The sequence below is a fragment of the Burkholderia alba genome (assembly GCF_034721475.1).
Taxonomy (GTDB): Bacteria; Pseudomonadota; Gammaproteobacteria; order Burkholderiales; family Burkholderiaceae; genus Burkholderia; species Burkholderia alba.
On the sequence record NZ_JAWJWL010000017.1, the window covers coordinates 1 to 112,062 of the forward strand.

At 67.4% G+C, this 112,062-nt stretch carries 112 protein-coding genes, 1 other RNA gene and 2 pseudogenes (1 of these 115 only partly in view); 49 read left to right on the forward strand and 66 right to left on the reverse strand.

Annotated elements, in window-relative coordinates; all coding sequences use genetic code 11:
* Positions 1-462 precede the first annotated feature (462 nt).
* Entirely contained in the window at positions 463-2,586 is a 2,124-nt protein-coding gene (locus RZR99_RS19515) for a site-specific recombinase (protein ID WP_323121417.1), read from the forward strand.
* 79 nt (positions 2,587-2,665) lie between these two features.
* Positions 2,666-3,961, forward strand: a complete 1,296-nt coding sequence (locus RZR99_RS19520) for a THUMP domain-containing class I SAM-dependent RNA methyltransferase (RefSeq protein ID WP_323121418.1) — start codon at positions 2,666-2,668, stop codon at positions 3,959-3,961.
* A 41-nt stretch (positions 3,962-4,002) separates the two neighbouring features.
* Here RZR99_RS19520 and RZR99_RS19525 read toward each other — a convergent pair whose 3' ends face one another.
* Both RZR99_RS19525 and RZR99_RS19530 read right to left on the reverse strand, forming a co-directional pair.
* The gene (locus tag RZR99_RS19525; protein ID WP_323121419.1) at positions 4,003-4,443 is read right to left on the reverse strand and encodes an SRPBCC domain-containing protein; all 441 of its coding nucleotides are present in this window, start codon (positions 4,441-4,443) and stop codon (positions 4,003-4,005) included.
* 24 nt (positions 4,444-4,467) lie between these two features.
* A complete protein-coding gene (locus RZR99_RS19530; RefSeq protein WP_323121420.1) occupies positions 4,468-4,800 on the reverse strand; it encodes an ArsR/SmtB family transcription factor in 333 nt (110 codons plus the stop codon).
* A 160-nt stretch (positions 4,801-4,960) separates the two neighbouring features.
* Here RZR99_RS19530 and RZR99_RS19535 point away from each other — a divergent pair, with 160 nt between their 5' ends.
* Together RZR99_RS19535 and RZR99_RS19540 are read left to right on the forward strand one after the other, a co-directional pair.
* Positions 4,961-5,353, forward strand: coding sequence for a VOC family protein (locus tag RZR99_RS19535; RefSeq protein ID WP_323121421.1), 393 nt, complete (start codon positions 4,961-4,963; stop codon positions 5,351-5,353).
* Positions 5,354-5,438: 85 nt separating this feature from the next.
* On the forward strand, positions 5,439-6,239 hold the full coding sequence (locus tag RZR99_RS19540) for a helix-turn-helix transcriptional regulator (RefSeq protein ID WP_323121422.1): 801 nt from the start codon (positions 5,439-5,441) through the stop codon (positions 6,237-6,239).
* 168 nt (positions 6,240-6,407) lie between these two features.
* Here the strand turns inward: RZR99_RS19540 and RZR99_RS19545 are convergent, their stop codons facing one another.
* The 3 genes from RZR99_RS19545 to RZR99_RS19555 are packed head-to-tail and all read right to left on the reverse strand — an operon-like array spanning position 6,408 to position 9,358.
* Complete coding sequence (locus tag RZR99_RS19545; protein ID WP_323121423.1) at positions 6,408-7,868, reverse strand: NAD(P)(+) transhydrogenase (Re/Si-specific) subunit beta; 1,461 nt, start codon at positions 7,866-7,868, stop codon at positions 6,408-6,410.
* Positions 7,865-8,197 (reverse strand): NAD(P) transhydrogenase subunit alpha, encoded by a 333-nt coding sequence (locus RZR99_RS19550; RefSeq protein WP_323121424.1) that lies wholly within the window; start codon positions 8,195-8,197, stop codon positions 7,865-7,867. Before RZR99_RS19550 ends, RZR99_RS19545 begins: the two co-directional genes overlap by 4 nt.
* Positions 8,198-8,209: 12 nt before the next feature.
* Positions 8,210-9,358, reverse strand: coding sequence for a Re/Si-specific NAD(P)(+) transhydrogenase subunit alpha (locus tag RZR99_RS19555; protein ID WP_323121425.1), 1,149 nt, complete (start codon positions 9,356-9,358; stop codon positions 8,210-8,212).
* 263 nt (positions 9,359-9,621) lie between these two features.
* Here RZR99_RS19555 and RZR99_RS19560 point away from each other — a divergent pair, with 263 nt between their 5' ends.
* Entirely contained in the window at positions 9,622-10,131 is a 510-nt protein-coding gene (locus tag RZR99_RS19560; protein ID WP_323121426.1) for an NUDIX hydrolase, read from the forward strand.
* Positions 10,128-11,264, forward strand: coding sequence for a tRNA 2-thiouridine(34) synthase MnmA (gene mnmA, locus RZR99_RS19565; protein ID WP_323121427.1), 1,137 nt, complete (start codon positions 10,128-10,130; stop codon positions 11,262-11,264). Before RZR99_RS19560 ends, mnmA begins: the two co-directional genes overlap by 4 nt.
* A gap of 97 nt (positions 11,265-11,361) precedes the next feature.
* Here the strand turns inward: mnmA and RZR99_RS19570 are convergent, their stop codons facing one another.
* Entirely contained in the window at positions 11,362-11,742 is a 381-nt protein-coding gene (locus tag RZR99_RS19570; RefSeq protein WP_323121428.1) for a winged helix-turn-helix transcriptional regulator, read from the reverse strand.
* Between the two features lie 74 nt (positions 11,743-11,816).
* Between RZR99_RS19570 and RZR99_RS19575 the strand changes: the two genes are divergently transcribed.
* Positions 11,817-12,587, forward strand: a complete 771-nt coding sequence (locus tag RZR99_RS19575; protein WP_323121429.1) for an NAD(P)H-dependent oxidoreductase — start codon at positions 11,817-11,819, stop codon at positions 12,585-12,587.
* Between the two features lie 305 nt (positions 12,588-12,892).
* Positions 12,893-14,512 carry an FMN-binding glutamate synthase family protein gene (locus RZR99_RS19580; RefSeq protein ID WP_323121430.1) on the forward strand — a complete coding sequence of 540 codons (1,620 nt, stop codon included), beginning with the start codon at positions 12,893-12,895 and terminating at the stop codon, positions 14,510-14,512.
* 69 nt (positions 14,513-14,581) lie between these two features.
* Here RZR99_RS19580 and RZR99_RS19585 read toward each other — a convergent pair whose 3' ends face one another.
* Positions 14,582-15,193 (reverse strand): glutathione S-transferase family protein, encoded by a 612-nt coding sequence (locus tag RZR99_RS19585; protein ID WP_323121431.1) that lies wholly within the window; start codon positions 15,191-15,193, stop codon positions 14,582-14,584.
* Between the two features lie 164 nt (positions 15,194-15,357).
* Between RZR99_RS19585 and RZR99_RS19590 the strand changes: the two genes are divergently transcribed.
* The 12 genes from RZR99_RS19590 to RZR99_RS19645 all read left to right on the forward strand — a co-directional run bounded on the left by RZR99_RS19590 (position 15,358) and on the right by RZR99_RS19645 (position 27,543).
* Complete coding sequence (locus RZR99_RS19590) at positions 15,358-16,749, forward strand: aminopeptidase P N-terminal domain-containing protein (RefSeq protein ID WP_323121432.1); 1,392 nt, start codon at positions 15,358-15,360, stop codon at positions 16,747-16,749.
* 34 nt (positions 16,750-16,783) lie between these two features.
* Positions 16,784-17,977, forward strand: a complete 1,194-nt coding sequence (locus RZR99_RS19595; RefSeq protein ID WP_323121433.1) for a UbiH/UbiF/VisC/COQ6 family ubiquinone biosynthesis hydroxylase — start codon at positions 16,784-16,786, stop codon at positions 17,975-17,977.
* A 148-nt stretch (positions 17,978-18,125) separates the two neighbouring features.
* Positions 18,126-18,404, forward strand: a complete 279-nt coding sequence (locus RZR99_RS19600; RefSeq protein ID WP_323121434.1) for a helix-turn-helix transcriptional regulator — start codon at positions 18,126-18,128, stop codon at positions 18,402-18,404.
* Complete coding sequence (locus RZR99_RS19605) at positions 18,401-19,654, forward strand: type II toxin-antitoxin system HipA family toxin (RefSeq protein ID WP_323121435.1); 1,254 nt, start codon at positions 18,401-18,403, stop codon at positions 19,652-19,654. The genes RZR99_RS19600 and RZR99_RS19605 overlap by 4 nt, the downstream gene beginning before the upstream one ends.
* Before the next feature lie 197 nt (positions 19,655-19,851).
* The gene (dusB, locus tag RZR99_RS19610) at positions 19,852-20,916 is read left to right on the forward strand and encodes a tRNA dihydrouridine synthase DusB (protein ID WP_323121436.1); all 1,065 of its coding nucleotides are present in this window, start codon (positions 19,852-19,854) and stop codon (positions 20,914-20,916) included.
* A complete protein-coding gene (locus RZR99_RS19615) occupies positions 20,913-21,146 on the forward strand; it encodes a Fis family transcriptional regulator (protein WP_323121437.1) in 234 nt (77 codons plus the stop codon). The genes dusB and RZR99_RS19615 overlap by 4 nt, the downstream gene beginning before the upstream one ends.
* A gap of 43 nt (positions 21,147-21,189) precedes the next feature.
* A complete protein-coding gene (gene purH, locus RZR99_RS19620; protein WP_323121438.1) occupies positions 21,190-22,755 on the forward strand; it encodes a bifunctional phosphoribosylaminoimidazolecarboxamide formyltransferase/IMP cyclohydrolase in 1,566 nt (521 codons plus the stop codon).
* A 140-nt stretch (positions 22,756-22,895) separates the two neighbouring features.
* Positions 22,896-23,438, forward strand: coding sequence for a crossover junction endodeoxyribonuclease RuvC (gene ruvC / locus RZR99_RS19625; protein ID WP_323121439.1), 543 nt, complete (start codon positions 22,896-22,898; stop codon positions 23,436-23,438).
* A gap of 83 nt (positions 23,439-23,521) precedes the next feature.
* Positions 23,522-24,103 carry a Holliday junction branch migration protein RuvA gene (ruvA, locus tag RZR99_RS19630; RefSeq protein ID WP_323121440.1) on the forward strand — a complete coding sequence of 194 codons (582 nt, stop codon included), beginning with the start codon at positions 23,522-23,524 and terminating at the stop codon, positions 24,101-24,103.
* 75 nt (positions 24,104-24,178) lie between these two features.
* Positions 24,179-25,249 (forward strand): Holliday junction branch migration DNA helicase RuvB, encoded by a 1,071-nt coding sequence (gene ruvB / locus RZR99_RS19635; RefSeq protein ID WP_323121441.1) that lies wholly within the window; start codon positions 24,179-24,181, stop codon positions 25,247-25,249.
* Positions 25,250-25,280: 31 nt separating this feature from the next.
* A complete protein-coding gene (locus RZR99_RS19640) occupies positions 25,281-26,243 on the forward strand; it encodes an oxygenase MpaB family protein (RefSeq protein WP_323121442.1) in 963 nt (320 codons plus the stop codon).
* A 106-nt stretch (positions 26,244-26,349) separates the two neighbouring features.
* Positions 26,350-27,543 carry a ParB/Srx family N-terminal domain-containing protein gene (locus RZR99_RS19645; protein WP_323121443.1) on the forward strand — a complete coding sequence of 398 codons (1,194 nt, stop codon included), beginning with the start codon at positions 26,350-26,352 and terminating at the stop codon, positions 27,541-27,543.
* Between the two features lie 45 nt (positions 27,544-27,588).
* On the opposite strand, the gene RZR99_RS19650 is transcribed toward RZR99_RS19645, so the two are convergent.
* The 4 genes and pseudogenes from RZR99_RS19650 to RZR99_RS19665 all read right to left on the reverse strand — a co-directional run bounded on the left by RZR99_RS19650 (position 27,589) and on the right by RZR99_RS19665 (position 30,203).
* Positions 27,589-28,254 carry a histidine phosphatase family protein gene (locus RZR99_RS19650; RefSeq protein WP_323121444.1) on the reverse strand — a complete coding sequence of 222 codons (666 nt, stop codon included), beginning with the start codon at positions 28,252-28,254 and terminating at the stop codon, positions 27,589-27,591.
* A 26-nt stretch (positions 28,255-28,280) separates the two neighbouring features.
* A complete protein-coding gene (gene dtd / locus RZR99_RS19655) occupies positions 28,281-28,739 on the reverse strand; it encodes a D-aminoacyl-tRNA deacylase (RefSeq protein ID WP_323121445.1) in 459 nt (152 codons plus the stop codon).
* A 40-nt stretch (positions 28,740-28,779) separates the two neighbouring features.
* Positions 28,780-30,021: a tyrosine--tRNA ligase gene (gene tyrS, locus RZR99_RS19660; protein WP_323121446.1), complete on the reverse strand. Its 1,242-nt coding sequence runs from the start codon at positions 30,019-30,021 to the stop codon at positions 28,780-28,782.
* A pseudogene (locus tag RZR99_RS19665) lies at positions 29,975-30,203 on the reverse strand (hypothetical protein). The gene tyrS and the pseudogene RZR99_RS19665 overlap by 47 nt, the downstream one beginning before the upstream one ends.
* A 27-nt stretch (positions 30,204-30,230) precedes the next feature.
* Here RZR99_RS19665 and RZR99_RS19670 point away from each other — a divergent pair.
* A complete protein-coding gene (locus tag RZR99_RS19670; RefSeq protein WP_323121571.1) occupies positions 30,231-31,325 on the forward strand; it encodes an anhydro-N-acetylmuramic acid kinase in 1,095 nt (364 codons plus the stop codon).
* 76 nt (positions 31,326-31,401) lie between these two features.
* Here the strand turns inward: RZR99_RS19670 and erpA are convergent, their stop codons facing one another.
* The 3 genes from erpA to rplM form a co-directional block, all read right to left on the reverse strand.
* Positions 31,402-31,770 (reverse strand): iron-sulfur cluster insertion protein ErpA, encoded by a 369-nt coding sequence (erpA, locus tag RZR99_RS19675; protein ID WP_323121447.1) that lies wholly within the window; start codon positions 31,768-31,770, stop codon positions 31,402-31,404.
* 194 nt (positions 31,771-31,964) lie between these two features.
* A complete protein-coding gene (rpsI, locus tag RZR99_RS19680) occupies positions 31,965-32,357 on the reverse strand; it encodes a 30S ribosomal protein S9 (RefSeq protein WP_323121448.1) in 393 nt (130 codons plus the stop codon).
* 11 nt (positions 32,358-32,368) lie between these two features.
* Complete coding sequence (rplM, locus tag RZR99_RS19685; RefSeq protein ID WP_323121449.1) at positions 32,369-32,797, reverse strand: 50S ribosomal protein L13; 429 nt, start codon at positions 32,795-32,797, stop codon at positions 32,369-32,371.
* 646 nt (positions 32,798-33,443) lie between these two features.
* Between rplM and RZR99_RS19690 the strand changes: the two genes are divergently transcribed.
* The gene (locus tag RZR99_RS19690; RefSeq protein ID WP_323121450.1) at positions 33,444-33,866 is read left to right on the forward strand and encodes an OsmC family protein; all 423 of its coding nucleotides are present in this window, start codon (positions 33,444-33,446) and stop codon (positions 33,864-33,866) included.
* A 70-nt stretch (positions 33,867-33,936) separates the two neighbouring features.
* On the opposite strand, the gene rnpB is transcribed toward RZR99_RS19690, so the two are convergent.
* From rnpB to pyrC, 3 genes are all read right to left on the reverse strand, one after another.
* An RNA gene (gene rnpB / locus RZR99_RS19695) (RNase P RNA component class A) lies at positions 33,937-34,350 on the reverse strand.
* A 42-nt stretch (positions 34,351-34,392) separates the two neighbouring features.
* Positions 34,393-35,271: a DUF3025 domain-containing protein gene (locus RZR99_RS19700; protein WP_323121451.1), complete on the reverse strand. Its 879-nt coding sequence runs from the start codon at positions 35,269-35,271 to the stop codon at positions 34,393-34,395.
* Positions 35,268-36,335: a dihydroorotase gene (pyrC, locus tag RZR99_RS19705; RefSeq protein WP_323121452.1), complete on the reverse strand. Its 1,068-nt coding sequence runs from the start codon at positions 36,333-36,335 to the stop codon at positions 35,268-35,270. Before pyrC ends, RZR99_RS19700 begins: the two co-directional genes overlap by 4 nt.
* Before the next feature lie 196 nt (positions 36,336-36,531).
* On the opposite strand from pyrC, the gene RZR99_RS19710 reads away from it, so the two are divergent.
* Positions 36,532-37,440, forward strand: a complete 909-nt coding sequence (locus tag RZR99_RS19710; protein WP_323121453.1) for a class II glutamine amidotransferase — start codon at positions 36,532-36,534, stop codon at positions 37,438-37,440.
* A gap of 135 nt (positions 37,441-37,575) precedes the next feature.
* On the opposite strand, the gene RZR99_RS19715 is transcribed toward RZR99_RS19710, so the two are convergent.
* The 6 genes from RZR99_RS19715 to RZR99_RS19740 form a co-directional block, all read right to left on the reverse strand.
* Positions 37,576-38,301, reverse strand: coding sequence for an amino acid ABC transporter ATP-binding protein (locus RZR99_RS19715; protein WP_323121454.1), 726 nt, complete (start codon positions 38,299-38,301; stop codon positions 37,576-37,578).
* Complete coding sequence (gltK, locus tag RZR99_RS19720; protein WP_323121455.1) at positions 38,298-38,975, reverse strand: glutamate/aspartate ABC transporter permease GltK; 678 nt, start codon at positions 38,973-38,975, stop codon at positions 38,298-38,300. Before gltK ends, RZR99_RS19715 begins: the two co-directional genes overlap by 4 nt.
* On the reverse strand, positions 38,975-39,715 hold the full coding sequence (locus RZR99_RS19725) for an amino acid ABC transporter permease (RefSeq protein ID WP_323121456.1): 741 nt from the start codon (positions 39,713-39,715) through the stop codon (positions 38,975-38,977). Before RZR99_RS19725 ends, gltK begins: the two co-directional genes overlap by 1 nt.
* 83 nt (positions 39,716-39,798) lie before the next feature.
* Entirely contained in the window at positions 39,799-40,692 is an 894-nt protein-coding gene (locus RZR99_RS19730) for a glutamate/aspartate ABC transporter substrate-binding protein (RefSeq protein ID WP_323121457.1), read from the reverse strand.
* Positions 40,693-40,908: 216 nt separating this feature from the next.
* The gene (locus RZR99_RS19735) at positions 40,909-42,213 is read right to left on the reverse strand and encodes a Glu/Leu/Phe/Val family dehydrogenase (protein WP_323121458.1); all 1,305 of its coding nucleotides are present in this window, start codon (positions 42,211-42,213) and stop codon (positions 40,909-40,911) included.
* Positions 42,214-42,392: 179 nt separating this feature from the next.
* A complete protein-coding gene (locus tag RZR99_RS19740; RefSeq protein ID WP_323121459.1) occupies positions 42,393-43,349 on the reverse strand; it encodes a LysR family transcriptional regulator in 957 nt (318 codons plus the stop codon).
* 324 nt (positions 43,350-43,673) lie between these two features.
* Between RZR99_RS19740 and RZR99_RS19745 the strand changes: the two genes are divergently transcribed.
* The gene (locus tag RZR99_RS19745; protein ID WP_323121460.1) at positions 43,674-45,083 is read left to right on the forward strand and encodes an MFS transporter; all 1,410 of its coding nucleotides are present in this window, start codon (positions 43,674-43,676) and stop codon (positions 45,081-45,083) included.
* Positions 45,084-45,187: 104 nt separating this feature from the next.
* Positions 45,188-46,576 (forward strand): adenylosuccinate lyase, encoded by a 1,389-nt coding sequence (gene purB, locus RZR99_RS19750; RefSeq protein WP_323121461.1) that lies wholly within the window; start codon positions 45,188-45,190, stop codon positions 46,574-46,576.
* Positions 46,577-46,777: 201 nt separating this feature from the next.
* Here the strand turns inward: purB and RZR99_RS19755 are convergent, their stop codons facing one another.
* The 4 genes from RZR99_RS19755 to edd form a co-directional block, all read right to left on the reverse strand.
* The gene (locus RZR99_RS19755; protein WP_323121462.1) at positions 46,778-47,281 is read right to left on the reverse strand and encodes a gluconokinase; all 504 of its coding nucleotides are present in this window, start codon (positions 47,279-47,281) and stop codon (positions 46,778-46,780) included.
* A gap of 15 nt (positions 47,282-47,296) precedes the next feature.
* Positions 47,297-48,661 carry a GntT/GntP/DsdX family permease gene (locus tag RZR99_RS19760; protein WP_323121463.1) on the reverse strand — a complete coding sequence of 455 codons (1,365 nt, stop codon included), beginning with the start codon at positions 48,659-48,661 and terminating at the stop codon, positions 47,297-47,299.
* A 229-nt stretch (positions 48,662-48,890) separates the two neighbouring features.
* Entirely contained in the window at positions 48,891-49,517 is a 627-nt protein-coding gene (gene eda / locus RZR99_RS19765) for a bifunctional 4-hydroxy-2-oxoglutarate aldolase/2-dehydro-3-deoxy-phosphogluconate aldolase (protein WP_323121464.1), read from the reverse strand.
* A gap of 17 nt (positions 49,518-49,534) precedes the next feature.
* On the reverse strand, positions 49,535-51,388 hold the full coding sequence (gene edd, locus RZR99_RS19770; protein ID WP_323121465.1) for a phosphogluconate dehydratase: 1,854 nt from the start codon (positions 51,386-51,388) through the stop codon (positions 49,535-49,537).
* 296 nt (positions 51,389-51,684) lie between these two features.
* Here edd and RZR99_RS19775 point away from each other — a divergent pair, with 296 nt between their 5' ends.
* Positions 51,685-52,551 (forward strand): MurR/RpiR family transcriptional regulator, encoded by an 867-nt coding sequence (locus tag RZR99_RS19775; RefSeq protein ID WP_323121466.1) that lies wholly within the window; start codon positions 51,685-51,687, stop codon positions 52,549-52,551.
* Between the two features lie 228 nt (positions 52,552-52,779).
* Here the strand turns inward: RZR99_RS19775 and RZR99_RS19780 are convergent, their stop codons facing one another.
* From RZR99_RS19780 to RZR99_RS19820, 9 genes are all read right to left on the reverse strand, one after another.
* Entirely contained in the window at positions 52,780-53,202 is a 423-nt protein-coding gene (locus RZR99_RS19780) for a CopD family protein (RefSeq protein WP_323121467.1), read from the reverse strand.
* Between the two features lie 14 nt (positions 53,203-53,216).
* A complete protein-coding gene (locus RZR99_RS19785) occupies positions 53,217-54,488 on the reverse strand; it encodes a glutamate-5-semialdehyde dehydrogenase (protein ID WP_323121468.1) in 1,272 nt (423 codons plus the stop codon).
* A gap of 134 nt (positions 54,489-54,622) precedes the next feature.
* Complete coding sequence (holA, locus tag RZR99_RS19790; RefSeq protein WP_323121469.1) at positions 54,623-55,735, reverse strand: DNA polymerase III subunit delta; 1,113 nt, start codon at positions 55,733-55,735, stop codon at positions 54,623-54,625.
* A 38-nt stretch (positions 55,736-55,773) separates the two neighbouring features.
* Positions 55,774-56,325, reverse strand: coding sequence for an LPS-assembly lipoprotein LptE (locus RZR99_RS19795; protein ID WP_323121470.1), 552 nt, complete (start codon positions 56,323-56,325; stop codon positions 55,774-55,776).
* Between the two features lie 41 nt (positions 56,326-56,366).
* Positions 56,367-58,961, reverse strand: coding sequence for a leucine--tRNA ligase (gene leuS / locus RZR99_RS19800; protein ID WP_323121471.1), 2,595 nt, complete (start codon positions 58,959-58,961; stop codon positions 56,367-56,369).
* A gap of 148 nt (positions 58,962-59,109) precedes the next feature.
* On the reverse strand, positions 59,110-59,556 hold the full coding sequence (locus tag RZR99_RS19805; protein ID WP_323121472.1) for an ExbD/TolR family protein: 447 nt from the start codon (positions 59,554-59,556) through the stop codon (positions 59,110-59,112).
* Positions 59,557-59,580: 24 nt separating this feature from the next.
* A complete protein-coding gene (locus RZR99_RS19810; protein WP_323121473.1) occupies positions 59,581-60,249 on the reverse strand; it encodes a MotA/TolQ/ExbB proton channel family protein in 669 nt (222 codons plus the stop codon).
* 17 nt (positions 60,250-60,266) lie between these two features.
* Positions 60,267-61,073, reverse strand: coding sequence for a 4-hydroxy-tetrahydrodipicolinate reductase (gene dapB, locus RZR99_RS19815; protein ID WP_323121474.1), 807 nt, complete (start codon positions 61,071-61,073; stop codon positions 60,267-60,269).
* A 68-nt stretch (positions 61,074-61,141) separates the two neighbouring features.
* Positions 61,142-61,960 carry an outer membrane protein assembly factor BamE gene (locus RZR99_RS19820; protein WP_323121475.1) on the reverse strand — a complete coding sequence of 273 codons (819 nt, stop codon included), beginning with the start codon at positions 61,958-61,960 and terminating at the stop codon, positions 61,142-61,144.
* Between the two features lie 154 nt (positions 61,961-62,114).
* Here RZR99_RS19820 and fur point away from each other — a divergent pair, with 154 nt between their 5' ends.
* Positions 62,115-62,543, forward strand: coding sequence for a ferric iron uptake transcriptional regulator (gene fur / locus RZR99_RS19825; protein WP_323121476.1), 429 nt, complete (start codon positions 62,115-62,117; stop codon positions 62,541-62,543).
* 98 nt (positions 62,544-62,641) lie between these two features.
* Here fur and RZR99_RS19830 read toward each other — a convergent pair whose 3' ends face one another.
* The 3 genes from RZR99_RS19830 to RZR99_RS19840 all read right to left on the reverse strand — a co-directional run bounded on the left by RZR99_RS19830 (position 62,642) and on the right by RZR99_RS19840 (position 65,598).
* Entirely contained in the window at positions 62,642-63,166 is a 525-nt protein-coding gene (locus RZR99_RS19830; protein WP_323121477.1) for an ureidoglycolate lyase, read from the reverse strand.
* Positions 63,167-63,177: 11 nt separating this feature from the next.
* A complete protein-coding gene (gene alc, locus RZR99_RS19835; protein ID WP_323121478.1) occupies positions 63,178-64,188 on the reverse strand; it encodes an allantoicase in 1,011 nt (336 codons plus the stop codon).
* An 84-nt stretch (positions 64,189-64,272) separates the two neighbouring features.
* On the reverse strand, positions 64,273-65,598 hold the full coding sequence (locus tag RZR99_RS19840; protein WP_323121479.1) for a C4-dicarboxylate transporter DctA: 1,326 nt from the start codon (positions 65,596-65,598) through the stop codon (positions 64,273-64,275).
* Between the two features lie 244 nt (positions 65,599-65,842).
* Here RZR99_RS19840 and RZR99_RS19845 point away from each other — a divergent pair, with 244 nt between their 5' ends.
* Complete coding sequence (locus tag RZR99_RS19845) at positions 65,843-66,535, forward strand: FadR/GntR family transcriptional regulator (RefSeq protein WP_323121572.1); 693 nt, start codon at positions 65,843-65,845, stop codon at positions 66,533-66,535.
* Positions 66,536-66,578: 43 nt separating this feature from the next.
* Here the strand turns inward: RZR99_RS19845 and cynR are convergent, their stop codons facing one another.
* On the reverse strand, positions 66,579-67,457 hold the full coding sequence (gene cynR / locus RZR99_RS19850; protein ID WP_323121480.1) for a transcriptional regulator CynR: 879 nt from the start codon (positions 67,455-67,457) through the stop codon (positions 66,579-66,581).
* Positions 67,458-67,574: 117 nt separating this feature from the next.
* Here cynR and RZR99_RS19855 point away from each other — a divergent pair, with 117 nt between their 5' ends.
* The 3 genes from RZR99_RS19855 (at position 67,575) to RZR99_RS19865 (ending at position 70,028) form a co-directional block, all read left to right on the forward strand.
* Complete coding sequence (locus RZR99_RS19855; RefSeq protein WP_323121481.1) at positions 67,575-68,234, forward strand: carbonic anhydrase; 660 nt, start codon at positions 67,575-67,577, stop codon at positions 68,232-68,234.
* Positions 68,235-68,274: 40 nt separating this feature from the next.
* Positions 68,275-68,742, forward strand: a complete 468-nt coding sequence (gene cynS / locus RZR99_RS19860; protein WP_323121482.1) for a cyanase — start codon at positions 68,275-68,277, stop codon at positions 68,740-68,742.
* 89 nt (positions 68,743-68,831) lie between these two features.
* Complete coding sequence (locus tag RZR99_RS19865) at positions 68,832-70,028, forward strand: MFS transporter (protein WP_323121483.1); 1,197 nt, start codon at positions 68,832-68,834, stop codon at positions 70,026-70,028.
* Positions 70,029-70,228: 200 nt separating this feature from the next.
* Here RZR99_RS19865 and gap read toward each other — a convergent pair whose 3' ends face one another.
* Both gap and tkt read right to left on the reverse strand, forming a co-directional pair.
* The gene (gene gap, locus RZR99_RS19870) at positions 70,229-71,239 is read right to left on the reverse strand and encodes a type I glyceraldehyde-3-phosphate dehydrogenase (RefSeq protein WP_323121484.1); all 1,011 of its coding nucleotides are present in this window, start codon (positions 71,237-71,239) and stop codon (positions 70,229-70,231) included.
* Positions 71,240-71,332: 93 nt separating this feature from the next.
* A complete protein-coding gene (tkt, locus tag RZR99_RS19875) occupies positions 71,333-73,354 on the reverse strand; it encodes a transketolase (protein WP_323121485.1) in 2,022 nt (673 codons plus the stop codon).
* Positions 73,355-73,613: 259 nt separating this feature from the next.
* Here tkt and speE point away from each other — a divergent pair, with 259 nt between their 5' ends.
* From speE to RZR99_RS19890, 3 genes are read left to right on the forward strand one after another with little or no spacing between them, the layout of a single operon-like run.
* Positions 73,614-74,471 carry a polyamine aminopropyltransferase gene (speE, locus tag RZR99_RS19880; protein WP_323121486.1) on the forward strand — a complete coding sequence of 286 codons (858 nt, stop codon included), beginning with the start codon at positions 73,614-73,616 and terminating at the stop codon, positions 74,469-74,471.
* Positions 74,472-74,522: 51 nt separating this feature from the next.
* On the forward strand, positions 74,523-74,939 hold the full coding sequence (locus RZR99_RS19885; RefSeq protein ID WP_323121487.1) for a VOC family protein: 417 nt from the start codon (positions 74,523-74,525) through the stop codon (positions 74,937-74,939).
* Entirely contained in the window at positions 74,936-75,697 is a 762-nt protein-coding gene (locus RZR99_RS19890; RefSeq protein ID WP_323121488.1) for a 16S rRNA (uracil(1498)-N(3))-methyltransferase, read from the forward strand. Before RZR99_RS19885 ends, RZR99_RS19890 begins: the two co-directional genes overlap by 4 nt.
* A 104-nt stretch (positions 75,698-75,801) precedes the next feature.
* Here the strand turns inward: RZR99_RS19890 and RZR99_RS19895 are convergent, their stop codons facing one another.
* From RZR99_RS19895 to RZR99_RS19905, 3 genes are all read right to left on the reverse strand, one after another.
* Positions 75,802-76,368: a barstar family protein gene (locus tag RZR99_RS19895; RefSeq protein ID WP_323121489.1), complete on the reverse strand. Its 567-nt coding sequence runs from the start codon at positions 76,366-76,368 to the stop codon at positions 75,802-75,804.
* Between the two features lie 16 nt (positions 76,369-76,384).
* Positions 76,385-76,816 (reverse strand): ribonuclease, encoded by a 432-nt coding sequence (locus RZR99_RS19900; RefSeq protein ID WP_323121490.1) that lies wholly within the window; start codon positions 76,814-76,816, stop codon positions 76,385-76,387.
* Positions 76,817-77,144: 328 nt separating this feature from the next.
* A complete protein-coding gene (locus RZR99_RS19905; protein ID WP_323121491.1) occupies positions 77,145-79,445 on the reverse strand; it encodes an NADP-dependent malic enzyme in 2,301 nt (766 codons plus the stop codon).
* A gap of 140 nt (positions 79,446-79,585) precedes the next feature.
* Between RZR99_RS19905 and thiL the strand changes: the two genes are divergently transcribed.
* From thiL to RZR99_RS19920, 3 genes are read left to right on the forward strand one after another with little or no spacing between them, the layout of a single operon-like run.
* Positions 79,586-80,623 carry a thiamine-phosphate kinase gene (gene thiL, locus RZR99_RS19910; protein WP_323121492.1) on the forward strand — a complete coding sequence of 346 codons (1,038 nt, stop codon included), beginning with the start codon at positions 79,586-79,588 and terminating at the stop codon, positions 80,621-80,623.
* Positions 80,613-81,197 (forward strand): phosphatidylglycerophosphatase A family protein, encoded by a 585-nt coding sequence (locus RZR99_RS19915; RefSeq protein WP_323121493.1) that lies wholly within the window; start codon positions 80,613-80,615, stop codon positions 81,195-81,197. The genes thiL and RZR99_RS19915 overlap by 11 nt, the downstream gene beginning before the upstream one ends.
* Before the next feature lie 46 nt (positions 81,198-81,243).
* Entirely contained in the window at positions 81,244-81,744 is a 501-nt protein-coding gene (locus tag RZR99_RS19920) for a CinA family protein (RefSeq protein WP_323121494.1), read from the forward strand.
* 18 nt (positions 81,745-81,762) lie between these two features.
* On the opposite strand, the gene RZR99_RS19925 is transcribed toward RZR99_RS19920, so the two are convergent.
* From RZR99_RS19925 to RZR99_RS19985, 13 genes are all read right to left on the reverse strand, one after another.
* The gene (locus RZR99_RS19925; protein WP_323121495.1) at positions 81,763-82,824 is read right to left on the reverse strand and encodes an HAD family hydrolase; all 1,062 of its coding nucleotides are present in this window, start codon (positions 82,822-82,824) and stop codon (positions 81,763-81,765) included.
* 217 nt (positions 82,825-83,041) lie between these two features.
* A complete protein-coding gene (pyrF, locus tag RZR99_RS19930) occupies positions 83,042-83,869 on the reverse strand; it encodes an orotidine-5'-phosphate decarboxylase (protein ID WP_323121496.1) in 828 nt (275 codons plus the stop codon).
* A gap of 41 nt (positions 83,870-83,910) precedes the next feature.
* Positions 83,911-84,969: an aldose 1-epimerase gene (locus RZR99_RS19935; RefSeq protein WP_323121497.1), complete on the reverse strand. Its 1,059-nt coding sequence runs from the start codon at positions 84,967-84,969 to the stop codon at positions 83,911-83,913.
* A gap of 52 nt (positions 84,970-85,021) precedes the next feature.
* The gene (locus tag RZR99_RS19940; protein ID WP_323121498.1) at positions 85,022-85,801 is read right to left on the reverse strand and encodes an SDR family NAD(P)-dependent oxidoreductase; all 780 of its coding nucleotides are present in this window, start codon (positions 85,799-85,801) and stop codon (positions 85,022-85,024) included.
* A 30-nt stretch (positions 85,802-85,831) separates the two neighbouring features.
* A complete protein-coding gene (gene araH / locus RZR99_RS19945) occupies positions 85,832-86,848 on the reverse strand; it encodes an L-arabinose ABC transporter permease AraH (RefSeq protein ID WP_323121499.1) in 1,017 nt (338 codons plus the stop codon).
* A gap of 67 nt (positions 86,849-86,915) precedes the next feature.
* Positions 86,916-88,427 carry an L-arabinose ABC transporter ATP-binding protein AraG gene (gene araG / locus RZR99_RS19950; protein WP_323121500.1) on the reverse strand — a complete coding sequence of 504 codons (1,512 nt, stop codon included), beginning with the start codon at positions 88,425-88,427 and terminating at the stop codon, positions 86,916-86,918.
* A gap of 66 nt (positions 88,428-88,493) precedes the next feature.
* Entirely contained in the window at positions 88,494-89,489 is a 996-nt protein-coding gene (locus RZR99_RS19955; RefSeq protein ID WP_323121501.1) for an arabinose ABC transporter substrate-binding protein, read from the reverse strand.
* A 111-nt stretch (positions 89,490-89,600) separates the two neighbouring features.
* Positions 89,601-90,380 (reverse strand): SDR family oxidoreductase, encoded by a 780-nt coding sequence (locus RZR99_RS19960; protein WP_323121502.1) that lies wholly within the window; start codon positions 90,378-90,380, stop codon positions 89,601-89,603.
* Positions 90,377-91,057, reverse strand: coding sequence for a 2-dehydro-3-deoxy-6-phosphogalactonate aldolase (locus RZR99_RS19965; protein WP_323121503.1), 681 nt, complete (start codon positions 91,055-91,057; stop codon positions 90,377-90,379). Before RZR99_RS19965 ends, RZR99_RS19960 begins: the two co-directional genes overlap by 4 nt.
* A gap of 35 nt (positions 91,058-91,092) precedes the next feature.
* A complete protein-coding gene (locus tag RZR99_RS19970; RefSeq protein WP_407655479.1) occupies positions 91,093-92,250 on the reverse strand; it encodes a 2-dehydro-3-deoxygalactonokinase in 1,158 nt (385 codons plus the stop codon).
* On the reverse strand, positions 92,247-93,152 hold the full coding sequence (locus tag RZR99_RS19975; RefSeq protein ID WP_323121504.1) for an IclR family transcriptional regulator: 906 nt from the start codon (positions 93,150-93,152) through the stop codon (positions 92,247-92,249). Before RZR99_RS19975 ends, RZR99_RS19970 begins: the two co-directional genes overlap by 4 nt.
* Before the next feature lie 359 nt (positions 93,153-93,511).
* Positions 93,512-93,910, reverse strand: a complete 399-nt coding sequence (locus RZR99_RS19980) for an EF-hand domain-containing protein (RefSeq protein WP_323121505.1) — start codon at positions 93,908-93,910, stop codon at positions 93,512-93,514.
* Between the two features lie 87 nt (positions 93,911-93,997).
* On the reverse strand, positions 93,998-95,629 hold the full coding sequence (locus tag RZR99_RS19985; RefSeq protein ID WP_323121506.1) for a S10 family peptidase: 1,632 nt from the start codon (positions 95,627-95,629) through the stop codon (positions 93,998-94,000).
* A 132-nt stretch (positions 95,630-95,761) separates the two neighbouring features.
* Here RZR99_RS19985 and RZR99_RS19990 point away from each other — a divergent pair, with 132 nt between their 5' ends.
* Positions 95,762-95,971 carry a hypothetical protein gene (locus RZR99_RS19990; protein WP_323121507.1) on the forward strand — a complete coding sequence of 70 codons (210 nt, stop codon included), beginning with the start codon at positions 95,762-95,764 and terminating at the stop codon, positions 95,969-95,971.
* Between the two features lie 119 nt (positions 95,972-96,090).
* On the opposite strand, the gene mtgA is transcribed toward RZR99_RS19990, so the two are convergent.
* The 5 genes from mtgA to mpl form a co-directional block, all read right to left on the reverse strand.
* Positions 96,091-96,819, reverse strand: coding sequence for a monofunctional biosynthetic peptidoglycan transglycosylase (gene mtgA / locus RZR99_RS19995; RefSeq protein WP_323121508.1), 729 nt, complete (start codon positions 96,817-96,819; stop codon positions 96,091-96,093).
* 50 nt (positions 96,820-96,869) lie between these two features.
* Complete coding sequence (gene aroE / locus RZR99_RS20000; protein WP_323121509.1) at positions 96,870-97,730, reverse strand: shikimate dehydrogenase; 861 nt, start codon at positions 97,728-97,730, stop codon at positions 96,870-96,872.
* Positions 97,727-99,814, reverse strand: a complete 2,088-nt coding sequence (locus RZR99_RS20005; RefSeq protein WP_323121510.1) for a ribonuclease catalytic domain-containing protein — start codon at positions 99,812-99,814, stop codon at positions 97,727-97,729. Before RZR99_RS20005 ends, aroE begins: the two co-directional genes overlap by 4 nt.
* 106 nt (positions 99,815-99,920) lie before the next feature.
* Entirely contained in the window at positions 99,921-100,490 is a 570-nt protein-coding gene (locus tag RZR99_RS20010) for a YqiA/YcfP family alpha/beta fold hydrolase (protein ID WP_323121511.1), read from the reverse strand.
* The gene (mpl, locus tag RZR99_RS20015; protein ID WP_323121512.1) at positions 100,487-101,881 is read right to left on the reverse strand and encodes a UDP-N-acetylmuramate:L-alanyl-gamma-D-glutamyl-meso-diaminopimelate ligase; all 1,395 of its coding nucleotides are present in this window, start codon (positions 101,879-101,881) and stop codon (positions 100,487-100,489) included. Before mpl ends, RZR99_RS20010 begins: the two co-directional genes overlap by 4 nt.
* 194 nt (positions 101,882-102,075) lie before the next feature.
* Between mpl and RZR99_RS20020 the strand changes: the two genes are divergently transcribed.
* The 11 genes and pseudogenes from RZR99_RS20020 (at position 102,076) to RZR99_RS20070 (ending at position 110,665) form a co-directional block, all read left to right on the forward strand.
* Entirely contained in the window at positions 102,076-102,720 is a 645-nt protein-coding gene (locus RZR99_RS20020) for a UDP-N-acetylmuramate--alanine ligase (RefSeq protein ID WP_323121513.1), read from the forward strand.
* Positions 102,721-102,729: 9 nt separating this feature from the next.
* A complete protein-coding gene (locus RZR99_RS20025; protein ID WP_323121514.1) occupies positions 102,730-103,278 on the forward strand; it encodes a TlpA family protein disulfide reductase in 549 nt (182 codons plus the stop codon).
* A gap of 194 nt (positions 103,279-103,472) precedes the next feature.
* Positions 103,473-103,925: a type II 3-dehydroquinate dehydratase gene (aroQ, locus tag RZR99_RS20030; RefSeq protein WP_323121515.1), complete on the forward strand. Its 453-nt coding sequence runs from the start codon at positions 103,473-103,475 to the stop codon at positions 103,923-103,925.
* Between the two features lie 66 nt (positions 103,926-103,991).
* Entirely contained in the window at positions 103,992-104,471 is a 480-nt protein-coding gene (gene accB / locus RZR99_RS20035) for an acetyl-CoA carboxylase biotin carboxyl carrier protein (protein ID WP_323121516.1), read from the forward strand.
* 89 nt (positions 104,472-104,560) lie between these two features.
* Positions 104,561-105,928, forward strand: coding sequence for an acetyl-CoA carboxylase biotin carboxylase subunit (gene accC, locus RZR99_RS20040; RefSeq protein ID WP_323121517.1), 1,368 nt, complete (start codon positions 104,561-104,563; stop codon positions 105,926-105,928).
* Between the two features lie 2 nt (positions 105,929-105,930).
* A complete protein-coding gene (gene prmA / locus RZR99_RS20045) occupies positions 105,931-106,833 on the forward strand; it encodes a 50S ribosomal protein L11 methyltransferase (RefSeq protein ID WP_323121518.1) in 903 nt (300 codons plus the stop codon).
* A 48-nt stretch (positions 106,834-106,881) separates the two neighbouring features.
* Positions 106,882-106,986 (forward strand): annotated as a pseudogene (locus RZR99_RS33350) (MJ0042-type zinc finger domain-containing protein); the annotation flags it as partial.
* Between the two features lie 345 nt (positions 106,987-107,331).
* The gene (locus RZR99_RS20055; protein WP_323121573.1) at positions 107,332-108,543 is read left to right on the forward strand and encodes a DUF3426 domain-containing protein; all 1,212 of its coding nucleotides are present in this window, start codon (positions 107,332-107,334) and stop codon (positions 108,541-108,543) included.
* Between the two features lie 83 nt (positions 108,544-108,626).
* Positions 108,627-109,130, forward strand: coding sequence for a thiol peroxidase (gene tpx / locus RZR99_RS20060; RefSeq protein ID WP_323121519.1), 504 nt, complete (start codon positions 108,627-108,629; stop codon positions 109,128-109,130).
* A gap of 100 nt (positions 109,131-109,230) precedes the next feature.
* A complete protein-coding gene (locus RZR99_RS20065; protein ID WP_323121520.1) occupies positions 109,231-110,169 on the forward strand; it encodes a carbohydrate kinase family protein in 939 nt (312 codons plus the stop codon).
* 22 nt (positions 110,170-110,191) lie between these two features.
* Positions 110,192-110,665, forward strand: a complete 474-nt coding sequence (locus RZR99_RS20070) for an outer membrane lipoprotein (protein ID WP_323121521.1) — start codon at positions 110,192-110,194, stop codon at positions 110,663-110,665.
* Between the two features lie 207 nt (positions 110,666-110,872).
* Here RZR99_RS20070 and RZR99_RS20075 read toward each other — a convergent pair whose 3' ends face one another.
* The 3 genes from RZR99_RS20075 to RZR99_RS20085 form a co-directional block, all read right to left on the reverse strand.
* Positions 110,873-111,508 carry a histone H1-like DNA-binding protein gene (locus tag RZR99_RS20075; protein WP_323121574.1) on the reverse strand — a complete coding sequence of 212 codons (636 nt, stop codon included), beginning with the start codon at positions 111,506-111,508 and terminating at the stop codon, positions 110,873-110,875.
* 28 nt (positions 111,509-111,536) lie between these two features.
* Positions 111,537-111,863: a hypothetical protein gene (locus tag RZR99_RS20080; RefSeq protein ID WP_323121522.1), complete on the reverse strand. Its 327-nt coding sequence runs from the start codon at positions 111,861-111,863 to the stop codon at positions 111,537-111,539.
* A gap of 81 nt (positions 111,864-111,944) precedes the next feature.
* On the reverse strand, positions 111,945-112,062 hold the 3' portion of the coding sequence (locus RZR99_RS20085; RefSeq protein WP_323121523.1) for a ribonucleotide-diphosphate reductase subunit beta. Its footprint extends 1,118 nt past the window's final position; the window shows 118 of its 1,236 coding nt (coding positions 1,119-1,236); the start codon falls outside the window, past its right edge; the stop codon is at positions 111,945-111,947.

The following is a 112,062-nucleotide window of genomic DNA, read 5'->3' on the forward strand; positions in this document are numbered from 1 at the left end:
GCCACCGGCAGGCGCTCGGCGTGCTGGCCGCGCAGATCGCGGCCGGCGTGCGCGCGATGGCGGGGGCCGCGGCGGCGACCGCTCCCGCGAAGGGCGCGGCCGCCGCGCCGCGCGTGCGCTGCCCGGCGAATGCGCCCGACACCGATGCGCGCGGGGCCAGTCTCCCGCAGTGAAGCGCGGGCGCGGGCCACCGGTTCCGCGCCGGTTTTGCACTCTTTGTCAGATTCGATGCGAACCGACTGTCCGGCAAACAGTCGGCTTGCGTTTTTTGCTTTGATTGACGATCCTACGCCCCTTTCGGCGAAAATTCGCCGAAGATGGCGTATTGCCGCGAGCGCTCGATCGCGCGCGGCGACGCGCGCCGGCCGCGCCGGCCGCCCCGAGGCCGATCCGGCGTACCCCGCGCGCCTGCCCGCACCATCCGTAGGAATCCCGCCCCTTGGGGCACTCGACATCCCATTTATGCTTCGTTCCCTGACGACCCTGATCAAGAAGTGGCGCGCGTCGCGCAGTGCCGGCCATCAGCTGGATGCGCTGCTCGCCAACGCGGACGCGGACGCGCCGTACGCGGACCGCAGCGAGTGGCTGATCGAGCTTGCGCACTGGCTTCACCGCAGCGGCGGCGCGATGCAGCCCGCGACGGGTGACGCCGAAAACGCCCAGGACGAGCGCAGCTTCGTCGCGCATGCGCGGCTGCGCTACGTGCTTCACGTGCTCGACCGCAATCCCGCCTGGAAAACCAACGTCGCGCGCATCCTGCGCGGCGCGCTGCGCGAAAGCGACGGCATTTCGCTGCTGTGCGATGCCGGCATGCCGGTGCATTCGGGTTTCTTCGGCGCGCTGTTCGAGCGCATCGACTCGTCGCTGATTCCGCCGGCGCCGAACCGCCGCGAGCTGGCCGCGCTGTTCACGCTGATGTTCCCGGCGCCCGGCGACGCCGCGTGGATCGACGCGCTGCCCGACGACCTGCTGGTCCGGCTGCGCGACCTGTTCGCGTTCGACGTCACCGACAAGGAGCGCCACCAGCCCGGTTCGTTTTCCCGCGACCTGCTGGCCGCGCTGCACAACCTGACCTGCCAGATCAGCTCGACGGGCCTGTCGCAGACGGTGCGCAGCCGGCTGTCGGACGACGACGCGCTCAAGCCGCTCGAATCGCAGCCGTTCTACCGGCTGACCCGCGCGATGCTGGCCGTCGAGACCGCGCATGCGGCGCTCGAGGACGGCGGCGACGCGAACAAGCTGCTGCACGAAGTGAACTACCTGCGCGTGTTGCTCGACGAATGCCGGGAATCGGTCGACGACGTGTTCGCACATCTGTATGTCAACGGCGTGTCGGTCGACATCGTGTTCCAAGTCGAACGGATGCGCATGCGCATCCAGCGCGCCGAGTCGCTGCTGAACGCGTGGATGGCCCGCGACGACCTGCGCGGGCTCGCGCACCTGACCGCCGAGCTGGTCGACGCGAACCAGAACAGCCAGAGCGTGTCGCACCTGGTGCGCAGCAATTTCTCGCTGTTCGCGCGCAAGCTCGTCGAGACCAATGCGGACACCGGCGAGCATTACATCTCGCGCGGCCGCGACGAGTACCTGAAGATGCTGCGGATGGCGGCGGGCGGCGGCCTCGTGACGGTCGCGACCGTCTGCATCAAATTCTGGATCACGGGCGCGCACCTGCATGCGATGTTCGAAGGACTGCTCGCCGGCATCAATTACGCGGCGAGCTTCATGCTGATGCACTTCCTGCATTTCACGCTCGCGACCAAGCAGCCGGCGATGACGGCACCCACCATCGCGCGCGAGCTCGACGGCACCGGCCACGAGGACGGCGTGAAGCAGTTCGTCGCGTCGGTGATCGCGCTGATCCGCACCCAGGCGGCGGCGATTTCCGGCAACGTGCTGGTCGTGCTGCCGGTGTGCTTCGCCGTGCAGCTGTTCGCGGGCACGGTGCTGCACGCGAACGTGATCTCGCCGCAGAAGGCGCACGCGACGCTGCAGTCGTTCTCGCTGTTCGGTCCGACCCCTGTCTACGCGGCGCTCACGGGCGTGCTGCTGTGGGCGTCGAGCCTGCTGGCCGGCTGGGCCGACAACTGGTTCGTGCTGCACCGCGTCGGCGACGCGCTCACCTACAACCGGCGCCTGCGGATGACGCTCGGCGTGACCGGCGCGGCGAAGCTCGCGCACTTCTGCCGCTCGAACGTCGCGGGGGTGGTGGGCAACGTCGGGCTCGGCCTGATGCTCGGTCTCGTGCCCGCGATCGTCAGCGTGTTCGCGTTCTCGTTCGAAGTGCGGCACGTCACGCTGAGCGCCGGCTCGATCGGTGTCGCGCTGGGCGTGCTCGGCAAGGATGCGCTGCATACCGCCGAACTGTGGTGGGCGGTCGCCGGCGTGCTGAGCATGGCGATCCTGAACGTCGCGGTCAGCTTCGCGCTCGCGTTCACGATGGCGGTCCGCTCGCGCGCGCTGCGGCCCACCAAGGTCCGCTCGCTGATCGCCGCGATCGGCCGCGCGGTGCTCGCCAACCCGTTCAGCCTGTTCTGGCCGGTCGGCGCCCGCGCGTCCCGGACGAGCGAATCCGGCACGCACTGACGCGAAAACGGGGCGGCGGCGCGGGAGGCGCCGCCGCCCCGCGTACAATGGCATCCTTTTCCTCGCATCCTCCCGTCTTATGTCCTCGCCTTCCCCGTTCGATTTCTTCGCCCCCTGCCCGCGCGGGCTCGAAGCCGCGCTCGCCGCCGAGCTGGCCGAGATCGGCGCCCGCCATGCGGGCGCCCCGTTCGAAGCAGGCGCCCAGGTACCGGGCGGCGTCCATTTCCGCGGCGGCTGGGCGGCCGCGATGGCGGCCAACCTGCATTCGCGGATCGCGAGCCGGGTGCTGCTCAAGATCGCGCACCGGCCGTACCGCAACGAGCAGGACGTCTACGCGCTCGCGCTCGAGCAGGCATGGGAACGCTGGTTCGCGGCCACCCAGACGCTGCGCGTCGACATCACCGCGATCAAGTCGCCGCTCAAGAGCCTCGAATTCGCGACGCTGCGGGTCAAGGACGCGATCTGCGACCGCCTGCGCGACAAGACCGGTGCGCGCCCGAGCATCGACACCGCGCAGCCCGACGTGCGCGTGTTCGCGTTCCTGACCGCCACCGACTGCACGCTGTACCTCGACACCTCCGGCGAGCCGCTGTTCAAGCGCGGCTGGCGGCTCGACAAGGGCGCCGCGCCGCTGCGCGAGAACCTCGCGGCCGGCATCCTGCGCCTGACCGGCTGGACGCCCGACATGCCGCTGTACGACCCGATGTGCGGCAGCGGCACCTTCCTCGCCGAAGCGGCGCAGATCGCGCTCGACATCGCGCCGGGCGTTGAGCGCCGGTTCGGTTTCGAGAAGCTCAAGCAATACGACATCACCGCCTGGCAGGGGCTCAAGGTCGCCGCGCAGGACGCGAAGCGCGCGGCGCGCGGCAAGCGCGACAGCCTGCAGGTGTTCGGCAGCGACATCTCCGGCGACATGCTGGACAAGGCCCGGGCGAATTTCGACCGCGCCGGCCTGCCGACGGTGTGGCTCAAGCAGGTCGACGCGCGCGGCATGACGCCGCCCGTCGGGACGCCCGGCGTGATCGTCGCGAACCCGCCGTACGGCGAGCGGATCGAAGTGCGCGGCCGCGGCCCGCGCGGCGATACCCGCGAGACCGGCCGCAACCGCGGCAACGACGACGCGTTCCGCCGGACCCATGAGGACACGCCCGACGCCGAGTTCTTCCACGCGCTGGGCGATGCGCTCAAGCAGCGCTTCACCGGCTGGCAGGCATTCCTGCTGACATCCGACCGGACGCTGCCGGGCCAGTTGCGGCTGCGCGAGTCGGCCAAGACGCCGCTCTTCAACGGCGCGCTCGAATGCCGGCTGTTCCGCTTCGACCTGATCGCGGGCAGCGTGCGCCAGCGGCCGGCGGCGCCCGCCGACGGCGCGTAACGGTCAGATGCCGGCCGCCGCGCACGCGGCGGCCGGCATCCTCACCCGGTGTGCCGCGTTGCTTCGCGCGCCCGGTGACGCGCCGTCATCGGTAGCGCGCGGCCCGTCTCGAGCGGGGATTTCAGACTCGGCACCACCACGGGCCAGCCCTTGCGGATTCCGCGCTCCGTCTCCGACCCCGGCACCCGCTCCTCATGGGTGACGGTCAGCCGCGCCGCACCGTCGAGCGACGGCGCCACCCCGAACGTCACGCGCGACGTCTCCCCGCCCTCCTTCGCGCGCCACGTGATCACCCGCCGTCGCGGCGGATCGTTCTCCAGCCCCTCCCCGACCCGCCCGACCTTGGCGGCGGCGTCGTAGTTCCGATGCGCCCAGCCGGACCCGATGCGCCAGTCGGATACGCCGCAATGGCGCACCCCGTACGCCTTCGTCGGTTCCGCACGGGTGAGCGCATCGAATACGCGCTCCGGCGTCGACAGCATGCAGGTGACGGACACATCGCGGGTTCACGCATCGTCGTCGCCATCGATGCGGGCCGCGTCGAGCCCGCGCTTCAGATCCGCCAGTGCCTGCAGGCGCCTGCGTTCGAACTTACCGATCCAGCGCTCGGCCAGCTCGTGGATCGGCACGGGATTCAGGTAATGCAACTTTTCGCAGCCATGCCGCACCGTGGCGACGAGATTCGCCTCCTCCAGCAACGCCAAATACTTGCTGACAGCCTGACGGCTCATGTCGAGCCCATCGCACAGCTCGGCCAAGGTCTGTCCGTTAGTCGCGTGCAGCAGATCGAGCAGTGGACCGCGGGTAGCGTCCGCCAACGCCTTGAAAACGAGGTCCATCTATCGGCCGATCGTTCGCTCCCTCATGCAACCAACCGGTTGCATGTCAAGAGTCGTCATGCTGCTGACAACACGCTGGCAGCAGCCCCCACGCACACTGCAGTTCCGGCGCAAGGCAACGCGGGTTTCCGATTCGAGCGCCATCAACAAGGAGCATGTCATGACCGCAGCAACCCTGGAACGTGCAATCGCCTGGTTCGACATCCCGTCGATCGATTTCGACCGTGCGATCCGTTTTTATGAGGAAGTGCTTCAAACAAAATTGCAGCGCGAAGTGCTCGGCGGCGTGCCGATGGCGATCTTCGGCCACGAGGACGCGACCACGGGCGGCAGCATCGTCTACGATCCGCAGCAGATCAAGCCGAGCGCGAACGGCGTGCTGGTCTACCTGAACGCCGGCGCATCGGTGACGTCCGCGCTCGATCGCGCGAAGCGCGCGGGCGGTCTCGTGCAGGGCACGGTGGTCGAGCTGCCGAACAACTACGGCTATATCGGCTACCTGATCGACACCGAAGGCAACCGGGTCGGCCTGCACTCGCCGAAATGCAATTGATCGATCGCGCGTGCGCCTGCCCGGCGGGCGCCGCGCGGCGCTATCATCGCGGCATTCCTCCCCCCGCCCCCACCGAGACATCGCGATGACGCGCCGCGCCGACCGTTTGTTCCAGATCGCCGAACTGCTGCGCGGCCGCCGCCTGACGACCGCGCAGCAGCTGGCCGACTGGCTGTCGGTGTCGCAGCGCACCGTCTACCGGGACGTGCGGGACCTGCAGCTGTCCGGCGTGCCGATCGAGGGCGAGGCGGGCATCGGCTACCGGCTCAACCGCGCGGCAAGCCTGCCGCCGCTCACCTTCACGGCGGAAGAGCTGGCCGCGCTCGCGGCCGGCGCGCGGATGCTCGAAACCTGGGGCGGCGCCCGCTTCGCGGGCGGCGCGCGTTCCGCGCGCGCGAAGATCGCGTCGGCGATGCCCGCCGACAAGCGGGCCGCGCGCGGGGCGGGCGGGGGTTTGCTCGAAACGTGGGGCGGCGCCCGCTTCGCGGGCGGCGCGCGTTCCGCGCTCGCGAAGATCGCGTCGGCGATGCCCGCCGACAAGCGGGCCGCGCTCGACCGGATCGCGGTGTTCGCGCCGTCGTTTCACATCGACCGGACGTTTTCGGAGAAGGTCGACGCGATCCATCAGGCGGTCGATACCCGGCATGTGGTGAGCTTCGCGTATCGCGATCGGCTCGGCGCGCACACCCTGCGCCGCGTGTGGCCGCTCGGGCTGGTGTACTGGGGCGGACGCTGGACGATCGGCGCCTGGTGCGAACTGCGCGGCGCGTTCCGCAACTTCGACGTGGCCCGCATGGGCGACGTGGCGGTCCACGAACAGTTCCCCGATCAGGAAGGCCGGCGGCTCGCGGACTATTTGCGCGAAGCCAACGCGCCGATGCGGTGAGCACCGCCGGCACGCCGGCTTGAATACGACGAACGGACTGCCGAGGCAGTCCGTTTTTTCATGGCGAAGCGCGGACGTCGTTCGGCACGCGGCCTTGCGCACGCCGTCGCACGGCGGCCGGCCGGACCCGCGCCCGCGGCCCCCCGGCGTCGAGGCGCCGCGCCGGTGTTACTCGACAGCCTTCACCATGTCCTCGATGACCTTCTTCGCGTCGCCGAACACCATCATGGTCTTGTCCATGTAGAACAGATCGTTGTCGAGCCCCGCGTAACCCGCCGCCATCGACCGCTTGTTGACGATCACCGTGCGCGCCTTGTACGCCTCGATGATCGGCATCCCCGCGATCGGCGATTTCGGATCGGTCTTCGCGGCCGGATTCACCACGTCGTTCGCGCCGAGCACGAGCACCACGTCGACCTGGCCCATCTCGCCGTTGATGTCCTCCATCTCGAACACGATGTCGTACGGCACTTCCGCTTCCGCGAGCAGCACGTTCATGTGCCCCGGCATGCGCCCGGCGACCGGGTGAATCGCGTAGCGCACGTCGACGCCCTTCTCGATCAGCTTGTCGGTCAGCTCCTTCAGCGCGTGCTGCGCGCGGGCAACCGCGAGCCCGTAGCCCGGCACGATCACGACGGATTCCGCGTTGCCGAGCATGAACGCCGCATCGTCGGCCGAGCCCGATTTCACCGGACGCTGCTCCTTCGCGCCGTCTGCGCCGCCGGCCGCCGCTTCGCCGCCGAAGCCGCCGAGGATCACGTTGAAGAACGACCGGTTCATCGCATGGCACATGATGTACGACAGGATCGCGCCCGACGAGCCGACCAGCGACCCGGCGATGATCAGCATCGGGTTGTTCAGCGAGAAGCCGATGCCCGCCGCCGCCCAGCCCGAGTACGAGTACGAGTTCAGCATCGACACGACCACCGGCATGTCCGCGCCGCCGATCGGGATGATGATCAGCACGCCGAGCGCGAACGCGATCGCCGTCATGATGACGAACGGCAGCCACGCCTGGGTCAGGCAGAACAGCACGCCGAAGCCGAGCATCGCGAGCGCGAGCATCAGGTTGATCATGTGCTGGCCCGGATACACGACGGGCGCGCCCTGGAACAGCCGGAACTTGTACTTGCCGGACAGCTTGCCGAACGCGATCACCGAGCCGGAAAACGTGATCGCGCCGACGAAGGTGCCGATGAACAGCTCGATCCGGTTGCCGAACGGGATGAAGTTGGCCGCCACCGCGTCCTGCGGCACGAGTCCGAACGCTTCCGGCTCCGACACCACCGCATACGCGATGCAGACCGCCGCGAGACCGATCAGCGAGTGCATCGCCGCGACCAGCTCGGGCATCTTCGTCATCTCGACGCGCGCGGCGACGACCGCGCCGACCGCGCCGCCCACCACCAGCGCGCCGAGCACGAGCCCGATGCCGAGCGGCAGGTTCGCGCCGAGCCAGGCGGCCTGCTTGACGATCAGCGCGACGGTGGTGAGGATCGCGATCGCCATCCCGACCATGCCGAATAGATTGCCTCGTCTAGCGCTCTTCGGATTCGACAGCCCCTTCAGCGCCTGGATGAAGAACACCGACGCGACGAGGTACAGCAGCGTGACGACGTTCATGCTCATTGCGCGCCCTCCTTCGCTGCCTTGGGCTCGGCCCGCTTCGGCTCCTTCTTGCGGAACATCTCGAGCATCCGCCGGGTGACGAGAAAGCCGCCGAACACGTTGACCGCGGCGAGCGCCACCGCGAGCGTGCCGAACACCTTGCCGGTCGTGCCGACCGTCAATGCGGCGGCCAGCATCGCGCCGACGATCACGATCGCCGAGATCGCGTTGGTCACCGCCATCAGCGGCGTATGCAGCGCGGGCGTGACGTTCCAGACCACGTGGTAGCCGACGTACACCGCCAGCACGAAAATGATCACGTTGATGACCGTGTGATTGATGAGTTCCATCGCCGCCTCCCGTTATTTGCGCACGACTTCGCCGTCGCGGCACAGCAGCGTCGCGGCAACGATGTCGTCGTTCAGATCGATGTTGAGCGCGCCCTCTTTCGTGACGATCAGCTTCAGGAAATCGAGCAGATTGCGCGCGTACAGCGCCGACGCATCGGCCGGCACCATCGCGGCGAGGTTGGTGTAGCCCGCGAGCGTCACGCCGTGCTGCAACGTGACTTCGTCGGCGACGGTGAGCGGGCAGTTGCCGCCGCGCCGGCCGTTCTGGCCGTCGACTTCCGGCCCGCGTCCCGCCGCCAGATCGATCAGCACCGAGCCCGGCTTCATCGCCTGCACCGTTTCCGCGGCGATCAGCGTCGGCGCGGGCCGGCCGGGGATCAGCGCAGTGGTGATCACGATGTCGGCCTGTTTCGCGCGCTCATGAACGAGCGCGGCCTGGCGCGTCAGCCACGACGGCGGCATCGGCCGCGCGTAGCCGCCGACGCCTTCCGCCGCGTCGCGCTCCTCCTGGGTTTCATAGGGAACGTCGAGGAATTTCGCCCCGAGCGATTCGATCTGCTCCTTCACCGCCGGGCGCACGTCCGACGCCTCGATCACCGCGCCGAGGCGCTTCGCGGTCGCGATCGCCTGCAGGCCCGCCACCCCGGCGCCGAGGATCAGCACGCGGGCCGCCTTCACGGTGCCCGCCGCCGTCATCAGCATCGGCATGAAGCGCGGATAGAGCGCCGCCGCGACCAGCACCGCCTTGTAGCCGGCGATGTTCGCCTGCGACGACAGCACGTCGAGGCTCTGCGCGCGCGTCGTGCGCGGCGCGGCTTCGAGCGCGAACCCGGCGACGCCCGCCGCCGCGAGACGCGCCGCCTGCTCGGCGTTGAACGGATCGAGCATCCCGACAAGCGTCGCGCCGCGCTTCAGCAGCGCGGTTTCGGCCTCGGTCGGCGCCTGGACCTTCAGCACCAGCTCGGCGGACAGCGCGGCGGCCCGGTCGCCCAGTTCCGCGCCGGCGGCCGCGTAGGCGTCGTCGGGGAAGCTCGCCGGATTGCCCGCGCCCCGTTCGACCGTCACGCGATGGCCGGCCGCCGCGTATTTTTTGACCGTCTCCGGCGTCGCGGCTACGCGCGCCTCGTTCGCCCGCGACTCGGCAGGCACTCCGATATGCATTGTCGATCCCTCCAGTTTTCACTGTTCTCTACTGCGAAGGCGAGCCGGAACGGCTGACAGCGGACATACCGGCTCGAAGGCAACGGCTGATTCACGCGCCACTTTAACCGAAAGCGCCGGCCGCGCCGGAATCCGGCCCTTTTCCGCCGCGCCCGTCGGCTGGACAAACGGGGCAGGCCGTGCATGGTTCGCAGCGACGGGGTCGGAACCGCGATGCGCGGCGGTCCGGCAGGGCGGCCGCGCAACCGGTAAAATGCGCGCCTATGAAACCCGAAATCTGGACCCCTCACGTGACGGTCGCCGCGATCGTCGAACGCGACGGACGCTTTCTCGTGATCGAAGAACACACTTCCGCCGGGCTGCGCATCAACCAGCCGGCGGGCCACCTCGAAGCCGGCGAAACGCTCGTCGACGCCGTGATCCGCGAAACGCTCGAAGAAACCGCCCGTCCGTTCGAGCCGGAAGCGCTCGTCGGCGTGTATCTCGCCCACTACGAACGCCCCGCCAGCGAGGGCGCGACCTACCTGCGCTTCACGTTCTGCGGCCGCGCCGCCGAAGCGGTCGCGGACCATCGGCTCGACGACGGCATCGTCCGCACGCTGTGGATGAGCGCGGACGAACTGCGCGCGTGCACGGACCGGCACCGGTCGCCCGCCGTGATGCGCGGCATCGACGACTACCTGGCCGGCCGGCGCGTGCCGCTCGAATTCGTGCACACGCATTCGGTCGCGCCGCGCACCGGCGCCGAGCGGCGCCAGGCGGTGGCCAAATGAGCGGCCCGCGCGTGGTGGTGGGGATGTCGGGCGGCGTCGATTCGTCGGTGACCGCGTGGCTGCTGAAGGAGCAGGGTTACGACGTCGTCGGCCTGTTCATGAAGAACTGGGAAGACGACGACGACGGCGAGTACTGCTCGACCCGGCAGGACTGGATCGACGTGGTGTCGGTGGCCGACCTGATCGGCATCGACGTCGAGGCGGTCAATTTCGCCGCCGAATACAAGGACCGCGTGTTCGCCGAATTCCTGCGCGAATACTCGGCCGGCCGCACGCCGAACCCGGACGTGCTGTGCAACGCCGAGATCAAGTTCAAGGCGTTCCTCGATCACGCGATGACGCTGGGCGCGGAAACGATCGCCACCGGCCACTATGCGCGCGTGCGCGAGCGCGACGGCCGCTTCGAGCTGCTGAAGGCGCTCGATCACACCAAGGACCAGTCGTACTTCCTGCACCGGCTGAACCAGGCGCAGTTGTCGAAAACGCTGTTCCCGCTCGGCGAAATGCCGAAGACGCAGGTCCGCGAGATCGCCGCGCAGATCGGTCTGCCGAACGCGAAGAAGAAGGATTCGACGGGCATCTGCTTCATCGGGGAACGGCCGTTCCGCGATTTCCTGAACCGCTATCTGCCGACCCGGCCCGGCCCGATGAAGACGCCCGACGGCAAGACGGTCGGCGAACATATCGGGCTCGCGTTCTACACGTTCGGGCAGCGCAAGGGCATCGGCCTCGGCGGCAGCAGGGACGGCAGCGGCGAGCCGTGGTTCGTCGCGGCGAAGGACATTCCGTCGAACACGCTGTACGTCGTGCAGGGCCACGATCATCCCTGGCTGCTGTCGCACCGGCTGGTTGCCGGCAACACCAGTTGGGTCGCCGGCGCGCCGCCCGCCGAAGGCTTCGCGTGCGGCGCGAAAACCCGCTACCGGCAAGCGGACGCCGCGTGCACGGTCGTCCGCGCGGACGATCCCGCCCACTTCGCGCTGCACTTCGACGCCGCCCAGTGGGCGGTCACGCCCGGCCAGTCGGCCGTGCTGTACGACGGCGAAATCTGCCTCGGCGGAGGGATCATCGAATCCGCCGCGCCCGTCGACGCGGCCGCGGCGGACGCCGGTGTGCTTGCCGAAGCGCGCTGAGCCGAACGACCTGCCGGCCCGCGCGCGGCCGGCCTATTGTTCCCTTCCCCTTCCTTTACCGACCGCCGGCCTCCATTACGGCCGGCCTCGCCCCCCGTCAGCGCATCCGGCGCACCGCCTCGTCGTAGCGCTCGCGCGCCGCGTCGAGTTCGGGGAAATGCCGCTCGGCCCACCGGTCGAGCGCCGCCAGCGTCCGCACCAAAGACCCCGCCACCGGCGTCAGCCGGTACTCGACGCATGCCGGTTTGCCCGCGCAGGCATCGCGCGCGATCAGGCCGTTGCGCTCCAGTTCGCGCAGCGTCTGCGTCTGCGTCAGCATCTTCTGGGAAATGCCGCCGATGTGCCGCAGCAGTTCGCCGTTGCGCTTCGCCCCGTCCGCCAGCGCGGGCAGGATCAGCATCGCCCACTTGCCGCTGATCAGCGCGAGCGCATCGCGCGCCGAGCAATCCGCTGCGTAGACATCGCCGGGGAATGCCATGGTTACCTCCGGGTACGTCATTGCGCGGCCTTCGGCCGCCGGCCATCATCGTCGCACACCCCTGGAGATCGTTCATGCACGCACTGGTCGTCGTTGCCCACCCCGAATCCCGATCGTTCAACGCGTACCTCGCCGGCGAAGCGGCCGCGGCCTGGCGCGCGCAAGGTCACACCGCCGCCGTCGTCGATCTCTACGCCGAAGGGTTCGACGCGCGCGAAGCCGCGTGGCACTACGCCGACCGGCTCGATCCATCGCGCTTCGACGCGCAGCGCGAACAGCGCCATCACTGGCAGCGCGGCACGCTCGCACCCGAGATCCGGCGTCATCTCGACCTGCTGCACACCGCCGACGCGCTGCTGCTGCAGTTCCCGCTGTGGTGGTTCGGCGCGCCCGCGCTCCTCAAAGGCTGGATCGACCGCGTGTTCGTCTACGGCGGGCTCTACGACAGCCGCCGCCGCCATGAACACGGCGTGCTGCGGGGCCGCCGCGCGCTGCTGAGCGTGACCACCGGCTCGTCGGCGGCCGCGTGCGCGCCCGACGGCCGCGAGGGCGATACGCGCCTGCTGCTGTGGCCGCTCATGTATGCCCTTCAGTATGTCGGCTTCGACGTGCTCGAACCGCACCTGATCCACGACGTCCGCGGCGACCTGCGCGAAGCGGATGCGCTCCGGCTCGACGCGCAACGCCGGCGGCAGTTGGAAACCTATCGCGAACGGCTGCGCGACTGGCCCGCGTGGCCGAGCGTGCGGTTCAACGCCGCCGCGGATTTCGACGACGGCACGACGCTGAAGCCGGACGCGCCGGTGCATAGCCCGTTCATCCGCCACGCGCGGCGCGACGGCTGACGACCCGCGCCCTCGACGGCGATCCGGCACGATAACGCGGGTTTCACGGGTCCCGTAGTAGACTCTGCTCCATCGTGGGCACCCGTCGCGATCCGCCCCCGGACGCACCCCGCGAGCGGAGTGCCGCCGGTCATACGCGGCCCCGACGGGCGCCGCCGACATGCCGGCAACCCGGGACCGGCGCGGCTTTGCGCCGCGCGGCGCCGTGGCGGCCGGCATGGCGCGCAGCGGCGTCCCGCCGCTGCGGATGCCGCCGCGCCCACTCTAAGCATGGCGGCAATCCAGAAAATGATTATGGAGTCCCCATGTTTTCCCGACGCTATCTCGCGATGTGGTGCGCCGTCATCCTGTTCGTGGCCGTCGCGGCGCTGGCCGCGCAGCATACCCTCTCATGGTTGTGGCTCGTCGTGCCGGCCGCGCTCGTCGCGCTCGGCTGCTACGACCTCAGACAGGACACGCACGCGATCCTGCGCAACTACCCGCTGTGGGGCCATCTGCGCTTCATGTTCGAATTCATCCGCCCGGAAATTCGCCAGTACTTCGTCGAGGACGACACCGACGAGAAGCCGTTCTCGCGCGCGCAGCGCAGCGTCGTCTACCAGCGCGCGAAGAACGTCGGGGACAGCCGTCCGTACGGCACCGAACTGAACGTGAAGGCGGTCGCGCACGAGTGGATCAGCCATTCGCTCGCGCCCACCAGGCTCGCCAGCCACGACTTCCGGATCCGCGTCGGCGGCACCCGGGCGCAACCCTACGACATCTCGATCTTCAACGTCTCGGCGATGAGCTTCGGTTCGCTGTCGGCCAACGCGATCCGCGCGCTGAACCTCGGCGCGAAGAAAGGCGGCTTCGCGCACGATACCGGCGAAGGATCGCTGTCGAAGTATCACCGCGAGAACGGCGGCGACATCATCTGGGAAATCGCGTCCGGCTACTTCGGCTGCCGCAACGACGACGGCACCTTCAACCCGGACAAGTTCGCGAAGCAGGCGGCCGACCCGCAAGTGAAGATGATCGAGGTGAAGCTGTCGCAGGGCGCGAAGCCCGGCCACGGCGGCGTGCTGCCGGCCGCGAAGATCACGCCGGAGATCTCCGAGACGCGCGGCGTGCCGATGGGCAAGGACTGCATCTCGCCCGCCACCCATTCGGAATTCTCGACGCCGCGCGGCCTGCTCGAATTCGTCGAGCGCCTGCGCACGCTGTCGGGCGGCAAGCCGACCGGCTTCAAGCTGTGCATCGGCCACCCGTGGGAGTTCTTCGGCATCGCGAAGGCGATGCTGGAAACCGGCATCGTGCCGGACTTCATCGTCGTCGACGGCGCGGAGGGCGGCACGGGCGCCGCACCGCTCGAATTCGCCGATCATGTCGGCGTGCCGCTGCAGGAAGGGTTGCTGCTGGTACACAACACGCTCGTCGGCATCGGCTTGCGCGATCGGGTGAAGATCGGCGCGAGCGGCAAGATCATCACCGCGTTCGACATCGCGCGCACGCTCGCGATCGGCGCGGACTGGGTCAATTCGGCGCGCGGCTTCATGTTCGCGGTCGGCTGCATCCAGGCGCAGACCTGCCATACCGGCCGCTGCCCGACCGGCGTCGCGACGCAGGACCCGGTGCGGCAACGCGCGCTGGTGGTGCCCGACAAGTCGGACCGCGTATACAACTTCCACCGCAACACGCTGCACGCGCTGCAGGAACTGGTGCAGGCCGCGGGCCTCAAGCATCCGTCCGAACTGCGCGCGCATCACATCGTGCAGCGCATCGCTCCGCACGAAGTGCGCCTGATGTCGCAACTGCTCAAGTACTTGAAGCCCGGCGCGCTGCTGAACGGCGGCCACTGCGGCTTCTCGCTCTACGAGCACTGGTGGCCGATCGCGCGCAGCGACACGTTCACGCCCGGCGAAGCCGTCTACGCGTCGTTCGACTGAGCGTCGCGCCGGCTGCGGCCAACAAAAACGCGCCCCGCGGGGCGCGTTTTTGCTCGAGGCGCGCGGATGTTATTCCGGCAGCGTATCGATGAACGACGGGCGTTGCGCGAGCTTCGCGAAATGCTTGTCGAGATTCGGATGACGCTCTCGCCAGTTCAACTCCGGCATCCGGAAATCGAGGTAGCCGAGCGCGCAGCCGAGCGTGACGTCGGCCAGCGTGTAGTGGGTGCCGACGCACCACATCTTGCCGCCGAGCCCCTGCGACATCGCGACGAGACCGTCGTCGATCTTGCGAAGCTGGCGCGCGATCCACGCCTCGCTGCGCTGCGCCGGCTCGCGCTGCACATGCTCGATGCGAATCGCCACCGCGGCGTCGAGCACGCCGTCGCCGAGCGCCTCCCAGCACCGCACCTCGACGCGCTCGCGCCCGGACGGCGGGATCAGCTTGCCGACCGGCGACAGCGTATCGACGTACTCGCAGATCACGCGCGAATCGAATACCGCTGCACCGTCTTCCATCACGAGGCACGGCACCTTGCCGAGGGGGTTCGAGGCATGGATGCTGGTATCCGGGGCCCAGACGTTTTCGAGCTCCAGCTTGTAGTCGATCTTCTTTTCAGCGAGCACGATTCGCGCCTTGCGGACGAACGGACTGCTGAGCGAACCGATTAATTTCATCATCTGCCTTGGTTGGGAATCCGCCCGAGAGTATACGTTGTCGCCGATCATAACCGGGCAGTGTGGCTGCGATGAAAATCGGCCGTCCGGCCTGTGGATGGTTTGCAACAGCGCCGCGCGCGCCCCGCGCGCTCACGCGGCGCACCGGACAGCGCTACAATCGCACGATGAATAAGCCGACCGAATCCGCCCTCGCCACCGACGTCTACCGCCTGCGCCGCGAGCGCGTGCTCGCCGCGCTGCGCGCGAGCGGCGGCGGCGTCGCCCTCGTCCCCACCGCGCCGATCGCGCTGCGCAACCGGGACGCGGACTACCCGTACCGGCACGACAGTTATTTCTATTACCTGACAGGCTTCACCGAACCCGACGCCCTGCTCGCGCTCGACGCGACGGCCGGCCAGTCGATCCTGTTCTGCCGGGCGAAGAACCCCGAGCGCGAAGTCTGGGAAGGGTTTCATTTCGGCCCCGACGGCGCGCGCGATGCGTTCGGCTTCGACGCCGCGTACGCGATCGATGCGCTCGACACCGAGCTGCCGCGCCTGCTCGCCGATGCGCCCGCGCTGCATTACCGCTTCGGCGCATCCGCCACCCTCGAGCGCCGGCTGGAAGGCTGGCTCGACACGGTGCGCGCGCAGGGCCGCGCGGGTGTCGCCGCGCCGGCCGCCACCTTCGATCTCGCGCCGCTGCTGGACGACATGCGGCTCGTCAAGGATCCGCACGAGCAGGCGATCATGCGCCGCGCCGGCGAGATTTCCGCACTCGCCCATCGCCGCGCGATGGCGGCATGCCGCCCCGGCATCCGCGAATACGAGCTGGAAGCCGAACTGCTGTACGTGTTCCGCCGCCACGGCGCGCAGGCGCCCGCGTACGGCTCGATCGTCGCGGCGGGCGCGAACGCGTGCGTGCTGCATTACCCTGCCGGCAATGCGGCCGCCCGGGACGGCGACCTGATCCTGATCGACGCCGCCTGCGAACTCGACGGCTACGCGTCCGACATCACCCGCACGTTCCCCGCCAACGGCCGCTTTTCCGGTCCGCAGCGCGCGCTGTACGACGTCGTGCTCGCCGCGCAGGAAGCGGCGATCGCGGCGACGCGCCCCGGCGCGCCGTTCGACGGTCCGCACGATGCGGCGGTCCGCGTACTCGCGCAGGGCCTGCTCGACACGGGCGTGATCCCGAAAACGCGCTTCGCGAGCGTCGACGACGTGATCGCCGAGCGCGCATACGCGCGCTTCTACATGCATCGTACGGGCCACTGGCTCGGCATGGACGTGCACGATTGCGGCGACTACCGCGAGCGGCAGGCGCCGCGCAACGCGCAGGGCACGCTGCCGTCGCGGGTGCTGCACGCGGGCATGGCGCTGACGATCGAGCCCGGCCTGTATGTGCGTGCCGACGACGACGTGCCCGAAGCGTACTGGAACCTCGGCATCCGGATCGAGGACGACGCGTTCGTCACGCCGGACGGCTGCGAACTGATCACGCGCGGCGTGCCGGTGGCCGCCGACGAGATCGAAGCGCTGATGCGTGACGCGCGCACCGCTCCCCCGCAGTCCTGATGCGCGCCGCCTGCTTACCGATACCCGATTCACGATGACGACCGCTGCGCCCTCCCCCGCCTTCGATTTCGATATCGCCATCGTCGGCGCCGGCCCCGTCGGGCTCGCGCTCGCCGGCTGGCTCGCGCGACGCAGCGCGACGCACCCGCTGGCCGTCGCGCTGATCGACGCGCGCGATCCCGAAGCGAGCGTCGGCGACCCGCGCGCGATCGCCGTGTCGCAAGGCAGCCGGATGCTGCTCGATACGCTCGGCTGGCCCGACGACGCCACGCCGATCGAACACATCCACGTCTCGCAGCGCGGCCACTTCGGCCGCACGCTGATCGATCGCGACGAGCACGGCCTCGCGGCGCTCGGCTATGTCGTGCGTTACGGATCGATCGTGCAGGCGCTGGCCCGCTCGGTGCGCGATACGCGCACCCACTGGTTCACGTCGGCCGCCGCGCGCGCGCCGGAACAGGACGCGCACGGCGTGACCGTCACGCTCGATACGCCGCAAGGCGAACGGTCGCTGCGCGTGCGGATGCTCGTCAACGCGGAAGGCGGGCTGTTCCACGAGCAGCGGCATGCGCCCGGCGCGGGCAAGCGCAGCCGGGATTACGGACAGACCGCGCTGGTCGGCACGGTGACGGTGTCCGCGCCGCGCCCGCATGTCGCGTGGGAGCGTTTCACACCGGAAGGCCCGCTCGCGCTGCTGCCGCTCGGCGGCCCGCGGCAAGCGGAATACGCGCTGGTCTGGTGCTGCTCGCCGGAGCAGGCGGCGCGCCGCGGCGCGCTGTCCGACGACGCGCTGCTGCACGAGTTGGGCACGGCGTTCAGCGAGCGCATGGGGCGTTTCACGAAGATCGCCGGGCGCGCCGCCTTTCCGCTCGGGCTCAATGCGGTGGATACGCTGGTCCACGGCCGGATCGCGACCGTCGGCAATGCGGCGCAGACGCTGCATCCGGTCGCGGGCCAGGGCCTCAACCTCGGGCTGCGCGACGTGCATACGCTTGCGGAAGCGCTGTCGGAACACGGCGCGGAACCGCTGGCGCTCGCGACCTTCAACACGCGCCGCGCACTCGATCGGCGGCTGACCATCGGCGCGACCGATACGCTCGCCCGCCTGTTCACGATCGATTCGCGCCCGCTCGCGGCGCTGCGGGGCGCGGCGCTCACCGCGCTCGAACTCGTGCCGCCGCTCAAGGCCGCGATCGCGCGGCAGATGATGTTCGGGCAGCGGCGCTGAGGTCGCCGATTTCCTCGAAAATTACCGCTCGGTCATTATTTTTCACATTCAGCTGAATTTCATCGAAAAAGTCCCGTTCGGTAATTTTTTTGATCTTTTACGATCGATACGCTATAAAATTACCGAACGGTAACTTAAGAAGACATCGATGAGTTCCAGCACAAAAAAATTACCGAGCGGTCATTCCGATCAGGCAGACACGCTGATTCACTCGTCCGCCGAGCTGGGCGCGCTGGTGCGCGACCAGCGCAAGCGGCTCGCGCTCAAGCAGATCGACATCGCCGGCCTGAGCGGCACCGGCAACCGGTTCATCGTCGATCTCGAAAACGGCAAGCCGACCGTGCAGCTGCAGAAAGCGCTGGACGTGATCGCGCTGCTCGGCCTCGAGATCGTCGTGCGGCCCAAACGGGCCGGGAGCCTCGGATGATCCGGCCGGACCAGCTGCACGTTTTCCTCGGCGCCGAGCGGATCGGCAGCATCCACGACACGTCGCCCGTCGCGTTCGAATACGCGCCCGCCTGGCTCGCGCGCGCCGATGCGTTCGCGCTCGCCGCGATCCCGCTCGCGCCGGGCCGGCATGACGACACGGCCACCCAGGCGTTCTTCGAGAACCTGCTGCCCGAAGGCGAGCTGCGCAGCTATCTCACGCAGCAGCGCAAGGCATCGACGCTGTTCGCGATGCTGCACGAAATCGCCGGCGACACCGCCGGCGCCTTCGTGATCCTGCCCGCCGGCCAGGTGCCCGACACGCCGCACTACGACGTCACCTCGTGGGAAGCACTGGCGCGGGTGCTCGCCGAAACGACGGCCGTCGCCATCGACATCCACGGCGACGACGCGCGCATCTCGCTCGCCGGCGCCCAGGACAAGACCAGCATCGCGATCTTCGCCGACGGCATACCGCGACTGCCGCGCGGCATCGCGCCGTCCACCCACATCATCAAGCCCGACATCAAGCGCATCCCGAAGATCTGGCACTCCGCCGCGAACGAGACGATCGTGATGCGGACCGCCGCGAACTGCGGCCTGCCGACCGCCGAGGTGTTCTACGAACCGCATACCCAGGCATGCATCGTGCGCCGCTTCGACCGGACACTGCGCCAGGACGGCACGCTCGCGCGCCTGATCCAGTACGACCTGTGCCAGTTGAACGGCACGCTGTCCGAGCGCAAGTACGAAGCCGAGGGCGGTCCCGGCATCGCGGCATGCGCCGCGCTGATTCGCCGCCACAGCACGCAGCCGGCCGTCGACCTGCGGCACTTCGTCGACTGGATCCTCTTCAACCTGTACGTCGGCAACAACGACAGCCATGCGAAGAACCTGTCGATCTATACGGTGCCGGGCCGGGGCGTGATGCTCACGCCGTTCTACGACCTGCTGTGCACCCGGCTTTATCCGGGACTGTCGAAATCGTTCGCGTTCTCGGTGGGCGGCGCGACACTGCCGGGAAAGATCGGCCGCGACCAGATCGTCGCGATGGCGGAGCAGCTCGGCATGCGCCCCCAGTTCGTGCTGCGCGAGGCCGCCGACCTCGCACGGAAAATCCCCGCCGCGCTCGACGCTGCAATCGACTCGATCCGGCCGGTACTGCCGATCGGCGCGCATCCGCTCGCCGAACAACTGCGGCACTTCATCCTGTCGACGACCGCCAAGACCGCCGCCCGCCTCGCCGCATGAGCGGGTTCGCGCGCTACGCCCGCATGCGATCCCGGCGCGGCGTTCGCGCCGCCTCCCGATATGTCATGAAAGCTTCATCGAAGATTTAACGATTCACGACACTTCGCGCAATCCGGCGCATCGGGCGGTTACGGTAAAATGCACGTTTTCCCTCCGCCCGCCCCATGTCCGCGCCCCGCGCGGATGGCGCCATTGCAATGCCCGTTCTCGGTTCTCACGTCCTGCGCAACAACCTGTTCGTCGCCCCGATGGCCGGCGTCACGGACCGGCCGTTCCGTCAGCTGTGCAAACGGCTCGGCGCGGGCTATGCCGTGTCGGAGATGGTCGCGTCGAACGCGCAGCTGTGGAAGAGCGAGAAGACGATGCGCCGCGCGAACCACGCGGGCGAGGTCGAGCCGATCGCCGTGCAGATCGCCGGCGCCGATCCGGCGATGATGGCGGAAGCCGCGCGCTACAACGTCGACAACGGCGCGCAGATCATCGACATCAACATGGGCTGCCCGGCGAAGAAGGTCTGCAACGTCGCAGCCGGCTCCGCGCTGCTGCAGAACGAGCCGCTCGTGCAGCGGATCGTCGAGGCCGTGGTGGCCGCCGTCGGCACCGGGCCGGACGCGGTGCCCGTCACGCTGAAAATCCGCACCGGCTGGGACCGCGAGCACAAGAACGCGATCGCCGTCGCGAAGCTCGCCGAAGCGGCCGGCATCGCGATGCTCACCGTGCACGGCCGAACCCGCGCCGATCTCTATCGCGGCGACGCCGAGTACGACACGATCGCCGCCGTGAAGGCCGCGGTGCGCATCCCGGTCGTCGCGAACGGCGACATCACGACGCCCGCGAAAGCGAAGGCGGTGCTCGACGCCACCGGCGCCGATGCGCTGATGATCGGTCGCGCCGCGCAAGGCCGGCCGTGGCTGTTCCGCGAAATCGATCATTTTCTGCAAAGCGGCGAACTCCTGCCGCCGCCGCTCATCGCCGAGATCCAGCAGGTGATGAACGAGCACCTGGAAGACCACTATGCCTTTTATGGTGAATTTACAGGTGTGCGTACTGCACGCAAACACATCGGCTGGTACACTCGCGGCCTTTCCGGGGCCAACGCGTTCCGGCACCGCATGAACACGCTCGATTCCACCCGTGAGCAGCTTGCCGCCGTCAATGAATTCTTCGACGCGCAAAAAGCGCTGTCCGACCACCTGGTGTACGTGGACGACGAGGACGGCGGCCACGACAAGCCGGACGACAATAACCAGTTAGCAGCATGAGCAAGCACAACATCGAACAATGTGTCCGCGACAGCCTGGACGTGTACTTCCGGGATCTCGACGGCTCCAATCCGCACGACGTCTATGAAATGGTGATGTCCTGCGTCGAGAAACCGATGCTCGAAGTCGTGCTCGAACAGGCGGGCGGCAACCAGTCGCTGGCCGCGGAGTACCTCGGCATCAATCGAAATACGCTGCGCAAGAAACTGCAGCAGCACGGCCTGCTGTAGACAGCAGCCCTGTCCCCGTTTTCTGGCTATTGGTGGCTCCATCATGATCAAGCAAGCGCTTATCTCCGTTTCCGATAAAACCGGCATCGTCGACTTCGCGAAGGCGCTGTCGCAGCAGGGCGTCAAGCTGCTGTCGACGGGCGGCACCGCGAAGCTGCTGGCCGACGCCGGCCTGCCCGTCACCGAAGTGGCCGATTACACCGGCTTCCCGGAAATGCTCGATGGGCGCGTGAAGACGCTGCATCCGAAGGTGCACGGCGGCATCCTGGCCCGCCGCGACCTGCCGGCGCACATGCAGGCGCTCGACGCCCACCAGATCCCGACCATCGACCTGCTCGTCGTGAACCTGTACCCGTTCGTCGCGACCATCGCGAAGGACGACTGCACGCTCGCCGACGCGATCGAGAACATCGACATCGGCGGCCCGACGATGCTGCGCTCCGCCGCGAAGAACCATCGCGACGTCACCGTGATCGTCGATCCAGCCGATTACGCGGTGGTGCTCGACGAGATGAAGGCGAACGGCAACACGGTCGGCTACCCGACCAACTTCCGCCTCGCGACCAAGGTGTTCGCGCACACCGCGCAGTACGACGGCGCGATCACGAACTACCTGACGAGCCTCACCGACGAATTGCAGCACGGCACGCGCAATCCGTATCCGGCCACGCTCAACCTCGCGTTCGACAAGGTCCAGGACCTCCGCTACGGCGAAAACCCACATCAAAACGCGGCGTTCTACCGCGACCTGGCCGCGCCCGAAGGCGCGCTCGCGAACTACCGCCAGCTGCAGGGCAAGGAGCTGTCGTACAACAACATCGCCGATTCCGACGCCGCGTGGGAATGCGTGAAGACGTTCGACGCGCCGGCCTGCGTGATCATCAAGCACGCGAACCCGTGCGGCGTGGCGGTCGGCACCGGCGCGGCCGATGCGTACGCGAAGGCATTTCAGACCGATCCGACCTCCGCGTTCGGCGGCATCATCGCGTTCAACCGCGAAGTCGACGAGGCCGCCGCGCAAGCGGTGGCGAAGCAGTTCGTCGAAGTGCTGATCGCACCGGCGTTCAGCGAAGCGGCCAGGCAAGTGTTCGCCGCGAAGCAGAACGTGCGCCTGCTCGAGATCGCGCTCGGCGACGGCCACAATGCGTTCGACCTGAAGCGCGTGGGCGGCGGACTGCTCGTGCAGTCGCTCGACGCGAAGAACGTCCGGCCCGACGAGCTGCGCGTCGTCACGAGGCGTCAGCCGACGCCGAAGGAAATGGACGACCTGCTGTTCGCATGGCGCGTCGCGAAGTACGTGAAGTCGAACGCGATCGTGTTCTGCGGCAACGGCATGACGCTCGGCGTCGGCGCGGGTCAGATGAGCCGCGTGGATTCGGCGCGCATCGCCAGCATCAAGGCGCAGAGCGCAGGCCTCACGCTGGCAGGCTCGGCGGTCGCGTCGGATGCGTTCTTCCCGTTCCGCGACGGCCTCGACGTGGTGGTCGCGGCGGGCGCGACCTGCGTGATCCATCCCGGCGGCTCGATGCGCGACGACGAAGTGATCGCGGCGGCGGACGAGCACGGCATCGCGATGATCCTCACGGGCGTGCGGCACTTCCGCCACTGATCCGCACCGCGCGGCACACGGCTCCGAACCCGGCGGCTTGCGCTCCGCCGGGTTTTTTATGGGCGCGCCGCCGGCATGCGCCGCCGGCCGCCGGCCGGAATCGATGTAGTATCGCTAACACGTAGCCTCTCCCCTTTCCCATGCGAATTCTCGGCATCGACCCTGGCTTGCGCGTCACGGGCTTCGGCGTGATCGACGTGAGCGGCCATCAGCTCGCGTATGTGGCAAGCGGTGTCATCAAGACCGCCACCGCCGATCTGCCCACCCGGCTCGGCACGATCTTCGACGGCATCTCGACACTGATCCGCGAGCACGCGCCCGATCAGGCGGCCATCGAAAAAGTGTTCGTCAACGTCAACCCGCAATCGACGCTGCTGCTCGGCCAGGCGCGCGGCGCCGCGATCTGCGGGCTCGTCGCGGGCGGCCTGCCGGTGGCCGAGTACACGGCCCTGCAGCTCAAGCAGGCGGTGGTCGGCTACGGGCGCGCGACCAAGGAGCAGATGCAGCAGATGGTCGCTCGGCTGCTGAACCTGTCGGGCCTGCCCGGCACCGATGCGGCCGACGCGCTCGGCATGGCGATCTGCCACGCGCACGGCGGCACCACGCTCAGCACGCTCGGCGGCATCGCGCCCGCGCTCGCCAAACGGGGCCTGCGGGTGCGGCGCGGCCGCCTGGTCGGCTGAGGTCCTCGCGGCCGGCGCGGCGCGCCCGCTTCCCGGCCGCCGTGCGCTACACTCGCGCTTTCTCCTTCGCATCACACCTCGTCATGATCGGTCGCATCGCCGGCACCCTGCTCGAAAAGAATCCGCCCCACCTGCTCGTCGACTGCAACGGCGTCGGCTATGAGATCGACGTGCCGATGAGCACCTTCTACAACCTGCCTCACGCGGGCGACAAGGTGGTGCTGCTCACCCAGCAGATCGTCCGCGAGGACGCGCATCTGCTGTACGGCTTCCTGACCCAGCAGGAACGTTCGACCTTTCGCGAACTGCTGAAGATCACCGGCGTCGGCGCGCGGATGGCGCTCGCGGTGCTGTCCGGGATGAGCGTGCAGGAGCTGTCGCAGGCCGTCACGCTGCAGGACGCGGCGCGCCTCACCCGCGTGCCCGGCATCGGCAAGAAGACCGCCGAGCGCCTGCTGCTCGAACTGAAGGGCAAGCTCGGCGCCGATCTCGGCGCGCTCGCGGGCGCGGCCTCGCCGTCCGACCACGCGACCGACATCCTGAACGCGCTCCTCGCCCTCGGCTATTCGGAGAAGGAAGGGCTCGCCGCGATCAAGAACGTGCCGGCCGGCACCGGCGTGTCGGAAGGCATCAAGCTGTCGCTGAAGGCGCTGTCGAAGGCGTAAGCGGGTGCCCGGCCGGCCCGCGATCACGGCGGCCCGGCCGATGGGTCCGGCGGCGGCGCGCGGTACAATGGCCGCATGATCGAAACCGACAAACTCGCCACCGAGCGGATCATTGCCGCCACGCCCGCTTCGACGCACGAAGAGGCGTTCGAACGCGCGCTGCGCCCGCGCCAGCTCGACGAATACGTCGGCCAGGAAAAGGTGCGCGGTCAGCTCGAGATCTTCATCGAGGCGGCCAAGCGCCGCGCCGAGGCACTCGATCACGTGCTGCTGTTCGGTCCGCCCGGTCTCGGCAAGACCACGCTCGCGCACATCATCGCGCGCGAAATGGGCGTCAACCTGCGCCAGACGTCCGGCCCCGTGCTGGAACGCGCCGGCGATCTCGCCGCGCTGCTCACGAACCTCGAAGCGAACGACGTGCTGTTCATCGACGAAATCCACCGGCTGTCGCCGGTCGTCGAGGAAATCCTGTATCCGGCGCTCGAGGACTACCAGATCGACATCATGATCGGCGAAGGGCCCGCCGCGCGCAGCGTGAAGCTCGACCTGCAGCCGTTCACGCTGGTCGGCGCGACCACGCGCGCGGGGATGCTCACCAATCCGCTGCGGGACCGCTTCGGGATCGTCGCGCGGCTCGAGTTCTACGATGCGGAACAGCTGTCGCGGATCGTGCGCCGCTCCGCGTCGCTGCTCAACGCGCACATCGATCCGAACGGCGCGCTGGAAATCGCGAAGCGCTCGCGCGGCACGCCGCGGATCGCGAACCGCCTGCTGCGCCGCGTGCGCGACTACGCGGAAGTGAAAGCGGACGGCAACATCACCGCCGAGGTCGCCGACGCCGCGCTCGCGATGCTCGACGTCGATCCGGTCGGCTTCGACCTGATGGATCGCAAGCTGCTCGAAGCGATCCTGCACAAGTTCGACGGCGGCCCGGTGGGCGTCGACAACCTCGCCGCCGCGATCGGCGAGGAGCGCGACACGATCGAGGACGTGCTCGAACCGTACCTGATCCAGCAAGGCTTCCTGCAGCGCACGCCGCGCGGACGGATCGCCACGCTGCTCACCTACCGGCATTTCGGCCTGTCCGCGCCCGACGCCGCCAACCCCGCCCGCGACCTGCCCGACCCGCGGGACGGCCCCTTCTAGGCCCTCCCGCATCACGATCCCCAGCCCGCCGATGTCCGAACCGCCGCGCGACCGTCCCGCCCTTCCGCCCATTGGCCGGCTGCTGGCCGAACGCGTGCGGGCGCGCATCGTCGGCAACGTCACGCATCTCACGACGGGCAGCGGGCCGTCGCTCGATTATTCGTCGCCGCCCGGCGATCCGGGCCTGTTCGGTCCGGACGCGGTCTGCTGGAAAGTGCATGCCGATTTCACGTCGATGATGACGGGCGGCATCTCCGCGCTGCTGCTGCAGGCGCTGCATCCGCTCGCGCTGGCGGGGGTCTGGGATCACTCGACGTTTCGTACCGACATCCTCGGCCGTCTGCGGCGCACCGCGACCTTCATCGCCGGCACCACCTTCGGCAGCCGCGCCGACGCGCTCCGGCTGATCGAGCGCGTGAAGACCATCCATGAGAGCGTGACCGGCACGGCGCCCGACGGCCGCCCGTATCGCGCAAGCGATCCGGCGCTGCTGACCTGGGTGCACGTCGCGGAAGTGTCGAGCTTCCTCGCCGCGCACCTGCGCTACTTGAATCCGCGGCTGCCGGGCGCGCAGCAGGACCAGTACTACGCTGAAACGGCGCGCATCGCGCAGTTGCTCGGCGCGACCGACGTGCCCGCATCGCGTGCCGAGGTCGCCGCCTATCTCGCCGCGACGCAACCGGAGCTGGTGGCGAGCGAGCACACCCATGAAGTGCTGCGAGTGCTGCTGACCGCGCCGGTGCCGAAAGCGGCGATGCGGCCGGCCGCATCGCTGATGCTGAACGCCGGCATCGATCTGTTGCCGCCCTGGGCGCAGCACATGCTGGGGCTTGCCGCGTTCGCGCCTGTGCGCCGTGTACTCGTCAGGCCCGGCGTGCGGCTCGTCGCGCCGGTGATGCGCTGGGCGCTCGCCAACGGTTCGTCGAAGCGCGCCCGCCGGCGGGCCGCCGCGCCGTGCGCCGGCACCGACCCGGCCCAGTCCGGACAGGGCTGATCCCGGCCGCTGCGGCCCGATCGCTTTCAATTTGCCGTCACATTGATTCGTTAAACTGACGGATCGACAGCCGCGCCCGCCTCCTTTCTTTCACGGACTCCCCCCGATGCCGAATCCGCTCGCCCGCCTCGCCACCGCCGTCAGCCTCGCCGCATTGCTCGCCCTGGCCGCGTGCGGCGGCGACGGCACCGCGCCCCTTGCCGCCGCCGGCATCGACGCGGGCGGGGGCGTAAACGCGGGCGGCGGCCAAAACACGACGGGCACCGGCAGCGCGGCCGGCGGCGGCAGCGCGGCCGGCGGCGGCAGCGCCTCGGCCGGCGGCAGCAACCCGACGCCCCCCGCGCCTCAGCCCGGCAAATGGAAAAGCGCCCGCGCGGGCGACATGCTGGACATCGCGCTCGGCGATCTGCACCCGACCCAGGGCGCGCTCGGCTACGACCAGATCTATTACAAGCTCGGCCGCTACGAGCTGCAGCCCGACAAGAAATTCGACGACTTCTGCGCGGACGAGGGACTGGGCGGCCTCGCGGCCAACGGCTTCACCGCGCAATCCCAACTGCGCACCCCGGCCAGCTTCACCTGCACGACGACCGACGCAACCGCGCGCGACCGGACGGTGCTGAATCCCGTCGTGATCGGCCCGAACGGCGATGCCCTGTACGTCACCGACGGACATCACGGCCTGTCGACCTATTACGAAACGCCGGACGGCGGCGCGGCGCTGCACGTACACGTCGTCGTCAAGGACAACCTCAGCGACTATTCAGGCGCCGCGTTCTGGCAGCAGATGCAAAGCCGCGGCTATACGCGGCTCAAGGACGGCAACGGCCAGCCGATCACCGCCGCGCAACTGCCCGTCGGGCTCGGTCTCAAGCTCGGCCTGCAGAACGATCCGTACCGCTCGCTCGTCTACTTCACGCGCGACATCGGCTACAGCAAGCCGGCGCAGGCCACCGACTTCCTCGAGTTCTACTGGGCGGATTGGCTGCGCCAGCAACCGGCGACGTTCAAGCTTTCCAGCTACGACCTGACGCGCGCCGGCGCGACCGACCCCGATCCGGCGAAAGCGGATACGGGCTATCTGAATGCGGTGTGGAATGCGTCGACGCGGATGGTCGCGGCCACCGATCCGGTGATCGACGGCAAGACGGGCGCCGATCTCGGCCGCGCGGACGCGATCAACGGCGGCAAGAAGTACGGCAAGGGAGAGTTCGACAAGCTTCGCCAGCCGATCACGGCCGACAAGCCCGGCAAGATCGCGTACGCGCTCGACTACCAGGCACGCCACGGACTGCGCTGACCCGCGCGGTTCGTCCCGCGCCGCCCGCCCGGCGCGGGCCGGCGCTCAGAGCACCTTCCGGTAGCCGTCGTCGTCGTCGCTCGCCGCGCCGAGATGATCGACGTCGGCCCAGCGCACGACACGCGCCGCGCCGTTATCGAAATCGACCACGTTGATGCTGGTGTTGAGCAGCGCATAGCTGCGCGGCGCGTTCAGCGCCACGCCGTTCGCATGGCGGTAGATGCAGTCGAGCACCCCGCCGTGCGCCACGCAGGCGATGCGGCCGCCCGGATGCGCGGCGACGATGGGCTCCACCGCATGCAGCACCCGATGATAGAACGCACGCTGCGATTCGCCGCCGTCCGGCTCGAAACCGGGATCGCGGGTCTGCCATTGCGCATAGGCGTCCGGAAAGCGCGCTTCGATCTCCGTGCTGTCGTGTCCCTGGAACACTCCGTACGCGCGTTCGCGCAACCCTTCGCGCAAGATCAGCGGCAGCCCGAGCACGTCGGCGGTGGGCTGCGCGGTCTGCTGCGCGCGCTGCAGGTCGCTCGAATAGATCGCGTCGATCCGCGCGCCGTCGCGCCGCTCTCGCGCAAACCGCTGAGCGAGCTGCCGCGCCTGCGCGAGTCCGGTATCGGCAAGCGGAATATCGATGTGGCCCTGGATCCGCTTGATGCGGTTCCACGCGGTCTCGCCGTGGCGGATGAAAAGGATCTGCGTCGTAGCCATCGGATGCGCCGTCGTATGAGTAAGGATCAGGGGCGGGTTTGCAGCCAGAACGTGACCGGGCCGTCGTTGACGAGCGACACCTGCATGTCCGCGCCGAATTCGCCGGTTGCGACGATCGGGTGGCGCTCGCGCGCCGCGCGCACGAAATGATCGAACAGGCGCGCGCCCTCGTCGGGCGGCGCGGCCGGCGTGAAGCTCGGCCGCAACCCGCTCTGGGTGTCCGCCGCCAGCGTGAACTGAGACACGAGCAGCAGGCCGCCCGCCTGCCCCGCGCCGTCGAGATTCGACACGGACAGGTTCATCTTGCCCGCGGCGTCGCTGAACACGCGATAGCCGAGCACCTTCACGAGCAACTTGTCCGCGGCGGCTTCGGTGTCGCCGCGTTCGGCGCAGACGAGCGCGAGCAGGCCGGCGCCGATCTCGCCCGTCACGCGCTCGCCGACGCGCACGTCGGCGCGCTTCACCCGCTGGATCAGCGCGATCATGCGGCGCCCGCTGCCGGGTTCGCGCGGCTCACGCGCGCCGTCATGCGCTCAGCGTCACGCGCGCGAAGCGGCGCTTGCCGACCTGGATGACGAACTCGCCCGCGTCGACCTTGAGGCCCTTGTCAGATACCGTCGCGCCGTCGATCTTCACGCCGCCCTGCTCGATGTTGCGCAGCGCTTCGCTGGTCGACGGCACGAGGCCCGCCTGCTTCAGCAACTGGCCGATCGCGAGCGGCGCACCGGCGAGCGACACCGCGGGAATATCGTCCGGGACGCCGCCCTTCGCACGGTGGTTGAAATCGTCCAGAGCGCGCTCGGCATCGGCTGCCGAGTGGAAGCGCGCCACGATCTCCTGCGCGAGCAGTACCTTGAAGTCGCGCGGATTGCGGCCGCCTTCGGCTTCGCGCCGGAACTGCGCGATCTCGTCGAGGCTGCGGAACGACAGCAGTTCGAAGTAACGCCACATCAGCACGTCCGAAATGCTCATCAGCTTGCCGAACATGTCGGTCGGCTTCTCGCTGATACCGACGTAATTGCCCTTCGACTTCGACATCTTTTCGACACCGTCGAGCCCTTCGAGCAGCGGCATGGTCAGAATGCACTGCTGTTCCTGACCGTATTGCTTCTGCAGCTCCCGGCCCACCAGCAGGTTGAACTTCTGGTCGGTGCCGCCGAGCTCGAGATCGGCGTTCAGCGCGACCGAGTCGTAACCCTGCATCAGCGGGTACAGAAACTCGTGGATCGAGATCGGCACGCCGCCCTGGAAGCGCTTCGTGAAATCCTCGCGCTCGAGAATCCGTGCGACCGTATAGCGCGACGCGAGCTTGATCATCCCGTCCGCGCCGAGCGGCATCGACCATTCGCTGTTGTAGCGGATCTCGGTCTTGTCGCGGTCGAGCACGAGCGCGGCCTGCTCGAAGTAGGTCTTCGCGTTCATCTCGATCTGCTCGCGCGTGAGCGGCGGACGCGTGGCGTTGCGGCCCGACGGATCGCCGATCAGCGACGTGAAGTCGCCGATCAGGAAGATCACCGTATGGCCGAGATCCTGCAGCTGGCGCATCTTGTTCAGCACGACGGTGTGGCCGATATGGATATCGGGCGCGGTCGGATCGAGGCCGAGCTTGATGCGCAGCGGCGTGCCCGTGGCCGCGCTTTTCGCGAGCTTCTGCGCGAACTCCTCCTCGATCAGCAGTTCGTCGACGCCGCGCTTCGTGACGGCAAGCGCGTGCCGGACTTCATCGGTAATCGGGAAAGCGGGCTTGGAAGTGGGATCGGTGCTCATCGGTGCCAGAAAAGGAATGTCGCGAAAAGAGCGATTTTCCCATAAGTTGCGCGGCGACCGCTTAACGGCGCGCGCCGTTGCGCGGATAATCGGTCGCGACAGGCGCCGGCGGACCCGCCGGCGCCTCCGCAACGACTCAACGGAGCGACCACGTGGCGCCACAACGCACGCAACCCGGCCATCCTGCGGATGGCGTGTACTTCGGCCTGATGTCGGGAACCAGCATGGACGGCGTCGACGGCGTCGCGGTCCGCTTCGAGACCGGCAAACCGCCGGCCGTGCTGTCGGAGGCGTTCGTCGGCTTCGCCGACACCTTGCGCGACGCGCTGTTCGCACTGCAGCACCCGGGCGACGACGAGATCGACCGCGAAGCGGTCGCCGCCAACGCGCTCGCCGCGCGCTACGCCGTGTGCTGCCACGAACTGCTGCGCGGCGCGCACATCGGCCCCGAGCAGGTGCGCGCCATCGGCGTGCACGGCCAGACGGTCCGGCACAGGCCGGAGCGCGGCTATACCCGGCAGATCAACAACGCGGCGCTCCTCGCCGAACTGACCCACGTCGACGTGATCGCCGATTTCCGCAGCCGCGACGTCGCCGCAGGCGGTCAGGGCGCGCCGCTCGCGCCGGCGTTCCACGCGACCGTGTTCGGTTCGCAGGGAGAAACGCGGGTGATCTGCAACCTCGGCGGGATCAGCAACATCACGATCGTGCCCGCGAACGGCGCGACGAGCGTACGCGGCTTCGATTGCGGACCGGCCAACGCGCTGCTCGACGCGTGGGCGCACCGTCACCTGGGCAAGCCCTTCGACGAAGGCGGCAAGTTCGCCGCTCGCGGCACGGTCGATGCGGGGTTGCTCGCCGCGCTGCTCGACGAGCCCTATTTCCGCTTGCCGCCGCCCAAGAGCACCGGCCGCGACCTGTTCAATCCGGCGTGGCTGGATGCGAGACTGACGGCGTTTGCCGCGTTGGCGCCGGAGCACGTGCAGGCGACGCTCACTGCGCTGACGGCCGAGACGGTCGCATCGGACATCGCGCGTCACGCGCCCGACTGCAAGGCGGTCTACGTATGCGGCGGCGGCGCGCGCAATCCGGTTCTGCTGAAGGCGCTGGGCGCATCGCTCGCCGCGCGCGGCGCGGCGGCAACGGTCGCGACGACCGCCGCGTTGGGCGTACCGCCCCAGCAGGTCGAAGCGCTCGCGTTCGCGTGGCTGGCCTACCGTTTCACCGCGCGCGCGGCGGGCAACCTGCCGAGCGTCACGGGTGCGGCAGGCGAACGCGTGCTGGGCGCGCTCTATCCGCGCTGAATCCCCGGTCGCCGCTGCGTCCGGGCATAAAAAAACGGGGCGTCATGCCCCGTTTTTCATTTGATGCGGTGTCCGGTCAGACCGAGAACGACGAGCCGCAACCGCAGGTGGTCGTGGCGTTCGGGTTCTTGATGACGAACTGCGCGCCGTTGAGGTCGTCCTTGTAGTCGATCTCGGCGCCCACCAGGTACTGGTAGCTCATCGAATCGACCAGCAGCTCGACGCCGTTCTTGTTCAGCACGGTGTCGTCTTCGTTGACTTCTTCGTCGAACGTGAAGCCGTACTGGAAGCCCGAGCAGCCGCCGCCTTGCACGAACACGCGCAGCTTGAGCTCAGGGTTGCCTTCTTCGTCGATCAATTGCTTGACCTTGTCGGCGGCCGCGTCGGTAAAGACGAACGGAGCCGGCATCTCGGTGGTTGCTGCGGATTCGGTGACAGCGTTCATTCGAACTCTCCAGTAAGCCATTAGCCGCTATTGTAGGGCTGATCCGAAGATCGTGCTGAAGTCCATGAAATCAACAGGTTCTTGCGTTTTTTACGCCGCGTGCCCTGACGGTCGGCATAAAAAAGCCGCCAGTCCGAGAACTGGCGGCTTTTTTCGGCAAACTCCGCCGCGAAAGCGGAGCGCACCGGAAGCGATTAACGCTTCGAGAACTGCTTGGCGCGGCGTGCCTTGCGCAGACCGACCTTCTTACGCTCGACTTCACGCGCATCGCGCGTGACGAAGCCTGCGCCCGACAGGGTCGGCTTCAGCGTCGCGTCGTAGTCGATCAGCGCGCGGGTGATGCCGTGGCGCACTGCGCCGGCCTGGCCCGTTTCGCCGCCGCCCGACACGTTCACCTTGATATCGAACGTCACGCCGTGGTTCGTCAGCTCCAGCGGTTGACGCACGATCATCAGCGACGTTTCGCGCGAGAAGTATTCAGCGATGGGCTTGCCGTTGACGACGATGTCGCCCTTGCCTGCCTTGATGAAGACACGTGCGACGGCGCTCTTGCGGCGACCCGTGCCGTAGTTCCAGTTACCGATCATGTGGGCTCCCCTTAGAACTCGAGCGCCTTCGGCTGTTGCGCCGAATGCGGATGCGTGGCTTCTGCGTAGACCTTCAGCTTCTTGATCATCGCGTAGCCGAGCGGGCCCTTCGGCAGCATGCCCTTGACCGCCTTCTCGAGCGCGCGGCCCGGGAAGCGTTCCTGCATCTTGCCGAACGTCGTTTCATAGATACCGCCCGGGTAGCCCGAGTGACGGTAGTACTTCTTGTCCAGAACCTTGTTGCCCGTGACCTTCAACTTGCTCGCGTTGATAACGATGATGAAATCACCGGTGTCGACGTGCGGGGTGAACTCAGGCTTGTGCTTGCCGCGAAGACGGCGTGCCACTTCGCTGGCGACACGGCCGAGAACCTTATCCGTCGCGTCAATCACGTACCATTCGCGCGTCACCTCATGGGCTTTTGCGGAAAACGTCTTCATGATCGATCCAAAAATAAAAGCTTTGCCCTGTATTTATTCCTGCTTGGCTGTGTGCGCTTCGAGGCGCGGTGCAGGCTCTCCCTGGGTTTTCCCGCGGGCATGAATGCGGAAAACCCTGAATTATAAAGGAATTCAGACACACCGGTCAAAAAAATCGGGATCGCGTCGAGGATGGGGGGCGGCGCCCGGCCGGTGGCGGCTGCCCGACCGGCCAAAGCTTGCATCGGACGAAAAAAAGCCCGAATCAGTGTTCGGGCTTAATCCACCAAAGGAGGAGGGTGGAGGAGACATGCGGAGGTTGCCGCAGCGCGACAACCAATGACACGCATTATACGAACCCACTTCGCGCAGCACAAGGAAAACTACATTGCGAAACACAATCCCATAATATAAAAAATCAACAACGAAGAGAAAAATCCAGATTTCTCCTTACATATCAGTCATTTGCAATATCTCAGCCGGTCCATCCCACGCCTCGCCCTAGAACAAAACCCCTAAAGATCATACGGATTCCAGTGCCTCCGGATGCAGGCACCGCGTGATGTCCGCCAGCGGGCCGGCGCGTCCCGCACCGCATCAGCCGAGTGCGGCGCGGCGGGCTACAATGGCGGTTCGCAACTGGAACAGGCAACGCCGGAGCTCGAGCATGGAATGCAAAGTAAGCTGGATGGGACAGGACGGCATGGCCTTCGCCGCCGAAACCGGCAGCGGCCACCTTGTCACGCTGGACGGCGCGCCCGATGGCGGCGGCCACAATCTGGCGCCGCGTCCGATGGAAATGGTCCTGGTCGGCACGGGCGGCTGCACCGCTTATGACGTCGTGCTGATTCTCAAGAGAAGCCGTCAGGAAGTGACCGGCTGCAACGTGTCGCTGAAAGCCGAGCGTGCTACCGAAGACCCGAAGGTGTTCACGAAGATCCACTTCCACTTCACGGTGACCGGACGCAACCTGAACCCCGCGACCGTCGAGCGCGCGATCACGCTGTCGCACGAAAAATATTGCTCGGCATCGATCATGATCGCAAAGACGGCCGAGCTGACGCATTCGTTCGATATCGTCGCGCTCTGACGCGAACGCGTAGCGGGCGGCAAAGAAAAAGGCCGGCGTCGAATTCGACGCCGGCCTTTTGTCATTCGAACGGCAAAGCGAGCCGATAAGCCGGATTCTGTGCACGCCGCGCATTCGAAAACGCGCGGCGCGTGGCAGTCATTCCTCTAGGCGCGCCATTACTGACGCGCTCAAGCTTCCTACCCGCAGACGAGACGGGGGCACCGTCCTGCATCCGAAGATGCGCGCCTGCCTACTTGGAATTGCTCCGGGTGGAGGTTACCGTGCCGGCGTACGTTGCCGCAGCCGCGGTGCGCTCTTACCGCACCGTTTCACCCTTACCTGATCCCGGCTTGCGCCGGGCCATCGGCGGTTTGCTTTCTGTTGCCCTGTTCCGCGTGTTGCCACGGATGGCCGTTAGCCATCACCCTGCCCTGGTGGAGTCCGGACTTTCCTCGCCCTCGCCGGTCGGAACCGGCAAGGCCGCGACTGCCTAGCCTGCTTTGCGGCCGCCATTCTAACACCGCGCCCGCAAGCCGACCCGCCGTCAGCCGGGCCGCGCGCGGCGGCCGCCGCGAAACACCCGGGGATCGGCGTAGAACGCCGGCGCATCGTTCGGCGGCCACCAGCCGGGCACGCCGAGCACCGGCAGCGGCGCGAACGCGCGGCTCGTCAGTGCTCGGCCCGCGAGCGTCGCCGCGACGGATTCGTCGAGCCACGCCTGCCGCCGGGCGTCGGGCCAATCGAAATAGGCGACGGGCACGTCGGCGATCCACGCGTGCGCAGTGCATGCCTTGTAAGGATCGACCAGCTTTTCCAGCAGCGCATGGCCGACGATCCGCGTTTCGCAGCGCCGGCCCCACGCGGCGCGGCCGGCCAGCATCAGCGCGGGCCAGTCGAATCCGCGCAGCGCGGCGGCCAGCGCCGGATCAGAGGTCGCGAACAGCGCGGCGTTCTCGTCGAACAGCGTCAGCGCGTCACGAACGCCGCCGCGCACCGGGCCCACGCCGATGGCGTCGATCGCCGCGGACTGCCGCGCATTGAGCACCGCTTTGATGCGCGGATAGCCGTACCAGACGAGCGCATTGAAGAAGTCGTGCAGATTGTGCCGGGTGGGCACTTCGCCCGTCGCGGCGATGTGCGCCTCGTAGGCCACGCCCGGCGGCAGCGCCGATTGGGCAACGAAGCGCAGCGGCAACCCGCGCCCGGTGGCCAGGCGCTGCGCCCGCGCATCCTGGTTCAGCGCGCCGAGATACGCGTCCTCGCCCTGCCGTGCGGCAGCTTGCCAGCGCCGCCCATGCCCGGAAAACGGCGCCAGCCACGGCGCGGACCAGTCGATCCGCGCAAAACCCGCATCGGCGCCGCCCGCCGCCGCGTTCCCGTCGCCGGAAACCGCGGCCGGCCGCGCCGACCCGGGCTCGATCACGCGAGCCGCCAGCCGATCGGCTCGCCGCCGCGCAGCGGCACGACGGGCGTGTCGCCCGCGTAGATCTCCCGCGGCAGCGCCCATGTCTCGCGCCGCAGCGTGACCGACTCCGCGCTACGCGGCAGACCGTAGAAATCCGCGCCGAAGAAGCTCGCGAAGCCTTCCAGCCTGTCGAGCGCGCCGGCCTGGTCGAACGCCTCCGCATACAGTTCGAGCGCATGCAGCGCCGTGTAGCAGCCCGCGCAGCCGCAGGCGGTTTCCTTCGCATCCTTCGCATGCGGCGCGCTGTCGGTGCCGAGGAAGAAGCGCGGGTTGCCCGACGTGGCGGCCTCCACCAGCGCGACGCGATGCGTCTCGCGCTTCAGCACCGGCAGGCAGTAGTAATGCGGCCGGATCCCGCCGACGAAGATCGCGTTGCGGTTGTACAGCAGATGGTGGGCGGTGATCGTCGCGCCGAGCTGGCCCGGCGCCGCGTCGGCATCGCGCACGTAGTCGGCCGCGTCCTTCGTCGTGATGTGTTCGAACACCACCTTGAGCGCCGGGAAATCGCGCCGCAACGGCGTCATGACCCGGTCGATGAACACCTTTTCGCGATCGAACAGGTCGATCGCCGAATCGGTCACCTCGCCGTGGACCAGCAGCGGCATGCCCACTTCCTGCATCGTCTCGAGCGACTTCGCGCACTTGCCGACCAGATCGGTGACGCCCGCGTCGGAATTGGTCGTCGCGCCCGCCGGATACAGCTTCACGCCATGCACGAAGCCGCTGTCGCGCGCGCGGCGGATTTCGTCGGCCGGCGTATTGTCGGTCAGGTACAGCGTCATCAGCGGCTCGAACGTCATGCCCGCCGGCAGCGCCGCCAGGATCCGCGCGCGGTAGGCCTGCGCCTGCTCGGTGGTCGTAACGGGCGGTTTCAGGTTCGGCATGATGATCGCGCGGCCGAACTGGCGAGCCGTATGCGGCAGCACGGCCGCCAGCATCTCGCCGTCGCGGACGTGCAGATGCCAGTCGTCGGGGCGCGCGAGCGTAAGCGTGGCGGGGGAGGAAGCGGTCGAAGCGGTCATGGCAGGCGTCGTGAGGATGGCGGGCGGCGCAGCGGAATGCCGGCGCGGGCCGCGGACTGACCGCAAACCGCAACACGGGGCCGCTTGCGCGCGGATTCCGCTTTTTGCCGCTCAGGGCTCGGTGATATGCTTGAAGCCGTCATTGTACCGGGTCCGCCCGGTCTGTTCCCCCTGCCAGCCTTGCCGCTCCTGCAATATGTGCCAACTCTTCGGAATGAACTGCGCCGAGCCCACGGACGTCACGTTCTCCTTCACCGGCTTCGCAGCCCGCGGCGGGCTCACCGATCATCACGCCGACGGCTGGGGTATCGCCTTCTTCGAAGACAAGGCCTGCCGGCTCTTCATCGATCACCAGTCGTCCGCCACCTCGCCGATCGCGGAGATGGTGAAGCGCTATCCGATCAAATCGAAGAACACGATCGCGCACATCCGCAAGGCCACCCAGGGCCGCATCCTGCTGGAGAACAGCCATCCGTTCATGCGCGAGCTGTGGGGCCGCCACTGGATCTTCGCGCACAACGGCGATCTTCAGCACTACGCGCCCGAGATGGACGGCAGCGTCTACCAGCCGGTCGGCAATACCGACAGCGAGATCGCCTTCTGCGCGCTGATGCAGGGGTTGCGGGAAGCGTTCCCGGGCGCGCAGCCGCCGCTGCCCGAGCTGTTCGAGCGGCTGGGCGAGCTGACGCGCGGCATCACGGATCACGGCGTATTCAATTTTCTGCTGTCGAACGGCCAGGCGCTGTTCGCGCACTGCTCGACGCGCCTGCACTACCTGGTGCGCCGCTGGCCGTTCTCGACCGCGCACCTGATCGACGAGGATCTGTCGATCGACTTCGCGAAATACACGACGCCGGAAGACCGCGTCGCCGTGATCGCCACGCAGCCGCTCACCGACGACGAAGTGTGGACCGCGTTCGAGCCCGGCGAGCTGATGATGTTCCAGTGCGGCGAAGTCGCGGCCCGGATGCAGATCCCGGTACCCGCGATCGTGCTGGAAAAGCTCAGGAATCCCGAGCTCGACGCGTCGGCATCGGCGCCCCGCCGGGCGCCGGCCGCCGCGCTCGCGGAGGCCGGCGCGGGCGAGGACGCGCTCGACTTCTGAACGCGGCGGCGTCGATCCCGCTGCCGCGACGCCGGCGCGCCCGGTCCGGCATCCGTTCGCCGGACTCCCCCGCCGCACTTTCCATCCGCCCATGAAAAAACCGCCCGGCATGCCGGGCGGTTTGCATGGCGCGACTCAGTGCAGGATCTTCGCGAGGAAATCCTTCGCGCGATCAGACTTCGGATTCGCGAAGAAGTCTTCCTTGCGGTCGTCCTCGACGATAGCGCCCTGGTCCATGAAGATCACGCGGTGCGCGACCTTCTTCGCAAAGCCCATTTCGTGCGTCACGCACATCATCGTCATGCCTTCGTGCGCAAGTTCGACCATCACGTCGAGCACTTCGTTGATCATCTCGGGATCGAGCGCCGACGTCGGTTCGTCGAACAGCATCGCGATCGGGTCCATCGACAGCGCGCGCGCAATCGCGACGCGCTGCTGCTGGCCGCCCGACAGCTGACCCGGAAACTTGTTTGCGTGCGCCTTCAGACCGACGCGGTCGAGCAGCTTCAGGCCCTTGTCGTTCGCCTCGTCCTTGCTGCGGCCGAGCACCTTGATCTGCGCGAGCGTCAGGTTTTCGGTGATCGACAGGTGCGGGAACAGCTCGAAGTGCTGGAACACCATGCCGACCTTCGAACGCAGCCGCGACAGGTTGGTCTTCTTGTCGCCGACCGACTGGCCGTCGACCAGGATCTCGCCCTGCTGGAACGGCTCCAGACCGTTGACCGTCTTGATCAGCGTCGATTTGCCCGAGCCCGACGGGCCGCACACGACCACCACTTCGCCCTTCTTCACTTCCGTCGTGCAATCCGCCAGCACCTGGAACTGGCCGTACCACTTCGACACGTTCTTAATGGAAATCATCTTGTGACCTTTTTCTGGAGACCTTTGACCAAGGCGGACGCCATCACGCACACCACGAAATAGCAGGCACCCGCAAACAGAATCATCTCGACGTTGGTGCCGTCGCGATCGCCGATGTTGGCCGCCGTGCGGAAGAAGTCCGCGAGGCTGATCACGTACACGAGCGACGTATCCTGGAACAGCACGATTGCCTGGGTAAGCAGCAGCGGCACCATCGCGCGAAACGCCTGCGGCAGGATCACGAGGCGCATCGCCTGTCCGTAGTTCATGCCGAGCGCGAACGAGGCGTTCACCTGCCCGCGCGGCACCGCCTGGATGCCGGCGCGAATGATCTCCGAATAGTACGCGGCCTCGAACAGCGAGAACGCGACCATCGCCGAGACGAGCCGGATGTCGACGGTCGGCGACAGTCCGAGCAGCCCCTGCAGGATCTGCGGCACGATCAGGAAGAACCACAGCAGCACCATCACGAGCGGAATCGAGCGGAACACCGTCACGTAGATCTGCGCGAACCACTGCAGCGGCTTCACGCCGGACAGCCGCATCAGCGCGAGCATCGTGCCCCACACGATCCCGACCACGATGGCGAGCAGCGTGATCTTGAAGGTCACCACGGCGCCCGTCCACAGGGTAGGCAGCGCGCCGGGAATACTACTCCAGTCGAACTGGTGCATCACTTGCCTCCGATATAGCCGGGCAGCCTGGAGCGGCCTTCGACCCAGCGCATGAACGTCATGACGACGAGATTGATGATCACGTAGGCGATCGTCACGGCGATGAACGATTCATACGTCTGCGCGGTGTAGTCGACCAGTTGGCGAGCCTGCGCGGACAGGTCGAGCAGGCCGATCGTCGAGGCGACCGCCGAATTCTTGAAGATGTTCAGGAATTCCGACGTAAGCGGCGGCACGATGATCCGGTAGGCGACGGGCAGCAGCACATAGCGATACGTCTGCCATTGCGTGAAACCCATCGCGAGACCGGCCGCGCGCTGGCCCTTCGGCAGCGCGTTGATGCCCGAGCGCACCTGCTCGCAGACGCGCGCGCCGGTGAACAAGCCCAGGCAGACGATCGACGCGGTGAAGAACTGCGTGCCGGGCGGCAGTTGCTTGATCCAGTCGCCGACTCCCTTGGGCAGTAGCTCGGGAATCACGAAGTACCAGATGAAGAACTGCACGATAAGCGGAATGTTCCGGAAGATCGCCACGTACAGTGTGCCGATCGCCGACAGCCATTTGTTCGGGGACGTGCGCAGCACGCCGAACAGCGAACCGACGACCAGCGCGATCAGCCAGGCGACGAGCGACACTTTGATCGTCACCCAGAAGCCCGACATCAGCCAGCCGAGATAGGTAGTCGGCTCGCCGGTCGAAACCGGACTCAGAAAGATGCCCCAGTTCCAGTGGTAAGACATAGCAAGACTCCAACAAAAAGAAACGGAAGAAGCCGGGCCTCTTCCGTTTCGTCAGCGCTTTTATTGCACGAACGGATGCGGGATCAGTCGAGCGCCTTGTCGTTCGGATTCGCGTAAAGCTTCTTCATGTCTTCGCTCAGCGGGAAGTTCAGGTTCAGCCCCTTCGGCGGGATCGGGTTCTCGAACCACTTCGAGTAGATCTTCACCGCTTCGCCCGACTTCTCGACCTGCACGATCGCGTCGTCGACCACCTTCTTGAACGCCGGATCGTCCTTGCGCATCATGCAGCCGTACGCTTCCTGCGATTGCGGCGTGCCGACGATCACCCAGTTGCCCGGCTGCTTCGCCTTCGCGCGTTCGCCCGCGAGCAGCGCGTCATCCATCATGAACGCGGCGGCACGGCCCGTTTCCAGCGTCTGGAACGATTCGCCGTGATCCTTCGCGCTGATGATGTTCATGCCCATCTGCTTTTCGTTGTTCATCGCGCGCAGCAGGCGCTCCGACGTCGTGCCCGCCGTCGTCACGACGGTCTTGCCCTTCAGGTCGGCGAAATCCTTGATGCCCGAATCCTTGTTCGTCATCAGGCGCGTGCCGATCACGAAGATCGTGTCGGAGAACGCGGCCTGCTTCTGGCGGTCGAGATTGTTGGTGGTGGAGCCGCACTCGATGTCGACGGTGCCGTTCTGCACCAGCGGGATGCGGTTTTGCGACGTCACCGGAATGTTGCGGACCTGCAGGTTCGGCAGGTTCAGCGTCTTCTTGACCGCATCGACGACCTTCATCTGGAAGTCGCGCGAGTAGCCGACCACCTGTTGCTTTTCATCGTAATACGAGAACGGAATCGAGGATTCACGGTGACCCAGTGCAATCACGCCCGTGTCCTTGATTTTCTTCAGCGTGCCGGTTTCCTGGGCGATGGCGCCACCCGCGAACGCGCTCAGTGCAGCAGCCATCAAAATTGCTTTCTGGAACTTCATTGTTGTCATCTCCTTGGCGAAAACCCGCGCCAGTTTATCAAAGTAATTTTTCTGAAAGTAATGGTTGTTAACCACACTCCCGAGCCGGCGGTGCGACGCATGGCCGGACGCCTCCCGCGTCCGCATGCGCAAACGGGCGGCACCGCATCCGGTGCCGCCCGCAAAGGCATGATACGGCCGCTTCGGCCGTATCATCAATTGATCGGAATCAATCGATCAGGGGTACAGGCCGCGCAATTCGCGCGCCATCAGGATCCGCTTGCACGCGACGATGAACGCCGCCGTGCGCACCGACACCTGGTGCTCTTCCGAGACCGCCCACACGCCCGAGAACGCTTCGCGCATCACGCGCTCCAGGCGATGGTTGATCTCGTCCTCCGTCCAGAAGAAGCTCGAGAAATCCTGCACCCACTCGAAGTACGACACGGTCACGCCGCCCGCATTCGCGATCACGTCGGGGATCACGAGCACGCCGTTGGCGGTCAGGATGTCGTCGGCCGCCGTCGTGGTCGGGCCGTTCGCGCCCTCGACGACGATCTTCGTGCGGATCTTCGAAGCGTTCTTCTCGGTGATCTGGTTCTCGAGCGCGGCCGGGATCAGGATCTCGGTCTCGACCGTCCAGAACTCGTCGTTCGGCATCGGCTCGGCGCCTGCGAAACCCGCCACGCCGCCCGTCTGGGCCACGTGCTCGAGCAGCTTGGCCGAATCGAGGCCGGCCGGCTGATAAATCGTGCCGGTGTGGTCCTGCACCGCGATGACCTTCGCGCCGGCTTCCTGGAACAGCCGCGCGGCGATCCCGCCGACGTTGCCGAAGCCCTGCACGGCGATGCGCGCGCCTTCGATCTGCACGCCCTTCTTCTTCGCCGCTTCGCAGCCGACCACGAACACGCCGCGGCCGGTTGCTTCCTTGCGGCCGAGCGAGCCGCCGAGCGCGATCGGCTTGCCGGTCACGACACCGGTTGCAGTCTGGCCCTGGTTCATCGAGTAGGTGTCCATCATCCACGCCATCACCTGTTCGTTGGTGTTGACGTCCGGCGCCGGAATGTCGGTGTTCGGGCCGATGATGATGCCGATTTCGCTGGTGTAGCGACGCGTGACGCGCTCCAGCTCGCCGCGCGACAGCTTGCGCGGGTCGACGCGGATGCCGCCCTTCGCGCCGCCGTACGGCACGTTGACCGCCGCGTTCTTCACCGACATCCACGCGGACAGCGCCATCACTTCCGACAGCGTCACGTCCTGGTGGTAACGCACGCCGCCCTTGCCCGGGCCGCGCGACACGTTGTGCTGCACGCGATAGCCTTCGAAGTGCGCGACGGTGCCGTTATCCAGCTCGATGGGCACGTCGACGATCAGGATGCGCTTCGGGCGCTTCAGCGTTTCGAGCCAGCGCGACAGCGAGCCGAGATACGGCGCGACGCGGTCGACCTGCTGCAGGTAGTTGCCCCAGGGGCCAAGCGCGTCGGCGTTCAGGTACGAGGGAATGGATTGAACGGACGACGGGGACTGCGATTGCGAAGACATGGATTCTCCAACGGTCAACGGATGCGCACATTGTCGAAAAAGCGGATTTCGAAATCCAATGCCGTTTGCTTATTCGATTATGCGTTTCCTGCATGATCGCGCTTTTGCGCGAAAAACCGCGTGCTATGCGCGTGAACGGCGTCAATCCGCCCGCCATTCGGCGCGGCCGCCCGCCGGCGTCAGCGCACGCCCCCCTCGAGCTCGTCGCGCACCGCGTCCCACAAGGCCCGCACGAGCGTCTGGCGCGGCTCGTCGCCCTGCGCGGCGAGCTTGTCCCGGTACAGCCGGATCTCCATCGTCAGCGTGAACGGCTCCGCGCCGCCGCCCTTCGGTGCCCGGTCCAGCCGGATCAGCCGGCCGCCCGCCACCGCGTCCTCCACCGCGCTGTGCGGCAGGAACGCGACGCCGTGGCCCGCGAGCGCCATCGCCTTCAGCCCCTCGGCCATGTCGGTTTCATATACCTTGTCCAGATAGAGCGGCATCCGGGCATTCGCGATGATCACCTCGGTCATCCGCCCCAGATACGCGTTGGGCGTATACGAAAGATAGGGCACCGGCGCGTCGGCGGTGCCGGGTAGCGCGTAGCGGGCGCGACCGGCACGGGCCGGCACGGAGAACGGGCTGATCGGCTCGACGCCGAGCGTGAGCATGTCGTAGCGCGCCGGATCGAGCGCGACCGGGTGGCTCGGGTGGTGATAGCCCATCACCAGGTCGCAGCCGCCCTCGACCAGCGACAGCACCGCATCATGGACGTTGAGCGCGCGCAGCCGCGTGTGAACCGGCCCCATCTTCGCTTCGATCCGCTGGAGCCAGCGCGGGAAATACGTCAGCGACAGCGTGTGCGGCACCGCGAACTCGATGGTGGGCACCGGCGCGCCGACGTGGCCGCGCAGCAGCGTGCGGGCTTCGTGCGCCTGCGAAAGCATCGCGAGCGCCTGCTCGTAGAACACCTGGCCGGCCTGCGTGAGGCGGGTCGGATAGACCGACCGGTCGATCAATTCGGTGCTGAGCCACGCCTCCAGCGCCTGGATCCGGCGCGAGAACGCCGGCTGCGAGACGTGCCGCAGTTCGGCCGACCGGCTGAAGCTGCGCGTCTCCGCCAGCGAAACGAAGTCTTCGAGCCATTTCAGTTCCATGCGGACCTTGGTTGCGAGCACGCGAATGAGAAGCCCGCATTTTACGCGGGCGCCCGCCGGCCGTATCCGCCTCGCGCACCAGCGCGGCGCCGCCGGCACGGGCGCGGTGCCGGCTCGCGTATCGCGCGCCTGCCGGCGGTGCGCACGACGCGGCGCAACGGCGCTCGCGCCGGCGCGCCCGTCGCGCCGGAAGCCTTGATGCGCGGCCCTCGCCGCGCATCAAAACACGGCCCGGACACGGTGGCATGAAGCTTGCAAAAAGCTTGACCGGCCGGCCCGCCGCGGCGGCGCCACCCTCCCACCGCATTCCGCGAGGCCCATCCCATGAACACACTGCGCACGTCCCTTCGCAGCGGCAACTGGCGGTCGCTGCTCGCCTGCTTTCTCTACTTCGATACGGGCTTCACCGTCTGGGTGCTGTACGGCCCGCTCGCGCCCTTCATCAGCAAGGACATCGCGATGACGGCCGCGCAGCAGGGCTTTCTGGTCGCGGTGCCGGTGCTGGCCGCCGCGATCCTGCGGGTGACGCTCGGCAACCTCTATCAATCCGCCGACGGCCGCCGCATCGCGCTGATGGGTGTGCTGCTGTCCGCGCTGCCCGCCGTCGTCCTGCCGCTGCTGCCCGGCACGCCGTCGTACACGCTGCTGCTCGTGCTGGGCGTGTTCCTCGGAATCGGCGGCGCGAGCTTCGCGGTGGCGCTGCCGATGGCGGGCAGCAGCTATCCGCCGAAGGTCCAGGGACTGGTGCTCGGGCTCGCCGCGGCGGGCAACATCGGCGCCGTACTCGACGGTCTCCTGTTTCCGCATATCGCCGACGCGCTCGGCTGGAAATTCTCGACCGCCGCCGCGTTGCCGCTCCTCGCGATCGCCGGCTTCGCGCTGTTCGCGTGGGGCGACGACCGAGGCGAAAAATCGGGCAGCGCGCCGCGCGCGTTCGGCGCGTTCCTGATCACGCTGATCGGGCTGATCGCGCTGGTGCTCGCGGTACACGCGGGCCTGTTCGGCGCCGGCAAGACCGGCGTCCTGCTGCTGCCGGTCATGGGTGCGCTGCTCGCGATCGCCGTGCTGCCCGCGCGCTACCGCACCGTGCTCGCCGAGCGCGATACGTGGGTCGTGATGCTGATCTACAGCATCACGTTCGGCGGCTTCGTCGGGATGTCGTCGTACGTGACGCTGCTGCTCACGACGCTCTACCAGATGCCGAAGCTCGAAGCCGGGCTGTTCATGTCGCTGCTCGCGTTCCTCGGTGCGATCGTGCGGCCGTTCGGCGGCCATCTCGCCGACCGGATCACCGGCGTACGCGCGCTGATCGTGCTGCTCGCCGTGATCGCCGCCGCGGACTTCGGCTTCGCCGCGTGGATGCCGCCGCTCGCGGGCGGCATCGCGCTGCTGGTGTGCCTCTATCTCGCCTTCGGGCTCGGCAACGGCGCGACGTTCCAGCTCGTCCCGCACCGCTGGCAGGGCAAGACCGGCCTGCTGTCGGGCATCGTCGGCGCGGCGGGCGGCATCGGCGGCTTCTATCTGCCCGTCGTGATGGGCATCGCGCGGGAGAGCACCGGCAGCTACCAGCTCGGCTTCGCCACCTTCGGCGCGCTGGCCGCCGTCGCCAGCTGCGCGCTCGTGCTGCTGCGGACCCAGTGGCTGCGCTGGGCCGCCCCCGCGGATGCGCCGGCCGCCGTCGCCGCGGGCTTGACGGGGGTTCCGCTCGGCGCCGCGACACGCGCCGGCGACTGAGATCGCCCCCTTCCGGCGCGCGCTCGCGGGGCCGGCGCGCGCCAATGGTAAAATTCGCGGTTCTCCCCTTCACGTTTGAACCGGCCGCCAAGCCCCGCCCGATCATGTCCGACACCCGTCCCGATACTCTTTTCGCCCTCACCGCGCTGTCGCCGCTCGACGGCCGCTACGCCAGCAAGACCGAAGCCCTGCGCGAATGGCTGTCCGAAGCCGCGTTCATGCGCCACCGCGTCGCCGTCGAGGTGCATTGGCTGATCGCGCTGTCGCGCGCCGGCTTCGACGAAGTGCCGCGTTTCTCCGAATCGTCCGAACAATTCCTGCTGCAGCTGGTGGAGCGCTTCACCGCGCACGACGCCGCCCGCATCAAGGACATCGAGCGCGTGACGAACCACGACGTGAAGGCGGTCGAGTACTGGCTCAAGGAATCGGTCAAGGGCCAGGCCGAGCTCGAGAAGGCGAGCGAGTTCATCCACTTCGCCTGCACGTCCGAGGACATCAACAACACGTCGCACGGGATGATGCTCGCCGGCGCGCGCACCCATGTGATCCTGCCCGCGCTGCGCACCGTGCACCAGCGCCTCGTCGCGCTTGCGCACGCGCACGCCGAGCAGCCGATGCTGTCGCGCACGCACGGCCAGCCCGCGAGCCCGACCACGCTCGGCAAGGAAATCGCGAACGTCGCGGCCCGCCTCGCCCGCGCGATCGAACGGATCGAGCGCGTCGAGATCCTCGGCAAGATGAACGGCGCGGTCGGCAACTTCAATGCGCACCTGTCCGCGTATCCGCAGTTCGACTGGGAAGCGTTCGCGCGCGACGTGATCGAGAACCGCCTCAAGCTCGCGTTCAATCCGTACACGATCCAGATCGAGCCGCACGACTACATGGCCGAGCTGTTCGACGCGATCTCGCGCGCGAACACGATCCTGCTCGACCTCGACCGCGACGTCTGGGGCTACATCTCGCTCGGCTACTTCAAGCAACGGACGAAGGCCGGCGAGATCGGCTCGTCGACGATGCCGCACAAGGTCAACCCGATCGATTTCGAGAACTCGGAAGGCAACCTCGGCCTCGCGAACGCGACACTGCGCCACCTCGCCGACAAGCTGCCGGTGTCGCGCTGGCAGCGCGACCTGACCGATTCGACCGTGCTGCGCAACATGGGCGTCGCGCTCGGCTATTCGCTGCTCGCGTACGACGCGCTGATCCGCGGCCTCGACAAACTCGAAGTGAATCCGCAGCGCCTGAACGACGATCTCGACAACTGCTGGGAAGTGCTCGCGGAGCCGGTGCAGACGGTGATGCGCCGCTACGGCATCGAGAACCCCTACGAACAGCTGAAGGAGCTGACGCGCGGCAAGGGCATCACGCGCGAAGCGCTGCGCGACTTCATCGGCGGCCTCGCGATCCCGCAGGACGCGAAGGATCACCTGCTCGCGATGACGCCCGGCTCGTATATCGGCAAGGCCGTCGAGCTGGCGAAGCGGATCGGCTGACGCGTCGCGGGCGGCGGCTTCCGGGCCGCCGCCCGCCGGTGCCGGCCCAGAAAAAGGCGGCCCCCCGCGGGCGCCATTTTAAATGGAGGCCCCCCCGGGGGGGGGGGCCCCCGCCCCCCCCCCCCCCGCCGGTGCCGTCCATGAAAAAGGCGCCCTCGCGAGGGCGCCTTTTTCATGGACGGCGGCACGTCGGCCGCGGGTTCAATGCTGCTGCGGGCTGCCGATCGCCTGCATCACCCGATCGACGATCTGCTCCGGCGACAGTTCGATACTGACTTCGATCGCCTCGTCGGGACCCGGCTCCTCGAGCGTATCGAGCTGGCTTTGCAGCAGCGACGGATCGAAGAAATGGCCGGTGCGGGTTTTCAGACGCTCGCGCAGCACGTCGAACGAACCTTTCAGGTACACGAACCGCACGTCGCGGTCGTTGCCGCGCAGCACGTCGCGATATGCGCGCTTGAGCGACGAGCACGTGAACACCGCCGTCTCACCCGCGCGCTGCTTCGCCTCGATGGCGTCGCGGATCGACTGCAGCCACGGCCGGCGGTCCTCGTCGGTCAGCGGGATGCCCTGGTGCATCTTTTCCTTGTTGGCGGCGCTGTGGAACGCGTCGCCGTCGGTATAGCTGCACGACAGGCGCTCCGCCAGCATCTCGCCGATCAGCGATTTGCCCGCGCCCGATACGCCCATTGCGATCAAGATCATTGCACTACCCCTTCGTTACAGAACGGTGCCGAGCAGCATCGTGAATCCGAGCCCGAGCACCGAGATGATGGTTTCGCACAGCGTCCAGGTCTTGAACGTCTGGCCGACCGTCATCCCGAAATATTCCTTGATGAGCCAGAAGCCGCCGTCGTTGACGTGCGAGAAGATCAGCGAACCCGAGCCCGTCGCCAGCACCAGCAGCTCCGGCTTCACCGTCGCGCCCGCGGCCGCCGCGATCGGCGCGACGATGCCGCACGCGGTCGTCATCGCGACGGTGGCCGAGCCCGTCGCGAGACGGATCAGCGCGGCGACGAACCAGCCGAGCAGCAGCGGCGACAGATGCGCCTGCGACGCGGTGGCGACGATCTGCTGCGAGATGCCGCTGTCGCGCAGGATACCCCCGAAACCGCCGCCCGCGCCGACGATCAGCGTAATACCCGCGATCGGCGCCAGACACTCGCTGCAGAACTTCTGGATCTGATCGCGATTGAAGCCCTGCTTCGCGCCGAACGTCCAGAAGCTCACCAGCACGGCGATCAGCAGCGCGACGTCGGACGTGCCGATGAAGCGCAGCAGGTTGTTCGGCAGGCTCTTCGGCGCGAACAGCAGGTCGGCCCAGCTGCCGATCAGCATCAGGCCGACGGGCAGCAGGATCGTGAACAGCGTGATGCCGAAGCTCGGCAGCTCGCGCGGCTTGCCGCTGCCGGCGTTCGAATCGACGAACTGCGCGGCGAGCGGATTGTTTTCCGGCAGCTTGATGTACTTGTGGATCAGCAGCGCGAACAGCGGACCGGCGATGATCGCGGTCGGCACGCCGACGATCAGGCCGTAGGCGATCGTCTTGCCGATGTCCGCGCCGTACTGCTGGACCGCGAGCAGCGCGGCCGGGTGCGGCGGGATCAGACCGTGCACGACGGACAGCCCGGCCACCATCGGCAGGCCCACGAGCAGCAGCGACTTGCCGGTGCGCTTCGCGACGTTGAACGCGATCGGGATCAGCAGCACGAAGCCGACCTCGAAGAACACCGGCAAGCCGACGATGATCGCGACGAACATCATCGCCCAGTGAATGTTCTTCTCGCCGAACCAGTTGATCAGCGTCGTCGCGATCCGTTCCGCACCGCCCGACTCGGCCATCATCTTGCCGAGCATCGTGCCGAGGCCGACGACGATCGCGATGTGCCCGAGCGTATTGCCGTTGCCGGTTTCGAACGACTTCACGATCTTGTCCATCGGCATGCCGACGACGAGACCGAGGCCGAGCGACACGATGATGAGCACCAGGAACGGGTAAATCTTGTAGCGCGCGATCATCAGGATCAGCGCCGCAATCGCGATCACCGTGTAAATCAGCAGCATGCTGCCTTGGACAGCCTCCATGTGGCACTCCTCCTTGGAATCAATCGGGCCGGACGCGAACCCACGCGGCGTCCGGCTGTACAGTTCTCCGAAACAGGGCGAGGGTAACCCGCCCGTAAGGACGCTGAATTCTACTTTTGTTTAGTCGTCAATGATAGAACCGGTTCCATAAGCAAAAACCCTCATAAAACAAGCACTAATGCGTGCTGTTCACGAGGGTTTCGGGAACGACGGCAACGGGAATCGCCGCTCAGCGCGCCAACTGGCTCGCCGCCTGCGCAAGGCGCGTCACTTCCGCCCAGTCCTGCGCGGCAAGCGCCGCCTTCGGCGTGAGCCACGAACCGCCGACGCACACGACGTTCGGCAGCTTCAGGAAATTCGGAGCCGATTCGACGGTGATCCCGCCCGTCGGGCAGAACCGCAGTTCCGGGAACGGGCCGTGGAATGCCTGCAGCATCGGCACGCCGCCCGCCTGCTGGGCCGGGAAGAACTTCACGATCTCGTAGCCGAGTTCAAGCGCGGCGATGATGTCGGTGGGCGTCATCACGCCCGGCAGCAGCGGCAGGCCCGCGTCCTGCGCGGCCTGGTGGATGTCCCGCGTCAGGCCGGGCGACACGCCGAACTGCGCGCCCGCCTGCTTCGCCTGCGCGCACTGCTCAGGCTTCGTGATCGTGCCGACGCCGACCACGATATCGTCGGCCAGTTGGCTCGCGCGCTCGATCGCCTTGAGGCCCGCATCGGTACGCAACGTGATTTCGAGCACCTTGACGCCCCCCGCGTGCAGCGCGCGCGACACGTGCTCGCCCTGTTCAACCGATTCGAACGCGAGCACCGGGATCACCGGGCCCAGCTTCACGATTTCGCCAATCGTCTTCATCGATGCCACTCCTTTCGTTATGCCGTGACGCGGACGGCTTCGCCGACCAGCGCTCCGAAAACCGACGCGCCCTGTTCCGCGGGCGCCGCCGCCGAACGAAACACGCCGAACAGTTCGCGGCCGAAGCCGACTTCGTTATCCGCCTGGTGCTCGGGCTGCGCGACCGGGCGTGCTGCCCATTCCGCCGCATCGAGTTCGACGTCGAGCACGCCCGCATCCGCGTCGATCACCAGCGTGTCGCCCGTGCGCACCTTGCCGAGCGGGCCGTTCAGCAGCGCCTCCGGCGACACGTGGATCACCGCCGGCACCTTGCCCGACGCGCCGGACATCCGGCCGTCGGTCACCAGCGCGACATGAAAGCCCTGATCCTGCAGCACGCCCAGCAGCGGCGTCAAACGGTGCAGTTCGGGCATCCCGTTCGCGCGGGCGCCCTGGAAGCGCACCACCGCGACGAAATCTCGTTTCAGTTCGCCGTTGTCGAACGCGGCCTGCACGGCTTCCTGCGAATCGAACACGATCGCGGGCGCCCGCACCTGGCGGTGCTCGGGCGCGACCGCCGAAATCTTGATCACGCCGCGCCCCAGCTTGCCCTGCATCAGGCGCAGCCCGCCGTCCGGCTGGAACGGCTCGCCGATCGGCCGCAACACCTTCGCGTCCAGGCTTTCCGCGACGGCCGGCAGCCACTGCAACGCGCCGTCGATCAGCTTCGGTTCATGAGTGTAGTGCGCGAGGCCCCGGCCGGCGACGGTCGTCACGTCCTCGTGCAGCAGGCCGCCTTCGAGCAGGTTGCGCACCAGGAATGCCGTGCCGCCCGCCGCGTGGAAATGATTCACGTCGGCCTTGCCGTTCGGATAGATCTTCGCGAGCAGCGGCACCGCGGCCGACAGCGCGTCGAAATCGTCCCAGTCGATCAGGATGCCCGCCGCGCGCGCGATCGCGACGAGGTGCATGGTGTGGTTGGTCGAACCGCCCGTCGCGAGCAGCGCGACGATGCCGTTGACGACCGCCTTCTCGTCGACCACGTGGCCGATCGGCGTGTAATGGCCGCGCTCGACGGTCAGGTCGAGCACGCGCTTCGCGGCCTGCGCGGTGAGCGCGTCGCGCAGCGGCGTATGCGGATGCACGAACGCGGCGCCCGGCAGATGCAGGCCCATCACTTCCATCAGCATCTGGTTGCTGTTCGCGGTGCCGTAGAACGTGCAGGTGCCCTGGCCGTGATACGCGGCCGATTCCGCCTCGAGCAGCGCGTCGCGGCCCACCTGGCCGGTCGCGAACTGCTGGCGGATCTTGGCCTTGTCGTCGTTCGACAGGCCGCTCGACATCGGGCCGGCCGGCACGAAAATGGTCGGCAGATGGCCGAACTGCAACGCGCCGATCAGCAGGCCCGGCACGATCTTGTCGCAGATGCCGAGGCACAGCGCCGCGTCGAACATGTTGTGAGTCAGCGCGACCGCCGTGCTCATCGCGATCACTTCGCGCGAGAACAGCGACAGTTCCATCCCCGGATTGCCCTGTGTCACGCCATCGCACATCGCCGGCACGCCGCCCGCGAATTGCGCGACGCCGCCATGCTCGCGCGCGGCGACCTTGATGAGATCCGGATAATTCTTGTACGGCGCGTGCGCGGACAGCATCTCGTTGTACGACGAAACGATGCCGATGTTCGGCTCGCGGATCGCCTTGATCGCAAATTTGTCATTGCCTTCGAGGCCCGCGAAGCCGTGCGCCAGATTGGCGCAAGACAGTGCGCCGCGCGCCGGGAAGCGACCCTGCGCCCCCTCGATGCGGCGGAGATAGGCCGAACGGGTCGGCCGGCTGCGTGCGATCACGCGCTCGGTCACTTTCGCAAGAGTGGGGTGCAGCGAGGCCATGCTGGGGCGCTCCTCTAAAGCCGGGCCGGGCCGGCATGCTGGAATCGTGGGGACGATCGCCGATGTCGATCGAACGGCGCGAGTTTAGTAGAAAAACTACAAACCCGCAATCTCGCGCCGCAGCAAAGCCCCGTATCGAATTCACTTCGCCTCTGCAAATATAGGACATAACTTAGTATAAACCCTAGGTAACACACTAAACCGACCGGTCGTTCAGCTAGAAAATTTATGTAGATTTTCTACATATCGACCTGAGATACTAGCGACCACCCCATTCCCGCGATCGTCCGCCGTTCATGCTCTCCCGAATCGAAGCGCTCCGCGCGCAACTACGCCCCTCCGAACGCAAGCTGGCCGATTACATGCTCGCCGCGCCGCGCGAGGTACTCGACCTGTCGATGACCGACCTGTCCGCGCGCGCCGGCGTCAGCCAGCCGACCATCGCGCGCTTCTGCCAAGCACTCGGCTGCAGCGGCTTTCGCGAATTCAAGATCCGGCTCGCGCAAAGCGTCGCGCCCGGCGTGCCGTCGGTGTATCGCGACGTCGAACCCGACGAGCCCGCACCCGGCATCATCGGCAAGGTGTTCGACCGGACGATCGGTGCGCTGATCGAGGTGCGCAACACCTTGTCGGCGGGCAGCGTCGCCGATGCGATCGAACTGCTCGCGCACGCGTCGCGCATCGAGTTCTACGGCGCGGGCGGCTCGGGCATCGCCGCACAGGACATCCAGCACAAGTTCTTCCGGCTGGGCGTGCCGAGTGTCGCGTATTCGGACCCGCACACGTTCTCGATGTCGGCCGCGCTGCTCGGCGCGAACGACGTGGTGGTCGCGATCTCGAATACCGGCCGCACGCGCGATATCGTCGATGCGGCGCGCTCCGCGCTCGCGTGCGGCGCGGAGGTGATCTCGATCACCCACAGCAATTCGCCGCTCGCAAAACTGGCGACCGTGAGCCTCGCGTCGAACATCGCGGAGGAAAACGACGTGTTTTCGCCGATGACGTCGCGGATGTCGCATCTCGCGATCGGCGACATCCTCGCGGTCGGCGTGGCGCTGCAGCGCGGCCCCGACCTGGTCGACCGGCTCGGCCGCGCGAAGGAGGCCATCACGCGGCGGCGGATCGATGCGAATGCGAAGGAAGTGAAGGAAACGAAGCGCTGACGACGCGGCGCGTCAATGTGCAACGGCACCTTGAAGGCGCTGTCGCGACGATGCCGTCGGCGCACGCCACGCCCGGCATCGGACATCGGAAGGCTTGATCGCCGAGCAAGTACGCGGCCGGCGTCGCGCGTAAAGGACGCGACGGGATGACCGCCCGATACCGCGGCCCAATGCAAAACGGCGCCGCGAGGGCGCCGTCGTCGAGGGTCGGCCCGGCCGGGCGCGCAATCAGAACGGCTTGATCACCGCGAGCGCCACCGCCGCCAGCATGCCGAGCACCGGCAACTCGTTGAACACGCGATACCACTTGTCGGAACGCCGGTTCTCGCCGCGCTCGAACACCTTGAGCAGGTACCCGCAATACGCGTGATAGACGAGCAGCAGCACCACGACGGTGAGCTTCGCATGCACCCAGCCCTGCCCGCGTCCGATGCCGATCACGAGCCACAGCCACAGCCCGCAGGCCAGCGCCGGCACCGCGATGAAGGTCATGAAGCGGAACAGCTTGCGCGCCATGATCAGCAGCCGGCGCACCGCGGCCGGCTCCGTTTCCATCGCGAGATTCACATAGATGCGCGGCAGGTAGAACAGCCCCGCGAACCATGCGGCGATCAGCACGATGTGGAAGGTCTTGACCCAGAGCATTGCCATCGATCCGCCCTCCGTTATTGACGGCCTTCGCCGTGTCCGAACACGACGTACTTGAGCGACGTCAGTCCGTCGAGACCGACCGGACCGCGCGCGTGCAGCTTGTCGTTCGAGATGCCGATTTCGGCGCCGAGGCCGAATTCGAAGCCGTCGGCGAAGCGGGTCGACGCGTTCACCATCACGCTCGCCGAATCGACCTCGCGCAGGAACCGCATCGCGCGATCGTGATCTTCGGTGACGATCGCATCGGTGTGCGCGGAACTGTAGGTATTGATGTGCTCGATGGCGGCGTCGAGATCGTCGACGATCCTGATCGCCAGCACGGGCGCGAGATATTCGGTGCGCCAATCCTCCTCGGTCGCGTCGACGAGCGGGCCCACGCCCGCCGCGGCGAGCACCGCGCGCGCCGCCGGGTCGACGCGCAGTTCGACATCCTTGTCTCGATACAGGCGTCCGAGCGGCGGCAGCAGGTCGGCGGCGATGCCGCGCGCGACCAGCAGCGTTTCCATCGTGTTGCAGGTGCCGTAGCGATGCGTCTTCGCGTTGTCGCACACGGTCAGCGCCTTCGCGTGATCCGCGCGATCGTCGACGTAGACGTGGCAGATGCCGTCGAGATGCTTGATCATCGGCACGCGCGCCTCGTTGATCAGGCGCTCGATCAAGCTCTTGCCGCCGCGCGGCACGATCACGTCGACGTACTCCGTCATCGTGATCAGCTTGCCGACCGCCGCGCGATCGGCGGTCGCCACGACCTGCACCGCGTCTTCGGGCAAGCCCGCGGCCCGCAACCCCTCGCCGATCAGCTGCGCGAGCGCGGTGTTCGATTCGAGCGCTTCCGAGCCGCCGCGCAGGATCGTCGCATTGCCGGATTTCAGGCACAGCGCCGCGGCGTCGATCGTCACGTTCGGACGCGATTCGTAGATGATGCCGATCACTCCGAGCGGCACGCGCATCTGGCCGACCTGAATGCCGCTCGGCCGGTACTTGAGATTGCCGATCTCGCCGATCGGGTCCGGCAGCGCGGCAACCTGGCGCAGCCCCTCGATCATCGTCCTCAGCGCTTTCTCGGACAGCGTGAGGCGATCGACGAACGCGGCGTCGAGGCCTTTCTCGCGCGCGCGGGCGACATCGCGCGCATTGGCGGCCTTGAGCGTCGCGGCGTCACGTTCGATCGCCTGGGCGACCGCGTCGAGCGCGGCATTCTTCGCGGCGGTCGTGGCGCGGGCCATCGCGCGCGAAGCGCGCCGGGCGCGACGGCCGACGTCCGTCATGTATTGATCGATATCCATCGTGGGGCTCGGAGTGCCCGCCGCGCAATACGGCGGGAAACGATTAACGAAAACGGGCGGGCGCGGGCGGCGGGGACAGGCCGGCTCGCGCGCCGCCGGTATGCAGGATTGTAAGCGCGACGCGCGAACCCCGCTCAGGCCGGGCGACGCGATGCCGCACCGGGCGGCGGGGCGGCCGGGCGGGCGCTCTGCGCGCTCGCGACCGTCATCGCCAATTGGAACAAGCCGTCCCAGGGATCCGGCGGCGGCTCGTTCCGGCCCCGCGGCGCGCCCGGCGTCGCGCCGGACAGCCCCTTGACCTGACGGTCGAGCCGGGCGGCGAAAGCCAGCGCCTTCTCGAGCACGCTTTCGGACACGCGGGCAAGCGCGGGGCCGATCAACCGCTCGCGCGGGCCCCATACCCGGTTCTCGCGAACCAGCACGGCAAGCGGCTTGCCCGCCGTCACGCCGCGCTTGATCCGCAGCAGCGTGCGCAATTCCTCGACGACTGCCCACAACACCAGCACCAGCGCCTCGCCCTCGCCTTTCAGCCCGTCGATCATCCGCGACAGTCGCGCGGCATCGCCCGCGAGCATCGCCTCGTTGAGCTTGAATACGTCGTAGCGAGCCACATTCAGCACCGCGTCCTGAATCTGTTCGAGCGTCAGCGGCCCCTGCGGATACAGCAGGCCGAGTTTCTGGATTTCCTGGTGCGCGGCGAGCAGATTGCCTTCGACACGCTCCGCGATGAACTGCAACGCACGCCGCCCGTCCTCGCCCGCCGGCGCCCGCTGCCCCTGCATGCCGAGCCGCTGGCCGATCCAGTTCGGCAACTGCGCGCGATCGACCGGATCGATCTTGAGCGCGACGCCGGCATTCATCAGCGCGGTGAACCACGCGGACTTCTGCGTCGCCGCATCGAGCCGCGGCAGCGTGACGAGCGTCAGCACGTCGGGATTGCCTGCGCCCGCGAGCGTCTTCAACGCATCGGCGCCTTCCTTGCCCGGCTTGCCCGACGGAATCCTCAGTTCGACCAGTTGACGATCGCCGAACAGCGACATCGACTGGCTCGCGCCCAGCAGCGAACTCCAGTCGAAGCTGCGCTCGACGGTGAACACCGAGCGCTCGGTAAACCCCGCCGCGCGCGCGGACGCCCGGATCCGGTCGCACGCTTCCTGCGCGAGCAGCGGCTCGTCGCCGTACACGGTGTACAGTCCGGCGAGCCCTTTCGCGAGATGCGCTTCCAGCGCGTCCAGTCGCAATTGCATCGGGTTATGCGCTCATCGGTGAGAAGAACACGCGGCGCTCACAGCGGCGGCGGCGGCAGCGGCGCGCGCGGCGCGACGCCCGGCACCGTTTCGCCCGGCCCCGGGTTCAGCGTGCGCACGATCGCGAAACGGCGCATCAACTGATCGACCGCGTCGTTCTGCATGTCCGCGTACAGGATGTCCGACTCCTGCGCCTTCGCGTTCGCGTACTGCGAGTTGTACGTCATCGCGCGGTTCAGCGCGATCACGCTCGGGGCAATCAGCAGCGCGCCGTCCTTGTTGGTCAGCGTGTAGCTCATCGAGTAATTGAGCTGGTATTCCTGGGCGGTGCCGTACTGATCGAGCGTCAGCGTGCTCTGGCCGCGCGATTCGGATACGTGCAGCACCGCGTCGGCATTGGCGATGGTCTTTTCGATCACGGTATCGCTGCCGCCCTGGATCATGCGCGTCAGCCGTGCCGCCACGACCGGCTGCGCCCCTACGATCACGAGGTGCTTGAACACGTAATCCTGCTGCCCGCGCAGCTGGAAACCGCACGCGGACAGCATCGCCGCGCTGCCCACGAGCATCAAAAACGATCTGCGAATCACCTTCGCTCCTTGCTGGTTCGTCGTTCTGGTCGCGTGCTTCGTCAAACGACGACGTTCACGAGACGGCCCGGCACGATAATGATCTTCTTCGGCGGCCGGCCCTCGCTGAACTTCGCGAAACCATCGTCCGCGATCGCCGCCGCCTCGATGTCCTCGCGGCTCGCCGCCTTCGCGATCTTCAGCGCGCCGCGCACCTTGCCGTTCACCTGCAGCACGAGTTCGATCTCGGCTTGCTCGAGCGCCGCCTCGTCGACCTTCGGCCACGGCGCATCCAGCAGCGAGCCGAATTCGTCGGCATAGCCGAGCGTCTGCCACAGCTGGTACGTGATGTGCGGCACGACCGGATACAGCACGCGCAGCAGCACGCCGTAGGTTTCGCGCAGCACGGCGGGCGTCGCGCCCTTCGCGCCGTCGATCGCATTCAGCATCTTCATCGCGGCCGACACCACCGTGTTGTACTGCAGCCGCTGATAGTCGAAGTCGGCCTGCTTGAGCACGCTGTAGACCTCGCGGCGCACCGTCTTGTCGACTTCGGCCAGCTGCGCGGCATCGAACGACGCGGGCACGGCCAACGCCGCCTCGTTCGCGGCGCCGAAGCCCCACACGCGGCGCAGGAAGCGGCTCGCGCCCTCGACGCCCGCGCCCGACCACTCGAGCTGCTGCTCGGGCGGCGCGGCGAACATCGTGAACAGGCGCGCGGTATCGGCACCGTACTGATCGATCAGCACTTGCGGGTCGACCCCGTTGTTCTTCGACTTCGACATCTTCTCGACGCCGCCCAGCACGACCGGCTGGCCGTCCGTGTTGAGCACGGCGCCCGTCGGGCGGCCCTTGTCGTCATGCGACAGCGACACGTCGAGCGGGTTGTACCAGGTCTTCTTGCCGGACGCGTCCTCGCGGTAGAACGTATCGTTCAGCACCATCCCCTGCGTAAGCAGGTTCTTCGCCGGTTCGCTGAACTTGACGAGGCCGAAGTCGCGCATCACCTTGGTCCAGAACCGCGTATACAGCAGATGCAGGATCGCGTGCTCGATGCCGCCGATGTATTGATCCATCGGCATCCAGTAATCGGTACGCGCATCCACCATCGTCGCGGCGCCGGGCGCCGCGTAGCGCGAGAAGTACCACGCCGAATCGACGAAGGTGTCCATCGTGTCGGTTTCACGCTTCGCGGCCGCGCCGCACTTCGGGCAGGCGCAGTTGACGAACGCCTCCGATTTCGCGAGCGGGTTGCCGGTGCCGTCCGGCACCAGATCTTCCGGCAGCACCACGGGCAGATCCTGCTCGGGCACCGGCACGTCGCCGCACGTCGGGCAGTGGATGATCGGGATCGGCGTGCCCCAGTAGCGCTGGCGCGAAATGCCCCAGTCGCGCAGGCGCCAGGTCACCCGCTTGTCGCCGAAACCGCCCGCCTTCAGGTCGGCCGCGATCGCGTCGACCGCCGCGCCATAGGCGAGACCGTCGTACTTGCCGCTGTTGATGCAGACCGCGATGTCCTTGTCGCCGTACCACTCCTGCCACTCGTCGAGCGAATAGGTGCGGCCTTCCGCCTCGATCACCTGCCTGATCGGCAGGTCGTATTTCTTCGCGAACGCGAAATCGCGCTCGTCGTGCGCGGGTACGCCCATCACAGCGCCTTCGCCGTAGCTCATCAGCACGTAGTTGCCGATCCACACCTCGACGGGCTCCTGCGTCAACGGATGCGCAACCGTGAAACCGGTGGCGACGCCCTTCTTCTCCATCGTCGCCATGTCGGCCTCCGCGACGCCGCCGCGCTTGCACGCGTCGATGAACGCCTGCAGGTCCGGCCGGCCCTGCGCGAGGCGCGTCGCGAGCGGATGCTCGGCCGCGATCGCGCAAAACGTGACGCCCATGATCGTGTCGGCGCGCGTCGTGAACACGCGCAGCAGCTTCTGTTCGCCGTCGAGTTCGTACGGGAAGCCGAAATTGACGCCGAAGCTCTTGCCGATCCAGTTATGCTGCATCACCTTCACGCGCTCGGGCCAGCCGAGGCCGTCGAGGTCGTTCAGCAGTTCGTCCGCGTACTGGGTGATCCGCATGTAGTACATCGGGATCTCGCGCTTCTCGATCAGCGCGCCCGAGCGCCAGCCGCGTCCGTCGATCACCTGCTCGTTCGCGAGCACGGTCTGGTCGACCGGGTCCCAGTTGACCGTGCCGGTCTTCTTGTACGCGATGCCCTTCTCGAGCATCTTGAGGAACAGCCACTGGTTCCACTTGTAGTAGTCCGGCTTGCAGGTGGCGATCTCGCGCGACCAGTCGATCGCGAGCCCGATCGACTGCATCTGCTTCTTCATGTAGGCGATGTTGTCGTAGGTCCACTGCGCGGGCGGCACGCCGTTCGCCATCGCGGCGTTCTCGGCCGGCATCCCGAACGCATCCCAGCCCATCGGCATCAGCGTGTTGTAACCGTTCATCCGCAGATAGCGGTACATCACGTCGTTGATCGTGTAGTTGCGCACGTGCCCCATATGCAGCTTGCCCGACGGGTAAGGCAGCATCGACACGCAATAGAACTTCGGCTTTTTCGAGTCTTCCGTCGTCTTGTAAGCATCGACGGCACGCCAGTCGCTCTGGGCTGCGGCTTCGACGTCGGTGGGTACGTATCTTTCTTGCATGGTGTGGTCGGACTAGGCTTGGGGCGGTGCGCCCGGGCGCACGCGCGCGGAGTGGATCGAGATTCGCGCTTCCCCGGCATCCGGGGAAAGGGTCGATTATACCGTCCGAGCCGGCCGGAAAGGCCGGCCGCGCGGCGAAGGCGGGTGTTCAGGGGTGCCGGGCGGGCGCCGCGGCCGGGCGCGGCGGCATGTCGGTGACGAAGCCGATGCGCGCCAGGCCCGCCTGCTGCGCGGCGCCCATCACCTGCGCGACAGTTTCGTAGCGGGTCGAGCGCTCGGCCCGCAGGTGCAGTTCAGGCTGCTCGCTGCCCGCGGCGGCCTCGCGAAGGCGCGCGCCGAGTGCATCGAACGCAATCGGCTGATCGTTCCAGTACAGCTTGCCCGCGCCGTCGATCGACAGCGTGATCGTGTCCGGCGTGTCGCGCGCTGGCGCGGCCGCCACTTTCGGCAAGTCGAGCCGGATCGCGTGGGTCAGCAGCGGCGCGGTGATGATGAAGATCACCAGCAGCACGAGCATCACGTCGATCAGCGGCGTCATGTTGATGTCCGCGATGGGCGCCGCCGTGTCCTTGTGATCGAGCCCGCCGAATGCCATGCGCGTCTCCCGGAGCCGGAACCGTTACGCGGACTCGCCGCACACGAACACGTGCAGGTCGCGGGCGAAACCGTCAAGCTCCTCGGCAAGCTGACGCACGAGCCGCCCGAGGATGTTGTACGCGAGCACGGCCGGAATCGCGACCACGAGGCCGAATGCCGTCATGATCAGCGCCTCGCCGACCGGCCCCGCGACGTTCTCGATCTGTGCCTGCCCGCTCGCGGCGATGCTGCCGAGCGCATGGTAGATGCCCCAGACGGTGCCGAGCAGCCCGACGAAGGGCGCCGTGCTGCCGATCGACGCGAGCAGCACCTGGCCGAATTCGAGCCGCCGCTGCGACCTGAGCATCGCGTGGCGCAGCGCGCGCAGCACGCGTTCGCCGCGCTCGACCCGGGCGGCCAGCGCGCCCGGATCGGCGTCGTTCGCCGCGTCGCGCGCCGCTTCCGCGAGCGGCGCGAACACCCGCTCCCGGTCCGCCGCGCGCAGCGCGGCGATGCCGTCGTCGAGCGTGGCCGCGCGCCAGAATGCCGCCAGCGCGCCCGGCCCCTGGCGCTTCGCGCGCACCAGCACCCAGGCCTTCACCAGCAGGAAACACCAGCTCGCAACCGACATCGCGAGCAGCACATACGCGACCGCGTGCGTGACCGCGTCGCCGCTGTCGAGATAGTGGAGGATGCCGGTCGGCGTCGCCATCGGAATCGGTCGGCGGCTCAGCGCAGGCCGAGCACGTCCTGCATGTCGAAGCAACCGGCGGGCCTGCCGGCCAGGAAATGCACCGCGCGCAATGCGCCCTGCGCATACGACACCCGGCTCGCCGACTTGTGGGTGATCTCGATCCGCTCGCCGATCCCGGCGAACAGCACCGTGTGGTCGCCGACGATGTCGCCGCCGCGAATCGCCGCGAAACCGATCGTCGACGGATCGCGCTCGCCCGTCAGGCCGTGACGGCCGTAGACCGCGCATGCTTCGAGCGAGCGGCCGAGCGCGCCGGCAACGGTTTCGCCCATCATCAGCGCGGTGCCGGACGGCGCATCGACCTTGTGACGATGGTGCGCCTCGATGATTTCGATGTCGTAGCCCTGCGCGAACTGCCGCGCGGCGAGTTCGAGCAGCTTGAGCGTCACGTTGACGCCGACGCTCATGTTCGCCGAGAACACGACGCCGATCTGGTCGCCCGCCGCGCGCAGCTGCGCCTTTTGCGGCTCGGTGAAGCCCGTCGTGCCGATCACGAGCTTCACCCGGTGGCGCAGCGCGGCCTCGAGATGGACGAGCGTGCCTTCCGGACGGGTGAAGTCGATCAGGAAATCGGCGGCGGCGAACACCTGCTCGATATCGTCGGTCAGGCGCACGCCCGTTTCCTTGCCGAGGAACGCGCCCGCGTCCTCGCCGAGCTGCGGCGAGCCCGCACGGTCGAGCGCGCCGACGAGCGTTGCGTCCGGATCGTTCAGCACCGCTTCGATCAGCATCCGGCCCATACGGCCGGACGCCCCGGCAATGGCAATCTTGTTGGACGACATGCGGCTACCTGCTTACGAAAAGAAGACGGGCGGCCTGCGCCGCCCCGTGTTGACGTCGGACTGCCGGCTCAGCCGCCGGTTCCCGCCGCGGGGGCGGTCAACGGCTGGTTCGGCAGGTTGTCGGTGCCGGTCGGGCCGACCGGCTGAGTCGAATCGTTCGGCACCGTCGGCTGGGCCGGGCGGTGGAACTGGAACTGCGGCTGGATCGCCGGGCTCGCGCCGGGCGGCATGCCGCCCGGGGTCGGTGCGGTGGGCGCGTTCTGCGCGGACGGCGCGAAACGGCCTCCGCCCCCCGTGCCCTGGCCGGACACCTGGCTGGTCGCACGGTTCGCCGCGCGGGCCGCCTGCGCGTTCGCATCGGCGTCCGGCGTACCGGACAGGTCCGGCGGCAGCGACGCGCCGGCCGGCTGAGGCGGCGCGTCGGCGGCGGCCGTCGTGGCCGGCTGCGCACCGCTCGCGGCGACGGCCGCGGCCGCCTTGGTCTTCTTCTTGCCGCGCCGGTCGCCGTCGATGTCGGCGAGCAGATCGAGTTCGGACGGCAGATTGTCGGCGCCCGTCCAGCTGACGAGGCGGTCGCTCGCGAACGTCAGCACCAGGTCGCGCTGCTGGACGACCGACGTCGAGCCGCGCTTGAAGTAGAACAGGTAGTCCCAGCGGTCCGCGTGGAACATGTCGGCCAGCAGCGGCGTGCCGATCAGCGCGCGCACCTGTTCGCGCGTCATGCCGGCCTGCAGTTGGGAAGCCTTTTCCTGCGAGACGAAGTTACCTTGCACAACCGTGATGCGATACGGCGTAATGCTCTGCGCGATGCGTTGCGTCACGCTGTCGTACGACGAACAACCAGCCAGCGCAGCAACGGCGGCGGCAGCGATGATGGCACTCCGCATGCGGCTCCTCTGAAAATGCAAAAGAGATGTTGGAATCATTTCCCTCACCGTGCTGGCCCGTTGCGCAGGCCGCGCGAGTTTTGTCAAAGATGACTGAAACGGCGAAAAGCCGGTACTATTGAAGCCCTGCATTGTACTCTAGGGATGCCTAGCCATGACCAATCCGACCGATCTCAAAAATATCGGGCTGAAGGCCACCCTACCGCGCCTCAAAATTCTCGAAATTTTCCAGCAGAGCCCGGTACGCCATCTGACCGCTGAAGATGTCTACCGCAGCCTGCTGCACGAAGAACTCGACATCGGCCTCGCCACCGTCTACCGCGTACTGACCCAGTTCGAGCAGGCCGGCCTGCTGTCGCGCAGCAATTTCGAGTCCGGCAAGGCCGTGTTCGAGCTGAACGAAGGTTCTCACCACGATCACCTGGTCTGCCTCGATTGCGGCCGCGTCGAGGAGTTCTTCGACGCCGAGATCGAAAGCCGCCAGCAGTCGATCGCCAGGGAACGCGGCTTCAAGCTGCAGGAGCACTCGCTGGCCATGTACGGCACCTGCGCGACGGAAAACTGCCCGCATCGCAAGCACTGAAGCTTACAGAAACCTGCAGCCGCGCGCTGCCGAAAAAAAGCCCGGTCGGCGTCGAGCCTGAACCGGGCTTTTTTTCGTCCGCCGCCGGGCACCGCGTGTCAGACGACCGACAGGTGGCTCGCCTCGGCAGCGAGCCGCCAGCCTGTGTCGAGCGCGATCTCGTCGCAGTTCGGCTGACTGCCGCCGCGATCGACGACGATGAAGTCGCTTACGCGGTCGAGCGCAAGGAGCGGATGGTGCCAGACGCCCTTCGCATAATTGATCCCCTGCCAGCCTTCCGCCATGAACGCCCGCATCCGCGCCGGATCGAAATCGCCCGCCGGCGCGACCACGATCGCATAGCGGGCCACGGCGGCCAGCGGAATGAACGCCTGGCTCCCGAACGGATGCCGCTCCATCATCACGATCTCGATCGGCTCGGCGCGAGGTTGCGCGCGAAACATGCTGACGAGCGGGCGCCCGCCCGCGTCGGACACGTCGATCGACGCCAGGTCGTGGAAGCGTTCGGTCGTACCCCCATTGATCGGGAAGCGGCGCGCGCCGTCCAGTTCGATCACATCGCCGAACGGAGCGAATGCCGCGCGCGTCAGCCGCTCGATGCGCAGGATGCGCTGAGTTTCCATGCCCGCCCCCGCTATGCCAGCTCGCCCCACAGACGCAGGCGCGACACGCCGCCGTCCGGGTAGATATTGAAGCGCACGTGGGTGACGGGGCCGAGCGCCGCCAGCTGCGACTCGAACGTATGGACATGGTCCATCGACAGCGGCTGCTCGGCGAGCAGCACCGGCCAGAACATCGCCTGGGTCACCAGCGACTCGTCGGTGCCGCCGACGACGCTCGCCGCCTGCAGCGAACACCGGTCGGGGAAGTTGCCCTTGAAGTGCGCGGTGTCGACTTCGACCCTGCGAATCACGCCCGGACGCGCGAGCGCGACGATCGCCCAGTCGTTGCCGGGCTCGCGGCGGCGGCGGGTTTCCCAGCCGTCGCCCATGTTGACGCCGCGCCCCGGCATCAGCATCTGCGACGCCGGACCGAAATGCTGGTTGTTCGCCGCGACCAGGTACGCGCCGTTCTCGACCGCCGCCAGATCGACCTGCTCGCCGCGCGCCGCCCGGCTCCAGTCGCGCTGCGGCTGGCCGTACACGCGCAGGCGGGCAAGCCCGCCGTCCGGATAGAGATTGACGCGCAGGTGCGTGAACGGCCGCGGATCGGCGACCTCGACGTAATGGTGCTGATTGCCCTGCAGCGTGGTGGCGGGCACGAGCGCCTGCCAGTCGGCGCTGTCAGGCGGCGTGTCCTGGTCCGATACGCACGCATCGATCGACGCGGCCGGCGGGAAATTGCCGGTGAAGTGGCTGGTGTCGAGATCGACGCCATGCACGACGCCCGGCCGCGCAAGCCTGACGACGCAGAAGTCGTGGCCGGTCGTGCGCTTGCGGCGGGTTTCCCAGCCGTCCATCCATTTACCGTGATCGTCGTACTTGCCCGGGATGAACACCGCCGGCTCCGGGCTGAGCATGCGCTCCTTCGGCGCGAAGAATTCGTCGCTCGCGAACAGCGCCTGCGCGCCCAGGCGCGGGTCGGCGAGATTCATGTAGCGTCGCGTGAACGCGGGAGCGTTCGGATCGAGAATCGGGGCAGCCATGTCGTCTCCTGTGTTGTTCGAGTTTCGAGCCGGCCCGCGCGCGGACCGGCTCGACGGCGGACGCCGTCGCGCCCGCCGCGGGATTCAGTGCGCCGGCGCGTGTCCGTCGCCCGCCAGCGCATCGGACGCGCCGGCCTCGCCGGCCGGCACGTAACGCAACTCCTGGTTGAGCACACGGTGGGCGCGCGCCTTGTCGATGTCGTTTTCCCAGACCGCGACCACGACCGTCGCCACGCAGTTGCCGAGCAGGTTGGTCAGCGCGCGGGCAATGCCGACGAACCAGTCGACGGGCAGGATCAGCACGAGGCCGAGCACCGGAATCGCGGGGATCGCGGACAGGGTCGCGGCCAGGATCACGATCGCCGAGCCGGGGATGCCGTGCGCGCCCTTCGACGTCAGCAGCGACACGAGCAGCACGAGGATCAGGTCGTGCGCGGACAGCGGCGTGTTGGTGGCCTGCGCGATGAACAGCACCGCGAGCGTCAGGTAGATCGAGAAGCCGTCGAGGTTGAACGAATAGCCGGTCGGAATCACGAGGCCGACGGTCGAATCCTTGACGCCCATCCATTCGAGCTTGCGCATCACCTGCGGCAGCACGGCATCCGACGACGCGGTGCCGAGCACGATCGACAGCTCCTCGCGCAGATAGCGGATCAGCTTGAATACGCTGAAGCCCGCCAGCCGCATCACGATGCCCAGCACCACCGCGACGAAGATCGCGCAGCTCGCGTAGAACACGATGACGAGCATCCCGAGCTGCTTCAGCGACGCGACGCCGTACTTGCCGGTCGTGAACGCGATCGCGCCGAGCACGCCGAGCGGCGCGAGCTTGATGATGAAGCCCATCACGCGAAAGAACACGTGCGACAGCTCCTCGATCAGCGAATTGACGCGCTGCGCCTTGTCGCCGAGCAGCGAGAGGGCCGAGCCGAACAGCACCGCGAACACGAGGATCTGCAGGATGTCGCCCTTCGCGAACGCGTCGATCGCCGTGTCGGGGATGATTCTCAGCAGGTAGCCGGCGGTGTCCTTCAGGCTCTGCGCGTTCTTCGCGTAGTCGGCGAGCGAGGCCGGATCGAGCGAGTGCAGATCGATGTTCATGCCGACGCCGGGACGGGTCAGCCACGCGAGCGCGATACCGATGCCGAGCGCGAGCGTGGTCATCACCTCGAAGTAGATCACCGCTTTCAGGCCCACCCGGCCGACCTTCTTCAGATCGCCCGCGTTCGCCATTCCGCTCACGACGACGCAGAACACGATCGGCCCGATCACCATCTTGATCAGCTTCAGGAAACCGTCGCCCAGCGGCCGCAGCGACTGCGCGAAATGCGGGAAGAACGCACCGAGCGCTACCCCGATCACCAGGGCGATGACGACCCGGCCAAACAGCGAATTGAGAAACTTCGACACGGCGTGCTCCCGTTCCAGCGGTTGTGGATTCGTCTGTTCATACTGGTAAGACCAGTACTGTTATGGACGATAGTAGGAAGCCGATATAGTCGAGTCAAGGTCATCCAAAATAGGGATTACCCGCGCAATACGCGCCTCGAATTCGTACTGGAAAGGTCACCGGATCATGGCTTTCCCCAAGCTGGGGCACGCGCTCCGGCGGCCGGTTTACAATGCCGGTCAGACCGGAGAATCAGTGAAATCCATGAGGCATGTTCCGCACACCGTCACCGATGCCGCCATCGCCACGATCCGCGACCGGATCGAGGGCGGCGTCTACCCCGTGGGCAGCTTGTTGCCCGCACAGCGCCAGCTGTCCGAAGAACTGGCGATCAGCCGCGCGTCGCTGCGCGAGGCGCTGTCGACGCTCGAAGCGCTGGGCATGCTGACGATCCGGCCCGGCAAGGGCGTCTACGTGGAACGCGCGCAGGCGAGCGCGGGCCATGCATGGCGGTTCGCCGAGCAGTCGTCGCTGCCCGACACGTACCAGATGCGCTTCGCGCTCGAAGGCTTCGCGGCCAGGATGGCGGCGCTCGCGGTCAGCGACGACGATCTCGCATGGTTCGAGGACAACATCGCCGCACTGCAGATCGCACTCGCGAACAACGCCCTCGACGAGGCATCGCAGCTCGATTTCGACTTCCACATGCGGATCGTCAATCTCGCGGGCAACGCGGCGATCGAGTCGATCCTGCGCGGCAGCGCCGACATCATGAAGGAAAGCCAGCGGATGCCGTTCTACCGGCGCGAGCTGGTGCTGTCGACCTATCACGAGCATCGCGCGATCCTCGACGCGCTAGTCGCCCGGGATCCCGCCGCCGCCGGGCTCGCGATCGAAACGCACATCGCGAACGCCGCGCAGCGCGCCGGCGTCCACTTCCCCACGCCCCGCGCCTGACCGCGCACCGCGCGGCTTCAACGCCGCCGCGCGGCCGGTGCCGCTAGCCTCGCATTTCCTCCACGCACGCGGCGAACGCGCGCGCCGCCGCGCTCCGGTACGCGCCCTGGCGGGCCAGCAGCGCCGCCGTGCGCCGCGGCAGCGCCGGCTCCATCCTGACCACGCAGACCGCGTCGTTGCGCTCGGCGATCGCCGCCGGCAGCACGGTCGCAAGCCGGTCGCCCCGCACCGCCTCGATGATCGCGTTGATCGCATTGACCTCGATCGCGACGCGCGGCGTCACGCCGTGCGCCGCGAAGTACTGGTCGATGCTGGTGCGGGTCGCGAACACGCGGCTCAGCAGGATCAGCGGCTCGTCGGCCAGCTCGCGCGGGGTCAGCGGCCGGCGCCGGCGCGCATGGCGGTGCCCGCGGCCCACCACGGGCGCGAGCGTCTCGTCCCACAGCGGCGTCGCTTCGATGTCCGCCAGCTGTGCCGGCACGAACCCGAACCCCAGGTCGAGACCATCGTCGGCGAGCAGCGCCTCGATCTGCTCCTGCGGCAATTCCTGAATCGTCAGCGTCAGGTTCGGATGACGCGCATGGAAACGCTCGATAAGCGATCCGATCAGGTAAGCCGTGAATGTCGGGGTCATCGCCAGCCGCAGCGACCCGCTGTTCAGATCCTCCACGTCATGCAGCGCGCGCCGGCCCGCGTCCAGCTGCTGCAGCGCGGCTCGCGCATGCCGCATGTACACGCGGCCGAACTCGGTGAGCCGCACGGTCCGGCCTGAGCGGTCGAACAGCGGCACGCCGAGCGTGTCCTCGAGTTGCCGGATCTGCTGCGACAAGGTCGGCTGCGACACGTGGAGCGCATCGGCGGCACGCGTGAAATTCCCGTGCTCCGCCACGGCGAGGAAATAGCGAATGTGTCTCAGCAGCATGGCCTTCCAGGTATTGGTTTTTCCTATAAAAACAATAATAAACTGGTCTTGGACGCTATGAATTAAATCCCGCATCCTGCCGTGAATCGTTCCCGACTCTTTCGCAGGAGCCACACCATGCAGGACATCATCAAGGGATTTCTGAAATTCCAGCGCGACGCCTTTCCGGCGCGCGCCGCGCTGTTCCGCCAGCTCGCCGAGAGCCAGCAGCCGCGCGCGCTGTTCATCTCGTGCTCGGACAGCCGGCTCGTGCCCGAACTCGTCACGCAGCGCGAACCCGGCGAGCTGTTCGTGATCCGCAACGCCGGCAACATCGTGCCGTCGTTCGGCCCGGAGCCGGGCGGCGTGTCCGCGTCGGTCGAATACGCGGTCGCCGCGCTCGGCGTGACCGACATCGTGATCTGCGGCCATTCCGATTGCGGCGCGATGACGGCGCTCGCCACCTGCCGCTGCCTCGATTCGATGCCCGCCGTGCGCGCCTGGCTGCGCTACGCGGATGCGGCGAAGGCCGTGCACGGCGCGCGCCGCTACGACAACGAACGCGAACGGGTCGACGCGATGGTGCGCGACAACGTCGTCGCGCAGCTCGCGAACCTCGCGACTCATCCGTCCGTGCGGCTCGCGCTCGACCAGGGCCGGCTCGCGCTGCACGGCTGGGTCTACGACATCGGCACCGGCGCCATCATCGCGCTCGACGGCGCGACCCGGCGCTTCGTATCGCTCGCCGATCATCCGCACGTCTGCGCGACTCCGTCGCGACTCGACGCCGCGGCCTGACACCCCTCTATCACCCACCTGAAACCTGGAGCCCGCATCCATGCAATCGCAATTCAGCCAGACCGCCCGCGAAGCCCTCACCGAACGCGTCATTGACGCCAAGGTCCGCCTGAACCTGACGTTCGAGCAGATCAACGAGGGCACCGGCCTGAGTATCGCCTTCGTCACCGCCGCACTGCTCGGACAGCATCCGCTGCCCGCAGAAGCGGCCCAGCGGATCGCCGCGCGGCTCGGGCTCGACGACGCCGACGCGCGTCTGCTGCAGACGATCCCGCTGCGCGGCAGCCTCCCGGGCGGCGTGCCGACCGATCCGACCATCTACCGTTTCTACGAGATCCTGCAGGTCTACGGGACGACGCTGAAGGCGCTGGTCCATGAGCAGTTCGGCGACGGCATCATCAGCGCGATCAACTTCAAGATCGACATCAAGAAGGTCGACGACCCCGAAGGCGGCTCGCGCGCCGTCATCACGCTCGACGGCAAATACCTGCCGACCCGTCCGTTCTGATCCGCCCGTTCCGATCACCCGGACCGGGCCGCCGCGCGGCCCGGTCCGCTTCCCCTATCCTCTTTCATCGGTTCACGCCCTACCCACCCATGCAGCCGGCTCTCACTCCCCCGCCCCTGACGCGCGGCATGACGCTGCTGTTCGCCTGCGCGTGCGGCATCGTCATCGGCAATCTCTATTATTCGCAGCCGCTGCTGGTCGCGATCGCTCACAGCTTCGGCCGCGCGCCGGCCGAACTCGGCTACCTCGTCACGCTGACCCAGCTCGGCTACGCGGGCAGCCTGCTGCTGATCGTGCCGCTCGGCGACGCGCTCAATCGCCACACCCTGATCGTGCGCCTGCTCGCCGTCAACGTGATCGCCCTGCTTGCCGTCGCGTTCAGCACGCGCTACGCGTTCTTCGTCGCCGCGAACATCTGTGTCGGCTTCGTGACCTGCTCGACGCAGTTGCTGGTGCCGTTCGCCGCGTCGCTCGCCGACGACCGCTCGCGCGGCCGCGTCGTCGGCACCGTGATGAGCGGGTTGCTGCTCGGCATCCTGCTCGCGCGCGTGGCGTCGGGCGCGCTCGCGGACTGGTTCGGCTGGCGTGCGGTGTACGGCATCGCCGCGCTGCTGGTCCTGGTGCTGACCGTGGTGCTCGCGATCCGGCTGCCCCGCGACCGGCGCGACGAGCGCCTCGACTACCGCGCGCTGATGCGCTCGCTCGCGACGCTCGTGCGCAACCAGCCGACGCTCGCGCTGCGCTCCGCGTACGGCGCGCTGGTGTTCGCCTGCTTCAGCCTGCTGTGGACCGGCCTGACCTTCCTGCTCAGCCAGCCGCCGTACGGCTACAGCGAAGCGCAGATCGGATTGTTCGGCGTGGTCGGCGCGGTAGGCGCGCTGGCCGCCAATTCGGCCGGCCGGCTCGTCGACCGCGGACACGGCAACGCGGCTACGGGCCTGTTCGCCGCCGCCGTGCTGGCATCGTTCGCGTTGATCGCGAGCGGCGCGCATTCGCTGGCCGGCCTGATCGCGGGCATCCTGCTGCTCGACGTCGGCGTGCAAGGCTTGCACATCTCAAACCAGAGCGTGATCTACGCGCTGGCGAGCGATGCGCGCAGCCGGATCACGACCGTCTACCTGACCAGCTATTTCATCGGCGGCGCATTGGGTTCGAGCAGCGCGAGCTTCGCATTCGGCATCGACGGCTGGCGCGGCGTATGCATCGCGGGCGCCGCGCTGTCGAGCCTGCTGCTCGCGCTGTGGGGCGTCTCGCAACGGGTCGGCGAGCAGCGCATCACATCGTGACGCCCGCGCACGGGAACGGCCGGAACGACACGGCGCCGGACCTGGAAATCGGCATACGGGAAATCGGAAGGAAGAACCGGCATCGATGCCGGCCGCGCGACGCGCGTTGAAGCGGACCGTCCGGCGGCATGCGTTGATCGCGCACCACCGGACCCGTCCGAACGGCGGCGCCGGAGCCGGCGTCGCCGCGTACAGCCGGCTTACTTCGCGTTCGCGAACGCCACCGCCGTATCCAGCATGCGGTTCGAGAAGCCCCACTCGTTGTCGTACCAGCTCGACACCTTCACCAGACGGCCCGACACCTTGGTCAGCGTCGCGTCGAACGTCGACGAAGCCGGGTTGTGGTTGAAGTCGATCGAGACCAGCGGCGCGGTGTTGTAGCCGAGGATGCCCTTCAGCTCGCCTTCCGCCGCGTCCTTCATGATCGCGTTGACTTCTTCCACCGTCGTATCGCGCTTAGCGATGAACGACAGGTCGACGATCGACACGTTGATGGTCGGGACGCGGATCGCGTAGCCGTCCAGCTTGCCGTTCAGTTCCGGCAGCACCAGGCCGACGGCCGAAGCGGCGCCCGTCTTGGTCGGAATCTGGCTGTGCGTGGCCGAGCGCGCGCGGCGCAGATCCTCGTGGTACACGTCGGTCAGCACCTGATCGTTCGTGTACGCGTGAATCGTCGTCATCAGGCCGGTTTCGAGGCCGATCTTGTCGTTCAGCGGCTTGACGAGCGGCGCGAGGCAGTTGGTCGTGCACGATGCGTTCGAGATCACCGTGTGCTCGGCCTTCAGCACGTTGTGGTTCACGCCGTAGACGATCGTCGCGTCGACGTCCTTGCCGCCCGGCGCCGAGATGATCACCTTCTTCGCGCCGCCCTTCAGGTGGGCGCTCGCCTTTTCCTTGGTCGTGAAGAAGCCCGTGCATTCCATCACGACGTCGACGCCCAGCTCGCCCCACGGCAGTTCGGCCGGATTGCGGTTCGCCAGCACGCGGATACGGTCGCCGTTCACCACGAGGTAATCGCCGTCCACCGATACTTCGCCCGGGAACTTGCCGTGCGCGGTGTCGTATTGCGTGAGGTGGGCGTTCGTCTTCGCGTCGCCCAGATCGTTGATCGCGACGATCTCGAGATCGTGCTTCTTGCCGTTTTCATAGAAGGCGCGCAGCGTGTTGCGGCCGATGCGGCCGTACCCGTTGATTGCAACGCGGATCGTCATGGTCTATCTCCTGATGGCTGAAAAAATTCGTTTCGTGCAGCTTCACGGTGCGCCCGGCCGGCCGGGGCAGGCCGGCCGGGCGACGGGTATGGCTTACGCCAGCACGGCCTTGGCCGTCTCGACCACCTTCTCGACGGTAAAGCCGAAATACTTGAACAGCACGCCGGCCGGCGCCGATTCGCCGAACGTGTCGATCCCGACCACGCCGCCGTCGAGACCCACGTACTTGTGCCAGAAAGCCGTCACGCCCGCTTCGATCGCGACGCGGCGCACGCCGTGCGGCAGCACCCGCTCGCGGTACTCGGCGTCCTGCTTGTCGAACACGGTGGTGGCCGGCATCGATACCACGCGCGCGGCGATCCCCTGCTGCGCGAGCGGCTCGACCGCCTGCATCGCCAGCTCGACTTCCGAGCCCGTGGCGATCAGGATGATCTTGCGCGCGACGATCTCTTCGTCCCAGTCGCGCAGCACGTAGCCACCCTTCTCGATGTTCGCGATCTGCGCGTCGGTGCGTTCGTTGAACTGCAGGTTCTGGCGGCTGAAGATCAGGCACGACGGACCTTGATGCGCGATCGCGTGGGTCCATGCGACGGCCGTTTCGACCGTGTCGGCCGGACGCCAGACGTCGAGCTGCGGAATCAGGCGCAGGCTCGACACCTGCTCGATCGACTGGTGGGTCGGACCGTCTTCGCCGAGGCCGATCGAATCGTGCGTGAACACGAAGATCGACGGCACCTTCATCAGCGCGGCGACGCGCAGCGCGTTGCGGCTGTAGTCGGAGAACGTGAGGAACGTGCCGCCGAACGGCTTGTAGCCGCCGTGCAGCACGAGGCCGTTGATCGCGGCGCTCATGCCGAATTCGCGCACGCCGTAGTTGATGTGGTTGCCCCACTGGATGCCGTGCTCGCCCGCGCGCACCGGCTTCGACGCCTTCCAGTTGGTGAGGTTCGAGCCGGTCAGGTCGGCCGAGCCGCCCAGCAGTTCGGGCAGCACGGCCGCGAGGCCCTCGATCGCCTGCTGCGACGCCTTGCGGGTGGCCACCGTCTCGGCGCGCTCGTTCGCGCCCGCGACAATCGCGGCCGCCTGCTGCGTCCAGTCGGCGGGCAGCTTGCCGGTCATCCGGCGTTCAAACTCGGCGGCCTGCTGCGGATACTTCGCGCGGTATTGCGCGAACAATGCGTCCCAGTCGTGCTCGACGCGCGCGCCGGCTTCCTTCGCATCCCACGCCGCGTAGACTTCCTGCGGAATGTCGAACGGCCCCCAGGTCCAGCCGAGCGCCGCGCGCGTCTTCGCGATTTCTTCCGCGCCGAGCGCCGCGCCGTGCACGTCATGGGTGCCCGCCTTCGTCGCCGCGCCCTTGCCGATCGTCGTCTTGCAGCAGATCAGCGTCGGCCGGTCGGACAGCTTGGCCTGCGCGATCGCCGCGTCGACCGCGTCGACATCGTGGCCGTTCACGTTCGGAATCACGTTCCAGCCGTACGCCTCGAAACGCTTCGGCGTGTCGTCGTGGAACCAGTTGACGACGTTGCCGTCGATCGAGATGCCGTTATCGTCGTACAGCGCGATCAGCTTGTTCAGCTTGAGCGTGCCCGCGAGCGAGCAGGCTTCGTGCGAGATGCCTTCCATCAGACAGCCGTCGCCGACAAACACATAGGTGTGGTGATCGACGATCTTCGCGTCCGCCTGGTTGAACTCGGCCGCCATCAGCGCTTCGCCGAGGGCCATGCCCACCGCGTTCGCGAGACCCTGGCCGAGCGGGCCGGTGGTCGTTTCGACCCCCGGCGTGATCCCGTATTCCGGGTGGCCCGGCGTCTTCGAATGCAGTTGGCGGAAGTTCTTCAGCTCCGCCATCGGCAGGTCGTAGCCCGTCAGATGCAGCAGCGCGTACAGCAGCATCGAGCCGTGGCCGTTCGACAGCACGAAGCGGTCGCGGTCGGCCCAGTGCGGGTTCGCCGGGTTGTGCTTGAGGTGGCGCGACCACAGCGCGACGCCGATTTCGGCCATGCCCATCGGCATGCCCGGGTGACCGGAGTTCGCTTGCTGAACGGCATCCATCGCAAGTGCGCGGATAGCGTTGGCCATCAGGGAGGTTGAGGCGGGAGACGAGGTCGTCATGTCGATTCCGGAGAACGAGTCGAGAAACGGGGCGCGTGCGGAATCCGGAGGCTCGCGCACCGGCCATTTCCGACGCGCAGTGCGGCGCCGGAAGGACGCGAGGCGGACGAGCAAACGGACAAGGCTGCAAAGCCGCGTATTTTAACAGATGACCTGCAAACAGCCTTGTCCGGCGCGCTCATCCGGCCCGGTTTCTCGTTGGCCGTCCCGCCCCCTATAATTCAGGGATCGGCGCTGCCCGCCGCCCGCCGCCGTCCCCGTGAGCACGAACCTCCTCTTTCACCCGACTCCCGACACCACCTACGGGTTCTCCAATGCCCGCCGGCTCGCGCATGTCGCGTCGCAGCATCAGCGGATCGAAGTCTGGGACACGCCGCAGCTGGGCCGCCTGTTCACGCTCGACGGACGGCCGATGACGTCGGTCGGCGACGAATTCATCTATCACGAATGCATGACGCATCCGGCCGCGCTCGCGCATCCGGCACCGAAGAAGGCGCTGGTGCTGGGCGGCGGCGACGGCGGCGCCGCGCGCCAATTGCTCAAGCATCCCGGTATCGGGCGGATCGTGATCGCGGAGCTCGACCGCGATGTAGTCCGGATGGCGCGGCGCTTTCTCGACGAGGTCCACCAGGGCGCGCTCGACGATCCGCGTGTCGAACTCGTGATCGGCGACGCCGCGCATTTCGTCGACACCGCGTGCGAGCACTTCGATCTCGTCGTGTTCGATCTCACGCCGCCCGACTCGCCCGCAGCCGGCCTCTACACGGCCGGATTCTATGCGCGGCTCAAGCGCGTGATGACCCCGCGCGGCGCGATCTCGATCCATCTCGGCTCGCCGTGGTTCCACGAGGCGCGCATCGTCGCGCTGCTGGCCGACCTGCGCGCCAGCTTCGCGGTCGTCGCGCCGTTGTGCGCGCACGTACCGCTCTACGGCTCGCCGTGGCTGATGGCGATCGCGAGCGATGCGCTCGACGCCGGCGCGCTGTTCGCGCACGACGTCGACGAACGGCTCGCCGAACGAGGCATCGAAGGCTTGCGCTATTACGACGCGAAACTGCATCCCACGCTCTTTACGCTACCGCGCCCGCTGCGCGATACACTCGGGATACGCCGCTGATTTCAGCGCTTGTCGCGGCAGGCGCCTTCATTCCCCGCAGGAGAATTCGTGATGACCGATCCACGTCCGGCCAACGTGCCTTGGTTGACCCCTTATCTGGCCGTACGCAACGCGCAAGCGTCGATCGCGTTCTTCAGCGCGGCGTTCGGCTTCGCGCAACGCGAACTGATCGACGAAGACGGCGTGCTCATGCACGTCGAAATGTCGTATCAGGGCCAGCTGATCGTGATGTTCGCGCCGGAAGGCGCGTTCGGCTCGGCGGCCCTCACGCCGAAAACCGCCGGCGCCACCGCGCCGCAGTCGTTCTATCTGTATGTCGACGACGTCGATGCGGTCTATCAGCGTGCGCTCGACGCGGGCGCGAAAGCATTGAGCGCACCGCAGGATCAGTTCTGGGGCGATCGCTTCGCGCAGATCGAGGATCTCGACGGCTATCGCTGGGCGCTCGCGCGGCGGATCGGCGCATGACGACGAGCACCGCCTCGATTCCGCGCCTGTTCGTCGACGCCGCGCTGCGCGGCGACGTGATGCTGACGCTGCCCGCCGACGTCGCGCGCCACGTGCAGGTGCTGCGGCTTGCGCCCGGCGACGCGCTCACGCTGTTCAACGGCACCGGCGGCCAGTTCCGTGCCGAACTGGTCGAGGTCGACAAGCGCACGGCGCTCGCGCGCATCGGCGCCTTCGATCCGGTCGAGACCGAGGCGCCCTACCGGATCACGCTCGCGCAGGGCATCGCGGGCGGCGACAAGATGGACTGGCTGATCGAGAAAGCGGTAGAACTCGGCGCGGCGCGCCTCGCGCCGCTGTCGACTTCGCGCGCCGTCGTGCGGCTGTCGGGCGAGCGCGCGGAGAAACGCGTCGCCCACTGGCAGGGCGTCGTGCGCGCCTCGTGCGAACAGTGCGGCCGCAACCGCCTGCCCGAGATCGCGCCGGTACGCGATTTTCACGTGTGGCTGGACGCACTTCCCGAGACGGCCGCGCCGGACGAACTGCGGCTGATGCTCTCGCCGCGCGCGAGCATTGCGTTCGCGCAATTGCCGGCGACGCCGCCGTCAGGCGACGTCACGCTGCTGATCGGTCCGGAAGGCGGCCTGTCGCCGTCGGAAGAAGAAGCGGCGCGCGCGCGCGGCTTCACATCGATCCTGCTCGGCGCACGCGTGCTGCGCACCGAGACGGCCGGCATGGCGATGCTCGCGGCGCTCGCCGCACGCTGGGGCGGCTGGTAGCCGCGCGCACCGCCGAATGATGGAAAAGGCCCGCGGCAAGCGGGCCTTTCGCTGAAGCGGATTGTCGCGGACCGGCGGCGTACGCCGCGGCCGGACGCACCCGATCACGCGAACGAATAGAACACGCGGAACGCAACCTTGCTCTCGGCCCAGAATTCGGCCGCTTCGCGGAACACGTCGAGCAGCGTCTCGCGGCCTTCCTTGTCGAACTTCTGCGCAATCGGCAGCGCTTCGAGCACGATCACGAAGCCGGGCTGCGAGCCCGCCTTGTGCACGAGATCCGTCAGGCAGTCATAGAGCGCGTCGTAGTTCTTGCCGAAATGCTTCGGGAACAGGAACGACGTTGCGATCGTCTCCAGCACTTCTTGTTTCGATTGGGCATTTCCGCAATACGCATAGAGGAAATGCTGGCCGAGCTGATTCGCTTCGTCAGCGAGATCCTGGACGCGGAATGCGCGGATCGACTGCACGAGGTTCGGTCGCACGGTCTTGAAAAGGCTCATAGGCTCCTCATTGGATGAAAGCCCGGGGCTGGCTTCGTCGGCCGGCTCGCTGCCGGCGTGCGCGGTCACCTGCATCTTCTGCATGACACGCTGAAACAGATTGCCGTCGCCGGCTGCGAACAGATCCGCCGCAGCCGACGTATCGTGCGCGTAGATAGTGTCGCTCATGCCGTTCATCCCAAAGTCATTCAACAATACGTTTAAAACTGGCGTAGTGGTCGTCGGTGTAATAACAGTTGTCGACCCGCTGCGGCGGGCCGCCGCAGACGATCCGCCGGGCGCCTCGATTGCGCGCACGGGGCGTGGGCACGGTGTACTCGTGATAATAGCCGCGCTTCATCTTCGGCAAAATGCGTTCGTAATTGCCGAATACGACGCCGTCCTTCCGAAACGGATAGGGGCCGCCGGAGGAAATCAGGCCGAGCGTGGTCATGGCTTCGCCCGGCAGCCGGGATGTGGGGATCGAATCGATCTGCCCTGCCGCCCCGTTCGCCGAGACGGCTTCCCGTGCGTATGCGGCGGAAACCAGACTACCCGTCGAGATGCCGACGTTACCCATCGCGACAATCGCGAAGACGGACGCGAGCGCGCCGTTGCGGAGCCACTTGCGTGCCATAAACCGGGGTTCCCGCTGTTAAATCAAGAGGTTGACGACCAAGAAAGGCGTAAGCGTAGCGCTATTGTCCTTTCGAATCAATGTTCGTTTGGGAAATGAAAGCCAGCAACCTAAGACAAAGTCGTAAACTATCACCTAATTAAGTTATTTTTATCCCATTTAAGATAATATTACTTTCGCAATGCTTACTCGGCGAGTTTCTGCCTCCTCGCCAACCTCCGCGGCCCGGGGGGAGATGCATTGTAGTAGTCGATTCGGGACGGCGGCCCCCCCGCCCTGCCTGACGGCGTGCCCTCGTGGAGGGCACGCCTTTTTTTCGTTACTGCGCTTAACGCGCCGCGTTCACGTCGGCAACCAGCAGCGCCGCCATGTTCACGATCCGGCGCACCGTTGCCGATTCGGTCAGCACGTGCACCGGCTGCGCCGCGCCCAGCAGGATCGGCCCGATCGCGATATTGTTGCCGGCGGCGGTCTTGAGCAGATTGTAGGCAATGTTCGCTGCGTCGATATTCGGCAGCACCAGCAGATTGGCTTCACCCTCAAGGGTCGATTCCGGCAGGATTTCCTTGCGCAGCGCGGCATCGAGCGCGACATCCCCGTGCATTTCGCCATCCACCTGCAGATGCGGCGCGCGCGCCTGCAGGATCGCGAGCGTATCGCGCATTTTCTGCGCCGAAGGCGCATTGCTGGTACCGAAGTTCGAATGCGACAGCAGCGCGATCTTCGGCTCGATGCCGAAGCGGCGCACTTCCTCCGCCGCCATGATCGTGATCTCCGCAAGCTGTTCCGGGGTCGGATCGACATTCACATGAGTATCGACGAGGAAAATCTGGCGGCCCGGCAACACCAGGCCGTTCATCGCGCCGAATACGCTGCACCCTTCGCGCTTGCCGATCACCTGGTCGATGAAATGCAGATGGCGGTGCGTGGTGCTGATCGTGCCGCAGATCATGCCGTCCGCCTCGCCCTTCTTCACCAGCATCGAGCCGATCAGCGTCGTGCGGCGGCGCATTTCGACGCGCGCCAGCTGCTCGCTGATGCCCTTGCGGGCCATCATCTTGTAGTACGTCTGCCAGAAATCGCGATACCGCTCGTCATGCTCGGTATTCACCACGGTGAAATCGGTGCCCGGCGTCAAGCGCAGGCCATAGCGCTGGATCCGGTGCTCGATCACCGCGGGACGCCCGATCAGGATCGGTTTCGCGAGCTTTTCGTCGACGATGATCTGAACCGCGCGCAACACGCGCTCTTCCTCGCCTTCCGCGAACACCACGCGCTTCTTCTCGGCCGCGGCGCTGCGCGCGAGCTGGAAGATCGGCTTCATCGTCGTGCCGCTGTGGTACACGAACTGCTGCAGGTGGACCCGGTATGCGTCCATGTCCTCGATCGGCCGCGTCGCGACGCCGCCGTCCATCGCCGCCTGCGCGACCGCCGGCGCGATCTTCACGATCAGGCGCGGGTCGAACGGCTTCGGAATCAGGTAGGCCGGACCGAACGACAGATCCTGGATCCCGTATGCCGTCGCGACGATATCGCTCTGCTCCTGCTGCGCCAGTTCGGCGATCGCGTTTACCGCGGCGATTTCCATCTCGCGGGTGATCGTCGTCGCGCCGACGTCGAGCGCACCGCGGAAGATGAAGGGGAAGCACAGGACGTTGTTGACCTGGTTCGGATAGTCGGTGCGGCCGGTCGCCAGCACCGCGTCCGGGCGCACTTCGAGCGCCGCCTCGGGGAGGATTTCCGGCGTCGGATTCGCGAGAGCGAGGATCAGCGGACGCGCCGCCATGCCCTTCACCATCTCCGGCTTCAGCACGCCGGCCGCCGACAGGCCGAGGAAAATATCCGCGCCCTCGATCACCTCGGACAGCGTGCGGGCGTCGGTCTCGCGCGCGAAACGCTCCTTGTCCGGATCCATCAGCTCGGTGCGACCCTTGTACACCACGCCGGCCAGGTCCGTCACCAGGATGTTCTCGAGCGGCAGGCCGATGTCGACCAGCAGATCCAGGCAGGCGAGCGCCGCGGCGCCCGCGCCGGACGCGACCAGCTTGACCTGCTTGATGTCCTTGCCGACGACCTTCAAGCCGTTCGTCACCGCGGCCGCGACGACGATCGCGGTGCCGTGCTGGTCGTCGTGGAATACCGGGATCTTCATCCGCTTGCGGCATTCGCGTTCGACGATGAAGCAGTCGGGCGCCTTGATGTCTTCCAGGTTGATCCCGCCGAAGGTCGGTTCGAGCGCGGCGATCACGTCGACCAGCTTGTGCGGATCGGATTCGTTCAGCTCGATGTCGAACACGTCGATCCCGGCGAACTTCTTGAACAACACGGCCTTGCCTTCCATCACCGGCTTCGACGCGAGCGGCCCGATATTGCCGAGGCCCAGCACCGCGGTGCCGTTCGTGACGACGCCGACGAGGTTGCTGCGCGCGGTGAAGCGGGCGGCGTTGAGCGGATTCTCGACGATCTCCTCGCACGCGAACGCAACGCCCGGCGAGTAGGCCAGCGCCAGATCGCGCTGGTTGATCATCTGCTTCGTCGGCGCGATGGCGATTTTGCCCGGCGTCGGAAATTCGTGGTAATCGAGAGCGGCTTCTCGGAGATCGACTTTGGGGGAAGGCGTGGTGGGCATGACTCTTTGCGGTGCGGATTAGAATACCTGTTCGGCACATTGTAGCGCCAATCCAACGCCCCAAGCCGCCGATTCGGGTGCAACAGCCGCGACCAAAATGCACGGAACGGCCCCGGGCAAACCCGTAGCGCGGCCGTACAATGGCCGTCCCGTCAACGCTTCCGAGCACGCGCGCCGTGACCTCTCCCGCCCTCTCAGAGTTTTCACTGATCGACCGCTTCTTCGCGCGCCGCGCGCGAGGGCCGGGCGCGTCCGCCGCGCTCGGGATCGGCGACGACTGCGCGCTGCTCGCGCCGCGCGCCGGCAAGCTACTGGCGATCTCGACGGACATGCTGGTCGAGGGCCGCCATTTCTTCCCGGACGTCGACCCGCACGCGCTCGGGCACAAGACGCTCGCCGTCAACCTGTCGGATCTGGCCGCCATGGGCGCGCAGCCGCGCGCGTTCACGCTGGCGGTCGCGCTGCCGCGCGCCGACGCCGGATGGCTCGGCGCGTTCGCGGACGGCCTGTTCGAACTCGCCGAGCGCCACGGCTGCGAACTGATCGGCGGCGACACGACGAGCGGCCCGCTGAACCTCTGCGTCACCGTGTTCGGCGATGTCGCGCCCGACGCGGCGCTGCGCCGCGACGCCGCCCGCGACGGCGACGACGTCTGGGTGTCCGGCACGCTCGGCGACGCTCGCGCCGGACTCGGCGTCGCACGCGGCGAATGGCGCGCGGACGACGCGGCCGCCGCGCTCTTGCGCCGCGCGCTCGAACGCCCGGAGCCGCGCGTCGCGCTCGGCCTCGCGCTGGCCGGCCTCGCGCATGCCGCGCTCGACGTCTCCGACGGCCTGGCGGGCGACCTGCTGCACATCCTCGAACGCTCGCGCGTGCGCGCCGAGATCGACGCCGACGCGGTGCCGCGCTCGGCCGCGCTCGCGACCCTGCCCGCCGAGGTCCAGCGACGCTGCACACTCGCGGGCGGCGACGACTACGAACTCTGCTTCACCGCGGCCGCGCAGGCGCGCGCCGCGATCGAGACGGCGGCCGCGCAGGCGGGCGTGCCGGTCACCCAGATCGGTACAATACGCGGCTTGTCCGCGCCGGCGGACGCGCCGGCCATCGCCTGGCGCGATGCGTCCGGCGCGCCGCTGTCCCTTTCGTTGCACGGCTTCGATCATTTCCATGCAGACTGACCCGACGCATCAACCCGACTCCTCCGCCGCCGTCTCGCCGGCCGTGCCCGGCGAGACGCTCGCGCCGCAAGACGTGCAGAAGACGGCGCGCCGCCGCGCGACCGTCCGCTTCATGTTCTCGCATCCGGTGCACATCGTGTCGCTCGGCTTCGGCAGCGGTCTGGCGCCGTTCATGCCCGGCACCTTCGGCACGCTGTTCGGCTGGCTGTCGTTCGTCGCGCTGAACCGCTACCTGACCGTGCCCGAGTGGTGGGCGCTGATCGTCGTCGGCTTCGTCGCCGGAATCTGGATGACGGGCTTCACCGCGAAGCGGATGGGCATCGCCGACCCCGGCCCCGCGGTGTGGGACGAGATCGTCGCGATCTGGCTGGTGCTGCTGTTCGTCGCGCCCGCGACGTTCGTCGAACAGCTGTGGGCGTTCCTGATCTTCCGCGTTTTCGACATGGTGAAGCCGCCGCCGATCCGCTATTTCGACCGCAATTTGAAAGGTGGCTTTGGCATCATGTTCGACGATCTCGTCGCCGCGTTCATGACGCTGCTCGTGATCGCGCTGTGGCGCTCGACGTTCAACTGACCCACTTCGCCCGCCGGCGTTTTTCACCGAATCCGGATCTTCGCGCATGCCCACCGATTCCGTCGTCCACCAGCTCGCGATCCGCGCAGGCAACAAGCTGCGCGACGAGCACCTGATGCTCGCCACCGCCGAATCCTGCACGGGCGGGATGATCGCCGCCGCGATCACCGACATCTCCGGCAGCAGCGGCTGGTTCGAGCGCGGCTTCGTCACCTATTCGAACCAGGCAAAGAGCGACATGATCGGCGTGCCCGCCGAGATGATCGACAAGCACGGCGCGGTCAGCGAGCCGGTCGCGCGCGCGATGGCGGAAGGCGCGCTGCGCAACAGCCGGGCGCAGGTGTCGCTGTCGGTCACCGGCATCGCCGGGCCGGGCGGCGGCTCCGAGCACAAGCCGGTCGGCACCGTGTCGTTCGCGTGGAGCAACCGGCTGCATACGTCGGTCGAAACGGTCGTGTTCAAGGGCGACCGCGAACAGATCCGCGTGCAGGCGGCTACCTACGCGCTGCGCGGGCTGCTCAAGCTGCTGGACGAACAGGAGCGCTGAGCCGCCGCCGCAGCGGGCTTACTGGATCGCGTCGGGCTTCACGACGATCCAGTTCCGGCTCGCCGTCGCCGGCAAGCCGAGCGCCTTCTGGCGCGCCGCCGACTCGTCCGACCACGCACGGATCTCCGTCATCTGCCGGTCCTTCTTGTTCACCCACACGCGCACGCCGCCGCGCTCGACGTCGGCGGCGTTCAGCAACATGTAGCCGTCGGACATCGGCGTATCGCCGGCGACCAGCACCGGCTTCTTCCACTGATCGATCCAGCCGACGATCGACCCCAGCTTGCCCTCGTACCACGTCATCGGATTCATCAGGAACGGCGTGATCACGAGCGGCCGGTTCGCCGCCTCGTCGTACGCGCCCTTCTTGATCTGCAGCCGCGACGTCGTCAACTCGCCGGTGGCGGGATTGCGCAGCAGCGTCGTCACGCCGATCACGTTCTGCGGCTTCACGTTGTAGCCGTACTTCGGATCGGCGAGCACGAGCCGCGCGAGTTCCTCGTGCGCGGCCGTCATCACGTACACCTCGATGCCGTTCTCGCGCAGCTTGTTGTACAGCTCCTGCATGCCCTTGAAGAAACGCGGCGGATTGACCGTGCCGTCGACCCGCTTGTCGCCGCTCCAGTAGCGGATCGGCTCCGGCTTGCCGGCGGCCAGCATCGCGTCGACATGCGTCTTCAGCTCGGCGAGGCTCAACCCCGAGAACGCCTGCGCGATCCACGGATAGCAGACCAGATCGTCGATCTCGCACAGCCGGTAGTAATAGCTCGTCAGCGACTCCCGGTAGTCGGGCGCGTCCTTGAACGGAATCAGCTTCAGCGATGCATCGAGCGTGTCGCGCGTGAGCACGCCGCGATTCTCCAGATACGGCAGCAGCGCCTCCTCGAGGTCGTACCGGTAGGTCGTGTTGTCCGCGTCGAATACCGCGTAGTCGCCCTGCTGCGCATGAGCGGCGATCATCGCGTCGAGCGCCTTCGCGCTGTCCGGCGGCCAGTGCGTCAGGTCCGTCGCCTGGGCGGCAAACGTCATGCATGCGCACGCCGCGAACGCGGCCAGCAAGGAAAGGCGTGGAGTCGGCATGGTGTCGTTCCGGGAGAAAGCGCGGTGAAAGCCGCGCGTCATCTCGCAGAATTGGCGATTTCCCGGCGCGCGGCGCGCGCGCATCCGACATCGATTTGATCGTGTCCGCCACGATCCGGCGGGACGCGCCGGGACGCGGCGGCGAAAACAGGCATCACGGAGGGGGAAACGACCGGCGAGCCCGCCCGCGCGCAGCCTGCACGGACGGGCACGGCGTTCAACGATGCGCGTTGATCGCGTCGCGCGTCTTCCGGGCGGCAAGCGCCGCCGCGTCGGCGAAGTCCTCGCCGTTGCCCGCGTACAGGATGGCGCGCGACGAATTGATCATCATCCCCGTGCCGTCCGCCGTGCGGCCTGCCGCGACGGTCGCTCGGACGTCGCCGCCCTGCGCGCCGATGCCGGGAATCAGCAGCGGCATGTCGCCGACCAGGCCGCGCACGACCTCGATCTCGTTCGGGAACGTCGCGCCGACCACGAGGCCGAGCTGGCCCGTCTTCTCGTTCCATTTGCGCGCGGCCAGTTCGGCCACGACCTGATACAGCGGGCGGCCGGCCGTGTCGAGGAACTGCAGGTCCGAGCCGCCGGGATTCGACGTGCGGCACAGCACGATCACGCCCCGGTCCGCGTACTCGAAGTACGGCTCGATCGAATCGAAGCCCATGTACGGATTCACCGTCACCGCGTCCGCGCGATAGCGCTCGAATGCTTCCCGCGCGTACTGCTCGGCGGTGCTGCCGATGTCGCCGCGCTTCGCGTCGAGGATCACCGGCAGGCCCGGATGCTGCAGGTGGATGTGCGCGATCAGCCGTTCGAGCTGGTCTTCCGCGCGGTGCGCGGCGAAATAGGCGATCTGCGGCTTGAAAGCACTCGCGTACGGCGCGGTGGCATCGACGATCTCGCGGCAGAAGTCGAAGATCGCATCGGGCTGGTTCGCGAACTGGATCGGAAAACGGCTCGGCTCGGGGTCGAGACCGACGCACAGCAGTGAATTCGTGCGCTGCCACGCGGCGCGCAGCGTATCGATGAAGGTAAGCGGGGAGGACATGGCGGGCACTCGGGGCGAAGCGGTGGGTGGAACCGCGTATTTTACCCGCGTCGCCGCTTGGCCTCGCGTGCGTACGGCGCGATGCGGGCATCCGAGCGTTCGACGGCGAAGCCGAAGCGCCGCGCAAGCCGCTCGCCGGACGCGAGCATCGTCATCCCGTGCGCGGCGCCGCCGCCGGGCAGGTTCACCGCGTTGATCGGGTGGTCGACCGGCTCGAAGCAGAAGAAATCCTCGCCCGGCGGGGTGTACAGCACATAACAGTCGGTATCGGCCGACACCGTCATCACGAGGCCGCGCCGCGGCCACGCCACCGTCGCGCTGCCGCCCCAGCCCGTGAACGCATGATTGACGAGCCGCTCGGGCAGCGGATAGGCGATGCCGAACTGCCACGCGGCGGGCACGCTGACGTGCCGCTCCGGCAGCCAGTCCGGCTTCGCCAGCCACAGCCCGCTCGCGGCGGCCGCGAGTTCGGTCGCCGCGTCGCGCACGATGAACGGGTGCAGGCCGAGCCCGAACGGCAGCCGCGTCCGGCCGGTATTTTCGATCGCGAGCGTGATCGACAGCGATGCGCCGTCGAGCGTGTAGATCTGCGTCGCGCGGTACGCGTACGGATGGCCGTCGCGGCGGTCGAGCGACAGCTGCAGTTGCGTCTCGCTCGCCGAATCGACGCGCCAGCGCGCCAGCCAGCCGTCGCCGTGGATCGGCCAGGGCTCGGTCGCGCGATTGCGCGGCACGTCGACCTGCCGGCCGTCGCACTGGAACCGCCCGCCGCCGATCCGGTTCGAGTACGGCAGCAGCGGATAGCACGCGAGTTCGTTCGGATCGGTGTCCGCGCCCGGCGTCTCGCAACGGCGAAACAGCGGCGTGAGCGCGCCTTCGCCGCGCCAGTCGAAACGGGTCACGCCGCCGCCCAGGTGCGGCGCGACGTCGAGCCGCAGGTCCTGGTTCGCGAGCGTCACCGCTTCCGCATCGGTCGCGCCCACGCCGTGCGCGACCACCGCCGTCTGCGGCCCCGGGCTGACCGGCTGACCGGCGGCCGCGAGCCGCGCCCGCCGGGTCTGCGTCGTGGAAGCGCTAGCGCGGGAGGGTGTCGCGGTCATGGTCGGCTCCTTCATCGGTCAAGCGTCGTTCATCGGCGCAGCGCACGCATCCTCACGCCCAGCCGCCGTCGACGACCACGTCCTGCGCGGTGATCATCCGGCTGTCGTCGGCCGCGAGGAACAGCGCCATCCGGGCCAGATCGGCGGGCAGCAGCTCGGCATCGAGACACTGCCCCGCCTTGATCGCCGCGCGGCCCGCGTCGTCGAGCCACAGCCGGCGCTGCTTGTCCGTCATCACCCAGCCGGGCGCGAGCGTATTCACCCGGATCCCGAACGGGCCGAGGTCGCGCGCGAGGCCGCGCGTCAAGCCCTGCACCGCCGCCTTCGAGGTCACGTACACCGGATAGCCGCCGTTCTTCAGCATCCAGCTGATCGAGCCGAGATTGATGATGGAGCCGCCGCCGAGCTGCTTCATGTCGTCGATCACCGCCTGCGCGGCGAAAAACTGATGCCGCAGGTTCACCGCGATGCCCGCGTCGAACGACTCGGGCGTCACGTCGCCGATCGCGTGGCGCCGGTCGTTCGCGGCATTGTTCACCAACACGGCGAACGCGCCCGTGCGGGCGCGCAGCGCGTCGATCGTGCGCCGCAGCGCGTCGATGTCGGTGAGATCGCAGGCGGCGAACGACGGCGGATGCCGCGCATCGCCGAGCTGCGCCGCAAGCGCCGCGCCGGACGCCGCGTCGAGATCGACGAACGCGACGCGCGCGCCCTGCCGCGCAAAGTGCTCGACGAACGATGCGCCGATGCCGGTCGCACCGCCCGTGATCAGCACGGTCCGGTCCGCGAGGCTCGGATAGCGCGCGTAGCGGGTGTCGTCGGTAGAGGTCATGTCGGGTTCCGGTTGAGGGCGGCGCGCGGCTCAGTCGCGGGCGCCGCGGTTCTTCAGCTGGTCGAGCAGCACGGCGGCCAGCAGGATCGCGCCGCGCACCAGGTATTGGTAGAACGCGTCGATGTTGAGCAGGTTCATCACGTTCTCGACGGTGCCCATGATCAGCACGCCGATCACGACGCCCGAAATCGTCGCGCGACCGCCCAGCAGCGACACGCCGCCCAGCACGCACGCGGAAATCACGTTCAGCTCGAAGCCCTGCGCGGCGTTCGGCTGCCCCGACGTGATCCGCGACGCGAGGATCACGCCGGCCAGCGCGGTGACCGCGCCCTGGATCAGGAAGATGTACACGCGGGTCCGCTCGACGTTGATCCCCGCGAGGCGCGACGCCTCGGGATTGCCGCCGATCGCGAGCGTGTTGCGGCCGTACACGGTCTGGTTCAGCATCACGCCGAACACGATGAAGCAGAGCAAGGTCACCCAGATCGGCAGCGAGATGCCGAGCATCGTCAGGCCGCCGAGCGCGATGAACGTATCGGACGACACGCCGACCGCCTGCCCCTTCGACACGATGAAGCCGAGCCCGCGGACGATTTCCATCGTCGCGAGCGTCGTGATCAGCGCGTTGATCCGCAGGTACGCGATCACCGCGCCGTTCACGAAGCCGATCGCCGCGCCGGCCGCGACCGCCGCGACGATCGCGACGAAGGTGTTGTCGGTCGCGTTCAATACCATCGCGCACAGCACGCCGGAAAACGCGACCGTCGAGCCGATCGACAGGTCGAAGTCGCGCGACGCCAGACAGAACATCATCGTGCACGCGACCATGCCGATCTGCGAGATCGACAGCGCGAGACCGAGCATGTTGTCGATCGAGAAGAAGTGATCGACCGTCAGCGACATCGTGATGAACATCACCGCGAAGATCACGATGAGGCTGTAGTCGGTCAACTGCTGCCACCATTTTTGCCGGTCGGTGGCCTGCGGGACCAGGGCGTCGGCCGACTGCTGGGTCGCCGCCTGCGGAAGGTTTTCTCTGACTTGCATGTTTGTCGCTCCTGCCTCGCGCGGACCTTGCCGCGCCTTCGTCCAGTCGTTGCCGCGTCGAGCCGGTCTATGCCGCCCGCGCCGCCGTCCCTTGCGGCAGCGCCAGATTCAGCACCGCCTGTTCGTTTGCTTGCGCGCGATTCAGTTCGCCCGCGATCCGCCCTTCCCGCATCACGACGATGCGGTCGGACACGCCGAGCACTTCCGGCAGCTCGGACGACACCATCACGATCGCGCAGCCCCGCTCCGCGAGCTGGTAGATCACGTTGTAGATCTCGTGCTTCGCGCCGACGTCGATGCCGCGCGTCGGCTCGTCGAGGATCACCACCTTCAGGTCCGGCTCGGCGAGCCAGCGCGACAGAATCGCCTTCTGCTGATTGCCGCCCGACAGGAAACGGATCTTCTGGCGGCGGCTCGGCGTCTTGATCTTCAGCAGCTGGATGAAGCGATCGGCCGTCGCGGCTTCCCGCTTGCGATCGAGGAACATCCCCGCGCGCAGCGAGTGGCGGCGGCAGCTGATGTTGATGTTCTCCGAGACCGTCGCGATCGCGATGATCCCCTCTTCCTTGCGGTCTTCCGGGCACAGCACGATGCCGTGGCGGATCGCGTCGCCGGTGCGCCTCACGTCGATCGGCACGCCGTCGAGCGCGAGCGCGCCGCCTTTCCTGCGGTCCGCGCCGTAGATCACGCGCATCAGTTCGCTGCGCCCCGCGCCGACCAGACCGAAGAAGCCGACGATCTCGCCCGCTCGCGCCTCGAAGCTCGCGGGCGCCCTCAGCGCGTCGCCTTCGAGCGCCTGCACGGCGAGCCGCACATCGCCGAGCGGACGCGGCTTGTAATGGTAGATGTCGCTGATCTCCCGGCCGACCATCTGGCTCACCAGCGTGTCGCGCGGCACCTCGGCGAGCGCCGCGTGCGACGCCACCTTGCGGCCGTCGCGGAAGATCGTGCACGCATCGCACAGACGGTAGATCTCGTCCATCCGGTGCGAGATGTAGATGAGCGCGCGGCCGTCGCGGCGCAGATCGTCGACCAGCTTGAACAGCACCTCGGTCTCGCGATGCGACAACGAGCTGGTCGGCTCGTCGAGCGCGATCACGCGCGCGTTGCGCAGCAGCGCCTTGCAGATCTCGACCATCTGCCGCTGCGCGATCGACAGCCGGCGCAGCTTCGCGCGCGGGTCGAGATCGACGCCCATCGCGGCGAGCCGCTCGCGCACGAAACGCTGCGCATCGCCCTTGCGTACCCAGCCGAATGCGTTCGGCAGGCGCCCGAGCAGCAGATTCTCGGCCACGGTGAGATCGGGCACGTACTGCAGTTCCTGGTGGATCACGGCAATGCCGGCCGCGATCGACGCGGCGGCGTTCGGAAACCGCTGCGCCTGGCCGTCGACCAGCATGCTGCCCGAATCGGGCTGATATTCGCCGCCGAGAATCTTGAGCAGCGTGGACTTGCCCGCGCCGTTCTCGCCCATGAGGCCGTGAATCTGTCCCGCATGCACGTCGAACGAAATCCCGTCGAGCGCGCGCACGCCTGGAAAGACCTTGCCGATATTGTCAAAACGCAGTGCCGCTGACACGTCGCCTCTCCTATCCCGATGCTTCGCCATCACGCGCCGCCGCATACGGCGGCGCGTCCCTTGCGCTTACTTCGACGCCAGCCCCATCTCCTCGCGTACCTGGCCGACGTTGTCGCGCGTCGCGAGCATGCCGGTCGTGAGCGTGAGCTTCGGCGGTTCCTTGCCTTGCGTGATCCACGCGTACATCAGGTCGGCCGTTTCCTCGCCGTGGCGCTTCGGACTGATGATGACGGTGCCGTAGAAGCCCGTCGGCTGCGGCTTCTTGAACTCGTTCAACGCCGAATCCGAGCCGCCGATGCCGATGCCGATCATGTCGGCCACCTTGAAGCCGCGCCCTTCCGCCGCGCGCACCGCGCCCAGCACCGCTTCGTCGTTCAGGCCGTAGGCGACCCAGTGCTTGAACTGCGGGTTCTTCGTCAGCGCGATGTTCGCGGCGTTGAACGCGTTTTCGGTATCGGTCTTGGCCTGCGGCGCGGCGATCACGTTCGCCTTCGGGAAACCCGCGGCGACGAGCGCGTCGGTCGCGCCCGACGTACGGTCGTGCGCGGTCGGCAATTGCTCGTAGGTGATGTCGATCGCACCGACCTCGTTCATGTTCCAGCCGCGCTTCTTGATCTCGGCGGCCAGGCCGTCGCCGACCTGCTTGCCGATGTTGTACGCGGAGATGCCCATGTGCGGCACCGCCTCGATCGGCTTGCCCGCGCCGTCGACGAGGCGGTCGTCGACCGTCATCATCTTGAGGCCGTGCGACTTCGCCTTCGCGACGATGCCCGGCCCGAGCTTCACGTCGGGCGTGCAGATGATGAAGCCCTGCGCCTTCTGCGCGGAAAGATTGTCGATCGCGCTCATCACCTTTTCGCCGGACGGCGCGCCGATCTTCACGAGCGTGAAGCCCTTTTGCTGCGCGGCGATCTCGGCGAACTTCCATTCATCCTGGAACCACGGCTCCTCGGGCTGCTTGACGAGAAAGCCGATCTTCACCGGGTCGGCGGCGTGCGCGAACGGGCCGCTCATCAGCACCGCGGTCGCGGCTGCCAGCGTGACAAACATTCTGCGTTTCATGTTGCATGTCTCCTTGTCTTCATCGAGTCAGGACTGGCCGCTTATTTCTGATTGCCGCAGCACGCACGCGGCCGTCGCGTGCTGCGGTCTTTCCTTCTGCGCCGGACCCGCTCAGTCGTGATACAGCGCCGAGCGCCCGCCGTCGATCGTGATGCAGCTCGCATTGATAAACGGCGCCTCGTCCGATGCGAGAAACACCGCCGTCATCGCCACTTCGTCCGGCTGCCCGATCCGTTTCATCGGCTGCAGCGCGAGCGTGTCGCGCCGCGCCGCCTGCGGATCGGACTGCGCGTTCCACCAGTCGCGCGTCAGCTGGGTCTCGACGTAGCCGGGCGCGATCGCGTTCACCCGCACGTTGCGCGGCGCGTATTCGATGCCGAGCGCGCGCGTGAGGCCCAGCACGCCGTGCTTCGCGACCGGGTACGGGAAGCAGCCCGGGATGATCTTGAACGCGTGCGTCGACGCGAGATTCACGATGCTGCCGCGCCCGCGCTCGACCATCCCCGGCAGCACCGCGCGGCAGCCGTTCCAGACGCCGTCGAGATCCACCGCGAAGCAGCGCCGCCAGTCGTCGTCGCTCAGGGTCAGCGGATCGCAAAACACGTTGATGCCGGCGTTGTTCACCAGGATGTCGAGCGGGCCGAACGCGCGTTCCGCCGCCGCCACCGCGCCCCGGACCGATTCGGAACGCGTGACGTCGGTACCGATCGCGAGGACGCGGGCGTCCGGCACGTCGCGCGCGATCGCCGCCGCCGTCTCGCGGCCTTGCGCGTCGTCGAGTTCCGCGAGCACGACCGCCGCGCCTTCGCGCGCGAAGGCGAGCGCGATCGCGGCGCCGATGCCGCGCCCCGCGCCCGTCACCAGAGCGGACTTGCCCGCGAGACGATTCACCGTGCCGCTCCTTTCCTCGCGATCCGCAGCCCGTTCACGTACGCTTGCGCATTCGCGGCCGTCGTCGCGGCGCTCTGGCCGGGCCGGTACAGCGCCGAACCGAGGCCGAAGCCGTTCGCGCCGGCCGCGAGATACGGGCCCATGTTGTCGGGCGTCACGCCGCCGACCGGCACGAGCGGCACCTGCGCGGCGATCACCGCGCGCCACGCCTTCACCGTCGGCTGGCCGAGCTGTTCGGCCGGAAACATCTTCAGTACGTCCGCGCCCTGTTTCAGCGCGGCGAACGCCTCGCCCGGCGTCGCCACGCCGGGCGCGCTGGCCAGCCCCAGGGCCTTGGTGCGGCGAATCACGTCGGCGTCGCTGTGCGGCATCACGATCAGCCCGCCGCCCGCGTCGCGCACCGCGTCGACGTGTTCGGCGCGCAGCACCGTGCCCGCGCCGACCAGCGCGTCGTCGGGCAGCGCGCCGCGCAGCGCGGCGATGCTCGCGAGCGGATCGGGCGAATTGAGCGGCACCTCGACGAGGCGGAATCCCGCTTCGTACAACGCGGCGCCGTGCTCCGCCGCTTCCCCCGGCGTGATGCCGCGCAGGATCGCGATCAGCGGGCACGCGGCGAACGCCTGCATCAGTCCCGCGTGCGGCGCGTACGGCGCGGGCAGGTTGAGTTCGGATGACATCGGCTGAGTCCTCTGGATAGGGTTGCGCGCCGCGCCTATTGCGCGGCGCAGGCCGCGTGGCCGTTCGCGTCGACGAGCCCCGCCTGCGTCGCGATGCGCCACAGGCCGCACTCGGTCGCATGCTCGACGATCCGTGCGCCGTCGCAGCCGAACTCGGCCAGCGCGAGCCGATAACGGCCACACAGCGCGCCGTCGCCGATCAGGCGCAGCGGCTGCCCGGCGAGCGAGGCGCCGTGCTCCGCCAGCATCGCGNGCTCGACGATCCGTGCGCCGTCGCAGCCGAACTCGGCCAGCGCGAGCCGATAACGGCCACACAGCGCGCCGTCGCCGATCAGGCGCAGCGGCTGCCCGGCGAGCGAGGCGCCGTGCTCCGCCAGCATCGCGACAAGCGCATTCAGCTCGTGGCCGATCAGCAGGCCGGACAGGTAATCGCCCTGCGCTTCCGGCGCGAGCTGCGCGGTCAGCCCGAGCGTGCGGGTGCTGAAGATCGTCGCGAGCAGGCCCGCCTGCCGCGCCTTGCGCGCGACCGTCACGCCGCGCAGGAAAGCATTCTCGTCGGGCTCGGCGGGCGTCTTCATCGTGCGGCCGAGTATCGTGTGGTCGCGCAGCGTCGCGTACAGTTCGCCCGTCATGTAGGTCTGGAAGCGCTCGATCCGGCCGTTGCGCACCCACGCCCATTTCGCGTGCGTGCCCGGCAATCCGATCAGCACGCCGTCGCCCTCGTCCGACAGCGACGGATCGCCCGCGAGCGCGCCGACGATCTGGGTTTCCTCGCCGCGCATCACGTCGGGCAGCTCGCCCGGCTTCAGCACGCCCGGCACGATCGCGAGCGGCGTGCCGCGCGCGGTTTCCACCCGAATCAGGCCGGTCGCGAGCACGCCCGCGTCGGCCGGGGTCGTCACGTACGGCGCCTCGCGCCAGCCCTGCGCACTGCCGACCATGCCGGCGGCAAGCGCCGGCAGATCGGGCGTGCGATCGAGCCATGCGCCGCACGCCTGTTCGAACGCCGCGTCGAACGACTGCGTGCCCGCCGCGCGCGGCAGATTCATCACGCCCGCCGCGAACGCACGGCGGTCGAGCACGCTGCCGTCCGAGGCGAACAGATACGCGCGCAGCGACGTCGTGCCCCAGTCGAGCGCGATCAACGCGGGTAAAGCGGGAGCAACGGGCAGTGCCCGATCGTCTGTGGTCATCGTTTGATCCTGCGCGTCGCCTGCGGCGCGCTCCAGCCAAGGTCCGCGGAAATCGCGCGCGCTTCGCGCTGCACCAGCGGAATCAGTTCATCCATGCGGTCGAGCGGCATGTACGGAATCGTGCTCGCCACCGACAAAGCCGCGACGATCGCACCCGACGCATCGCGCACCGGAGCGGCAACACAGCGGATCGAGGTTTCGTTTTCCTCGAGATCGAACGTGTAGCCGCCCGCCGCGTAATGCGCCATCCGCTGCAGGAAGGTGCTCGTGTCGGGGCGCCGGTCGGGTTTGAAATTGACGCCCGCCAGCGCGCGCTTCGACGCTTCGAACAGGTCGCTCCAGATCGCCGGGCCCAGGTCCAGCATCATCGCCTTGCCGATGCCGGTCGATGCGAGCGGCATCCGGTGCCCGATCCGCGAACGCATTTCGAGACCGCGCGTGCCGGGAATCTTGTCGATGTAGAGCACGTCGTCGCCGTCGCGCACGCCGAGGTGAATGGTGTCGAGCGTCGCTTCCGCGAGCGCCTCGAGGTGCGGGCGCGCAACCGCGGTGAGCGGCATCTGCTCGAGCGCGATGGTGCCGAGTTCGATCAGCTTCGGCCCCAGCAGATAGCCGCCCTGGATCTGGCGCAGGTAGCGCGCCTGCACGAGGCTGCTGACGAGCCGGTGCGTGGTGCTGCGCGTGGTGCCGAGCGCGGCGCCGATCGCCCGCATGTCGCGGGCGCCGCCCGCCACGGCCTCCAGGATCGCAAGGCCGCGCAGCAGCGTCTGCGTGCCGGCCTGCTGCGCGGCCAGATCGAGCGGCGTGCCGGTCGAACCGATGCTGTCGGCGAGCGCGTCGTCATGGGCAACGTGGAACGAGGCTCCGCCGTTCGCGGCGAGCGTCACATGGGATTTGTTCATGGTGCGAGTGAACTCCGTCGGGGGTCAGACATGCGATCGCACGCATCACGTCGCGTCGGCCGGAACGGCGTTCGCAGAACGAAGCATGCGCAAGGCAACCCGGGGAGCGTCATGGGAAGTGTCTCCATATGGCTTCGGGCGCCCCTTGCGGGCCTGACTTCCGAAGCATCTCGATGTGCTTCGGATTGTAGGGGTCGTCGTTTTCGTCTCCAATATATGAATGCAATGGTCACATATTGGGATTTCCAAGACAACGCTCGGATAATCGGGGCGCAATGAAAACGGGCTCTGCCGCTGGTCCGGCAGAGCCCGTTCGTGACACCCCCGTTGGCTCATCGTGGGGCTGCGCGTCAGGTCGCTTACTTCTGAGTCGTGCTTTGCGTTTGCATGAAGCGCTGCACATCCGCGAACGACACGCGGCCGCTGCGGTTCGTGTCGATCTGCCGGAAGTTGTTCGCGACATAGCCGAGGCCCGCCGCTTTCGCCTGCGCTTCGGTCAGCGTGCCGGCGTTCTGCGTGTCGGCGGCGGCGAACTGGCTCGCGAGCTTGCGCACCACCTGCGCGTGCAGCGCCGCGCCCGTCGTCTGCGTGCCGGCCGTCGGCTTGCGCGCCGCCGGCGGAACGTAGGGATCGCCGAGCTGCGCCTGAGCGCTGCGGCTCGGGGCGGCGTCGCTCGCATCCTGCGCGCACGCCGGTTGAATCATGGCCAGGCCCGCGGCGAAGAACGCCGACCAAGCGATAACCGATTGCGTTTTCATATCAGACTCCAATGTGGAAGAAGGTCGTCGGCTGCCGACGCGCGCGCGGCGCGCGCCGGCGTCTTGCGGTTCGGGTTCGCTCCAGTGTCACTGCGCCGCGGGCGCCGTGTTGTAGAACGTCACCAGATCCGCCTTTTCAAGCGGCCGCGACGTGTCGTCCAGATAAATCATGTGTCCGCCCTGGTACTCCTTGATGGTCAGGTTGGGCTGCGCGCCGAGACGGGCCAGATCCAGCTCCGTCTGATAGAACGGGGTCGCGATGTCGTGATAGCCGTTCAGGGACAGGACCTTCAGCGACGGGTTGAGCGTGATCGCGGCGGCCAGATCGGGAATCGTGTCGGGCATCGACAGACCGTCGTGGCTCCAGTCCCACGTATTGATGGCGTTGCTCTCCACAGCATAGGCCGTTTTCGCCGTGTACTTCAGCACGTTCGGCAAGTAGGTGCCGATCGTGTTGGTGAACGGCTGGGTGATGAACGTGCTCGACGGATCCCCTTCCGACGCCAGCGGGCTGTTGGTCGGCACATTCACGCGCGCGTCGTAGCGGCCGATCAGCGTGCCCGGAATCAGCGCGAGCTGATAGCTGTTGTCGAAGGTGGTCGGCAGCAGGTTGAAATCGGCCTTCCACAGCGACGCCTTCGCCCCCGTCGCATTGGCCATCGTCGTCACGAGGCTGGCCGGCGGCGGCGTGTTGCTGGCGAGATAGGCGTTCACGGCGGGGATGTAGGTGCCGGCCGTCAGCAGACGCATCTGGTCCGCGTACTGCGGCAGATCGGTCGGATTCGGATTGTCGAGCTGGTAGTACGCGCCCACCGCGCCGTAGCTCGGCACGTAGCCCGCGCAGCTGACGGCGCTCGTGCCGTTGTTCGAGTTGCCGACATAGTTGCTCGCCATGTCGCAGTTGCTGTTGTAGTTCAGGATCGACGATTGCAGCACGATACCGTCAAGCTGTACGCCGGCGGTCTCGAGCAGATTCGCGAGCACGTCGGTGCGCGGCGTGCCGTACGATTCGCCGAACAGGTATTTCGGCGACGCGCTGCGCTGGTTCGCGGCCAGGTAGCGGATCACGAAATCGCGGAACACCGCGCCATCCTGATCGACGCCCCAGAAGGTCTGGTTGGTGTTCGGCGCGATCGCTTCCGAGTAGCCGGTGCCCACCGCATCGACGAACACCAGGTCGGTCGTGTCGAGCAGGCTCTGCGCGTTGTCGACGAACGGGAACGGCGTCGCGGTGTTCGCGTTCGGATCGCCGGTCACGAGGCGCTTCGGACCGAACGAGCCGAGGTGCAGCCAGACCGTCGACGAGCCGGGGCCGCCGTTGTAGAAGAACGTGACCGGGCGCTTCGCGGCGGACTGATTGTCGGCGGTGTACGCGACATAGAAGAACGATGCTTCGGCCTTGCCGGTCTGCGGATTCTTCGCGACCAGGTGGCCGGTGGTGGCGGTGTAGTTGAGGGTCGTGCCGTTCAGCGTGATCTGGTGATGGGTGACCGCCGCGTTTTCCGTCGCCGCCGCAGCGGACAGCGACGCGCCGGGATTCGACGAATAGCGGTTGGGGTCGGAATAAGGCTTGTCCGCGCCGGACGCCGCGCTGTTGTTCACCGTGCTCTCGGCATTGGCGGCGCTCGCGACCGGGCTTGCATCGTCTCCGTTACACGCCGCCAATAGCAGCGAAGAGAAAACCGCTCCTAATAACAGCTTCGTTTTGCTCGCTGGCATAGTCGTTTTCCTTCTCTCATGTTGTTTTATAGAGCTGCCGGTAGGCGGCCCCCCACCTTGCTCGATCGGCCGATAAGCCAAGGCGTGGGCCAATATACGCGACCGAATTCGATTTGAAAAATACGGAAACATTTGAAAGAAATGGATCGGTTTTCATCCTTTCAAATGCAATTCTTGAATCAAACCAAAACCATTCAATCAGCTGACTCTTGTATTTCTATTTATGCCGCCGCATCGAAAACCGACAATCCTGCCCAGGCTTTGGTTACAGATTTCAAACCCATCCGGCGGATTAATCAGGCTGTCGAAATAGATGAAGTAATCGAAACAATCCGCGTGTAGACATTTTGAAAGCCGGTGTTCGCCCCCGTCGGAAAGGTGCAAGTGCCGCCCGTTCTCGTCAAAAAAAGCCCCCGGTAACGGGGGCACATCGCAACGGGAAGAACGCAGTGCGCGGATGTCTACTGCGATGCAGGCAGTTCCGCCGCCCCCATCCGCCGCGCGATCACGCCCGCGCGCTGCGACAGGTAGGGCGAGCCGCGATGCGCATCGAAATACTTCGGATTCGGCAGCATCACCGCGAGCCGCGCGGACTGCCACGCGCTCAGCTTGCTCGCGGGAATCCGGTAGTAATACCGCGCGGCCGCCTCGGCGCCGTACACGCCCTTGCCGAATTCGACGGAGTTCAGATAGATCTCGAAGATCCGCTCCTTGTCGAGCAGCGTTTCGAGCATCCACGTGATGATCAGCTCCTGCCCCTTGCGGAGATAGCTTTTCTGGCTCGACAGGAAGAGGTTGCGCGCGAGTTGCTGGCTGATGGTCGAGCCGCCGGCGACGATCCGCCCTTTCGCCTTGTTGCGCTCCCAGGCCTGCAGGATCGCGTCGACTTCGTAGCCGTTGTTGTTCGCGAAATCGGCGTCCTCGGACGCGATGATCGCGCGCTTGAGATTGCGCGAGATCTGGTCGTACGGCGCCCACCGATGCTGGATCGCCACCGGCGGCTGCGCGGCGGACAAACGCCAGGCGTCGGCGCGCATGAAGGCGCTCGACGACGGATCGAACACGCTCCACCACCCGATCTGCACCAGGTAATACAGCTGCAGCGCCAGCCACGCGCCGGCGAACACGAGCGCCGCATACGCGAACCAGCGAGTCGGGCCGGCGCGGCGCCCGTTGTCTGCCCGGCTCACCGAATCCGCCCTGTCCGAAGCAAATCGCCAAGCTCGCCGCATCGCATCGCTCAGTGCGCGGCCAGCGCCGCGCGCAGCGCCGCCAGCACCGGGGCACCGTCGGGCCGCACGCCGCGCCAGACATGGAACGCTTCGGCCGCCTGCTCGACCAGCATGCCGAGGCCGTCGGCCGTGCGCGCGCCGAGCGCCGTCGCATGCCGCATGAACACGGTCGGCTGCGCGCCGTACATCATGTCGTAGGCGAGCGTCGCGGGGCCGAACGCCGCCGGATCGCAGTCGGGCAGCGACGCATCGAGGCTGCCGGCCGTCGCGTTGACGATCACGTCGTAGGCGTCGGACCCGACCCGCTGTGCGCCGCCGCCCGCCAGCACGCAACCCGCGTCATGCGCGGCCTGCGCGAACTGGCCGGCCAGCTCCTCGGCCTTGCCCGCCGTGCGATTGACGATGGTGAGCGCGAGCGGCGCGCATTCGAGCAGCGGCAGCACGGCACCGCGCGCCGCGCCCCCGGCGCCGAGCAGCAGGATGCGCGCGCCCGCGAGCCGTACGCCGAGATTCGTTTCGATGTCGCGCACCAGCCCGACGCCGTCGGTGTTGTCGCCGAAGATGCCCTGCGCATCGAAGCGCAGCGTATTGACCGCGCCCGCGGCCGCCGCGCGCGGCGACAGCGTATCGGCCAACGCATGCGCGTCGAGCTTGAACGGCACCGTGACGTTGAGTCCGCGCCCGCCCTCCGCGATGAATTCGCACACCGATGCGGCAAAGCCGTCGAGCGGCGCGAGACGATGCGCGTAGTCGAGCAGCTCGCCCGTCTGTTCGGCGAAGCGGCCATGAATGAACGGCGACTTGCTGTGGGCGATCGGGTTGCCGATCACCGCATAGCGGTCGCGCGCCGCCGGATTCGCCGCACTCATTCCGTGCGCCCCGGCTCGCCTGCCGGCGCGGCGCCGTCCGCTTCGCCGACGGGCGCATCGGTCGCGTCGCCTGCCTCGGCAAGCGCTTCCGCCTCGCTTTCGGCGGACGCGTCGGCGGCATCGAGCAGCGTTTCGTCGCCCGCTTCGTCCTCGTCGTCGGCCGCCTCGCCGCCCGACACGACGGGCGCATCGAGCACGTTCAGCAGCCGCACCGATGCTTCGACGGTCAGCTCGTCCACCGACATCACGTCGAGCAGCACGCGCGTCCCGCGCGCATGCACGCCGAGCCCCGGCACGTGCAGCAGCAGCGGCACGTCCTCGAGGCGCACCAGGTCGCCCTTCACGACGGTCGCGACCACCTGCTTCTTCCCTTCCTGCCGGATCCAGCGCAGACACCAGAAGTACTCCATCCGGCGCTGGTGATCGGCGTAGGCGGTGTAGGTGTCGTCGAAGCCCTGCACGACCGCGTACAGATCCGCGTCCTTCGGCTTGAACGGCGCCGCGAGCTTGGCGGTCACGCCGTGCTGCACGCACGCGAGCAGTTGCCACTGGTTGACGAGGTCGACATAGCGGCGCAGCGGCGACGTGCTCCACGCGTACTGGGCGACGCCCAGCCCTTCGTGCGGCGCGGCGCTGGTCTGCATGCGGGTGCGCTTCGGACCGCTCGGCACGCCGAACGCGCGCTGCGAACGGTAGATGCCCGGTACAGTGTGATCGTGCAGGAACCCGCCCCAGGTCGAATTCGCGAGAATCGCGAGTTCGGACACGATCAGGTCGAGCGGCGAGCCGCGGCGGCGCGGCGTGATCGTCACGTGCTCGCCTTCGACATAGAAATTGAAATCGGTGTTGCGCTGCACCTCGCGCTTCAGCCCGTAGCCCGCGCGCGCAACTTGGCGCTTCTCGAACAGCGCCTGCGCGAGCGGCCACAGTATCGCGATGTCGTCCTTGTGCGGATAGTCGCCGCTGCCCGCCGCGAGCGTCTCCTCGGTCACCAGCTCGTCGAGCGTGTTGTGCCGCAGGTTGCTCTTCACGAAGACGTATTCCGCGCGCGTCTCGTTCGCGACGATGTCCTGCGTCTCGCGGTTCACGATGATGTAGAGCGACAGCGCCGGGCGGTAGCCGCCTTCCTTCAGCGTGAAGACCTCGACGACGTCGTCCGGCAGCATCGTGATCTTGTCGCCCGGCATGTAGACGGTGGACAGCCGGGTGCGCGCGATCGCGTCGACCGCGTCGCCGCGCGCGATCCCGAGCGCCGGCGCCGCGATGTGCACGCCGATCCGCACCCGGCCGTCGGACAGATGCTGGACCGAGAACGCGTCGTCGATTTCGGTGGTCGTCACGTCGTCGATCGAGAAGGCCTCGACGTCCGCGCGCGGCAGGTCCTCGGGCAACTGGCCGACCGTCACCGCCGGAAAGCCCGTGCCGTGCGGGAAGAATTCCGCGAGGAAGCGGGCCTCGTGCAACGCGCGCGCCGACGGAATACCGCCGCAGTCGAGCATCAGCCGGGCGGGCGATACGCCGCGCGCGCCGGCCGCCGCTTCCAGCGCCTTGTATTCGATCGAATTCTTGTCGGGTTTCGTGAGCAGGGCCAGCGCCTTGCCGGCGAACGCGGCGGGCAGCGCGCCGGCCTTCAGTTCTTCCTCGTAACCCGCTTGCACCAGCGCCTGCTGGCGTTTGCGCTCGAGCCCGGCGAGCGCCATCTTGAGCTGCTCCTCCGGCGCGCGCTGATACTGGCCGCGGCCCTTGCGGCGGAAATAGACGGGCGCGCCGTGCAGGCGCAGCACGAGCGCCGCGCGCTCGACCGGGCCGTAGCTTTCGCCGTAATACTCGCCGGCGAGCGCCGCGTACGCGAACTCCTCGGCCGGCGCGCATTCCCACAGAAAATCCAGGTCGATCTGCTGCGCGGCCGCGTCGGCCTGCTGCATCAGTTCCCCGGCGGCGGGCTTCTCGAATTCGATCAGCACGTCCTTCGCGCGAACCTTCGCGCGCCGGCCGCCGGGCAATTCGACCTGGAAGGCGTCGCCCTGGCGCGACAGCACGCTGCCCGCCTTGAAACTACCCGATTCCTCGAAGAAAACGTTCACTCAGTACTCTCGTTCAGACTTCCGGGCACGGCGCCTCCAGCAAAGGATGCGCGCCGCGCCCCGTGGGGTGGTGTGTGCGGTTGGCCGGACCGCCGCCGGCCGACGCCTAGCGGGCGTCGCAAAACGCGATGACGTCGTCGATATAGTCGGCAAATTCGCTGATGCCGTGATCGCTGCCTTCGATCAGCCGGGTGCGTACACCGGGGTAATGCGCGAGCATGTCGCGGTAATCCAGCACTTCGTCGCCCGTCGCCGCGAACAGATAGTAGCGCTCGGGCCGCGTGACCGCCGCGACGCGCAACGCGTTCAGTTCGTCGAGATGATGCCGTTCGACGACGATGCTGCCGCCGCCGTGCCACAACGGCTGTTCGCCGAGATGCTGTTCCAGATCCCGCTGCGGCTCGGTGGCGGGATTCAGCAGGACCGCGCGCCAGCCGTGCCGCTCCGCGAGCCAGGTCGCGTAGTAGCCGCCGAGCGAGCTGCCGATCACGGTCACGTCGCCGGGCGCCGCGCCGGCCACCTCCGCCTCGGCCGCCGCGACCGCCTCGAGCGGCGCCATCGACAGCATCGGACAACGCCATTCGTCGGAGCGGCCGAGCGCGGCGAGCCGCGCGGCCAGCGCCTGCGACTTGGCCGATTGCGGCGACGAACGGAACCCGTGCAGATACAGGATCACGCACCGCTCCGGCCGGCCGACAGCGCGTCGAGCAGCTTCTGGTGCACGCCGCCGAACCCGCCGTTGCTCATCACGAGCACGTGGTCGCCCGGCCGCGCGGCCGCCGTCACGGCTTTCACCAGCGCCTGCAGATCGTCGAACGCCCGCGCCTTCCCGCCCAGCGGCGCGAGCGCATCCGGCAGGCTCCAGCCCAGCACGTCGCGGCCTCCCGGCGCGCCGTAGCCGAACACGAGGTCGGCGTCGGCGAGACTCGCCGGCAGTTGCGCCTTCATCACGCCGAGCTTCATCGTGTTCGAGCGCGGCTCGAGAACGGCGAGAATCCGGGTGTTTTCACGGCCGATGCGAGCGCGAAGCCCGTCGATCGTCATTTCGATCGCGGTCGGATGATGGGCGAAGTCGTCATAGACGGTGACCCCGTCCACGCTGCCGCGCACTTCCATCCGGCGCTTCACGTTGCGGAATGTGCTCAGCGATTGCGCCGCCTGCGCGGGCGGCACGCCGACGTGCCGGGCCGCGGCGATCGCGGCCAACGCGTTCAGGCGGTTGTGCTCGCCCTGCACGGCCCAGTCGACCGCGCCGACCCGTTCGCTGCGGGCATACACCGCGAACCGCTCGTCGACCGGTACGCCGTCCTCGGCGGGCAGCGCCTGCCAGCCGCCGTCGACGCCGAAGCGCTCGACCTCGCTCCAGCAGCCGCGCGCGAGCACCCGTTCGAGCGCATCCTCGCGGCCGTTGGTGACGAGCCGGCCCACGCCGGGCACGGTACGGACCAGATGGTGAAATTGCGTCTCGATCGCGGCGAGATCCGGGAAGATATCAGCGTGATCGAATTCCAGGTTGTTCAGGATGACGGTGCGCGGACGGTAGTGCACGAACTTCGAGCGCTTGTCGAAGAACGCCGTATCGTATTCGTCCGCTTCGATCACGAAGAAGCTCGAATCGGTCAGCCGGGCGGAGATGCCGAAGTTCAGCGGCACGCCACCGATCAGGAAGCCGGGATTCAGGCCGGCGTCTTCGAGCAGCCACGCCAGCATCGAACTGGTCGTCGTCTTGCCGTGCGTCCCCGCGACCGCGAGCACCCACTTACCGGCCAGCACGTGCTCGCCGAGCCATTGCGGTCCGGATACGTACGGCAGCCCGCGGTCGAGGATCGCTTCCATCAGCGGGTTGCCGCGCGACACCACGTTGCCGATCACGAACAGATCCGGCTTCAGGTCGACCTGCTCGGCGCCGTACCCTTCGATCAACTGGATGCCCTGTGCTTCCAGCTGCGTGCTCATGGGCGGGTAGACGCCCGCATCGCAACCCGTCACGGTGTGGCCTGCTTCGCGCGCGAGTACGGCGAGACCGCCCATGAAGGTGCCGCAGATGCCAAGAATGTGGATATGCATAAAACTGTCGCGCCGCATCGGCGTAGAGTCGAATCCGTAAGTCGGCTGCGGTGCGCGCCGCCCGCCGCACCCCGTGCGCGAGCGGCGGGAAAACCGCCGCGTGAAGGCCGCTATTGTAACTGACGGCCCCGCCGCCACCGACGGAGGCCTTGGCCGCCGGCCGGCGCGTGCCGATCTAGTATGATTGCCGGATCATGTCTCGCAAATCCTTACTCGACCCGCGCCGCGTGCGCGAGGAAATCGCGCTGGCGGCCGCCCGCCTGATCGCCGAAGACGGGCTCGACTACGCCGGAGCGAAGCGCAAGGCGGCACGCCAGCTGCTCGGCGACACGCGTATTGCCGGAGAATGGCTGCCGGATAACGACCAGATCGAAGCCGAACTGCACGAATACCTCGCGCTGTTCCAGGGGGAAACGCAGCCCGCCGAGCTGCTGAGGCTGCGCGAAGCCGCGCTCGACTGGATGATCCGACTCGCGGCTTTCGATCCCTACGTGACGGGCGCGGTGCTGAACGGCACGGCGAATGCCCACTCGGACATCCACCTGCAGACGTTCTCCGACAGCCAGAAGGACGTCGCGATCTATCTGCTGAACCAGAACATCCAGTACGACGTATCCGAAACCCGCCATTTCGCGGGGCGCGGCGACGTCGAGACCCTGAGCTTCCTGTGGCGCGGCCAGCGCGGCGCGGAACCGGTCGGCGTGCACGTCGCACTGTATACAAGCACCGACCTGCGCGGCGCGGTTCGCGCCGACGCGCGCGGGCGCCTTGCCCGAGCCGATGCGAATGCGTTGCGCGCGCTGATCGCCGCCTCAGGCCCCTCTTCTTCCCCGGTTTGATCGATCATCATGAACAGCAAACGGATTCTCGTAGGCGCCGCGGTCTCGGCCATCGCCGTCATCGGCGGCTTTGCCGCCGGCCACTGGGTACGCGGCGGCCCGCTCGAAAACACGGCGCAAGCCGCGCCGGCGCAAGGCACCGCGGTCGGCCAGCTATGGGCCGCGTCGCTCACCGACGCCGACGGCAAACCGCAGACGCTCGCCGCCTTCAAAGGCCAGAAAGTGGTCGTGAATTTCTGGGCGTCGTGGTGCGGCCCGTGCGTCGAGGAAATGCCCGAGCTCGTCAGGTTGTCGCATGAATACTCGAAGAAAGGCGTGCGTTTCGTCGGGATCGGCGTCGATTCCGAGAAAAACGTGAAAGCGTTCCTGCAAAAGGTGAAGGTCGACTATCCGATCTTCGTCAGTGGCTATGCGGGCGCCGACCTCGCCCGTGCGTTCGGCAACACGGCCGGCGCCCTGCCGTTTACCGTCGTCATCGACCAGAACGGCAAGGTTCGCGAGACAAAATTGGGGCAAATTCATCCGGACGAGCTGAAACGCACGCTCGACGCGCTGTAACCCGCACGAAGCGACACCGGCAAATTACGAGCAGAATCCACGGGATTGACACCAAAATCGGCGCAGTTGGCAGATTCTTCGTCAGCCAATCCGTAAAAATTGCCGGCGCCGTTCAATCTGTCGTTCGGCAAAACTAGACAAATTTCTCTAATCAGCGCTAAAGTTCGCGCAATTCCGCAGAAAAAGAAGCGACCATGACACGATTGCTGGTGCTGCACGGCCCGAACCTCAACCTTCTCGGCACCCGGGAACCGGAGGTGTACGGCCGCGTGACGCTGGCGCAAATCGATCAGGCGCTTGCCGAGCGGGCGCGGGAGGCGGGCGCCGAGCTGGCGTCGTTCCAGAGCAACCATGAAGGCGCGCTTGTCGACCGCATTCAGGCTGCCCGGGACGAGCAGACCGACTTCATCCTGATCAATCCGGCTGCGTACACGCATACGAGCGTCGCGATCCGCGATGCGCTCGCGGGCATCGGCGTGCCGTTCGTGGAGATACACCTGTCGAACGTGCACCGCCGCGAGACGTTCAGACACCACTCCTACTTTTCCGATCTCGCCGACGGCGTCATCTGCGGCTTCGGCTGGAAGGGTTATCTGTACGCACTCGATTACGCGCTCGACACGCTGCAAGGCACGTCGCGCGGCTGATTTTTCAAGAACTCGATTCAACGCCGGTTCAAACCGGCGTTTCACGTATTGAAAGGGGAATTCCCGATGGATCTTCGCAAGCTGAAAACTCTGATCGACCTCGTCTCCGAATCCGGCATCTCCGAGCTGGAAGTCACGGAAGGCGAAGGCAAGGTGCGCATCGTCAAGAACGCGCCGCCGGTCTATGTCCAGCAACCGACCGGCTACGCCCCGCAAGTCAGCGCGCCCGCGCCCGCCGCGGCGGCAGCGCCCGAAGGCGGTGCCGCGCCGGCTGCGGCCGGCGCCGCCGCACCGGCTGCCAGCGTGCCGCAAGGTCATGTCGTGAAGTCCCCGATGGTCGGCACGTTCTACCGCTCGCCGTCGCCGGGCGCCGATCCGTTCGTCCAGGTGGGCGATACGGTGAAGGAAGGCCAGACGCTGTGCATCATCGAAGCGATGAAACTGCTGAACGAAATCGAATCGGACAAGTCCGGCGTCATCAAGGAAATCCTCTCCGACAACGGCCAGGCCGTCGAATACGGCCAGCCGCTCTTCGTCATCGGCTGACCAGCCGCCGCGCAGGCGCCGTCGCGCCGCGCGACACCGATCCTCTTAAGGCGCGCCGCGCGCGCCCACTGAAGAGACGAATACTCGCTATGTTTGAAAAAATCCTCATTGCCAATCGCGGCGAAATCGCGTTGCGCATCCAGCGCGCGTGCCGCGAGCTGGGTGTCAAGACGGTGGTGGTGTACTCGGAAGCCGACAAGGAAGCCAAGTACGTGCGCCTCGCCGACGAGGCGGTCTGCATCGGACCCGCGCCGTCGAACCTCAGCTACCTGAACATGCCCGCGCTGATCAGCGCGGCGGAAGTCACCGACGCCGAAGCGATCCACCCCGGCTACGGATTCCTGTCCGAGAACGCCGACTTCGCGGAGCGCGTCGAGCAGTCGGGCTTCACGTTCATCGGCCCGCGCCCCGACACCATCCGGATGATGGGCGACAAGGTCACGGCGAAGCAGACCATGATCAAGACCGGCGTGCCCTGCGTGCCGGGTTCGGACGGCGCGTTGCCGGACGATCCGAAGGAGATCGTGAAAATTGCCCGCTCGGTCGGCTACCCCGTCATCATCAAGGCGGCGGGCGGCGGCGGCGGGCGCGGCATGCGAGTGGTCCATACCGAAGCGGCGCTGGTCAACGCGGTCAACATGACGCGAGAAGAAGCCGGCCGCGCGTTCGGCAATCCGCAGGTCTACATGGAGAAATTCCTCGAGAACCCGCGCCACATCGAAATCCAGGTGCTCGCCGATTCGCACAAGAACGCCGTCTGGCTCGGCGAGCGCGACTGCTCGATGCAGCGCCGCCACCAGAAGGTGATCGAGGAAGCGCCGGCGCCCGGTATCGCACGCCGCCTGCTCGACCGGATCGGCGACCGCTGCGCGGACGCCTGCAAGAAGATGGGCTATCTCGGCGCCGGGACGTTCGAATTCCTGTACGAGAACAACGAGTTCTACTTCATCGAGATGAACACGCGGGTGCAGGTCGAGCACCCGGTGACAGAGTTCATCACGGGCGTCGACATCGTGCAGGAGCAGATCCGTATCGCCGCCGGCGAGAAGCTCGGCTTCCGCCAGCGCGATATCCAGTTCCGCGGCCATGCGATCGAATGCCGGATCAATGCCGAGGATCCGTTCAAGTTCACGCCGTCGCCGGGCCGGATCACGTCGTGGCACACGCCGGGCGGCCCCGGTATCCGCGTCGATTCGCATGCGTACAACGGCTATTTCGTGCCGCCTAACTACGATTCGATGATCGGCAAGCTGATCGCCTACGGCGCGACCCGCGAGCAGGCGATTCGCCGGATGCGCATCGCGCTGTCGGAAATGGTGGTCGAAGGCATTCAGACCAACATCCCGCTGCACCGCGAGCTGATGCTCGACTCGAAGTTCGTCGAAGGCGGCACCAGCATCCACTATCTCGAAAACCGGCTCGCGGCGAAGCAGCAGGTCGCACCGGAAGAAGCGTAAGCATGAGCTATCGGGAACTCGTCGTCGAACTCGCGCGCGAACATGCGGAAGCGCTGTCCGACGCGCTGATCGAGCTGGGCGCGCTGTCGGTATCCGTCGAGGATGCCGATGCGGACACGCCGGACGAGCAGCCGCTCTTCGGCGAACCCGGCCTCACGCCGGAGCGCACCGCGTGGCAGCGCTCGCGCGTGGTCGCGCTGCTCGACGCGCAGCACGAGCCGGCGGTACTGCTCGCCGCCGCCGTCAACGAACTGGGCCTGGCCGACGCGCCCGCCTTCACCGTGCGCGAGGTCGAGGAACAGGACTGGGTGCGGCTCACCCAATCGCAATTCGAGCCGATCCACATCGGCGAGAAGATCTGGGTCGTGCCGTCGTGGCATGACGCGCCGGACCCCGACGCGCTCGTGCTCGAACTCGATCCGGGCCTCGCGTTCGGCACCGGCAGCCACCCGACCACCCGGCTGTGCATGGAATGGCTCGAGCAATCGGTCCGGCCCGGTCAGTCGGTACTCGATTACGGCTGCGGCTCCGGCATCCTGGCGATCCTCGCGAAGAAATGCGGCGCGCAGCCGGTGCTCGGCATCGACATCGACCCGCAAGCGGTCGAATCGGCGCGCCAGAACAGCACGCGCAACCACGCCGACGTTACCTACGGCCTGCCGGACGACTGTCCGGACGGCGAATTCGACATCGTCGTCGCCAACATCCTGTCGAACCCGCTCAAGCTGATGGCGTCGATGCTCGCGTCGAAGGTGAAGCCGGGCGGACGCATCGCGCTGTCGGGCGTGCTGGCGCGACAGGCGGATGAAGTCGCGAGCGTTTACGCCCGCTACATCGACATCGCCGTATGGCGCGAGTACGAAGGTTGGGTATGCCTTGCCGGAACCCGGCGGGAAAGCCATTAGAATAGGCGCTTGTCTTTCACTCAGGCCCAGCTGGCCGCCCGGCTACCCATGCTCCTAGCGACGCGCTGTCCTCATTGTGAAACCGTTTTCCGCCTGCAGCAGAACCACCTGACGCTGCACGGCGGACTCGTCCGTTGCGGACATTGCCAGCAAGTGTTCGATGCGGCGAGTTCGCTGGTCGACGCCGAATCGCACGCCTCACCGGCGGCCGTTTCGCAGGCGGCGAGCGAAACGCCGCAGCAACCGTTCGTATCCGATGTGGCGCGTGCGCCGGGCGGAGTCGAACCCGGGCCCGCGACTGCGGGCACCGCGGCACCCCGGCCGAATACCGGATCGCCGGGCCACCCTGCCGTGCTCGACGCCTCGCCCTCATCGGCCGAAACCGAAGGCGGACGCTCGCCCGCGGCAGCCGCACACCAGTCGAGCGCCGACTTACCACGCCAGCAAGCGTCGTCCGACGCGGCATTCGCACCGGTTGAGACTGGAGCCGGCGTCGCGATGGCGGAAGCGGCTCGTTCCGCCAACGACGCGACACCCCGCGAGCAAACCCGCGACGCACTGCCGTCACCGCTCGAAGCCGGATTCGCGCACGCCCCGACGAACGCCGCGAGCGACCGGCCGGCACACTTCCCGCCGCTCGGCGCGCCCCATTCGCAGGCCGGCTCCGAACCCGCGCAGGAATCCGTCGCACCCTTGGCGGGCGAGCCAATGCAGCGCATCTTTACCGCGTCCTCGCCCACGCCCTCGCTACCCGACCACCGCGATTTCACGCCCGGCGCCTGGGACATGTGGGCGCCCTGGCTCGACGGCGGCGTCGACCCGAACCTTCAGCACAGCGGCGCGAACGTGAGCGCGGAGCCGCTCGTTCCGGTTGCGCTGCCCGAACCGGGCGCCACGCCGGCAAGCGAAGCCGGCGTCGCCCGGTTCACCGGCATACCGAGCCCGTTTCCCGCCCCCGAATCCGCCCCCGAATCCGCCGCCGAGCATGCGAGCGATGCGCCGGAAGCTGCCCCGCGGCAGCCGACCGCGTCGGATGATGCAGCCGAGCCGACACTGTCCGGCGCCGTCTCGCCTCTCGATCCGGTGACCCGCCGCGACCCCGACCCCGGTCATCGCGAACCGCATTTCAGCTCGGCAGCCGCCGCTGCCGAACCCTTCGCCGCCGCGCCCGAGAGCGACCATCGCGAGCACTTCGCGGTGACCCGCGAAACGCGCACGCCCGCGCGCGGAGGAGGTTTCCTGCGCGCGTTCGGCTGGCTCGTCGCGATCGGGCTGGTGCTGCTGCTCGTGCTGCAGCTCGCCTGGTGGCAACGTGAAAAGCTGATGCTCTACTGGCCGCAGAGCCAGCATCTGTTCAGCAGTGCGTGCGTATCGCTGGGCTGCACCGTCCTGCCGCCGCGCGCGATCGACGGGCTGCGGCTCGACGCGTCCGATCTGCGCCAGTTGGACGGCCCGCGCGTGCTGGAACTGAAAGTGCCGCTCACCAATCGCTACCCGGTCGCGCTCGCCTACCCGTCGATCGAACTCACGCTGCTCGACGAAGCGAACAACGTCGCCGTGCGCCGCGTGCTGGCCCCGCGCGACTACGTCCGCCCGGGCACGCCGGTCGATGCCGGGATGCCCGCCGGCGCAACCCAGACGATGGTCGTCCGGATCGACACGGGCGGTGCCTCCGCATCGAATTTCCGCGTCCAGATCTTCTATCCGTAATGCAGTAACGCCCCGCGGCGCGCGCCGATGCGCGTCCGCCCCAACCCCTGCGTCTCGACGACGCACAATTTCGGAGCACGAACATGAGCAAAGTTACGCTGGGTGGCAACCCGATCGAAATCGCCGGCACGTTCCCGACCGTCGGCTCGCAAGCCGCCGATTTCAAGCTGGTCGGCAAAGATCTCGGCGATCTGTCGCTCGCCAGCTTCGCCGGCAAGCGCAAGGTGCTGAACATCGTCCCGAGCCTCGACACGCCGACCTGCGCGACGTCGACTCGCAAGTTCAACGAAGCCGCGAGCAAGCTGGCGAACACGGTGGTGGTCGTGGTGTCCGCCGACCTGCCGTTCGCGGCCAGCCGCTTCTGCACGACGGAAGGCCTCGACAACGTCGTGACCGCCTCGACCTTCCGGGGCGGCCGCGCATTTGCGGACGCGTACGGCGTCGACGTGACGAGCGGCCCGCTCAACGGCCTGACCGCGCGCGCCGTGGTCGTGATCGACGAAAACAACGAGGTGACGCATACCGAACTCGTCGGCGAAATCAAGGACGAGCCGAACTACGACGCTGCCCTCGCCGCGCTCAACTAAACGCCGTTCCGAATCCATGCCCCGCGCCGCGCCTCTATCCGCGCGGCGCGTGCGCATCAGGGCCAGATAAAAACCAACCACTTCTACAGGAATGCTCACCTTGGCTACGCTGATTTGCGGTTCGATCGCCTACGACAACATCATGACCTTCGAGGGGCGCTTTCGGGAGCACATCCTGCCCGACCAGGTGCACATGATCAATCTCAGCTTCCTCGTGCCGACGATCCGGCGCGAATTCGGCGGCTGCGCGGGCAACATCGGCTATGCGCTCCACCTGCTCGGCGGCGACGCGCGCATCATGGGCGCGCTGGGCGCGATCGACGCGCAGCTCTACGTCGATCGTCTCAAGCAGCTCGGCCTGTCGACCGAGCATGTGCGGGTGCTGCCCGACATGTACTCCGCGCAGGCGATGATCACGACCGACCTCGACAACAACCAGATCACCGCCTTCCACCCCGGCGCGATGATGCAGGCGCACGTGAACCACGCAGGTCGGGCGCCCGGCATCAAGCTCGCGATCGTCGGCCCGGACGGCTACCAGGGCATGGTGCAGCATACCGAGGAGCTGGCAGAGGCGGGCGTACCGTTCATTTTCGATCCGGGCCAGGGTTTGCCGCTGTTCGACGGTGCTACATTGCGCCGCAGCATTGAACTTGCGACGTATGTCGCTGTCAACGATTACGAAGCCAAGCTGGTGAGCGACAAAACGGGCTGGTCCGAAGACGAAATCGCCAGCCGGGTTCAGGCACTCATCATCACGCGCGGCGAACACGGTGCGACCATCCGCCTCAAGGGCGGCGACGAACAGATTCCGGTGGTTCCCGCCGAGCGCATCGTCGATCCGACCGGATGCGGAGACGCATTCCGCGGCGGTCTGCTGTACGGCATCGAAAACGCGCTGGATTGGGCAACCACCGGCCGCCTCGCAAGCCTGATGGGTTCCCTCAAGATCGCACAGCAGGGCCCGCAAACCTACACGCCCACCCGGGCGGAAATCGACGCGCGCTTCGAAGCCGCGTTCGGCTACAGTCTTAAATGAATCAAGTTGGAGAGAACGACACATGTTGACCAAGAAAACCCTCACGCTCGCAGCCATGCTGACCGCTTCGGTGACGCTGGCCGGCTGCTTCACGCCGCCGGGGTCGGCTGATGTCTATAGCGTCGGCCAGGCACAACGCGAACAGACCGTGCGCCTCGGCACGGTGGAAAGCGTCCGCGCGGTGAAGATCCAGAGCGACGGCGGCGGCAGCGCGATCGGCACGCTCGGCGGCGGCGCACTCGGCGCGGTCGCGGGCAGCGCGATCGGCGGCGGCAAGGGTTCGATCCTCACCGCCATCGCGGGCGGTCTCGCCGGCGCGGTCGCGGGCAATGCGATCGGCCAGGGCATGAGCTCGGCCAACGGTGTCGAAATCACGGTGCGCCTCGATAACGGCGATCTGCGCTCGATCACGCAAGCGGCAACGGCCGAACTGTTTCGCGCGGGCGATCGCGTGCGGCTCCTGTCGAGCGGCGGTGTGACCCGCGTCACGCACTAACCCGTCTTACCTCAGCACGCGGCGCAAGCCGCGATCCGACGCATGCGCCCTTTCGCGCATGCGTTTTTTTATGCGCGGCGTATCGGCTGCACGAGACTCGCGGCCGTAAAAAAATCCCGCCACGAAACCCAGTGGCGGGATCTCGATTGAGTAGCCTTACTCAATCCACGGACACGGCGAAGGTGTCCGATTGCCTACATGCAGCGCTTACGGGCGGCTGCCGGTCGGGAACGGCCATGCCGCTGCCGGGTTGAGCGCGGTCTTCACGCCCGATGCCGGAGCAACCGATGCCGTCGACGCCGTCGTTGCCGGCGCAGCCTTCTTCACCACCGCCTTCTTCGGCGCAGCAGCCTTCTTCGCGGGAGCGGCCTTCTTCGCAGCGGGGGCAGCCTTCTTCGCAGGGGCAGCTTTCTTCGCGGCGGCCTTCTTCGCAGCAGGCTTCTTGGCAGCAGGCTTCTTCGCAGCCGGCTTCTTGGCGGCAACCTTCTTGGCAGCGGCCTTCTTCGCCGGCGCCTTCTTGGCTGCAACCTTCTTCGCGGCAACCTTCTTCACCGCGACTTTCTTCGCTGCGGCCTTCTTCGCCGGCGCCTTCTTGGCGGCAACCTTCTTCACCGCCGCCTTCTTGGCCGGCGCTGCCTTCTTCGCAGCAACCTTCTTCACCGCAACCTTCTTGGCGGCAACCTTCTTCACTGCCGCCTTCTTGGCCGGCGCTGCCTTCTTCGCAGCAACCTTCTTCACCGCAACCTTCTTCACTGCGGCTTTCTTCGCCGGCGCGGCTTTCTTGGCGACGGGCTTCTTAGCCGCTGCCTTCTTAGCAGCCGGTTTTTTCTTGGCAAGTGCCATCATGTTCTCCTTCAGGTTCAGATGAGAGTCAGTTCAAACTACACCCTTCGTCAAAACCCGCTTCCCGCGGACGTTTATCAGGACGTGCGCTTCGAAGCGGGCTATTCATCGGCGTACGCAGGTGACGCGCGCTTACGCTAATGAATGCGGTATGGCGCGCGGTGCTCCATGGCACCGCGCGCCAAATCAAGTCGGCAGCCGGCGCGCCCTGCGCCACTGCCTGTGAATGCTTGATAAAGCCGGGGGCCACGCGGCCGCCGGCTTTTTCCGGAGGGAAGTTTGCCCATCCCACTGAAGGGTTCGCAAAGTGCCTATCATGTTTGTGGGCCGTTAAGGCACCGGGCATGCTTTGCATCAGGCGTTCTTGCTCCTAAACCTTGCGCCGGGCGGTTCGCCCGGCCTATCCATCGTCATTTCTCGACTGCGCAACCGGGGGTTATTCCCAGGACAGTGCGCCGCCCGTCTGATACTCGATCACACGCGTCTCGAAGAAGTTGCGTTCCTTCTTCAAGTCGATCATCTCGCTCATCCACGGGAACGGGTTTTCCTCGTTC

Coding starts and splice junctions, on each gene's coding strand:
- RZR99_RS19965 (WP_323121503.1), bottom strand. CDS start 91,057: ATGTCATCCGAACTCAACCTGCCCGCGCCGTACGCGCCGCACGCGGGA.
- RZR99_RS19935 (WP_323121497.1), bottom strand. CDS start 84,969: ATGACCGCGACACCCTCCCGCGCTAGCGCTTCCACGACGCAGACCCGG.
- RZR99_RS19640 (WP_323121442.1), top strand. CDS start 25,281: ATGTCCGAACCGCCGCGCGACCGTCCCGCCCTTCCGCCCATTGGCCGG.
- RZR99_RS19580 (WP_323121430.1), top strand. CDS start 12,893: ATGTTTTCCCGACGCTATCTCGCGATGTGGTGCGCCGTCATCCTGTTC.
- RZR99_RS19975 (WP_323121504.1), bottom strand. CDS start 93,152: ATGAACAAATCCCATGTGACGCTCGCCGCGAACGGCGGAGCCTCGTTC.
- mnmA (WP_323121427.1), top strand. CDS start 10,128: ATGAGCGGCCCGCGCGTGGTGGTGGGGATGTCGGGCGGCGTCGATTCG.
- ruvC (WP_323121439.1), top strand. CDS start 22,896: ATGCGAATTCTCGGCATCGACCCTGGCTTGCGCGTCACGGGCTTCGGC.
- RZR99_RS19650 (WP_323121444.1), bottom strand. CDS start 28,254: ATGGCTACGACGCAGATCCTTTTCATCCGCCACGGCGAGACCGCGTGG.
- edd (WP_323121465.1), bottom strand. CDS start 51,388: ATGGCCTCGCTGCACCCCACTCTTGCGAAAGTGACCGAGCGCGTGATC.
- aroQ (WP_323121515.1), top strand. CDS start 103,473: ATGACACGATTGCTGGTGCTGCACGGCCCGAACCTCAACCTTCTCGGC.
- dusB (WP_323121436.1), top strand. CDS start 19,852: ATGCCCGTTCTCGGTTCTCACGTCCTGCGCAACAACCTGTTCGTCGCC.
- RZR99_RS20075 (WP_323121574.1), bottom strand. CDS start 111,508: ATGGCACTTGCCAAGAAAAAACCGGCTGCTAAGAAGGCAGCGGCTAAG.
- RZR99_RS19920 (WP_323121494.1), top strand. CDS start 81,244: ATGCCCACCGATTCCGTCGTCCACCAGCTCGCGATCCGCGCAGGCAAC.
- leuS (WP_323121471.1), bottom strand. CDS start 58,961: ATGCAAGAAAGATACGTACCCACCGACGTCGAAGCCGCAGCCCAGAGC.
- RZR99_RS19535 (WP_323121421.1), top strand. CDS start 4,961: ATGACCGCAGCAACCCTGGAACGTGCAATCGCCTGGTTCGACATCCCG.
- RZR99_RS19540 (WP_323121422.1), top strand. CDS start 5,439: ATGACGCGCCGCGCCGACCGTTTGTTCCAGATCGCCGAACTGCTGCGC.
- RZR99_RS19530 (WP_323121420.1), bottom strand. CDS start 4,800: ATGGACCTCGTTTTCAAGGCGTTGGCGGACGCTACCCGCGGTCCACTG.
- RZR99_RS19690 (WP_323121450.1), top strand. CDS start 33,444: ATGGAATGCAAAGTAAGCTGGATGGGACAGGACGGCATGGCCTTCGCC.
- RZR99_RS19820 (WP_323121475.1), bottom strand. CDS start 61,960: ATGCGGAGTGCCATCATCGCTGCCGCCGCCGTTGCTGCGCTGGCTGGT.
- RZR99_RS19805 (WP_323121472.1), bottom strand. CDS start 59,556: ATGGCATTCGGCGGGCTCGATCACAAGGACACGGCGGCGCCCATCGCG.
- RZR99_RS19925 (WP_323121495.1), bottom strand. CDS start 82,824: ATGCCGACTCCACGCCTTTCCTTGCTGGCCGCGTTCGCGGCGTGCGCA.
- holA (WP_323121469.1), bottom strand. CDS start 55,735: ATGCAATTGCGACTGGACGCGCTGGAAGCGCATCTCGCGAAAGGGCTC.
- RZR99_RS19865 (WP_323121483.1), top strand. CDS start 68,832: ATGCAGCCGGCTCTCACTCCCCCGCCCCTGACGCGCGGCATGACGCTG.
- RZR99_RS19885 (WP_323121487.1), top strand. CDS start 74,523: ATGACCGATCCACGTCCGGCCAACGTGCCTTGGTTGACCCCTTATCTG.
- RZR99_RS20080 (WP_323121522.1), bottom strand. CDS start 111,863: ATGCAAAGCATGCCCGGTGCCTTAACGGCCCACAAACATGATAGGCAC.
- alc (WP_323121478.1), bottom strand. CDS start 64,188: ATGGCTGCCCCGATTCTCGATCCGAACGCTCCCGCGTTCACGCGACGC.
- prmA (WP_323121518.1), top strand. CDS start 105,931: ATGAGCTATCGGGAACTCGTCGTCGAACTCGCGCGCGAACATGCGGAA.
- RZR99_RS19905 (WP_323121491.1), bottom strand. CDS start 79,445: ATGCCCACCACGCCTTCCCCCAAAGTCGATCTCCGAGAAGCCGCTCTC.
- RZR99_RS19525 (WP_323121419.1), bottom strand. CDS start 4,443: ATGCTGTCGACGCCGGAGCGCGTATTCGATGCGCTCACCCGTGCGGAA.
- RZR99_RS19575 (WP_323121429.1), top strand. CDS start 11,817: ATGCACGCACTGGTCGTCGTTGCCCACCCCGAATCCCGATCGTTCAAC.
- RZR99_RS19745 (WP_323121460.1), top strand. CDS start 43,674: ATGAACACACTGCGCACGTCCCTTCGCAGCGGCAACTGGCGGTCGCTG.
- cynS (WP_323121482.1), top strand. CDS start 68,275: ATGCAATCGCAATTCAGCCAGACCGCCCGCGAAGCCCTCACCGAACGC.
- RZR99_RS19735 (WP_323121458.1), bottom strand. CDS start 42,213: ATGTCTTCGCAATCGCAGTCCCCGTCGTCCGTTCAATCCATTCCCTCG.
- RZR99_RS19595 (WP_323121433.1), top strand. CDS start 16,784: ATGACGACCGCTGCGCCCTCCCCCGCCTTCGATTTCGATATCGCCATC.
- RZR99_RS19725 (WP_323121456.1), bottom strand. CDS start 39,715: ATGTCTTACCACTGGAACTGGGGCATCTTTCTGAGTCCGGTTTCGACC.
- RZR99_RS19890 (WP_323121488.1), top strand. CDS start 74,936: ATGACGACGAGCACCGCCTCGATTCCGCGCCTGTTCGTCGACGCCGCG.
- tpx (WP_323121519.1), top strand. CDS start 108,627: ATGAGCAAAGTTACGCTGGGTGGCAACCCGATCGAAATCGCCGGCACG.
- gap (WP_323121484.1), bottom strand. CDS start 71,239: ATGACGATCCGCGTTGCAATCAACGGGTACGGCCGCATCGGCCGCAAC.
- RZR99_RS19810 (WP_323121473.1), bottom strand. CDS start 60,249: ATGGCGACGCCGACCGGCATCCTCCACTATCTCGACAGCGGCGACGCG.
- RZR99_RS19740 (WP_323121459.1), bottom strand. CDS start 43,349: ATGGAACTGAAATGGCTCGAAGACTTCGTTTCGCTGGCGGAGACGCGC.
- RZR99_RS19520 (WP_323121418.1), top strand. CDS start 2,666: ATGTCCTCGCCTTCCCCGTTCGATTTCTTCGCCCCCTGCCCGCGCGGG.
- RZR99_RS19760 (WP_323121463.1), bottom strand. CDS start 48,661: ATGGAGGCTGTCCAAGGCAGCATGCTGCTGATTTACACGGTGATCGCG.
- mpl (WP_323121512.1), bottom strand. CDS start 101,881: ATGCATATCCACATTCTTGGCATCTGCGGCACCTTCATGGGCGGTCTC.
- gltK (WP_323121455.1), bottom strand. CDS start 38,975: ATGCACCAGTTCGACTGGAGTAGTATTCCCGGCGCGCTGCCTACCCTG.
- araH (WP_323121499.1), bottom strand. CDS start 86,848: ATGCAAGTCAGAGAAAACCTTCCGCAGGCGGCGACCCAGCAGTCGGCC.
- RZR99_RS19585 (WP_323121431.1), bottom strand. CDS start 15,193: ATGATGAAATTAATCGGTTCGCTCAGCAGTCCGTTCGTCCGCAAGGCG.
- RZR99_RS19555 (WP_323121425.1), bottom strand. CDS start 9,358: ATGCATATCGGAGTGCCTGCCGAGTCGCGGGCGAACGAGGCGCGCGTA.
- pyrC (WP_323121452.1), bottom strand. CDS start 36,335: ATGACCGCTTCGACCGCTTCCTCCCCCGCCACGCTTACGCTCGCGCGC.
- aroE (WP_323121509.1), bottom strand. CDS start 97,730: ATGAGTGCGGCGAATCCGGCGGCGCGCGACCGCTATGCGGTGATCGGC.
- RZR99_RS19615 (WP_323121437.1), top strand. CDS start 20,913: ATGAGCAAGCACAACATCGAACAATGTGTCCGCGACAGCCTGGACGTG.
- RZR99_RS20070 (WP_323121521.1), top strand. CDS start 110,192: ATGTTGACCAAGAAAACCCTCACGCTCGCAGCCATGCTGACCGCTTCG.
- rpsI (WP_323121448.1), bottom strand. CDS start 32,357: ATGATCGGTAACTGGAACTACGGCACGGGTCGCCGCAAGAGCGCCGTC.
- RZR99_RS19830 (WP_323121477.1), bottom strand. CDS start 63,166: ATGGAAACTCAGCGCATCCTGCGCATCGAGCGGCTGACGCGCGCGGCA.
- RZR99_RS19900 (WP_323121490.1), bottom strand. CDS start 76,816: ATGGCACGCAAGTGGCTCCGCAACGGCGCGCTCGCGTCCGTCTTCGCG.
- ruvB (WP_323121441.1), top strand. CDS start 24,179: ATGATCGAAACCGACAAACTCGCCACCGAGCGGATCATTGCCGCCACG.
- RZR99_RS19855 (WP_323121481.1), top strand. CDS start 67,575: ATGCAGGACATCATCAAGGGATTTCTGAAATTCCAGCGCGACGCCTTT.
- purB (WP_323121461.1), top strand. CDS start 45,188: ATGTCCGACACCCGTCCCGATACTCTTTTCGCCCTCACCGCGCTGTCG.
- RZR99_RS19845 (WP_323121572.1), top strand. CDS start 65,843: ATGAGGCATGTTCCGCACACCGTCACCGATGCCGCCATCGCCACGATC.
- RZR99_RS19755 (WP_323121462.1), bottom strand. CDS start 47,281: ATGATCTTGATCGCAATGGGCGTATCGGGCGCGGGCAAATCGCTGATC.
- tkt (WP_323121485.1), bottom strand. CDS start 73,354: ATGACGACCTCGTCTCCCGCCTCAACCTCCCTGATGGCCAACGCTATC.
- RZR99_RS19515 (WP_323121417.1), top strand. CDS start 463: ATGCTTCGTTCCCTGACGACCCTGATCAAGAAGTGGCGCGCGTCGCGC.
- RZR99_RS19730 (WP_323121457.1), bottom strand. CDS start 40,692: ATGAAGTTCCAGAAAGCAATTTTGATGGCTGCTGCACTGAGCGCGTTC.
- RZR99_RS19785 (WP_323121468.1), bottom strand. CDS start 54,488: ATGGATATCGATCAATACATGACGGACGTCGGCCGTCGCGCCCGGCGC.
- RZR99_RS19605 (WP_323121435.1), top strand. CDS start 18,401: ATGATCCGGCCGGACCAGCTGCACGTTTTCCTCGGCGCCGAGCGGATC.
- RZR99_RS19985 (WP_323121506.1), bottom strand. CDS start 95,629: ATGCCAGCGAGCAAAACGAAGCTGTTATTAGGAGCGGTTTTCTCTTCG.
- RZR99_RS20020 (WP_323121513.1), top strand. CDS start 102,076: ATGTCTCGCAAATCCTTACTCGACCCGCGCCGCGTGCGCGAGGAAATC.
- purH (WP_323121438.1), top strand. CDS start 21,190: ATGATCAAGCAAGCGCTTATCTCCGTTTCCGATAAAACCGGCATCGTC.
- accC (WP_323121517.1), top strand. CDS start 104,561: ATGTTTGAAAAAATCCTCATTGCCAATCGCGGCGAAATCGCGTTGCGC.
- dtd (WP_323121445.1), bottom strand. CDS start 28,739: ATGATCGCGCTGATCCAGCGGGTGAAGCGCGCCGACGTGCGCGTCGGC.
- RZR99_RS19940 (WP_323121498.1), bottom strand. CDS start 85,801: ATGACCTCTACCGACGACACCCGCTACGCGCGCTATCCGAGCCTCGCG.
- RZR99_RS19710 (WP_323121453.1), top strand. CDS start 36,532: ATGTGCCAACTCTTCGGAATGAACTGCGCCGAGCCCACGGACGTCACG.
- RZR99_RS19895 (WP_323121489.1), bottom strand. CDS start 76,368: ATGAGCGACACTATCTACGCGCACGATACGTCGGCTGCGGCGGATCTG.
- rplM (WP_323121449.1), bottom strand. CDS start 32,797: ATGAAGACGTTTTCCGCAAAAGCCCATGAGGTGACGCGCGAATGGTAC.
- ruvA (WP_323121440.1), top strand. CDS start 23,522: ATGATCGGTCGCATCGCCGGCACCCTGCTCGAAAAGAATCCGCCCCAC.
- RZR99_RS19545 (WP_323121423.1), bottom strand. CDS start 7,868: ATGAGCATGAACGTCGTCACGCTGCTGTACCTCGTCGCGTCGGTGTTC.
- tyrS (WP_323121446.1), bottom strand. CDS start 30,021: ATGAGCACCGATCCCACTTCCAAGCCCGCTTTCCCGATTACCGATGAA.
- RZR99_RS19670 (WP_323121571.1), top strand. CDS start 30,231: ATGTCGGGAACCAGCATGGACGGCGTCGACGGCGTCGCGGTCCGCTTC.
- RZR99_RS19780 (WP_323121467.1), bottom strand. CDS start 53,202: ATGGCAATGCTCTGGGTCAAGACCTTCCACATCGTGCTGATCGCCGCA.
- RZR99_RS19645 (WP_323121443.1), top strand. CDS start 26,350: ATGCCGAATCCGCTCGCCCGCCTCGCCACCGCCGTCAGCCTCGCCGCA.
- RZR99_RS20025 (WP_323121514.1), top strand. CDS start 102,730: ATGAACAGCAAACGGATTCTCGTAGGCGCCGCGGTCTCGGCCATCGCC.
- RZR99_RS19955 (WP_323121501.1), bottom strand. CDS start 89,489: ATGAAACGCAGAATGTTTGTCACGCTGGCAGCCGCGACCGCGGTGCTG.
- RZR99_RS19560 (WP_323121426.1), top strand. CDS start 9,622: ATGAAACCCGAAATCTGGACCCCTCACGTGACGGTCGCCGCGATCGTC.
- RZR99_RS20055 (WP_323121573.1), top strand. CDS start 107,332: ATGGCGGAAGCGGCTCGTTCCGCCAACGACGCGACACCCCGCGAGCAA.
- RZR99_RS19775 (WP_323121466.1), top strand. CDS start 51,685: ATGCTCTCCCGAATCGAAGCGCTCCGCGCGCAACTACGCCCCTCCGAA.
- thiL (WP_323121492.1), top strand. CDS start 79,586: ATGGCCGTCCCGTCAACGCTTCCGAGCACGCGCGCCGTGACCTCTCCC.
- dapB (WP_323121474.1), bottom strand. CDS start 61,073: ATGTCGTCCAACAAGATTGCCATTGCCGGGGCGTCCGGCCGTATGGGC.
- RZR99_RS19715 (WP_323121454.1), bottom strand. CDS start 38,301: ATGATTTCCATTAAGAACGTGTCGAAGTGGTACGGCCAGTTCCAGGTG.
- accB (WP_323121516.1), top strand. CDS start 103,992: ATGGATCTTCGCAAGCTGAAAACTCTGATCGACCTCGTCTCCGAATCC.
- fur (WP_323121476.1), top strand. CDS start 62,115: ATGACCAATCCGACCGATCTCAAAAATATCGGGCTGAAGGCCACCCTA.
- cynR (WP_323121480.1), bottom strand. CDS start 67,457: ATGCTGCTGAGACACATTCGCTATTTCCTCGCCGTGGCGGAGCACGGG.
- erpA (WP_323121447.1), bottom strand. CDS start 31,770: ATGAACGCTGTCACCGAATCCGCAGCAACCACCGAGATGCCGGCTCCG.
- RZR99_RS19915 (WP_323121493.1), top strand. CDS start 80,613: ATGCAGACTGACCCGACGCATCAACCCGACTCCTCCGCCGCCGTCTCG.
- RZR99_RS19600 (WP_323121434.1), top strand. CDS start 18,126: ATGAGTTCCAGCACAAAAAAATTACCGAGCGGTCATTCCGATCAGGCA.
- RZR99_RS19550 (WP_323121424.1), bottom strand. CDS start 8,197: ATGGAACTCATCAATCACACGGTCATCAACGTGATCATTTTCGTGCTG.
- RZR99_RS19980 (WP_323121505.1), bottom strand. CDS start 93,910: ATGAAAACGCAATCGGTTATCGCTTGGTCGGCGTTCTTCGCCGCGGGC.
- eda (WP_323121464.1), bottom strand. CDS start 49,517: ATGAAGACGATTGGCGAAATCGTGAAGCTGGGCCCGGTGATCCCGGTG.
- pyrF (WP_323121496.1), bottom strand. CDS start 83,869: ATGTCCTCCCCGCTTACCTTCATCGATACGCTGCGCGCCGCGTGGCAG.
- RZR99_RS19590 (WP_323121432.1), top strand. CDS start 15,358: ATGAATAAGCCGACCGAATCCGCCCTCGCCACCGACGTCTACCGCCTG.
- RZR99_RS19570 (WP_323121428.1), bottom strand. CDS start 11,742: ATGGCATTCCCCGGCGATGTCTACGCAGCGGATTGCTCGGCGCGCGAT.